Genomic DNA, 115,343 nt, shown 5'->3' with positions numbered 1-115,343 from the left:
ATCTACGAGGTCCATCTGGGGTCCTGGCGCCCTGGGCTGAGCTACCGGCAGCTTGCCGTGGAATTGACGGACTACGTTGTGCAGCAGGGGTTCACCCACGTCGAACTGCTACCGGTCGCCGAGCACCCGTTCGGCGGGTCGTGGGGCTATCAGGTCACCTCGTACTACGCGCCGACCGCTCGCTTCGGCACGCCCGACGATTTCCGTGCGTTGGTCGACGCGCTGCACCGTGCCGGCATCGGAGTGATTGTGGACTGGGTGCCGGCGCACTTCCCGAAAGACGCCTGGGCATTGGGCCGCTTCGACGGCACCCCGCTGTACGAGCACGCTGATCCGCACCGCGGCGAGCAGCTCGACTGGGGCACCTATGTGTTCGACTTCGGCCGGCCTGAAGTGCGCAACTTTTTGGTGGCCAATGCGCTGTACTGGCTCCTCGAGTTCCACATCGACGGGCTGCGGGTGGATGCCGTGGCCTCGATGCTCTACCTGGACTACTCGCGACCCGAGGGCGGCTGGACACCCAACGTCCACGGCGGTCGAGAGAATCTGGAGGCGGTGCAGTTCCTGCAGGAGATGAACGCAACCGCACATAAGTCGGCGCCCGGTATCGTCACCATAGCGGAGGAATCGACCTCGTGGCCCGGCGTTTCCAGGCCGACAAGCCTTGGCGGGCTGGGCTTTTCGATGAAGTGGAACATGGGCTGGATGCACGACACCCTGGCCTATCTCGGTCACGACCCGGTGCACCGCTCCTACCATCACCACGAGATGACCTTCTCGATGCTCTATGCCTACAGCGAGAACTTCGTGCTGCCCATCAGCCATGACGAAGTGGTGCACGGCAAGGGCACGCTATGGAGCCGCATGCCTGGCGACGACCATGCCAAGGCGGCCGGGGTGCGCAGCCTGCTGGCCTACCAGTGGGCGCACCCCGGCAAGCAGCTGCTGTTCATGGGCCAGGAGTTCGGCCAGCGCGCCGAGTGGTCGCAGGAACGGGGGTTGGACTGGTTCCAGCTCGACGCATCCGGTGAACAGGGCGGATTCTCTGCCGGAATCCAGTGCCTGGCACGCGATCTCAATGCCGTGTACCGCAGCCGCCCCGCGCTGTGGAGCCAAGACATCAACCCGGCCGGTTATTCCTGGATCGACGCCAACGACTCCGCCAACAATGTGCTGAGCTTTTTGCGTTACGCGGCGGACGGATCGGTGCTGGCGGCGGTGTTCAACTTCTCCGGTGTGGCGCACACCGACTACCATCTGGGCCTGCCGTTCGCCGGCCGGTGGCGCGAGATACTCAACACCGATGCCGTCGACTACAAGGGCGGCGGCGCCGGCAATCTCGGTGGCGTGGACGCCGTCGACGAGCCTCGTCACGGCCGCCCGGCCTCCGCCGTACTGGTGCTGCCCCCGCTGTCGGCGCTGTGGCTCGAACCTGCCCAGTGATGGCTGCGACGCGGTGTCAGGCGGCGGTCAGCCGAGTCAGCGCCCGCAGCGGAATGGGCAGCCAGGCCGGCCGGTGGCGGGCCTCGTAGCCGGCCTCATAGACCGCCTTGTCCACTTCGTAGGCGGCCAGTAACGCGGCGCTGTCACGCGGGTCGGCGCCAGATTCGGCCCCATAGCCCTCACAGAAGGCGCTGCGGCAGCGGTCCAGCCACTCGCGGGCGCGGGTGGCCAGTTGCCGGTCGTGGCCATCACGCGACACGTCGGCCAGTTTCCCGTACGCGGCGTACTCGTAGGACCGCAGCACCCCCGCGACATCTCGCAGCGGCGAGTCCGGCCTGCGACGCTCCGACAACGGCGCGCCGGGCTCGCCTTCGAAATCGATCAGCAGCCACCCGTTCGGGGTACGCAGCACCTGACCCAGATGCAAGTCGCCGTGGACTCGCTGCACCGTGATCTTCTCGTCGGCCAGTGCCGCGAATCGTTGTTCGATCGCAGCCATGTGGGGGCGCAGCTCGGGCACCGTCTCCGCCGTCGCCGCCAGCCGCGACAGCAGCGTCTGCGCCGGGAAGACCGACTCCGACGTCCCGAGGCTTTCGGCGAGTGTCCGGTGCACCGACGCGACAGCCTCACCGAGCCGGTACGACTCGCCGGCGAAGTCGCCGCCCACTTCATAGGCGTACAGGTCGGCTTCGGCGAACAGATCGCGCACACTCGCGGTCGCCATCGCCCAGCCTTCGGCGGAGTTCATCGCGTATTCGCTGACCATGCCCAATGCGTAGGTCAGCACGCCGGAGTCGCCCGGCAACTCGATCCGGTAGGAGCCCAACAGTCGCGGCACGTGGGGGTTGGCGGCCCGGCCCAGCGCCGCGTTGAGCTCGATGTCCGGGTTGATGCCGTCTCTGGGTCGCCGGAACACCTTGAGGACCACTTTCTCCTCGACGATGACGCTGGTGTTGCTCTGCTCGGCTTCCGATACGCGAGAGTCGGCCCGGACCGGCAGCGCTGCCCCCGGCTCCGGTGCGAACGTGACGTCGCCCCGCTGGGCCGACGAATCGATCAGTGACAACAAGACTCGGGTGGTCGCGGCGTCATACAGCGCGTCATAGGCGGTGTGGCCCGCATGGGTTCCGATCATCGCGATCTGGGCGTATTCCGGCGCCAGGTCCACGTCCCAGGCGACTATCACCTGGTAGCGATCGGCGGTGCCGTCGGTGTAGCCGACATCGATCAGCACCAGCTGCAGCCCGTCACCCAGCTCCTGCACCACAACGGAATCTGCGTTCCTCAGTTGCCGATTCCGTCCCGCGTACCAGCGTCGGGTCGGTAGCCATTCCGCCCACGGCAGGCCCGCTGGTTCGCCGGTGCCACCAGTCATGACATGTCCTCCTTCGACTCGCATGGCTCGCACAGCTGAAACCAGTAGAAGCCGTGCCCGGGCAGCGTGAGCAGGTATGGGAGTTTTCCGATTCGGGGAAATTCCACGGACCCGGTGAGTTCCACCGGCGTATGGCCGTCCCAGTGCTGCAGATTCAATTCGATCGGCTGCGGAAACCGGGACAGGTTGTTGACGCACAAGACGGTGTTCCCCTCGTCGCCCGAGATCTCCCGCACGTAGGCCAGCACTGACGGATTGGACCCGCCCAATTCCCGGAACCCGCCAAGGGCGAAAGCTTCATAACGGCGCCGGATGGCGAGCATGGTTCGGGTCCAGTTGAGCAACGACGTCGAGGTGTCGCGTTGCGATTCGACGTTGACCGACTGATGGCCGTAGACCGCGTCTTGAATGGGCGGCAGATAGAGGCGACCGGGGTTCGCGGTGGAGAAACCGGCATTGCGGTCGGGTGTCCACTGCATCGGGGTGCGCACCGCGTCCCGGTCGCCCAGCCAGATGATGTCCCCCATGCCTATCTCGTCACCGTAGTAGAGGATCGGGGAGCCGGGCAACGACAGCAACAGGGCGGTAAACAGCTCGATCTGGTTGCGGTCTTTGTCCAGCAGTGGAGCCAGCCGGCGCCGGATCCCCACATTCGCCTTCATCCGAGGGTCTTTCGCGTATTCGGCGTACATATAGTCACGCTCGTCGTCGGTGACCATCTCCAAGGTCAACTCGTCATGGTTGCGCAGGAAGATTCCCCACTGCGCCAGATGCGGGATCGGCGGAGTCTGCGCCATGATCTCTGAAATCGGGAAGCGTGACTCGCGGCGCACCGCCATGAAAATGCGTGGCATCAGCGGGAAGTGGAATGCCATGTGGCATTCGTCGCCGCCGGTGTCGGGGTCGCCGAAATATTCGACCACGTCGGTGGGCCATTGATTGGCCTCGGCCAGCAGCACCGCGCCGGGGAACTCGTCGTCGACAACCTTGCGGCAGCGTTTCAGGAAATCATGTGTCTCGGGCAGGTTTTCGCAGTTGGTTCCCTCTCTCTCGAACAGGTATGGCACCGCGTCCAAACGAAAACCGTCGATGCCGAGGTTCAGCCAGAACCGCAGCACGTCGATCATGGCCTCCTGCACCGCCGGGTTGTCGTAGTTCAGGTCGGGCTGGTGGGAGAAGAATCGGTGCCAATAGAACTGGCGGCGAACCGGGTCAAAGGTCCAGTTGGACTCTTCGGTGTCGACGAAGATGATCCGTGCGTCGGCGTACCGCTCGCTGGTGTCGCTCCACACGTAGTAGTCGCCGTGGGGGCCGTCCGGGTCCTGGCGCGACTGTTGAAACCACGGATGACTGTCGGAGGTGTGGTTCATCACCAGGTCGGTGATGACCCGGATGCCCCGTCGGTGCGCAGCGTCGAGCAGTTCGACGAAGTCATCGACGGTGCCGAACTCCGGCAAAACCTTGTAGAAGTCCCGGATGTCGTAGCCGCCGTCGCGCAACGGCGAGTCGTAGAACGGCGGCAGCCACAGGCAGTCGACGCCGAGCCACTGCAGGTAGTCCAGCTGCTCGGTCAGGCCGCGCAGGTCACCGATGCCGTCGCCGTTGGAGTCGTAGAACGCCCGGACCAGCACCTCGTAGAACACCGCACGTTTGAACCAGACGGGGTCCGCAGGCAGTGCCGCGGCATCGCCGAAGTCGTCTGCGCTCGGGTGCTCGACGATGCCGTCCTCGACATGGCTACCCGATGCGGGGTCTGGTGGGTCCTGACCAAATTCGTGGTGAGCGTCGATGGCCATATCTCGACTTGTACCCCATTCCGCACGTGATTACCTGCCGGATGTTTCGTGACCTTCGTCGGGCGAGAACAACGCCGCGATGCGGGCGATCCTCGGGTCGGCTTGCAGCTGCTCAAGAGGTTGGGGCAGCGGCAGCCGCCAGTTCGGGTATTGGTCGACGGTGCCGGGCAGGTTGGGCTGACACGGCTCGGCCAGCACGTCGTAAGGGGAGACCAGCTTCAGCCGGCTCGGGGTGGCCGCCAAGAAGCGGTGCAGGGCGTCGATGATCGTCTGCTCATCCGGCGCCCCGGTGTCCTCGGGCCCCAGCAGCCCTTCGGAACGCAGCAGCGCGAGCCACTCGGCGCGTTCTTTGTCGGCGGCGGCCTGCGCGGCCGCCACGTCGTCGAGCAGCCCCCGGGTGGCGCGTGCCCGCACATGCTCGGCGCGGAAGAACCCGGCCGCGGTGGGCAGGTCGTGGGTGGAAATGCTGGCGGCCACCCGCGACGGCCACTTCGCCGGCGGAAGCAACGGCTGGCCGGGGGCCGACTCATCGCGGGTGAACCAGGAGACCGCGCAGCCCAGCATTCCGTTGTCGGCCAGTGCCCGGGTGACTTCCGGTTCGACGGTTCCCAGGTCCTCGCCGATGACGACCGCGTTGGCGCGATGCGCCTCCAGCGCCAGAACCGCGAGCATGACGTCGGCGTCGTAGTGCACGTAGGTACCGCGATCGGGGCCCTCACCGGGTGGGATCCACCACAGCCGCCACAAGCCGGCGACGTGGTCGATGCGCACACCGTCCGCGTGGGCCAGCACGGCCCGCAGCATGTCGCGCACCGCGGTGTAGCCGGTGGCCGCCAAGCGGTCCGGCCGCCAGGGCGGTAGCCGCCAGTCCTGGCCCCGAGGGCTGAAGGTGTCCGGAGGCGCACCGACACTGGCCTGCACGGCCAGCACGTCGGCCAGGGCCCAGGCATCGGCGCCCTCGCCGTCGACGCCGACTGCCAGGTCATGCAGCACTCCCAGCGCCATGCCGGAGTCTTTGGCGGCGGCCTGGACCGCCAGCAGCTGCTCCGCGCAGCGCTGCTGCACCCAGGCATGGAACGCGACCCGCGGCGCGAGCTCTCGGCGGGCCGCCGCGACCGCTGAGCCGGTTGCGTCGCGCAGCGGCGCCGGCCAACTCGACCACCGCCCGCCATGACGTTCGGCCAGCGCGCAGTAGGTCGCCCAGTCGCGCAATGCCCTGTTCTCCGACGACTCGTCAACGGGGCAGGGGCGACCCTCGGCACGCCAGAGCAACTCCAGGGCCGCGCGTTTGGCCGCCCAGACCAGGTCGTAGTCGATTCGCGCGGTGTCCGCAGCCACCCGTAGCGCGTCGACTTCCGCCCGGGTGTCCGGATCGGCGCGGTGGTAGGCGGCGAGGTCGACGATGCTCAGTGCCAGCGGGTTGGCAAACCGCCGGCTCGACGGCGTATACGGCGACGGCTGCACCGGATGCGTCGGTCCCGGCGCGTGCAGCGGATTGAGCAGGACCGCCCCGGCGCCGTGTTCGGTGGCAGTCCAGGCCACCCAATCCCGCAGGTCTGACAGGTCGCCGATGCCCCAGGAGCGCGCGGACCGCAACGCGTACAACTGCAGCATCCATCCCCACGTGGCCGGCGCCTGCGGCACCCGGGCGGGAGCCGCCACCAGCGTGACTTCCTGGCCATTGCGCAGCTGAAGTCGGTACCAGCCCGCAGCCAGCTCGGCGGGCAGTTCATCGCGCACCACCGTGCGCTCGCCGTCCTCGCTCAGCACCGCGGCGGCCCCCGGGAACGACAGGGGCAGTCCGGTCACCCGGACGGCGGCCGTGGGTGGCGCCGCACCCGCACGCCGGCGTTCGTTCAGCCTGGCCAACTCACGACGACGGTCGGCTTCGTTGCCGGCCTCGACTTCGAGCAGCCGAAGCACCCGGACCACGACGTCGGTGTCGACCTGCACCAACTCGCGCCGTTCGTTGCGGTAGGCGGTCGCCACGCCGTGTGCCGTTGCCAGCCGGCGCAGGTCATCAGCCACCACGACAACGTCTATACCCGCGTTGGGGGCGTTTCAACAACGGCCACCGTAATGTCGTAGGCGGCCATAGTTTGACCGTCCGGCAGGCGGGTAGCCAGCACCGGCAAAGGTGCGTGGAATCGAAAGTCCTGACGAGGTTGGGTGAGTATGAGCGTTACGCACACCGTCTGGCCGGGCAACAGCGCCCCGCTCGGTGCCAGCTACGACGGTGGGGGAACCAACTTCGCCCTCTTCTCGGAGATCGCGGAGAGCGTCGACCTGTGCCTGATCGATGACGACGGCGACCAGACCTGCGTCCCGCTCGACGAGGTGGACGGCTACGTCTGGCACGCCTACCTGCCGACGGTGTCGCCGGGACAGAACTACGGCTTCCGGGTACACGGGCCGTTCGACCCGCCGGCGGGACATCGCTGTGATCCCAGCAAACTGTTGCTGGACCCGTACGGCAGGGCGTTCACCGGCGACTTCGACTCCAATCAGGCGCTGTTCTCCTACGACATGGCAGCCGGTGAGGAACCGCCACGGGCCGACACGCTGCCGAGGGTCGACTCGCTTGGGCACACCATGACCAGCGTGGTGATCAACCCGTACTTCGACTGGGCAACTGATCGGCCGCCCAAGACTCCGTACAACGAGACCATCATCTACGAGACCCACGTCAAGGGCATGACGCAGACTCATCCGGACATCCCCGAGGAACTGCGCGGCACCTATGCCGGTTTGGCCCACCCTGTCGTCATCGACCACCTTGCGGCACTGGGCGTGACAGCTGTCGAGCTGATGCCGGTACACCAGTTCATGCACGACGACCGCCTGCTGGAGATGGGACTGCGGAACTATTGGGGCTACAACACTTTCGGGTTCTTCGCCCCGCACAGTCAGTACGCGGCAAATCGGCAGCCGGGGGCGGCGGTCGCGGAATTCAAGACCATGGTGCGCACCTTCCACGAAGCCGGCATCGAGGTGATCCTCGACGTGGTCTACAACCACACCGCCGAGGGCAACCACCTCGGCCCGACCATCAACTTCCGGGGAATCGACAACGCCGCCTACTACCGGCTCGTCGACGACGACCGAAGCATGTACATGGACTACACCGGCACCGGCAACAGCCTCAACGCGCGCCATCCGCATGCCCTGCAGCTGATCATGGACTCACTGCGGTACTGGGTGACCGAGATGCACGTCGACGGGTTTCGCTTCGACCTGGCCTCGACGTTGGCCCGCGAATTCTATGACGTGGACCGCCTTTCGGCATTTTTCGACCTGATCCAGCAGGACCCGGTGGTCAGTCAGGTCAAGTTGATCGCCGAGCCGTGGGACGTCGGTGAAGGCGGCTATCAGGTCGGCAATTTTCCCGGACTGTGGACCGAATGGAACGGCAAGTACCGGGACACCGTCCGTGATTACTGGCGTGGCGAGCCGGAGACGCTGGGGGAGTTCGCCTCCCGGCTCACCGGTTCGTCAGACCTCTACGAGGCCACCGGGCGTCGGCCCGGCGCCAGCATCAACTTCGTGGTCGCCCACGACGGATTCACGTTGCATGACCTGGTCTCCTACAACGACAAGCACAACGAGGCCAACGGCGACGACAACACCGACGGCGAGAGTCACAACCGGTCGTGGAACTGCGGAGTCGAAGGCCCCACCGATGACCCGGAAGTCCAGAAACTGCGGGCGCGGCAGATGCGCAACATGCTGGCCACCCTGCTGCTGTCCCAAGGCACACCGATGATCGCGCACGGTGACGAACTGGGCCGCACTCAGCAGGGCAACAACAACGCCTACTGTCAGGACTCCGAACTCGCCTGGATGGACTGGTCGCTGGCCGACACAAATGCCGATCTGCTGGCCTTCACCCGCCAAGTGACACAGCTCCGCAAAGAGCATCCGGTGTTTCGCCGACGGCGGTTCTTCGAGGGCCGCCCGGTGCGCCACGACGACGAGATCGGCGACATTGCGTGGTTCACCTCCGCCGGCCAGGAGATGAGCCAAGACGATTGGGACAACGGCTTCGACAAGTGCATCATGGTCTTCCTCAACGGTGAGGCGATCCGCGAGCCTGATATGCGCGGTCAGCGGGTGGTGGATGACTCGTTCCTGCTGTGCTTCAATGCGCATCAGGAGTCGGTCGAGTTTGCCGTCCCCGGAAAAGATTACGCGCAGGAATGGACCGTCGAATTGGACACCGCGGAGCCGGCTTCCAGGGCTGAGCAGGCTGTGCATGCCGGGGGCGAGCTACCCGTTGTCGGACGTTCGCTGCTCGTCCTGCGGAAAGTGCGCTGAGGAATGGCCCTCCCGGTGCTGTCCACATACCGGTTACAGCTGCGGGGCGCGGAAAGCGGCTTCGCGTTCACCTTCGCCGACGCCGAGGAACTGCTCGACTACTTCGACGCACTCGGCGTTTCGCACCTCTATCTCTCACCCGTGCTGACCGCGGTACGCGGGTCGACCCATGGTTACGACGTGGTTGATCCCACCACGGTGTCTGCCGAACTGGGTGGCGCCGAGGGTTTGGCGCGGCTGTCGGCGGCCGCGCGCGCACGCGGAATGGGTCTGGTCATCGACATCGTGCCCAACCATGTTGGGGTGGCCAGACCGGAGCAGAACCCGTGGTGGTGGGATGTGCTCAAGCATGGCCGGGCATCGCGATACTCCGCATACTTCGACATCGATTGGGAACTCGGTGATGGCCGAATCATTCTGCCGGTACTGGGATCTGACCGCGATGTCGCTGACCTGGCGGTCGACGGCGAGACACTGCGGCTGGGTGATCTGGTGTTTCCAATCTCGCCCGGAACCGGCAGCGGCAGCGGCGCCCAAGTCCACGATCGCCAGCACTATCGGTTGGTCGGCTGGCGCAACGGGATCTGCGGCTACCGCCGATTCTTTTCGATCACATCGCTGGCCGGCCTGCGCCAAGAGGATCGGACCGTTTTCGAGGCCTGGCACGCCGAGCCGGCCCGCTGGTTCGACGCCGGCCTGGCCGACGGCGTGCGGGTCGATCACCCGGACGGGCTGTCGGATCCGCAGGGATATCTGGAGCGGCTGCGCGCGCTGATCGGGCCTGACGCCTGGATCGTCGTCGAAAAGATTCTGGCCGTTGACGAGTCGCTCGAACCGAGCCTCCCGGTAGCCGGCTCGACCGGTTACGACGCCCTGCGGGAGATCGGCGGGCTGTTCATCGACCCCACTGGCGAGCCGGCGTTGACCGAGCTGTTCGAAACCACCGGGGTCGACTATCGCGCGATGCCGGTCCTGCTGGCAGAACAGAAGGAGAGCGCGGCTGCCGAGACGTTGGGCAGCGAGCTGGCGCGACTGTGCCGCTGTGTGGTGAGCGCTACCGGCGCCGAACATCCGCTGTTGCCCGATGCCGTCGTGGCTCTGCTCGGTCAGGTCGGTGTCTATCGCAGCGACTATCCCGGCTTGGCCGCGGTACTGCCGGTGGCGCTGGCGCAAACTCACGCCGAGCGGCCGGAACTCGACGAGCCGCTTGAGCTGGTCGCGGCTGCGATCGCCGACGACGGCGAAGCCGCGGTGCGGTTGCAACAGCTGTGCGGGGCGGTGACCGCCAAGGCAACCGAAGACTGCCTGTTCTACCGGGACGCAAGGCTGGTGTCGCTCAACGAGGTCGGCGGCAATCCGCGGTATTTCGGTGTGGGATCGGCGGAGTTTCATCACCGGGCCGCCACCAGGGCACGGCACTGGCCGCACACCATGACCACGCTGTCCACCCACGACACCAAACGCGGCGAAGATGTACGGGCGCGTATCGGCGTGTTGTCGCAGGTGCCGTCGTTGTGGGCGGAGTTCGTCGCCCGTTGGGAATCCAGGGCGCCGTCACCCGACCTGGCTACCGGGCTTTTCCTGTGGCAGAACATTTTCGGTGTCTGGCCACTCGACGGTCGGGTGACCACCGCGCTGCGGGAGCGACTGCACGCCTATGCCGAAAAGGCGGCTCGCGAAGCGGACCGGCGGACATCGTGGCACGACCCCGACACAGAGTTCGAGAGCGCACTGCATCGTTGGCTCGACGACATCCTGGATGGGCCTATCGCGCAAGAACTGACGGAGCTCGTCGCCGAACTCGCACCGCACATCGACAGCGACATCCTGGGTCAGAAACTGGTGGCCCTGACCGTCCCCGGCATCCCGGACGTCTACCAGGGCACTGAACTGTGCGACGACAGCTTGGTCGACCCGGACAACCGGCGGCCTGTCGACTACGGCGCGCGCCGGGAAGCGCTCACCTCTTTGCGCCACCCGAAGATGGCAGTGGTCGCTACCGCGTTGCAGATGCGACGAGCCCGGCCCGCCACCTTCCTGCACGGTGGTTACCGCCCGGTGCTGGCGTCCGGTCCGGCGTCAGAACATGTCGTGGCGTTTCGCCGCGGCGATGACGTCGTGGTGGCGGTCAGCCGGTGGACGGTGCGCCTGCAGGGCACCGGATGGCGCGATACCGCCGTCGCACTGCCGCCGGGCACCTGGTCCGACGCGCTCTCCGGCGTCCGGCACAGTGGACCGGTGCCGGCCGTCGAGTTGTTCGCCGAACTACCGGTTGCGCTGCTGGAGCGTATCGATGACTGACTTCGCCGTCTGGGCACCAACGCCGGCAGTCGTCGCCCTCGACGTCGAGGGGGTGGCGCACCCGATGGCCCGTTCGGGTGGTGGGTGGTGGCGGACAACGCTCGACGTGGCGCCTGATGCCCGCTACGGGTATCTGCTCGACGACGACCCGCAGGTGCTGCCGGATCCGAGGTCGGCCCGCCAGCCCGAGGGCGTGCACGCGCGTTCGGCGGTGTGGGACGAGGGCAGCCCGACTTGGACCGACGACGACTGGGCAGGGCGGCCGGTCGAAGGCGCGGTGATCTATGAACTGCACGTCGGCACATTCACTCCTGCGGGCACCTTCGATTCCGCCATCGAGAAGCTGGATCACCTGGTCGACTTGGGTGTCGATTTTGTGGAGCTGATGCCGGTCAATGCCTTCTCCGGTCCGCACGGCTGGGGGTACGACGGCGTGCTGTGGTACGCGGTGCATGAGCCCTATGGCGGCCCGAATGGGTTGGCGCGCTTTGTCGATGCCTGCCACAACCGCGGCCTGGGGGTGCTGGTCGACGCCGTGTTCAACCACCTCGGCCCGTCCGGGAATTATCTTCCGCGCTTCGGACCGTATCTGTCGGAGGCACGTAACCCGTGGGGCAATGCCGTCAACATCGACGGCGCCGACTCCGACGAAGTGCGCCGCTACATCATCGACTGTGCGCTGCGCTGGATGCGTGTCTTCCATGTCGACGGCCTACGGCTGGATGCCGTGCATGCGCTGGTGGACACCACCGCGATCAATATTCTCGAGGAGCTGGCCGCCGAAACCGATGCACTCGCTGCGCAGTTGGGCCGGCCGCTGTCGCTCATCGCGGAAAGCGACCGCAACGACCCACGGACCATCGCCCGTCGCGAAGACGGTGGCTACGGGATGACCGCGCAATGGGACGACGACATCCACCACGCCATCCACACCGCGGTATCCGGTGAGCGGCAAGGCTATTACGCCGACTTCGGCAGCATGGCCACCTTGGCGACCACGTTGCGTAACGGCTTTTTCCATGCGGCCACCTATTCGTCGTTTCGCCGCCGGCGCCACGGTCGTCCGCTGCCGATCTCGCAGATTCCGGCGACCCGCTTGTTGGCCTACACGTGCACCCACGATCAGGTCGGCAACCGAGCGCTCGGCGACCGACCCTCGCAGAACCTGACCGCCGGACAGCTCGCGATAAAGGCCGCACTGGTACTGCTCTCGCCCTACACCGCAATGCTTTTCATGGGCGAGGAATGGGGCGCACTCACCCCGTTTCAGTTCTTCAGTTCGCACGAGGATCCGCAGGTGGCGCGCGCCACCGCCGAAGGCCGCAAGGCCGAGTTCGCCGAGCACGGCTGGAACGCCGACGAGATCCCGGACCCGCAGGACCCCGAAACCTTCCAGCGGTCCAAGCTGGCCTGGGGCGAGCTCGCGGAGCAACGCCACCGAGAGCTGCTGGGCGTCTACCAGGCGCTGATCGGGCTGCGCGCTGAAATCGGTCCGGCCGGGCCGTGGTTGAGCCAACTCACGATCGACTACGACGAGGACGCGCGCTGGTTCGCCATGCGCCGCGGTCCGCTTCTGCTGGTCTGCAACCTCAGCGAGACCGCGGCGAGCGTGCCGTTCGACGGCGAGCCGGTGCTGGCCTGGGGAACACCACGGGGTGACACCGACACCACACTGTTACCGGGACATTCGTTCGCGGTCCTACGCCAGGCTCAGGAGTCCTTGGCCGGGGAGTGATTCGCGCAACACCGGTCCGCGATTGCAGTCGGCGTCACCCATGGTCAGCAACCCTGCAGGAATATCGCAACCCGTGGTAATGGTCCCGAAATGATCTTGAAACCTGCGCGCGGCAGGGTGACGGCAACGCCCGCAACCGCAGGAGGTGACCTTCCGTGCCCGCGCAAGACGACTCCCAGCGTGCAGAGGCCGTCACCACCCTGTGCGCCTACTGCGGGGTCGGCTGCGGCATGGTGCTGCAGGTCGAGACCGATGCGGCCACCGGACGCCGGCGGGTGGCCAAATCTGCCGGCGACAAGTCCCACCCGACCAACTTCGGCCGGTTGTGCACCAAGGGAGCCACCACCGCGGATCTGCTCGCCGCGCCGGGCCGGATGGAGTCGGCATTCGTGCGGCCCGGACGCGACGAGCCCGCCGAGCCGACCGATGCCGGTGCCGCCATCACGCACTGCGCCGCCCGGCTGCGGGCGATCATCAACGAGCACGGACCCGACGCCGTAGCGCTCTACGTCTCCGGCCAGATGTCGCTGGAGGCCCAGTACCTGGCGAACAAGCTCGCCAAGGGCTTCATCGGCACCAACCAGATCGAGTCCAACTCGCGGCTGTGTATGGCCAGCGCAGGCAGCGGTTACAAGCAGTCACTCGGCGCCGACGGACCGCCCGGCTCCTACCAGGACTTCGATCACGCCGACGTGTTCTTCGTCATCGGCGCCAATATGGCCGACTGCCACCCGATTCTGTTCCTGCGGATGATGGACCGGGTCAAGGCCGGTGCCAAGCTGATCGTCGTCGACCCGCGCCGCAGTGCCACCGCGGAGAAAGCCGACCTGTTCTTACAGATCGCGCCCGGAACCGATCTGGCGCTGCTCAACGGGCTGCTGCATCTGATCGTCGCAAACGGTCACACCGACGACGAGTTCATCGCCGAGTACACCCAGGGCTGGGACGTCATGCCCAGCTTCCTCGAACAATTCACGCCGGAGGCGGTGGCCGAGCTCACCGGAATCCCCGAGGCCGACATCCGCACCGCCGCAGCGTGGATCGGCGAGGCGGGCAACTGGATGAGCTGCTGGACAATGGGGCTCAACCAGAGCACCCACGGAACCTGGAACACCAACGCCATCTGCAACCTGCACCTGGCCACCGGCGCCATCTGCAAGACCGGCAGCGGGCCGTTCTCTCTGACCGGCCAGCCCAATGCGATGGGTGGCCGGGAAATGGGCTACATGGGCCCGGGGCTGCCCGGCCAGCGCAGCGTCGTCTGCGCCGACGACCGTGAATTCGTCGAGGACATCTGGGGTGTTCCGCGCGGCTCGCTGCGCACCGAGGTGGGTGCCGGCACCATCGACATGTTCTCTCGGATGGCCGATGGCCAGATCAAGGCGTGTTGGATCATCTGCACCAACCCGGTTGCGACAGTGGCCAATCGCAAGACTGTGCTGGAAGGGCTGGAACGGGCCGAGTTGGTGATCGCCCAGGATGCGTTCGCCGAGACCGAGACCAACGCCTACGCCGACGTGCTGCTGCCGGCGGCGCTGTGGAGCGAGTGCGACGGGGTGATGGTCAACTCCGAGCGCAATCTCACGCTCTTTCAGCAGGCGGTCGACCCGGTCGGGCAATCGCTGCCGGACTGGCAGATCATCGCCCGCGTCGCAGCGGAGATGGGATACGCCCAGGCGTTCGACTACTCGAGCGCCAAGGAGGTGTTCGAAGAGATCAAGCGGTTCCACAATCCGAAGACCGGCTACGACCTGCGCGGCATCAGCTATGAGCGGTTGCGCCAGAACCCGATCCAGTGGCCGTGCCCGCCGGGGAGCGGCTGCGACCGCCACCCGATCCGTTACCTCAACGACGGGGCCAGTCAGACACAGCTGGTCCGGGAGGACGGCAGTGTGCCGCGATTGGCGTTCGCGACCGAGTCCGGCCGAGCGGTCTTCTTCGCGCGGCCGCATCTACTGCCCGACGAGATGCCCGATGACGATTATCCGTTCCTGCTCAACACCGGACGGCTGCCGCATCAGTGGCACACCATGACCAAGACCGGAAAGGTCGCCAAGCTCAACAAGCTCAACCCGGGCCCGTTCGTGGAGATCCACCCCGACGACGCCGTCCGGCTGGGCGTCGTCGACGACGACCCGGTGGAGATCGCCTCGCGCCGGGGCCGCGCCGTGCTGCCGGCGGTGGTCACCGACCGGGTGCGGCCGGGGAACTGCTTCGCACCGTTCCACTGGAATGACGCGTTCGGTGAGTACCTGTCGATCAACGCCGTCACCAATGACGCCGTCGACCCGACCTCGCAACAGCCGGAGTACAAGGCGTGTGCGGTCACCCTGGTCAAGGTCGCCAAGCAGCCGGCCGACGAGGTCGAAGCGCCACCGGAAGGGGAGGAGAGCTACTTGTCGAAGGTTGACGCCCTGACCGAGCTGTTCGGGATCGCCGCCGATGTCGAAGCACCGCAATTCGACTCGTCGCAGCGGCGCTATCTGGGCGGACTGGTGACGGCGTTGCGCACCGAGGCCGGTCGCAGCGCCGCCGGAGTGCCGACGCTGCCGCTGAGCGCCCCGTTGGATGCCGATGCGCGGATGTGGGTCGACGGCGTGCTGGCCGGATTGTTCTCGCGCAGCACGCAACCGGGCGCCGCCGTGCAACCGGATCCGGCGCTTCCGCAACCGCCGTCGCCGGCGCCGGACGGCGGAGCGAAGGCAACTCCCGTCGTCGTGCTGTGGGCGTCGCAGACCGGCACCGCCGAGGAAGCCGCGGAAATGTGTGCGGCCAGACTGGGCGAGAGGGGCGTGGCGGTCACCCTGTACGGCATGGACGACTTCCCGCCGGCCGAGCTGGCGAGCACGCCGGTGCTGTTGCTGGTCACCAGCACCACCGGCGACGGTGATCCGCCGGACAACGGCTGCGCCCTGTGGGAGGCGCTGAACGGCCCCGGCGCGCCCCGGTTGCCCGACACCCGCTATGCCGTACTGGCGTTGGGCGACTCCAACTACGACGATTTCTGCGGGCATGGGCGCAAACTCGACGGCCGCCTCGCCGAACTCGGCGCGCGCCGCATCGTCGACCGCGTCGACTGCGAGCCCGATTACGGGGCTGCCGCGGCCGGGTGGCTGGAAGCGATCAGCGAGGCCCTGGTCCGTGCGCCGGTGCCCGCAGGTGAGGCCCCACCGGCGCCGGCGGCGCCCGCTGCCCCGCTTACCCCCGAGCCGCAGCCGTACGGCAAGAAGAACCCGCTGATCACCGCTCTGGTAGGCAACACCCGGCTCAGCGGGCCGGGATCGGCGAAAGATGTGCGGCAGTTCACCTTCGCGCTTCCCGAGAACACCCTGCACTACCAGGCCGGCGATGCCCTGGGCGTCTGGCCGCGCCACCACCGCGAGCTGGTCGACGAATGGCTGCGCGTCGCCGGATTGGACGGCGACGACGGTGTGGAAATCGTTGAGGGACAGCTGATGGCGCTGCGTGACGCACTGCGGGAGCGGTTCGCCATCGCCCGGCTGAACCCGGACCTGGTGCGGTTCGTCGCGGAACGCAGCGGGAGTGCGGAGCTGGCCGAACTGGTCAAGCCGGAGAACAGGGCTCGCTTCGCCGAGTGGGCGTGGGGGCGCCACCAGATCGACCTGCTGGCCGAGTTTCCAGTGCGGGTATCCGCCGACGAGTGGCTCGCGGTGCTCAAACCCCTTCAGCCACGGCTATATTCGATATCGTCGAGTCCGAAACAAGATCCTCGCGAAGTGCAGCTGACCGTTTCAACGGTGCGCTACGACTTCCGGGGACGCCCCCGTCGCGGGGTCTGCTCGACCTATCTCGCCGACGCCGCTGCGCAGGACGCGGTGGGGATCTTCGTGCAGAAGGCCAACCACTTCCGGCCGCCGAGCGAGCCGGACATCCCCATGATCATGGTCGGCCCCGGAACCGGGATCGCGCCGTTTCGGGGATTCCTGCATGAGCGGCGCGCGCTCGGCCACACCGGAGGAAACTGGCTGTTCTTCGGGGAACAACATGCCGCCACCGACTTCTACTACCGCGACGAGATCACCGGGATGCACGCCGACGGCTTCCTCACCGAACTCGACTTGGCTTTCTCCCGCGACCAGCCGGAGAAGATCTACGTGCAGGATCGGATGCGCGCGCGGGGCGCCGAGTTGTGGCGGTGGCTGCAGGACGGCGCGCATCTCTACGTCTGCGGCGACGCGCAGCATATGGCGAAGGAAGTCGAGGCCACCGTCGTGCAGATCGCCGAGCAGCACGGTGGCCTGCAGCACGATGCCGCGAAGGCCCATGTGCGGGCGCTGGCTTCGGCGGGACGCTACCAGCGCGACGTGTACTGAGCCGCCTTAGAACACCGTCTGCGCGCAGGTGGACGGCGTGGTCAGGTTGACCCCGCTGTACACCACCTGCACGTGGGTGCAGACGATCACATTGGCGTCGGTCTTGGGGCGGCCGGTGGAGTATTCCAGCACGTCGATGCTGCCGTTGGTCTGGTATTTCTCCGGCGGGCCCTCGCCGTAGTACATCGATTGGATGACCGCGCCGGTGCCGTCCTTGAACACCTTGGTTCCCGGGCCGCCGCGGTCCTTGAACCAGCCTTCACCGCCGTCGGTGTGCACGTCGAGGTAGGCGGTCCGCTTCGACGAGCGGATCTCGGTGCTTTGGCGGGCCCACAGGTCCGGCGGGAAGCCGGCCAGCCCCTCGGGCGTCTGCAGTTGCACCCCGACGGTGAACCGGCACAGTGGCGGCGCGCTGCAGTCGACCCAACTGTGGGTCTGCAGCTGGTCGGCGTCGTTGACCGGCAGCAGTGACGTCTTGGTGTCACTTGCCGCCGAGGAGATCGCCGGGGGGATCAGCGCGGCCAGCAGCGTCAAGGCCGCCGGGATCATCAGCAACCGTCTCATGTCGCACCAACCTAGACCGGGGATCACTCGTCGTAGGTCACTTCCACCGAATCGGTCTCGGGATGGGCTTGGCAGGCCAGGATCAGCCCCTCGGCGAGATCCTGGGGTTCCAGCACATCGTTGATCTCCATGCTGACCTTGCCCTTCTTCAGCTCGCAGGCACACGCGCCGCAGTGGCCCTCCCGGCAGGAGAACGGGGCGTCAAGACCCTTGTCGAGCAGCAGGTCGAGCAGCTTGACGTGCCGTGGCCACACCAGCTCGTGCTTTTCGCCGTCCAGCTCGACGACGACGGTGGCCGGCGCTTCGGCCTGCTCGCCCTCGGGAGCGTCGGTGATCTTGACCGCGGCGAACGGGTCGCTGTCCAGCGACTTGAACACCTCGAGGTGGACCTGCTCGGCCGGGACCTGGCAGGCATCCAGGGCTTCGCGAGCGGCCTGCATGAAGGGGCCCGGGCCGCAGATGAAGACCTGGCGGTCGGTGTAGGGGGCAGCCAGCTGGGCCAACGCCGCGCGGCTGGGCAGGCCCTGGACCGACTCCAGCCAGTGCACGACGGTCAGCCGGTCGGGGTACTTGTCGGCCAGCTCGCGCAGCGCGGCGCCGAAGATCACCGACCGCTCGTCACGGTTGGCGTAGACCAGCACCACCTTGCCGCTGCCCTGCGACAGCGCCGACTTGCAGATCGCCATCATCGGGGTGATCCCGCTGCCGGCGGCCAGCAGCAGAAAGTCGGTGTCCAGTGACTTGGGCACGAAGGTGCCCGAGGGTGCCAGCACATGAATGCGCATGCCGGGGCGGGCGTTGTCGCACAGCCAGTTCGATGCGTAGCCGTCGGCGGTCCGCTTGACGGTGACGGCCAGCGAGTCGTCGGTGAACGGCGAACTGCACAACGAGTAGCAGCGGGCCACCGAGCCGGTCTGGTCGCTGGGGATCCGCAGCGTCAGGAACTGACCCGGCGAGTACTTCAACCGCTGTTCGGGGATCTCCGGGTCGTCCGGCCCGTCCGGCACGCCGAATACCAGCGAGCGCGCATCGTCGGTCTCGGTGACGACTTCCGTGATCTGCAGTTCCAGCACGTGACTGCCGAGTGGTTCGTCCGGAATGGTCTCCGTCACGGGCCGCCCTTCATCTTCGGTCATAACTAGAACAGGTTACAGAAAAGTGGTCCGGTATTGCTACCAGCTGCAGGAACACCCCGCTCGACACAAATCGGAACGTGTTCTAATCTCACTCTAGGCTGGTTGGAAAACGGGCCGGAAGAACCTGTTCACTTCTGGGAGGCAATCTAGTGACGTCCATTCAACAGCGTGACGCGCAGTCGGTGTTGGCCGCCATCGACGACCTTCTGCCGCAGTTGCGTGACCGCGCCCAGGAGACCGAAGACCTCCGCAAGCTGCCCGACGCCAACGTCAAGGCGCTCGAGGACATCGGCTTCTTCCGGCTGCTGCAGCCCGAGCAGTGGGGCGGCATGCAGTGCGACCCCACCCTTTTCTACGAGGCGGTGCGCCGGCTGGCCAGTGCCTGCGGCTCCACCGGTTGGGTCGCCGGGATCATCGGCGTGCACAACTGGCACCTGGCGCTGTTCGACCAGCAGGCCCAGGAAGACGTCTGGGGCGAGGACACCAACGTCCGGATCTCCTCGTCCTACGCGCCGATGGGCGCCGGTGTGGTCACCGAGACCGCCGACGGCTACATCGTCAACGGTTCGTGGAACTGGTCGTCGGGATGTGACCACGCCACCTGGGCGTTCCTGGGTGGCCCGGTGATCAAGGACGGCAAGCCGGTGGACTTCGGCAGCTTCCTGATCCCGATCTCCGACTACCGCATCGACGACGTCTGGCACGTGGTCGGGCTGCGCGGCACCGGCAGCAACACCGTGGTGGTCAAGGACGCGTTCGTGCCGCGGCACCGCTTCCTGTCCTACCGGGCCATGAACGACGGCACCGCCGGCGGCTACCAGACCAACACCGCGCCGGTCTACAAGATGCCGTGGGGCACCATCCACCCCACCACCATCTCGACGCCGATCATGGGTATGGCCTACGGCGCCTACCAGGCGCACGTCGAGCACCAGGGCAAGCGGGTGCGCGCGGCATTCGCCGGCGAGAAGGCCAAGGACGACCCGTTCGCCAAAGTCCGGATCGCCGAGGCCGCCAGTGACATCGACGCCGGCTGGCGTCAGCTGATCGGCAACGTCGGCGACGAGTACGCGCTGCTGGCCGCCGGCCAGGAGATTCCGTTCGAGCTGCGGGCCCGGGCCCGGCGTGACCAGGTGCGTGCCACCGGCCGGGCCATCGCCTCCATCGACCGGCTGTTCGAGGCGGCCGGCGCCACCGCGCTGTCCAACGACGCTCCGGTGCAGCGGTTCTGGCGCGACGCGCATGCGGGTCGGGTGCACGCGGCCAACGACCCGGAGCGCGCCTACCTGATCTTCGGCAATCACGAGTTCGGGTTGCCGCCCGGCGACACCATGGTCTGATCGGAGGCTGGCTGATGAGTATCCGTTCGCTGGGCTACCTGCGGATCCAGGCCACCGACATGGCGGCCTGGCGGGACTTCGGGTTGAAGGTCCTCGGCATGGTGGAGGGCTCCGGAGCTACCGACGGTGCGCTGTACCTGCGGATGGACGAGTTCCCCGCCCGGCTGGTAGTCGTGCCGGGTGACACCGACCGGTTGCTGGTGTCCGGTTGGGAATGCGCCAACGCCGCAGGGCTGGCCGAGATTCGGCAGCGTCTGGACGCCGAGGGCACGCCCTACAAGGAAGCAACCGCGGCCGAGTTGGCCGAGCGCTGCGTCCAGGAGATGATCGCGTTCGACGACCCGTCCGGCAATCACCTGGAGGTCTTCCACGGAGTGGCGCTGCAGCACCGCCGCGTGGTCAGCCCCTACGGGCACCGGTTCGTCACCGAAGAGCAGGGCCTGGGTCACGTGGTGCTGTCGACCAAGGACGACGCCGAGGCGCTGCACTTCTACCGCGATGTGCTCGGCTTCAAACTGCGCGATTCGATGCGGCTGCCCCCGCAGATGGTCGGCCGGCCCGCCGACGGCGACCCGGCCTGGCTGCGGTTCTTCGGCTGCAACCCGCGCCACCACAGCCTGGCCTTCCTGCCCATGCCGACTCCGACCGGAATCGTGCACCTGATGGTCGAAGTGGAGAGCGCCGACGACGTCGGGCTCTGCCTGGACCGCGCCTACCGCCGCAAGGTGCCGATGGCCGCCACCCTGGGCCGGCACGTCAACGATAAGATGCTGTCGTTTTACATGAAGGCGCCCAGCGGTTTTCAGATCGAGTTCGGCTGCGAGGGTCTCGAGGTCGACGACGATGACTGGGTGGCTCGGGAGAGCACCGCGGTCAGCCTGTGGGGGCATGACTTCACCGTGGGTATGCAGTAGCGGTGACCGACGACCTCTCGATCGACCCGCGTGCGTTCCGCAACGTGCTCGGCCAGTTCTGCACCGGTATCACGATCATCACCACCGTGGATGACGATGTGCCGGTCGGGTTCGCCTGCCAGTCGTTCGCCGCGCTGTCGCTGGACCCGCCGCTGGTGCTGTTCTGCCCGACCAAGCAGTCGCGGTCCTGGCAGGCCATCGAGTCCAGCGGAAAGTTCTGCGTCAACATCTTGGCCGAGGAGCAGAAGGATGTCTGCGCTCGCTTCGGCTCCCGCGAGCCGGACAAGTTCGCCGGCGTGGACTGGGAGCCGTCACCGCTGGGGTCGCCGATCCTGGCCCGGTCGCTGGCCCACATCGACTGCACGGTCGCTTCGGTGCACGACGGGGGTGACCACTTCGTGGTATTCGGTGCGGTGCAGTCCCTTTCGGACGTGCCGGAGGTGAAGCCCCGGCCGCTGCTGTTCTACCGCGGCGACTACACCGGCATCGAACCGGACAAGACCACTCCGGCGCACTGGCGCGACGACCTGGAGGCGTTCCTCACCGCCACCACCGACGACACCTGGCTGTAATTTCTGCCGACGAGTGTGAATCCGGCGACGCCGGCGCGGCGTGTCGCGTCGTGAGGTTCACACTCGCGGGGCGGGGCGGGCCGGGCATAATCCCGTTCGAGCTGGCCGGCAACGCCGAACGCGTTCAGGAGATCTTGGCCGCCTGGGGTGCGCAGGGCCGTCGATGGGCGCGCTGGTCACTATGGCTCGACTTCGGTTACATGCTGACCTACGGAACTCTGGCGATGTTGCTCATAGAGTATTTCCGCAGTCGCCGCGGAGATCGGATCGCGCTGCGGCTGTTACCGATCGGCGGTCGCCGGCGATGCCATCGAGGGGGTCGCACTGCTGAAGGTGCTCGACGGCGTCGACGTCGACACCAATGCCCGGCTTGCCCGCGGTGCTGCACTCGGCAAGTTCGCGTTGTTGGCAGTGGCTCACGCCTACCTCGTCAGCGCGGTGGTTCGCCGCCGGCGATCGTGAGCCGTGCCAGCAGCCAGCCGACCTGATCGGCGATGATCTGGGTTGACCGGCTGCTGATGAACGGTTCGAAGTGATCGACGTCGTAGTTCTTCCGGGTCGCCCGTGGCGCCCGCTGGGCGAGGCGATCGATGGCCCGCGCTGACACCGTGATGTCTCTGTCGCCGGCCTGAATCAGCACCGGGCAGGTGAGCTTTGCCGCCTGCGTGACCGGACGCCACAGCGGTAACGGCAGTGCCAGGCCGGCATGCACTTCGTTGCGCCAACCGGGTGTCACCACCGACAGAAATCCCTCCAACTCACCGGGGAAGGTGAGTCCGGCGTGGTCCCCCGGGGCGCCGGCCACCGGTACCAGCGCATCCCGCATCGCCTGGACCATCAGCCACAGTGCATTGCCGGGCTGGTTTCGCAGCCCGTGGACTGTCCGCCATCTGCCGTCGAGGAAGGGGCAGAGCAGGATCGCGCCCGCCACACGCTGATCGGCGACGGCTGCCTCCACCGCGGTGCCACCGCTCAGCGAGTAGCCCCACAGGATGATTTGGTCGGGATCAACGCCGCCGAGCGTTCGTGCGAAGGCAATAGCTGCCAACCGGTCCTCGAGCTGCTCTGAGGTTCGAATACGTTGCCGGGGTTCGCCGTTCGAATCGCCCAGAAAGCGGTGGTCATAGACGAGCACCGCGACGCCGGCTTGCGCCAGCGCCTCGGCGTAGCCGGGCAGTCCATCGTGGCGCGTCAACCCGAAACCGTGAGCCATCACGACGCAGGGGATGTCGCCGGAGGCATCGCTCGGGCGATAGAGCCAGCCCGCGCAAGGCGTTCCAGCGGAGAGGAAGGTGACATCCGCTCGCTTCATGGACCGCAATCTAGCTGACCTCCGGCGCTGACGTCGCCCGAATCGACTGGCGCCCGGGGCTGGCTTACACCCTCAGCGCAGGCGTTCGCCGGCGATCATGAGCCGTGCCAGCATCGCTGGTGCTCGGCGTGGGTGCGCAGATACGCGCCGGGGGAGTAGAACTCGTCGTAGAAGTCGGTGTCCAGGTGCTGGGCCTGCAAGTACATCAGCACGTGCACGGTCGGGACGGTGCCGGGCAGCTTGCCGAAGGTGTCGTAGATGTAGGACGCCTCGCAGGTGACCAGTTCGGCGATGCCATCCGGTGCTAATGCCGTACCGCGCACCGCCGGGCTGTCCGACCACGGACCTGGCGTATCACGGTGGGAGGGCCCACCGGGACCGAACTTCCGGGCGATCAGCTTGCGCACGCCCTCGGCGACGGAGGTGACATGCGGCGGGCTGAGCGTTTCGAAGTGGCCGGGTAACCCGGTGACATTCGGGAACGGCCAGCGCGGGTCGGTGTCGGCGACGAATCCCAGTCCGGGTGCTCGCGGGTCACCGGAGCCGCCCAGCACCGACAGCCGGTCCAGGCCGTCGAAGATCCAGCCGCCCAAGCCCATGGCCTGCAAGCCCAGCGCCCCATTGTGGGCCGCGATGGACAACTCGGCGCTGGCCTCGGTGAGGGTGTACTGCTCCACGAACGACAGCGGTATGGGATCGTCGGCATGCGCCAAACCGGAGAACGCTTGCACTCCGGGGATGTCGCGACCGTTGACGTCATCGCGGACCGGATAGCCGTTGGCGGCGAAGAACCACAGATTCTCCAGCAGGTGCTCGGCCAAGTCGGCCACGTTGAATGCCAGCAGGCTGCCGGGGTGGTTGCCGATCCAGGTGTTGTGACCCTCCATGTAGGGCTCTTCGGCGGGCAGCTCCAGGCGGGTATCCGAAAGTCGCACATAGGAATCGGCGGTGTGGCCGATCCATTCTTCGATGGTGTCGAACGCTCTCGGTTCCTGGTCGCGGGTGGGCAGCAGGTAGCAGCCGGAGTCGTCGGTGAAGAACAGTTGGCTGGTGTGAAAGCCCGCCGCCGACGGCATGGCCCGCCCGGTGGCGCTGCCGGGGTAGTTCGGCAGCGCCGGGGCGTAGCGGGGATGGTGCGCGATGCCGTCGTGCCACCCGGTGACGCCGGCCATCAGCGACAGCAGCAGCGCCCGTTCCACCTCGGACAGCGGCTGCACCGGACGGCAGCTGGTGTAGGCCAGCGCACCGGCCGGAATGGCGCCGCCCACCGGGAAGCGCCGTGACCGGCGTCCGGTGATCGCGGCGAACAGCCCGAAACCGGTCGCCTGCGCCAGCGCGGCCCGTTCGTGGTCACTGATCACCAGGGCCATGGCCCGGACCTACTTGCTGACGGTCTCCAGCAGCGTGGCCAGCTGGGTCGGCGAGACCGCGATCCCGCACTGGCTCTTCAGGTCGGTGAGCGGCTGGGCGATGCCCTGCAGGGTCGACAGCTGGTCGAGGTGGCCGATGAAGTAGCCCTGCACCGAGGACTTGGCCTGCTCCGCGGGCATGGTGGCCGCCGAGGTCAGCACGTCGTTGGCTTCGGGGTGCTCGCTGAGGAATCCACCGGCCTGGCTCAGCACGCCACTGGCAGTGCTGGCGAGCCCGGCGGCCGTGCAGGCGGCGGGTGCGGCGTCGGCCGGCGTGCTGGTCGTCAGCGTCGATGCGGCCACCGCACCAAGGATGCCGACGGCTGCCGCGCCGAGCGCCAGGCGGTTCAGCGAGCCTCGACGGAGGAGAGGCGATGCTGGGACCGCCGCGAGAACAGGGTCAGAAGTCGTGGTAATGCGCATAGCAGTGGTCCCTTCGATCAGGTATTTCCAGCTTGGAAGGTAAACCTACCGGAGCGGCAGCCAACCGCGGAGCCGGCGCAGTGCTTCGTCGATGTCGGCGGTGGGGCCGGCGAACGACAGCCGGACGAAGGTGTTGCCGCGTTCGGTGTCGAAGTCGACGCCCGGCGCCAGCGCCAGACCGGTGTCGGCCAGCAGGCGCGCGCAGAACGCCAGCGAGTCGTCGGTGTGCTCTGCGACGTCGGCGTAGACATAGAACGCCCCGTCGGTGGGCGCCAACTTCTCGATGCCCATGCTCCGCAGCCCGCCCAGCAGCAGCTCGCGGTTGGCGGCGTAATGCCGCAGGTGGCCTTGCGCTTCGGCGATCGCCTCCGGCGTGAACGCGGCGACCGCGGCGTACTGGGCCAGCACCGGAGGACAGATGGTGAAGTTGCCGGTCAGGCAGTCCACCGCCCGGCGCAGTGCCGGCGGCACCAGCAGCCAGCCCAGTCGCCAGCCGGTCATCGCGAAGTACTTGGAGAAGCTGTTGGCCACTACCGCGTTGCGAGAGGTCTCCCACGCGCAGCTGGTCTGCGGGGCGCCATCGTAAACCAGGCCGTGGTAGACCTCATCGCTGATCAGGCGCACCCCGGCGGCGTCGCACCAGGAGGCGATCGCGGCCAGCTCCGCCGGCGCCAGCACCGTGCCGGTCGGGTTGGCCGGGCTGGCGACGATCACCCCGGCCAGGGGCCCTTCGATCTCGGCCAACATCGCCGCGGTGGGCTGGAAGCGGGTCTCGGGGCCGCACGGGATCTCGACCACCTCGCAGCCCAGCGCGGTCAGGATGTTGCGGTAACAGGGATAACCGGGGCTGGCGATCGCCACCCGGTCGCCGGCGTCGAAGCAGGCCAGAAACGCCAGCAGGAAGCCGCCCGACGAGCCGGTGGTGACCACCACGTCGTCGGGGTCGACGGACAGCCCGTAGCGGTCGGCGTACGAGCCGGCGATGGCCGAGCGCAGCTCCGGGATGCCCAGTGCGACGGTGTAGCCCAGTTCGTTGGTCTGTAGTGCCGCCGCGGCGGCGGCACGCACCGGTTCGGGGGCTCCCACACTGGGCTGGCCGGCCGACAGGTTCACCAAATCGCCATGGCTGCGTTGGCGTTCGGCGGCGGCCAGCCACACGTCCATCACATGGAACGGCGGGATGCCGGCGCGCAATGCGACGCGATCGGTCATGGGTTTTCCTCCGTCATGACGCGTTGCAGGAAGCGGGTGGAGTCGGGCATCGAGGCGATCACGGTGCCGGAATGGTCCTGATCGGGGTACAGGTGCAACTCCACGTCCTGATGATTGTCGACGAGCTGCTGGTGCAGGGTCTGGGTGGACAGCGGGGGCACGTCGGTGTCGAGCAGGCCCTGGCCCAGGAAGATGGGCCGATCGTAGCCCTCGACGGGGGTGCCCAGGAAGTTGTCGAGTGCGCTCTGGATGCCCGGCAGCGTGTCGATCCGGGCACTGAACAACTCATTGATACCGGTATCGGCCGCCTGCTGGTCCAGCGCGGGTTTGCACAGCGACTGCGCGAGGTCGGTCAAGGCTCGCCCCCGCGGCGTCAGCACCTGGTCGACGCCCAGGTCGGGACGCGCCTCGCGCAGGGCGGCAAGGATATACGAGGTGTAGCTGATCGCCGCCGGCGGCGTCGGGCGCGACGGCAGATCGGGACCGGCTTGCATGACCACTCGTTCGATGTTGGCCGGAGTCCCGGTGGCCACGACTCCGCGGTAGTCCAGGCCGGTGCCGGCGGTGAGTCTGGTGGCCCACCAGGCACTGTTGATGGCCGCGCCGCCGCCCTGGGATTGGCCGACGATCGCCCATTTGGGGGACAGCGGCAGATCCATCTGGTGGACGGCTCGCACGGAGTCGATCACCGAGTGCGCTTCGGTGGCGCTGTTGAGATAGCTCATCAGCCCCGGCGTGCCGAGCCCGACGTAATCCGTGCCGACCACCACATAGCCCTGGTCGAGCCAGTGCGACAGGTACTCGTTGTCGCGGGTGCTGCGCGGGCGGGCCGACGGGGTGCAGTCGTCGCCGAGACCGACGGTGCCGTGCGCCCAGGCGATCACCGGCCATCCGGTCGCCGGCGGTGCACCACGTGGCACAAAGACCGCGGCGGTGCTGACCGCAGGCCGGCCGTGCTGGTCGGGCGTGGCGTACAGGATCCGGAATGCCTTGGCGGCGCCGGTCACTGACAGCGCCGGGTCGAGCGGGACCGAGGTGATCAGCTCGCCCTCGGCGGGAATGCTGCCGGCGTACGTACGCGCGTCCAGCCCCGACCACCGCGGTCCCGGTTCAGCGGCGGCCGGTGCGGCCAGCGCCAAGACCACCAGCCCGACCGACAGCGAGGTCGTCGCCAGAAGGCGACCGCGGTGAGCCGAACTCACCTGTTCAAGCCGAGGAAGGTGAACGGCTCGGCGACTTCGAAGTCCGCCGACGTCTCACCGGCGAAGATGTTGCTGTCGTCGGAGCCGAGGTCGAGCTTGCGCGCCGCGGCGCCCTCGCTGAAATCGAGCTTCTTCAGGTCCACCCAGAACACGTTGGGCGTCAACGCCGACTCGAAGAAGTACAGCTTGCGGGTGTGGTGGGCGACCGTGCGCCAGCGGGTCGAGGAGATATTCGGCTCGTCCGGTGTGGAGATGCCGAACGGCACCGACACGTTACGCACCACACTGAGCACCGAGGCGAGTGCGATCTTCATGTCCTCGGATTTCGGTACCGCGTTGACGTAGAACGAAGCCCGGGCGAACCGGTCCGCGGCGCGATTGGTGCCTGGCAGCATGACGGTGCCGCCGAGCTGTTCCCAGTAGGAGTTGACCGCGAGTTGTTGGTCGAAAATCGGCGAGTTCGTCATCACCTGGTACTGGCGGCCGTGGTGGATGACCTGTTTGCCGTCAACATATTCCACGATCGCACTGTCACCTTCGGCGTCCGACAGCGACAGGTGCAGGGTGGCCAGGCGGTTCTCGCCGGGCACGCCGTCGGTGACCACCGCGAACGGTTCGGCACTCAGCGCTGCGACGGCTTCGGCCACGGTGGCGAAGTTGTCCAGCACGTATTGCGCCCAGATGGAGATGCACAGGCCCGGCCCGCTGCCGTCGTATTCCGGGTACACGGATTCGGCCAGCCAGAGCAGGTTGGCGGACAAGCCGGCCTCGTTCAAACCGTCGGTGGTGCAGATGTCGTAGCCGGTGGCCACCACGCTGCCGTACTTCGCGGTCCATTCAATGGAGTTCGCCCCGGCCCGGCCGTCGCGCTTCACGCCTCGCGGCAACGACCACAGGTTGGTCGCCAAATCCAGCTTCCAGTCCATGGACCGTCCGGTGATGATGTTGCCGTTCGGGCCGAGGTAAACCAGTCGGGTGCACATGCGGCTACCGTACGGGGCTGCTACAGCACCTCGGCCTGCAACCGGCGAAGATGCTGTGCCGGCGGGCCGAACAGCTGCGAACTGCCGTGCGCGCGTTTGAAGTACAGCTGTATGTCGCTTTCCCAGGTGATCGCGATACCGCCGTGCAGCTGCACGGCTTCGCCGGCCACCTTGGAAAACGCCTCGCTGGCAACCACCCGCGCCAACGCCGCCGAGGTTGCCGAGGGCTCGGCGATCGCGTCCTCGACGACGGCGCGGGCGGCCGACACGGCCACGTACAGGTCGGCCATCCGGTGTTTGAGGGCCTGGAAACTGCCGATGGGCCGGCCGAACTGCACCCGGCTCTTGGTGTACTCCACGGTCAGCTCCAGGCAGCGGGCCGCGGCGCCGATCTGCTCGGCCGCCAACAGGATCGCCGCGTAGTCCGCGATGCCCGGGTCGTCTCCGATCGGTGCGGTCGCGGTGGCGGTGATCCGGCCCAGGCGTCGGGTGGGGTCCATGGTGGCCACCGGCTCGGTGCTGAATTCGCTCCACCGGGTGAGCTGGCTGCCGTCGGTGCCGATAACTACGTCGGCTGCGCCCACCAGATCCCCGTTGGCCGCGTAGTCGTCGTCGAAGACGACAGCTCCGATCACACCGCCCGCTGCGAGCTGTTCCAACGCTTCGGCGTCGGGCTCGGGCGCGGCCAGCAGCGCCAGCTCGGCCAGGATCGTGCCCAGCAGTGGCGTGGGCACCAGTGCCTTGCCCAGTTCCTCGAGAACGACTGCGGCGTCGCCCAGTTCGCCCCCGGCACCGCCGAGCTCCTCGGGCACCACCAGGGCGGCGGCGCCGACCTGCTCGCACAGCAGCTGCCACAGCGACTCGTCGTAGCCGCGCTCGGACTCCATCGCCGCCCGTACCGCTTCGGGTGTGGCGTGCTTGTCGACCAGCGCGGCCACGGTCTGGCGCAGCAGGTCGCGTTCGTCGTTACGGGCCACTTAGATCGCCTCCAACACTCGCCGCCGATGGGCGGTCGGATCACCCCAGGCCGGGCGCAGGGCCTGCACCCGCAGCAGCCACAGCGACAAGTCGCACTCGCTGGTGAAGCCGATGGCGCCGTGGGTCTGCAGCGCCGAATGCGCGGCCAGCAGAGCGGCGTCGGATGCGGCCACCTTGGCGGCGCTGACGTCGCGGGCGGTGTCGGCGGAGTTGTCATCGAGCGACAGGGCCGCCCCGTACACCAGCGGGCGGGCCAGCTCGAGGGCGATGTGCACGTCGGCCAGCTTGTGCTTGATGGCCTGGTAGCCGCCGATCACCCGGCCGAACTGGGTGCGCTGCTTGGCGTAGTCGACGGCGGTGTTCAGCATCGCCTGACCGGCCCCGATCAGCTGCGCGGCGGTGGCCAGGGCGCCCAGCTCGTAGGCGCGGGCGGTGTCGGCGTCCCAGGTCGATCCGGTGGCGGTGACGTCGAAGACACCGCGGCTGGGGTCCACCGAGGCGTGCCGGGTGCCGGCCTGTGCCGTGCCGGCCTGGCCGTTGTCGGCGAGCAGGATCAGGTCGGCGCGGTCGGCGTCGACAGCACGGGGGGTGTGCGGTGGCAGCGCCGCGGTGGCGATCAGCTCACCGGCGGCCAGCCCGGCCAGCTGCGCACCGGCCTCGGGTGAGCCGGCCAGCAGGATCGGCGCCACCGCAATGGATTCCACCACCGGACCGGGCACGCACCAGTGGCCCAGCGCCTCGATGGCCAGCACCACGTCGACGGTGTGCGCACCGATGCCGTCGAACTCCTCCGGCACCGCCAGCGCGGTCACGCCGAGTTCGCTGAGCAGGCTCCACACCCGACGGCCCGGCTCGGAGTCGCCCTGCGACCAGGCTCGCACGGCTCCGGGTACGTCGGCGGCGCCGAGGGCGGCGTCAATGCTGGCCGCGAAGTCGCGCTGCTCTTGGTCCAGATCGAATTTCATTTCTTCTCCCGGGGCAGGCCCAGCAGCCGCTCGGCGATGATATTGCGCTGAATCTCATTGGTGCCGGCGTAGATCGGTCCGCCGAGCGAGAACAGGTAACCGTGGGTCCAGGCGTCGGCGAGTTCCCCGTCGGCGCCGCGGATGTCCAGGCCGGTCTGGTGCAGCGCAACGTCGAGGTCGGACCAGAACACCTTGGTCACCGAGGATTCCGCACCCAGCTCGCCGCCGGCAGCCAGCCGGGTGACGGTGCCGAACGTCTGCAATCGGTAGGCCTGCGCCTTGATCCAGGCGTCGGCGACGCGGTCGGTGAACGCCGGATCGCTACCGTGCTGCTTCCACATGCTCGCCAGTTTCTCGGCACCCACCAGGAACCGGGCCGGGCTACGCAGGCTCATGCCGCGTTCATTGCTCGACGTGCTCATCGCGGCGCGCCAGCCCTCGTTCGGCACGCCGATCACGTCGTTGTCCGGCACGAAGACGTCGTCGAGGAAGATCTCGCCGAAGCCGGTCTCGCCGCCCAGCTGTTCGATGGCGCGCACGGTGATCCCTGGCGCTTTCAGGTCGAACATGAAGTAGGTCAGGCCGTGGTGGCGCTGGGCCTCCGGGTCGGAGCGGAACAGCCCGAAGCCGCGCTCGCCGAACGGGGCACGCGAGCTCCAGATCTTCTGTCCGTTGAGTTTCCAGCCGCCGTCGACTTTGGTGGCCGTCGAGCGCAGCGATGCCAGGTCACTGCCGGACTCCGGCTCCGACCACGCCTGCGCCCAGATCTCCTCGCCGCTGGCCATCTTCGGCAGCACCCGGTCCAGTTGCTCCTGCGTGCCGTGCGCGAACAGCGTCGGCGCCAGCATCGAGGTGCCGTTGGCGCTGGCCCGTCCCGGTGCGCCGGCGCGGAAGTACTCCTCCTCGTACACCACCCACTGCAGCAGGGTGGCGTCGCGCCCGCCGTATTTCTTGGGCCAGGCGATCACCGACAGGCCGGCGTCGAAAAGCACCTTGTCCCAGCGGCGGTGCTGCTCGAAACCCTCGGCGGTGTCGTAGGACTCGGTCGGGAACTTGTCAGAGTTCGCGGCCAGGAAGTCGCGGACCTCGGCCCGAAAGGCCTCGGTCTCGTCATCGAAATTCAAGTCCATCTAGGCTCACTCTCTCAACTCATGCTTGACCACCTTGCCGCCGGGATTGCGCGGTAGGGAGTCGGTGAAGGTCACCGATCTCGGTGCCTTGAAGTTCGCTAAATGTTCACGGGCGTAAGCGATCACCGCAGCTTCGTCCAACTCGAACCCGGGCCGGCGCACGATGAATGCTCGGCCCACTTCGCCGAGCCGCTCATCGGGAACCCCGATCACGGCGACGTCGGCCACCCCGTCGAGGCGGGCCAGTACCTGTTCGATCTCGGCGGGATAGACGTTGAAGCCGCCGCAGATGTACATGTCCTTGAGCCGGTCGGTGATTCGCAGGTTCCCGGCCGCGTCCACGGTGCCGATGTCGCCGGTGTGCAGCCAGCCGTGCTCATCGATCGCCGCGGCGGTGGCCTCCGGGTCGTCGAGGTAGCCGAGCATGATGTTGGCGCTGCGCAGTAGCACTTCGCCGGCTTCGGGATCGGTGGCGCCGACTGATTTTTCCAGCCGCAGCTCGAAGTCGCCGATCGGGCGCCCGCAGGTGGTGGCGACCGTGACGGCGTCGTCGTCGGCGCGGCACATGGTGGCGAACCCGCCGGACTCGGTCAGCCCGTAGGCCGTGAGCACGATGTCGATGTCGAGTTCGTTCTGCATCCGCTCGATGAGCACCACCGGGACGGTGGCCGCCCCGGTGACCGCGAACCGCAGCGAGCTCAGGTCGTGGCGGTCGCGGTCGGGGTGGTCGAGCAGGGTCTGGTAGATGGTGGGCGGCCCGGGCAACACGGTGATCCGGTGGGACTCGATGGCGCGCAGCGCGGCGGCCGGATCGAAGGTGACCTGTGGGATCAACGTGGCGCCGGTCTGCAGGCAAGCCAGGATGCCGGCCTTGTAGCCGAAGTTGTGGAAGAACGGGTTGATGCACAGGTAGCGGTCCTGCGCGGTCATCTGACCGCACGCCGCCCAGGCCGCCGGGCCGGCCAGCGACTGCCGGTGGGCGCAGAGCACGCCCTTGCTGCGGCCGGTGGTCCCGGAGGTGAACAGGATGTCCGAGAGATCGTCGGGCCCGACGGCCGCGGCGCGTGCGTCGATGTCGGCGGCCGGCACGGCGGCACCGGCGGCGATGAACTCGTCCCAGGTTCCGTCGGCGACGTCGATGGGCACCCGGACGACATGCTGCAGGTCGGGTAGCTGGTCCCGGTCCAGTTCGGCCAGCCGGTCGGACTTGAGGAACCGCCCCATGCCGACCAGGACTTTGGCGTTGCTGCGGGACAGGATGTCGGTGGCTTCCGCGGCGGTGTAGCGCGTGTTCAGCGGCACCAGGACACCGCCGGCGTAGTGGGTGCCCAGGCAGGTGATCACCCAGTGCCAGGTGTTCGGCGACCAGAGCGCAACCCGGTCGCCCGGCTGGACGCCAAGGGCGATCAGAGCCGCGGCGGCCCGCCGCACTTCGTCGCGCAGGCTCGCGTAAGTGAAGCGTTTGTCCTCGGTGACCAGGGCGTCATGGTCGGGAAGTGCACGCGCGATGTGGTCCAGGGCCGCAGGTGTGGTCTGCGGTTCTGTACTCATAGGCGCTGCTCCTCCCCGTCGCTGAACACTGCATCGCCGCCAGCGCGGGCTCCCTGGGCTCGACGGCTCGTAGCCGAGCAAGTGCTTGGTAGGTTAGCCTACAGGGGTGCAAGCAGTCGAGGGGTTCCGGGCTGAGGTCCGTGCATGGCTGGCCGACAACCTGGTCGGGGAGTTCGCCGAGCTCAAGGGCCTCGGCGGCCCGGGGCGCGAGCATGAGGCGTTCGAGGAGCGGATGGCATGGAACCGCCATCTGGCCGACGCCGGACTGACCTGCCTGGGCTGGCCGGTGGAACACGGCGGGCGCGGCCTGTCGGTGGCGCACCGGGTGGCGTTCTACGAGGAGTACGCCCGCGCCGATGCGCCCGACAAGGTCAATCACCTGGGTGAGGAGCTGCTGGGGCCGACCCTGATCGCCTTCGGCACACCCGAGCAGCAGCAGCGTTTCCTGCCCGGCATCCGCAACGTCACGGAGCTGTGGTGCCAGGGCTACTCCGAGCCGGGCGCCGGCAGCGACCTGGCCAATGTTTCCACCACCGCCGTGCTCGACGGCGATGCATGGGTGATCAACGGCCAGAAGGTATGGACGTCGCTGGCGCACCTGTCGCAGTGGTGCTTCGTGGTGGCCCGCACCGAGAAGGGGTCCAAGCGGCACAACGGACTGTCTTACCTGTTGGTGCCGCTGGACCAGCCCGGGGTCGAGGTCCGGCCGATCGTGCAGCTGACCGGCACCTCGGAGTTCAACGAGGTGTTCTTCGACAACGCCCGCACCGACGCCGACCTGGTGGTCGGCGAACCCGGCGACGGCTGGAAGGTGGCGATGGGCACGCTCACCTTCGAGCGTGGCGTGTCGACACTGGGCCAGCAGATCCGTTACGCCCGTGAGCTGTCTTCGCTGGCTGAGCTCGCGGCGCGCAACGGTGCCGCCGAGGACCCGTTGATTCGGGAGCGGCTGACCCGCTCCTGGGTGGGCTTGCGGTCGATGCGGTCCTACGCGATGGCCACCATGGACGTCGAGCAGCCGGGTCAAGACAATGTCTCCAAGCTGCTGTGGGCCAACTGGCATCGCGATCTCGGCGAGCTGGCCATGGACGTGATCGGGCGCGACTCGATGGTGTTGCGCGACGGCGAGTTCGACGAGTGGCAGCGGCTGTACCTGTTCACCCGCAGCGACACCATCTACGGCGGGTCGAACGAGATTCAGCGCAACATCATCGCCGAGCGGGTTCTCGGCCTACCCCGGGAGGCAAAGGGATGAGCTCGACGTCGGATCTTTCCAAGGATCTGTCCAAGGCGCCGGAAGAGATTGCCGGGCACGGCCTACTGGCGGGCAAGACCGTCTTGGTGACCGCGGCCGCCGGCACCGGAATCGGCTCCACCACCGCCCGGCGTGCGCTGCTCGAAGGTGCTGACGTGGTGGTCTCCGACTACCACGAACGCCGGCTCGGCGAGACCCGCGACGAACTGGCCGGCCTCGGGCTGGGCCGGGTGGAGGCGGTGGTCTGCGACGTCACCTCCACCGCGGCGGTCGACGCGCTGTTCGACGAGGCCGTGGCGAAGATGGGCCGGCTCGACGTGCTGGTCAACAACGCCGGACTCGGCGGGCAGACCCCGGTCATCGACATGACCGACGACGAGTGGGACCGCGTGCTGAACGTGACGCTCACCTCGGTGATGCGGGCCACCCGGGCGGCCTTGCGTTACTTCCGGGGCGTGGACCACGGTGGGGTGATCGTCAACAACGCCAGCGTCTTGGGTTGGCGCGCACAGCATTCCCAGTCGCATTACGCCGCGGCCAAGGCCGGCGTGATGGCGCTGACCCGGTGCAGTGCGATCGAGGCCGTCGAGTACGGGGTGCGGATCAACGCGGTCTCGCCGTCCATCGCCCGGCACAAGTTCCTGGAGAAGACCAGCTCCGCCGAACTGCTGGACCGGCTGGCCGACGGCGAGGCGTTCGGCCGGGCCGCCGAGCCGTGGGAAATCGCCACCACCATCGCGTTCCTGGCCAGCGACTACTCCAATTACCTGACCGGCGAGGTCATCTCGGTTTCCAGCCAACGGGCCTGATGCCATGACGCGCCGTGACGAACTCCTGAACCTGGCGGCGGCGATGATCGCCGAGCGTGGCCTGCGTGCCACGACGGTGCGCGACATCGCCGACGCCGCCGGGATTCTGTCCGGCAGTCTGTATCACCACTTCTCCTCCAAGGAGGAGATGGTCGACGAGGTGCTGCGCGACTTTCTGGACTGGCTGTTCGCCCGGTATCAGCAGATCGTGGACAGCGAAACCGACCCGATGGAACGGCTCAAGGGGCTGTTCCTGGCCTCGTTCGACGCGATCGAGCATCGACACGCCCAAGTCGTCATCTACCAGGACGAAGCCAAGCGCCTGTCGTCCCACGAGCGGTTCTCCTACGTCGACGAACGCAACCGGCAACAACGTAAAATGTGGCTTGACGTGCTGCAGCAGGGTATTGAAGCGGGATGTTTCCGCCCCGACCTCGACGTCGACCTGGTCTATCGCTTCATCCGCGACACCACCTGGGTATCAGTGCGCTGGTACCAACCGGGTGGCCCATTGACCGCCGAGCAAGTCGGCAGGCAATACCTCGCCATCGTGCTGGGTGGAATCACCAAAGAAGGAAGTTGATATGTCACAAGCCGCTCACGTTTCTCAGGCGTATGTTATCGACGCCGTTCGCACCGCCGTCGGCAAGCGTAACGGGTCGCTGGCCGGAATCCACCCGATCGACTTGGGCGCGTTGGCTTTTCGCGGTCTGCTGGACCGCGTCGGGGTTGACCCGGCCGCCGTCGACGATGTGATCACCGGCTGCGTGGACGCCATCGGCGGCCAGGCCGGCAACATCGGCCGGCTGGCGTGGCTGGCGGCGGGCTACCCCGAAGGGGTGCCGGGAGTCACCGTCGACCGGCAGTGCGGTTCGTCCCAGCAGGCCATCTCGTTCGGCGCGCAGGCGATCATGTCGCGCACCGCGGACCTGATTGTGGCCGGCGGCGTGCAGAACATGAGCTGGATCCCGATCTCGTCGGCGATGATCGTCGGTGAGCAGTTCGGTTTCACCTCGCCGACCAACGAGTCGAAGAAGTGGCTGGAGCGCTACGGGGACGAGGAGGTCTCGCAGTTCCGCGGCGCCGAGATGATCGCCGAGCGCTGGGACATCTCCCGCGAGGACATGGAGCGCTTCGCGCTGCAGAGCCATCAGCGGGCGTTCGCCGCGATCGCTGAGGGGCGCTTCGACAACGAGATCATCGACGTCGATGGTTTCCGGGTCGATGAGTGCCCGCGCGAGTCCACACTGGAGAAGATGGCCGGCCTCAAGACGCTGGTCGAGGGCGGCCGGCTGACGGCGGCGGTCTCCAGCCAGATCTGTGACGGGTCGGCCGCGGTGCTGCTCGCTTCTGAGCAGGCCGTCAAAGACCACGGTCTGGCGCCGCGCGCCCGCATCCACCACATCAGCGCCCGGGGTGACGACCCGGTGATCATGCTGACCGGCCCGATCCCGGCCACCCGCTACGCGCTGGAAAAGACCGGCCTGAGCATCGACGACATCGACGTTGTGGAGATCAACGAGGCGTTCGCTCCGGTGGTGCAGGCCTGGATGAAGGAGTTCCCGATCGACCCGGCCAAGGTCAACCCCAACGGCGGGGCGATCGCGCTGGGCCACCCGCTGGGGGCCACCGGGGCCAAGCTGTTCACCACGATGCTCAACGAGCTGGAGCGCACCGGCGGTCGGTACGGTTTGCAGACGATGTGCGAGGGCGGGGGCACCGCTAACGTCACGATCATTGAGCGCCTTGGCGGCTAAAATCGGACTTTATGGAAACACCGACTCCGACGGCACCGGGGGGGCGCCGGATTCGCGGGCTCGACGCTGACCAGCGCCGCGCTCAGCGGCGTCAGCAACTCCTGACCGCAGCGTTCGAATTGTTTGCCCGAGACGGTTACGCCAACACCTCGATCGAGCAGATCTGCCAAACCGCCTACGTCGGCAACAAGGCGTTCTACGAGCTGTTCGACAGCAAGGAAGACTGTTACCTGGCGCTGATGAACGAGATCGGCGATCGGATCGAGGCAAAGGTCGAGGAGGAGTTGCTCCACGGCGCTCCCGATGAGACCGAAGAGGCGACGGTGCGCCGGGTGCTGACGGTGTTCGCCTATGAGCTGGTCGTCGACCCCCGGGTGGCAGTCGTCGCGTTCCGGGAAAGCACCGGAATCTCGCCGCGGGTCGAGGCGCAACGGCGGGCGAATCGTCGGTGGGCCGCGGACTTCATCGAGTCGTTCTGGCGCAGCAAGGCCCTAGCCGGTGAGGTCGTCGACTACCGGGCGATGGCGGTAGCCACCGTCGGGGGGCTCTTCGAGATCATTGCCGATTTCCTGCACCAGGTCGACCCACCGCGATCGATGGACGACCTCACGCGGGACCTCACCTCATTCGTGATCACGGTGACCAACGGGATCCATCTGCCTGCCCAAGCCAGCTGAACTGGACGTCGGTACCGTCGCGGTTCTGCGGAGCTTCCGAATCCACTTGGCGATTGCGGGTGCGACCGTGACGCCCACCGGGATCCACAGCGGAATCAGGGTCGCAAGGACGAATGCAATGATGGTCGCGTAGGCGCTGATGAGGTTACTCACGGCGTGCTCATTTCCTCCGCAAAGCGGACTGGAGTAGTTGGGTTTTCTTGGCTGTGGCAGGCACGTTAGCCAGCGGGTATCCCGGTTGGCTTTGTCGTCGGCCGCCCAACTAGTGGCAGGGCTTTGTCGTCCGCGCACGAAGGCAGCGGGGTGACGGCTTTAACGCACGCGCCCGGCGATGACGCCGCCGACCGCACGTTGCGTCAGCGCGTCCAGGACAGCGTTGGCGCGCCGGTTCGGTTGCAGCGCAACGGAATCCGCGCCTAGCTGATCACGCGGCGGGTCTGGCTCCGCGCTCGGTGAACCGGTTGCGGTCGCTACGGGGTGTGGCTGCCGTTGGAGCCCGATGAACCGTTGGGGTGCCCGGTACCGCCGCCTCCGCCGGTACCGCCCTTCGCGGTGCCCGGAGCGTTGGTCACGGCGCTGCCGCCATTGCCGCCGTTGCCGGCGCCTTCGTTGGTTCCGTTGCCGCCCTTGCCGCCGTCCCCGCCGGTGGCATTGCCGGTGCCGGCGCTATTCGCCGAACCGCCGGCGCCGCCGTTGCCGCCGAGGTAGCCGGAGGCGCCGGCTCCGCCCTTTCCGGCGGTCGCGTCAGCGTGCGAGGCGCTGTTGTTGATGGTCGCGTTGCCGCCCTTGCCACCGTTGCCGGCCCAGTTGGTGCTGCTGCCGCCGGTGCCGGCTGCCCCGTCGCCGCCGATGGCGTTTCCGGTTCCGTTCGCAGTGATGGTCGCCGAACCGCCGTTGCCGCCGGTGCCGTCGCGGCCGCCATTGACGCCCGTACCGCCGCCGTGGCCGCCGAGGCCGGCGGCACCACCCACGGCGTCGCCAGAGCCGCCGTTGTACGCCTCGCCGCCGCTGCCGCCGAGGCCACCGCTGCCGATGTCGCCGACACCGCTGCCGCCGGCGCCGTTGCCGCCGGTTCCGCCGTGACCGCCGGTGGCAACGGCGTTGCCGCCTTGGACCCAGCCCGTGCCGCCGTCTCCGCCGAAGCCACCGCCCAAGCCGCCGTTGCCGCCGTTACCACCGTTCCCGCCGACCGCGGCGTGCAGGTTGGCGGCGTTGTTAGTGGTCGCGTTGCCGCCGTTGCCTCCGCCGGCGCCGTTGGTGCTGCCGGCACCACCATCGCCGCCGTTGCCGGCGACCACGTTGCCGGTTCCGTAGGTGTAGGCGTTGCCGCCGTTGCCGCCCTGCCCACCGCCGACTCCGGTCGCGCCAACCCCACCGTTGCCGCCGGTGGCGGTGCCGGTCGAGGCGCTGTTGGTGATGGTCGCGTCGCCGCCGCGCCCACCCCACCCGCCGTTGCCGCCGGTGAACGCGACGCCGCCGTTGCCGCCGGTGCCGCCGGTGATGTTCCCGGTTCCCGCTGAGGTCGCGGAGCCGCCGTTGCCGCCGTAGCCGCCGTTGATATGGCCGGCGTTCCCGTTCGCCCCGTTGCCGCCGTTGCCACCGTGGGCCGCGCCGCTGGCAGCGCCGCTGGCAGCGCCGCCCACGGCGCCGCCGCTACCCGCGGTGCCCCCGGTGCCGCCAGTGCCGGCCGCACCGCCAGCGCCGCCGGCGCCGGCGGACCCGCCACTGCCGGCATTGCCGCCGGCACCGCCGGCACCGTCCAAGCCGTTGGAGGCGATCTTGCCCCAGACGCCGTCCGCACCGTTACCGCCGTCGCCGCCGTTTCCGGCGGCACCACCGTTGCCGCCGGTGCCACCGGAACCGTTGATCCCGGCGGTGCCGTGGGCGGCAGTGCCGGCGTTGCCGCCGTTGCCGCCGTTGCCGCCGGCAAAGCCGTTACCACCGGTGCCGCCGTCCTGGCCGTTGCCGCCGTTGACTCCGGCGACACCAGTGTTGCCGGTGCTGCCCGCCGTGCCGGCAGCACCCGTACCGCCGTTGCCGCCGCGCCCGCCGGTGCCACCGTTGCCGGCCTGGGATCCGCCGGCCCCGCCGTCGCCACCCTTGCCGCCGGACCCGCCGACACTGTTAACCCCGGTCGCGCCGTTGCCGCCGACGCCGCCGTTGCCGCCGTTGCCCAGCGCTCCGCCGGCGCCGCCGTTTCCGCCGGTCCCGCCGTTAGCGCCGTCGGCGGTGGGGCTGAACCCGGCTCCACCGGTACCGCCGTTGCCGGCTGCCCCGCTCACCGCGGCGCCGTTGCCGCCGCCGGCACCCGCGTGCCCGCCCGAGCCGGAGCCGGCCGCGCCACCAGCACCGCCCTGGCCCACCGCGCCTGGGTCGCCGCCGTGGCCGCCATTGCCTCCGTTGGGATTAGCCGCGTTGCCGGCGCCGCCGGCCCCGCCGTCACCGGGAGTGCCGGCGTTGCCGCCGGTTCCGCCGGCTCCGCCGCTGCCGCTGCTGCCTGCGGTGCCACCAAGTCCTGCCGCGCCGGCGTTGCCGCCGACACCGCCGTGCCCACCGACACCACCGTTTCCGCCGTTGCCCCCGGCCCCGCCGGTGTTGCCGGCCAATACCGCATCCACACCGTTACCGCCGGCGCCGCCGGTGCCACCCTCACCACCGGCGCCACCAATTCCACCGGAACCGGCGCCGCCGAACAGCAGGCCACCCGCTCCGCCGTTGCCGCCGACGCCGCCGGTGCCGCCAGTTCCGCCGGCGGCACCGTCCTGGCCGGCCAGCGCAGTGCCCGCGTCATACCCAGCACCACCGATCCCGCCGGCGCCACCTGCGCCGCCGCTGCTGAACAGAAGCCCGCCGCTGCCGCCGGTTCCGCCCGCCCCGCCGGTTCCGCCGGCGGTATGGGTCGCGGTACCGGCCCCGCCGGCTCCGCCAGCCCCGCCGTCACCGCCATTGCCCCACAGGACGCCGCCGTTGCCCCCGTTGCCGCCCGCGCCACCGTTGCCGCCGAATTGGCCGGCTCCACCGGTGGTGCCGTTGCCGCCGTTGCCGAACAAGAACCCGGCGTTGCCGCCCTGGCCGGGCGTTCCATTGACTGGGGCCGGGTCCGCGCCACCTGCCAGCGGGAAGACGTTCTCATCGGCGGCGGCACTGCCGGCACTGCCGCCGTCACCGAACAACCAGCCGGCATTGCCGCCCGAGCCGGTCGAGCCGTACCCGTCGCCGCCGTCGCCGAGCAACAGCCCGGCGTTGCCGCCGTCGACATGGTCTGCCGTGCCCGCCGCGCCGTCACCGATCAGATACAGCCCGGACACCTGGTTGATCAAGCCGCTGACCTGCAGGCCTAGCGGGCTGTTGATCCAGTCCTCGATCGCGGTGTGCAACGGGGTGTAGATCAGCTGGTCGAACCAGTCGTCTCCCGGCAAAGCCACCGCCGAGCCGGCGCCAGCCACGTCGAGACCGGCGAGCTGGTGGAAGAAGTCCTCCCACGCCGCCGGGTCAAACACCGTCACCGGGTCGGCCGCCCCGCTGATCACCGCGGAGATCGGGTCGATTGGTGGATCGATGAGCACATCGAGCACATCGGCGTGCGCTGGCGGTGCGGTGGCCAACGGGCTCATCCCGAACCCGGCGAACGCCGCCGCCGCACCGATCACGGCGGCGATCCGCCGCAGCGCCCCGGCCTTGTGTTTTCCGCGAGTGCCCCCCACGACGACGTTTCCAAACACCTGCCGACCTCCTCGAACGAGATGTGCCCCGGGACGCACTAAAGTTCGGTTAGAGGATGCTGAGTTCATCTCAGTCGTCCATAGTCGAAATTAAAGAATAGGTTTTGGCCTCCGGTCAACGTTTTGCTTCGACTACGGCAAAAAATCGGGACCTTGGTCCCTTGAAGTCGCCTGTCCCCTGGTTGCGCTGCGGTTGGGTAGCGGGCTCTCGTCGTGCGCGGACGACGGAGTTGGGCAGCCGACCCAGCGGCTCAACCCACCAACCCGGCGATGATGTCGTCGACCGTTCGTTGCGCCAGTGCATCCAGATCGGAACGCGGGACGCCGCGTAGCGGTCCGCGCAGGGCCAGTTCGGCGAATCCGTGCACGGCCGACCAGCACGGCCACTCCGCGCCGGCGCGCCGACTCGGTTTCAGCACACCGGCGTCCACCATCGCATCGAGTGCATCGACCAGTGCGCGAAACGGCGGCGGGGGCCCGTCGTCGTCCACCGAGGTGACCCCGGAGCCGAAGAAGGCCACGGTGAACCAGCCCGGCTCGTCCAACGCGAATCCGATGTAGCCGAGCCCGACGGACCGGAGCTGATTGCGTGCCCGGTTCGCCGCGGTGCCGCGTCGGCTCGCCGATGGGAGCATGCGTGCGGCCATCCGGTCTCCGATGGCGATCGCGACCGCCCGCAACAGTGCCTCGCGGTCGGCGAAATGACGGTATGCGGCGTTCGGGGACACCCCGACGCGCCGGGTCGCCTCCCGGACCGTCAGCGCCTCCGGACCGCCGAGTCGGGTCAGCTGCAGGCCGGCGTCGATCAGCGCCGCGCCCAGGTCGCCATGGTGATAACCGGTCCTTGTCCCAGCCACCTCTTGACAGCCCCCTCGGGTCCAAGTGTACGGTGTGAACATAGCCAATGTGGACGCCGTACACATGACAATGGGGGTTTTCGTGAAGACGGATTTCAAGGCGCCGCCGGTGGTGGATAACCAGACCTGGCAGCGGGAAATCGACACGTTGCGCGCCCGGGAGAAGGCCGCCACCCGCGAACTCGACGCGATCGCCGCACAGCGCCGCCGCCTGCCGATGGTTGTCATAGACGACTATCTGCTCGAAGGCGAGAGCGGGCCGGTGCGCCTGTCCGAGGTGTTCGAGGGCGCAAGTCAACTGATCGTCTACCACCACATGTGGTCGCCGGGCCAGGAATGGCAGTGCCCAGGGTGTACCGGCTACACCTCGCAGTTCACCCGACTCGACTTTCTTGACGCCTACGACGCACGGTTCGTGATCGTCACGCAGGGCCCCATCGACGAAGCGATCGCGTACAAGCGGCGGGTCGGCAACCAGATGGCCTGGTACAGCACGGCCAACAGCTCGTTCGGAGCCGATGTCGGCGTACCGCCAGGCGGTCAGTTCGCGGTGAATGTCTTTTTGCGCCAGGGTGATGCGGTGTTCCGCACCTGGTACACCAACCACCGCGGGGTCGAACAGCTCAGCCACATATTCCCGTTGCTGGATGTGCTGCCCTATGGGCGCCAGGAAGAGTGGCAAGACTCGCCCGAGGGCTGGCCGCAGAGTCCCACCTACAGCCGCTGGGCGAGCTCGCCGGAGATCGCCCAGCTCTACGGCGTCAATTCGTAGTGTCCCCAACCGTTCCCAACCTAGAAGGAGCATGATGAGCACCGCCAAGACCGGGCTGAAGACGATCAACCTCGTGTGTGTGCCGACCGTTGAACAGGACAAAGCCGTTGCGTTCTACGAGTCGCTGGGCTTCGAGAAACGCACCGACGAAGAGTTCGGTGGCGGCTACCGGTGGATCGAGGTCTATCCGCCCCAGGGGACGACCGGCATCGCGCTGGCTCCGCCGCCGCCGGAGAGCGGTCCGATCGAACCGACCGTCACCGGTATCACGCTGAGCACCGACGACATCGACGCCACGCACGCCGCGATACGCGAACTCGGGGTCGATGTGGACGAGCAGGTGTCCCGGATGGGCGAACCCGTTCCCCCGATGTTCTGGCTTCGTGACCCGACCGGGCACACCCTGATGGTGGTCGAGGCGTAGCCTTCGCCGCCGAGTGTGAATCTCCCGACGCCGCCACGGCGTGTCGCGTCGTGAGATTCACACTCGGTGGGCTGTGGACGGGCGTCCGCACGTTTCGGCCTTTGGTAGCACGCTTCGGCCATGGACGAACTGGACTGGCCGTTCCTGGGGGCCGAGGCGTTAGCCGACAGGGTGATTTCCGAGCGGGCGATGCGCACCCTCTACGCGACGGTCTACCCAGGCGTCTTCGTGCCGTGGGGTATCGAGCTGGATGCGGCGCAGCGGGCACGTGCGGCCTGGCTGTGGTCGCGGCGGCGGGGGATCGTCGCGGGTAATTCGGCCGCAGCGCTGCTGGGGTCGAAGTGGGTGAGCCCTGAACTCGACGCGGAACTGGTGCACGACAATCGCAGGCCGCCGCCCAAGCTGGTCGTGCACACCGACACCCTGAAAGCCAGTGAGATGACGACCGTCGACGGGATTAGGGTCACCGCTCCTGCGCGGACCGCCTTCGACATCGGGCGGCGAACGCCGTCGAGGGTGCTCGCCGTTGCGCGCGTCGACGCACTGGCCAACGCGACCGGTATTGGGATAGCCGACGTCGAGGCCGTCATCACCGCGCATCCGGGAGTGCGGGGCTTGAATCGGCTGCGACGAATCCTGCCGCTGGTCGACGCCAGCGCGGAATCTCACCAGGAGAGTCGTACCCGGGTGGCGCTCATCGACGCGGGCCTGCCGCGCCCGGAGACCCAGATCGTGGTGTACGACGAATACGACGGGTTCGTGGCGCGGGTCGACATGGGATATCGGGAATTGCACGTCGGCGTCGAATACGACGGCCCCCAGCACTGGACCGACCCCAAGCAGCGCCAGCGCGACATCGACCGGCAGGTGGTGCTGGCTGACCTGGGCTGGGTGATCATCCGGGTCAGTGCCGAGCTGCTCCGCTACCGGAAGGCGACGCTGATCGCCCGCGTAGAGGACGCAATGAACGCCGCCGGCTGGCCCGGCTCCGGCGTGAGTGTGGAATACACGACGCTTCCGCGGTGTGTTGCGTCGTGAGATTCACACTCACGGTTAGGGGTTGGGCCGTTAGACGACGAACCGTGACGCGGCCTGCAGGTGCTCGACGGCGTCGTCGACGATCGAGGTGATCAGCTCGGCGCAGGACGGCAGGCTGTCCAGGATGCCCGCCACCTGACCCGAAGCCAGCACGCCGGCCTCGGTATTGCCTTCCACCAGACCGGCTTTGAGCAGCATGGGGGTATTGGCCGCCATCAGCACCTGCGACCAGGTGAGCTCCTTGCCGTGCCGCATCGCGAGTCCGTCGCGGACCATGGTCGGCCAGCTCATCTGCGACATCTTCTTGAACTTCGCCGCATTGCGGATGGCGGCGCTGAAACCGCGCGCCCGCGAGCCGCTTTCGAGCTTCTCCACCAGTTCGGTGCGCAGCACCCGGTGCGGCATGCCGTCAACCCGGGTGGAGACCACGGTGCCGCTCAGGTCGGCGGCCAGGTAGCGCTGCTTGACCGCGTCGGGAACGGTGGAGTCGCTGGTCAGCAGGAAGCGGGTGCCCATCGCGACACCGGTCGCGCCGTAGCACAGCGCGGCGGCCAGGCCGCGGCCGTCGAAGAAGCCGCCGGCGGCGATCACCTGTACCCCGGTGCCGGCGACCGCGTCGAGCACCGACGGCAGCAGCAGTGTGGTGGCGACCGGGCCGGTGTGGCCGCCGCCCTCGCCGCCCTGCACGATCACCGCATCGGCGCCCCAGGACGCCACCTTCTTGGCGTGCTTGGCCGCACCCACCGACGGAATCACCACCGAGCCGGCCTCTTTGAGTCTGGCGATCAGCTCGGCCTTGGGTGCCAGCGCGAACGACGCCACCTTCACGCCCTCACGGATCATCAGGTCCACCCGGTCGCCGGCGTCGGATGCGTCGGCGCGGATGTTGACCCCGAACGGCTTGTCGGTCGCCGACTTCACCTTGGCGATCGCGGTGGCCAGCTCGTCGATCGTCATGGTCGCCGAGGCCAGGATGCCCAGCCCGCCGGCGTTGGCGGTGGCCGACACCAGCCGGGCGCCCGCCACCCAGCCCATCCCGGTCTGCACCACCGGGTGTTCGATGCCGACCAGCTCGGTCAGCGGGGTCTTCAACCGGCTCATGCGCGTACTTCTTTATCCCGCAGCGACTTCGGGTCAATGACCTCGCGGATCAGCCGCAGCTCCTCGACAGTCGGTTCCCGGGTCACCGCGGCGTCGGCCAGGCCGTGCACCTCGAACGAGGTGTTCTCGGCGACCTCGTCGGCGGTGACGCCCGGGTGCAGTGAGACCGCGCGCATCTGGTGGTCCGGGCCGCCGAAGTCGAACACCCCGAGGTTGGTCACCACCCCGCCCAGGTTGAAGAACCGGAATGCCGGGTTGGCCGGGTCCACCTTGTCGTAGCCGATGCCGGACACGATGTCGACGGCCTCGCAGAACACCCGCGACGAGTGCGCACCCACCCAGTAGCTGGTGGTGTGGTTGATGGTGTTGCCCGGCGCCCCGCGGACCCCGAACATCTGCCGAGTCGGGTGCTGCAGCGGGCCGAACGCCGACAGGTTCTGGTTGCCGTAGCGGTCGATCTGGTTGGCGCCCATGATCACATGGCGCCGGCCCCAGGACAGGGTCTCGAAGACCCGGTTGAACGGCATCCACCCTTCCAGCGGCCCGACCTTGCCGATCGCCGGTGTGTCGGCCAGGATGCGGGCTTCCCCGTCGGTGAGCACCAGGTCGGGGGAGAAGGTGAGGCGGGCCAGCCGGGCGCCGACCGAGGGCACCGTGGCCATGGGTGAGGCCATGATCTCGCCGGCGTCGCGGAACAGCTCGGCGCAGGCGACCGCGCAGATCTCGGCGCGAGTGGGTGAGTCGGTCATGTGAGTGCCTCCGCTCCGAATGCCTTAACCGCCGCCTGGTAGTCGTCCTCGCTGCCGGACAGGTAGGTGGCCTTGAACTCCGCCCAGGTCTCGTCGGACTTGGCGGCCTCGGCGTAGTGCCGCTGGAACTTCTCGTCGCGGCCGTAATCGGCTGCGCCGATGGTGAAGTGGGCGCCGTTCGGGGCTTCCACGACCTTGTCCACCATCATCCGGTTGATCACCTGGGTCTGCGGCGACGTGCTGGCGATCAGCTCCTCGGTGGGCACGATCTTCTCCACCGACAGGAAGCGGCGCTGCGCCGACATCAGGAACAGGTCGTCGAAGTACGGGTCGATCCCGGTGTAGGCGGCGTTGCCCCGCTCGTCACCGAGGTTCATGTGCACGAACGCGGCGTCCAGGTTCAGCGCCGGCATCGCGACCAGCGTCTCGTGTCCGCCCTCAACCGGGTACGGCGACACCACGGTCTTGAGCTCACCCTCCCAGAAGTCGATCACCGAGCTGCCCAGGCCGGCGCGGATCGGCAGGAACGGCAGCCGCTGGGCGGCGGCCTGCAGCCCGCAGCGCAGCATGCCCTCGTCCATCTCACGGGCCTCGATGGCACCGGTGGTGCGGGCCTTCGAGAACCACGGGTCGTAGAACGGCGGGGAGTCCAGGGAGACGAAGCCGTAGTAGGCCCGGCGCACCTTGCCCGCCGAACACAGCAGGCCTAGATCCGGTCCGCCGTAGGTCACCACGGTCAGATCTTTGACGTCGGTGCGCAGGATGGCCCGGACGAACGCCATCGGCTTGCGCCGGGAGCCCCAGCCGCCGATCCCGATCGTCATGCCGTCACGCAGCTCAGCGACGGCGTCGTCGAGGGTGGTCCGCTTGCTCATTTCTTGGCGCCCTTCTCGGTCCCGGCGAACTCGTCGCGGTGCTCGTCGGCCACACCGGAGAGGTTGAGCTCAAAGGTGAAGCCCTGCTCCATCCGGTAGCTGGAGTTGACTTTCTGCACGTCGATGAGGTTCAGGGCTTCCTTGGCCGCCCGGATCACCCGAGTGTCCTTCGACGCGATGTCGCGGGCCACCCGCAGCGCGGCCTCGTCGAGCTCGGCGCGCGGCACCACCTCGTGCACGGAGCCGTACTGGTGCAGGGTGGCGGCGTTGACGGTGGCCGCGGTGTAGAACAGCCGCCGCATCATGTGCTGCGGCACCAGCCGGGACAGGTGGGTGGCCGCGCCCAGCGCGCCGCGTTCCACCTCGGGCAGGCCGAACTTGGCGTCGTCGGAGGCCACGATCACGTCGGCGTTGCCGACCAGGCCGATCCCGCCGCCGACGCAGAAGCCGTTGACCGCGGCGATCATCGGCACCGCGCACTCGTAGACGGCCTTGAACGCGGCGAAGCAGCCGCGGTTGGCGTCGATCAGGGCGGTGAAGCCCTCGGTGTTCTGCATCTCCTTGATGTCGACGCCGGCGTTGAAGCCGCGGCCCTCGGCCCGCAGGATCACCACGTGGGTGGACATGTCGTTGCCAGCGGCGGTGATGACCTCGCCCAGCTCGAACCAGGCCCGTGACGGTAGGGCGTTGACCGGCGGGTAGTCGACGGTGACCGCGACGATCCCCGGTTCGACGGTTTTGGATGTGATCGGCATGGGCGGACTTCCCTGTCGTATTGGGGTCTTGGATACCTAAGCAAGCACTTGCTTGGTACGCTAGCACAGTGTCTGACTCTGCGGCTGCCGCTATCAACCTCGGATTGACCGGCAAGGTGGTGCTGGTGACCGGTGGGGTGCGCGGTGTCGGTGCGGGCATCAGCGCCGTCTTCGCCGATCAGGGCGCGACGGTGGTGACCTGCGCCCGACGCCCGGTGGACACCTCGCCGTATGAGTTCCATTCCTGCGACGTCCGCGACGACGACGCGGTCCGGGGCCTGATCGAGGCGATCGTGGCCCGGCACGGCCGGATCGACACCGTGGTCAACAACGCCGGCGGATCCCCGTTCGCGCTGGCCGCCGACGCGTCGGCCAACTTCAGCCGCAAGATCATCGAGCTGAACCTGCTGAGCGCCCTGCTGGTGTCCACGCACGCCAACGCGGTCATGCAGACCCAGGACGGCGGCGGTTCGATCGTCAATATCACCAGCGTGAGCGGGCGCCGGCCGTCACCGGGCACCGCCGCCTACGGCGCGGCCAAGGCCGGGGTGGACAGTCTGACCACCTCGTTGGCCGTCGAATGGGCGCCGAAGGTGCGGGTGAACTCGATCGTGGTCGGCATGGTCGAGACCGAGCAGTCCGAACTGTTCTACGGCGACGCCGAGTCGGTGGCGGCCGTCGGCGCCACCGTGCCACTGGGACGGCTGGCCAAGCCAGCCGAAATCGGTTGGACAGCAGCATTTTTGAGTTCCGACCTGGCGTCCTATGTCAGCGGCGCCAGCCTGACCGTGCACGGCGGTGGCGAAAACCCCGCCTACCTCGACGCATCCAGCGCTAACAAATAAGGAGAAAGCACTCATGGGACTTCTTGACGGCCGCGTGGTCATCGTCACCGGAGCGGGCGGCGGAATCGGGCGGGCGCACGCGCTGGCCTTTGCCGCCGAGGGCGCCCGGGTCGTGGTCAACGACATCGGCGTGGGCCTGGACGGCTCGCCGGCCGGTGGGGGCAGTGCTGCCCAGGGCGTGGTCGACGAGATCGTCGCAGCCGGCGGAGAGGCCGTCGCCAACGGCTCCAACGTCGCCGACTGGGACCAGGCCGCGGCGCTGATCCAGACCGCGGTCGACCACTTCGGCGGTCTCGATGTGCTGGTCAACAACGCCGGTATCGTGCGCGACCGGATGTTCGCCAACACCAGCGAAGAGGAGTTCGACGCCGTCGTCGCCGTACACCTCAAGGGGCACTTCGCCACCATGCGGCACGCCGCCGCCTACTGGCGGGCACAGTCCAAAGCCGGCGAAACGGTGGATGCCCGGATCATCAACACCAGCTCCGGCGCCGGCCTGCAGGGCAGCGTCGGGCAGGCGAACTACTCGGCCGCCAAGGCCGGTATCGCCGCGCTCACGCTGGTCGCCTCGGCCGAGATGGGCCGCTACGGGGTCACGGTCAACGCGATCGCCCCGTCGGCACGGACCCGGATGACCGAGACCGTGTTCGCCGACATGATGAACACCCAGGACCAGGCCTTCGACGCCATGGCCCCGGAGAACGTGAGTCCGCTGGTGGTCTGGCTGGGCAGCGTCGAGTCGCGTGACGTGACCGGCAAGGTCTTCGAGGTCGAGGGCGGCAAGATCCGGGTCGCCGAGGGTTGGGCGCATGGCCCGCAGGCCGACAAGGGTGCCCGCTGGGATCCTGCTGAGCTCGGGCCGGTCGTCACCGACCTGCTGGCCCAGGCGCGGCCACCGGTGCCGGTGTACGGGGCCTGAGTCCCGGGAGACTGTTGCGGGGGACTAAAGTCCCTATGCGCGGACCTGCGACGTTATACGCGAGCGTCAATATTGTGATACTTACTTAGCCGTACGAGTAAGCGTTGCGGCCCGTCCCTCATCGGGAAGCGACGTAATCTTTCACCTGCTCTTAGGTGACGCGCTCGTGTTTTCGCCCAGCTGCTGGAGGTCTCGTGTCGGTGCTCGAGGTGGAAGACCACCGACCCGCGGCAGTCCGGCGACGGCCGCACCCGCACCCCGGCGAAGGCGTACCGACTTTCTCGTGGCCCACCTTCGGGCTCGGGGTGGGCGGCATCACCGTATTCGTGCTGGTGGCCATCGGCGCGGCCCGCGGATCCCTTCCGGCCTGGATCGTCATACCGCTGAGCACCCTGGTGACGTATGTGCTGTTCTCGGTGGCGCACGAGGCCCTGCACCGCTCGTTCTGCTCGGTGCGCTGGGTCAACGCGGTGGTCGGCCGGGTGGCCTGGCTGTTGGTGGTGCTGCCGTTCTCGTTACCGGCTTTCGGCTACGTCCACGGCGAGCATCACCGCCACACCAATGACCCTGAACGCGATCCAGACATGTTCGCCACCCATGCGCCCACCTGGCAGCTGCCGTTCCGCTGGGCGCTGATGGACCTGTTCAACGCGACCTGGTATGTCCGCAAGCTGTGGCCGCGGATACGCCATTCGTGGCGGCGTCCGATTGCCGAGCTCGCCGAAACGTCCGTGCTGTTCTCGTTGACGATCGCCATGACCGTCGCGGCGATCCTCACCGACCACTTCTGGCTGCTTGCGGAGGTCGTCTTGATCCCGCAGCGCCTCGGTCTTTTCATCATCGGATGGGCGTTCGACTGGTTACCGCATCACGGGATCGACGTCACGCAGCGTGAGGACCGGTATCGCGCCAGTCGTCTTCGGGTCGGGATGGAATGGCTGCTCGCACCGCTCATGCTGTCCCAGAACTACCACTTGATCCACCATCTGCATCCCTGGCTGCCGTTCTACCGCTACCTGCCGGCGTGGCGCCGTAACGAGGAGCTCTATTTAGAGCACGACGCCGCCGTCACCACCGTGCTCGGCCGGGAACTGAACGCCGAGGAATACCGGAACTGGAAAAGGTGGGCGCAGGTCGAGCCCACCCCCCGGATCGCCTGACACGTCGCGGGGCAACGCCGCGGCGTCAGGCGTGTTGCGCTGCCACTTGGGCGAGTTGCAGGCGCGACGAGATATTGAGCTTGGTGTAGATCCGGTTCAGGTGCGAATGCACGGTCCGAGGCGAGACGCTCAGTTGTGCGGCGATGTCTTTGTCGCGGAGGCCGGCGCTGATGAGGCGGACGACATTGCGTTCAGCCGGCGTCAGCGAAGCCCAACCGCTGGAGGGACGTTTGGATTCAGCCCGGCCCTTTCCGTCGCCTTGGCACGCGTACGCGATGGCCTCCGCCGTCGACGATGCAGCTCCTTGGGCCCAACTTCGCTCAAAGTCGTTCTCCTGCATCGCTTCTCGAGCAACGCTGACAGTGGCCGCGTAGTTGGCGTCGTAGACTTTGGCACGGACTGCGCCGGTGCGACTGCGGGCACCGGCCGCGGAACCGAACAGCCGTGCTGCGTAGTGGTGTCGCCCGGTGGCGGTGGCCACTGCCGCCAGCAACTCCAGCAGATCCGGAACGGCCAGATATGCCTCGGCGTCCGCGGCTATCGCCAGCGCCTCACACGCGTCTCGTTCGGCCTGTTCCACTTGGCCTTCGGCCATCGCTACCCGGCCACGTATCTCCAGCAGCAGTATCCGGTGGATGCCCGAGCCCACGGACAGTGCCTCGCCAGCCCAACGGCGCGCCGCGGCCAAGTCTCCGGATTCCAGCGCCACCCGGGCGACCGGATTGCCGTTGATGGCCAGCAATTGGGGCAGCGCGCACGCTTCGCACGCCGCATCGGCAGCCCTGAGTGCGCCGGAAATATCACCGGCGGCCAGTAATGCGTCCGCTACAGCGCCGAAGCCGATCGCGCGGTGAAAGTCGATGAGTTCGGCGGCGGCCTCGACGCACGCTTCCGCCGCGGCGTGCGCCCCGCGGGTATCGCCCTGGCACGCAAGGGCTTCGGCCAGGATCGTCAAACTCTGGGTACTGAACAGCGGGTCGTATGCTGCCTCGGCCTCCATCGCTACCTGCCTGGCCTGCTCGACGGCCATCGTGAGCTCTGCGCGATGAAGATGCGCCAATCCCAGGCAAAGACGGCATAGTCGCGAAACCGACCAGTCGCCGACTGCGTCGGCCAGGACCGCTCCCTTTTCCGCGGCCAGCCGCATCGTGTCGAGGTCGCCGGCCACGAACGCCGAATACGCCTGCACGCCGTATATCTGGCTCAACCGCCAGTCATCGTTCAACGCGGGGGACAGCGCGATGGCCTGCTCGAAGTAGGGTAGGGCCAGTTCGGGACCGTAGCTACAGGTGAAGCCGCAGGCAGCCAACGCCCAGGCAAGCAGGCCCGGCTCGTCGAGATGGCGTGCGATCGAGACTGCTTCCTCTGCTTGCTCGACCCGTCCGTAGTTTCCGGTCAGCGCGTCGAAGATCGTCTTGTCCGCGAGCGCGCGGGCACGCGCGGCGGGCGCCATCGTCGCGCCGTCGGTGAGCACGGCATTGAACCACGCCAACCCCTCCAAAGTTCGGCTGTGGATCCACAGCGGGAGCAACGACGAGGCCAGGCGTGCGGCAAGCTCGATATCGCCATGCTCACGACTCCACATGAAAGCGGCTCTGAGATTGTCGATCTCGAGTTCCGCCTGCTCGATGTGCCAGCCGTATCCGGCGGTAATCCCGGCGTCGAACATCGCTGTGTAGTGATCGCGGTGGCGTGCCTGTATGGCCTCTGATTCGCCGGACTGCTCAAGCTTTTCCAGGGCGTACTGCTGAACAGTCTGCAACAACCGGAAGCGTGTCGACTCCCCAGTGCTGTCGGCTACCACCAGCGATTTGCCCACCAGCTGGGTGAGTTTGTCCACGATCTGCGTGCGTGACAGGTCGGTGCCGCCGGCGACCGCGTGGGCGGCATCGAGGTCGAATCCGCCCGGAAATGGTGCCAATCGGCGAAACACCACGCGCTCGGGTTCGCTCAACAGGTCGTGTGACCAGTCTTCCGATGCTCGCAGCGTCTGTTGGCGTGGCACCGCCGTACGCGCACCACCGGTCAGCAGCTGGAAGCGCTCGCCCAATCCGTCCGCGATCTCGGTCAGCGACAACGCCCGAACTCGTGTCGCGGCAAGCTCGATAGCCAGGGGAACCCCGTCCAGGCGGCGACAGATCTCGGCTACCAAGTCGGCATCACCATCGGTGTCGGTGAAACCCGGCCGGACCAGCCGAGCGCGTTGCCGGAACAACTCGACGGCCTCGTCGACGAGCGAGAGTGAGGGGGTCTTCCAGGTCACTTCGCCCGCGACCCCGATGGGCTCGCGACTCGTCGCCACGATGGTCAGCTCTGCACTGGCGGCCAACAGCGTGGCGGCCAGCTGCGCGCACGCGTCGAGCAGATGCTCACAATTGTCGAGCACCAGCAGCAATTGCCGATCTGCGATGAAGCGCACCAGGGTGTCGAGCGGGTAGTAGCGGTCCGGTCGATCAGGTAGGCCCAACACGTGCGTCACTCGCTCCAGAAGGAGATCCGGGTCCGTGATCGGTGCCAGGTCCACGCACCATGCCCCATCGCGGAACCGGTCGACGAACTCATCGGCCAATTGCAGCGCGAGTCGCGTCTTGCCGACTCCGCCGGAGCCGGTCAGCGTCACAAGACGGTTGCCGTCAATCAGCCGACGCAGCTCGGTCAGCTCCGCATCGCGTCCGACGAAGCTCGTCAGCGGTGTTGGAAAGTACGGCTCGTGCAACGCATTTCCGGTCCGGAGCGGCGGGAAGTCGGTGGCAAGGTCGCGATGGCAGAGCTGAGCCACCCGCTCCGGATACGGTATGCCGCGCAGCCGAAAGGCTCCCAGATCGACCAGCCAGGCGTCCGGCGGCAGTCGATCAGCCAGCAATCGCTGGGCCGTCTCCGACAGCAACGTCTGACCGCCATGGCCCAGATCGCACAACCGCGCCGCACGGTTCGCCAGGGTTCGCGGGTGCGCGTACGGCTGGACTAACGGCAGCTTGTCGGCGTGCATGGCGATTCGCGGCCGAATCGGCGCCGCGGGAGCGCGCTGCAAGGCGATGGCGCAGGCCACCGCGTCACCGGCGTCCGCGAACGTGGCCGCGAACTTGCATTCGTGGTCCTGCTCCACCAGCCGCGCACCGCGGTGGGCGGCAACCACGTCGGTGAGCGTGCTTTCCAGCCACGAGAGCCCGGTCGTCAATGACTCCGTCGGGGGCTGCCATTGCGGCCGAGAGTCTCCGGGGCACACCACGACGACCGTCCGCGGTGGGGAATGCGGCGAAAGCGCCGCGCTCGCGTTCGACATCATCTACCGTCCTCAGAGGCCAGGATGCTCGCGCAAGCGGGCAGACCCTCCATTCCCCCCGGATGGATTAGCTGTGCATCCGTGTAGTCGTAAGCCTTGCTTCACCGTCATCTACGCATTTTTACTGCCAAGTCTCGGCGTCACGATACCAGCGTGATTTCGGCATTTTTGCCGATGTTCTCCAGGAGTGTGCCGTTGCACAGTGACAGTGGCACAACTGCGCCTGCCTCGCCCGCCACCTCACGGCGGACTTGTTTCGTCGATCACCAACTGATCGCGATCTGCTGATCGAGGGCAGCGGCGGCAAGGGCGTCCAGGATGCGCTCCGCAGCGGTCACGGCGTGTCGTCGGGATCCGCATTCGGCGTCCGGTTGCTGTCGAATTTGTCATGCCAGCAAACTGCAATTGAATATCTGATCCGTTTCATGCATAGGCCTGCTGGGCTGCGCATGAAACGTGTGCACTTGCTGCTGAATTCTTTGAAGTAAATCCCTGTTTCTTGCCAATGGTTCACGTTTTTCCACTGTGACCAACATCACACTAATCAGCGTCAACCGGCATCGATCCCTGTTGACCTGCGCGTATGACGCCGCCGGCGGCGTCACAATCGCCGCACGAGTGTGGTTTCAGCCACATGAGGAGTGCCTGAGTTGGCGATAAGTGAACAGACGACCATAATTTGAACCTGCGTTAATGCTTAGCGGAAATTATGAGAGGGTCGTCATGAGCAGTCGGATGTCTAGCAAATTTGTTCGTTCGTCTGCTCGGGGTGCGTCCGGTCGGCGTGTGGTGGGTGCGTCGAGTGTTGTGGCGGCGTTTTTGGGGTTTGGGGTGGGGTCGGTGCCGGTGGCGTCGGCGGATGGTTTTGATTTGTTGGATCCGGTGTTTTGGTCGGAGTTGTCGGATCCGGGTTCGGCGTTGTGGGTGGGGTGGGCGGAGCCGGGTGCGGCTGATGGTGGGTTCATTGTTGATGCGTTTGAGCAGTTCGATGTGGCGGTGGCGTCGTTCTATCACGAGGATCTGTATCTGCCGCTGTATGACCTGACGCAGGATTTTATTGCTGGTAATCAGCAGTTTTTGGACTTGATCAACCAGCCGTTTGTGGACTTGTTCGGTCGGGAGTTGATCGGTAACGGTGTTGATGGGTTCACCGGGTCCAATGACTCGTTGTTCGGGTCGTTGGGGTGGTTCGGCAATCTGGGTGATGGCGGGTTTTTGTTTGGTGATGGTGGTGTCGGTGCTGCGGGGGTGGCCGGGATCGCTGGTGGTGCCGGTGGTGTGGGTGGCGCTGCGGGCATGTTCGGCAATGGCGGCGCCGGTGGTGTGGGTGTTGAGGGTGGTGATGGTGGCGCTGGTGGTGTGGGTGGTTGGTTGTTCGGTGATGGTGGCGCCGGTGGTGCGGGTGGGGCCTCGGTTGATGCGTTGCTGGTCGGCGGTAATGGTGGTGCCGGTGGTGATGTGGTCAGCCTGTTGGGGTTCGGTGGTGCGGGGGGTGCTGGGGGTGCGGGCGCGGTCGGTGCGGCGGGTGTAGCGGGTGTTGATGGGGTGGTGGGGGCGCTCAATGGCACCGCTGGTGGTGATGGGCTGGTCGGTGGCTTGGGTGGCAATGGTGGTGCTGGTGGCGCGGCCGGGTGGGTGCTGGGTATCGGTGGTGTGGGCGGTGCTGGTGGTGTGGGTGGCACCGGTGGCGCCGGTGGTGGCGGTGGCGCGGGTGGGGTGAGTCTGGATGATCTGGGCGGCAATGGTGGTGCCGGTGGGGTGGGTGGCGATGGTGGTGCGGGTGGTCGTGGTGGTGTCGGGGGTGTGGGTGGGCATTTCGGTGCTGCCGGTGATGGTGGTGTGGGGGGTAATGCGGGCCTGGCTGGTGATGGTGGCGCTGGGGGTCTGGGTGGTGATGGCCTCCTGGGTGGTGGTGATGGTGGTGATGGCGGCGCGGGCGGGCAGATCGGCACTGTTGTCGGTCTCGGTGGTGCTGCGGGTGAGAAGTTCATGTCGTGGTTGTGGGGCAATGCGGGGCGCCCGGGTGCTGATGGGCAGGTCCCGTCGGGGATCAGTGGCAATGGTGGGGTCGGGGGTGCTGGTGGTAACGGCACCGGCGTGTTGGCTAATGGTGATGGCGCTTCTGGTGGTGCGGGTGGTGTCGGGGGTGATGGTGGTGCGCACGGCAACGGCGCCAATGGTGGTCTCGGCGGTAATGGTTTCGCCGGCCTGACCGGCGCGGATGCCACCACCGTGGGGGGTTCCGGGGTTTCGGGCGGCAACGGTGGGGCCGGCGGTGCCGGTGGTGCGGGTGGCTCCGGTGGTGCGGTGGCCGGTAACGCTGGCTCCGGTGGTGCTGGTGGCAAGGGCGCCGCGGGTGGTGCCGGCGGTGCGGGTGCTGAGGGCGCGGCGGGCTCGTTCGCTGATGGTGGTGATGGCAACGGTGGGGCCGGTGGGGACGCCGGCAATGGTGGCGCCGGGGGTGCCGGTGGTGCCGGCGGTGCGGCCGGTAGCGCCAGCAATGGCGCGGCCGGTGCTGCCGGTGGTGGTGGTGCGGCCGGGGATGGTGGTAATGCCGGTGCTGCGGGTGCTGGTGGTGCGGGTGCCGCGGGTACGGCGGAGCATCCGGATGCCGGTGCTGGTGGTGTTGGTGGCAAGGGTGGGGACTTCGGTGCCGGCGGTGCTGGCGGCGCTAATGGTGATGGCAGCACCACGGTCGCTGATGGCCTGGACGGGTCGGGCAGCGCCGGGGGTAATGGTGGTGTTGGTGGGGATGGGTTCTTGGGCACCAATGGTGTCGCGGGCAGTGTTAATGGCACCGGTGGTGGCCAGGGCGGGGCTGGTGGTGATGGTGGCGCCGGTGGTTTGCAGGCTGATGGTTCGTCCGCCGCGCAGGGTGTTGGTGGTGCTGGTGGTGATGGTGGCGCCGGCGGTAACGGCTTCAACGGGTTCAACGGGGCGGTGCCGGGTGGGGATGGCACCAACGCCGGTGATGGTGGTGCTGGTGGTCACGGCGGTGTGGGTGGGCACGGTTCGGTTGACGGCGCCCACGGCATCGGTGGTTTGGGCGGTAACGGCGGCAATGGTGGTAACGGCGCTGATGGGGGTGACGGCGCGAACGGCGATGGCCAGCATGCGGGCGGGTATGCCGGCCAGGACGGCGGCCATGGGGGCAATGCGGGTAAGGGGGGTGCCGGCGGTGACAGTGGTGGCGGCACCACCTCGGCCAGCGGTAGCGATGGTGTGGCCGGGGTCGGCGGTAACGGTGGCCGCGGCGGCACCGGATTGGATGGGGTCAACGGCACCGCGCAGAATCCTGATGGCACCGCCGGTGCCGCTGGTGGGGCCGGGGGTAACGGCGGCCAGGGTGGTCTGGAGGCCGACGGCACCACGGCGGCCACGACCGGCAATGGTGGTGCCGGTGGCTTGGGTGGCCGTGGTGGTAACGGCCTTAACGGTGCTAATGGGGATGAGCCGGGCTCGGCGGGCACCCGCGGTGGCAATGGTGGCGCCGGCGGCGCCGGCGGTGTCGGGGGGACCGGCACGGTCGAGGGTGCGCACGGTGCCGGTGGGGTCGGTGGTAACGCCGGCAATGGTGGCAACGGTGCCGCCGGTGCTAATGGCGCCGACGGCACTGCCCAGCACACCGCCGGTTATGCCGGTCAAGACGGCGGCGCCGGCGGTAACGCCGGTGTCGGGGGTGCTGGTGGGGACAGTGGTGGCGGTGCCACCGCCGCGGACGGTAGTGACGGGATCGCCGGGAAGGGCGGTGCCGGTGGCCTGGGTGGTACCGGTCTGGATGGGGTCAACGGTGACGCGCAGAACCCGGATGGGACTGCCGGTGGGGCGGGTGGCGCCGGGGGTAACGGTGGCGCTGGTGGCCTGGAGGCCGATGGCAGCACGCAGGCCACGGACGGTGCTGGTGGTGCTGGTGGTGCGGGTGGCCGTGGGGGTAGTGGCTTCAACGGTGCTAATGGGGCGACCCCGGGGGCTGATGGCACCCGGGGGGGCAATGGTGGCGCCGGGGGCGCCGGTGGGGTTGGGGGCACCGGTAGCTCTACTGGTGCGCATGGGACTGGGGGTGTGGGGGGTAACGCCGGCAATGGTGGTGCCGGCGCTGATGGCGCGGACGGCGCGAACGGCACGGCCCAGCACACCGGCGGGTATGCCGGCCAGGACGGCGGCAAGGGCGGCAACGCCGGCATCGGGGGTGCTGGGGGTGACAGTGGTGGCGGCACCACCGCCGCGAACGGTAGTGACGGCACCGCCGGCAAGGGCGGTAACGGTGGTGTGGGTGGCACCGGCCTGGACGGCGCCAACGGCACCCTCCAGAATCCCGACGGCACCGCCGGCGGTGCCGGTGGTGTCGGCGGTAATGGTGGCGCTGGGGGTGTGAACACCGACGGCTCGCACGCCACCACCGGCAATGGTGGTGCCGGTGGCCAGGGCGGCCGCGGTGGTAACGGCATCAACGGCAGCAATGGTGATGCGCCCGGCGCCGACGGCACCCGTGGTGGCAATGGTGGCACTGGTGGGGCCGGCGGGGTCGGGGGTAGCGGCACCCAGGCCGGTGCGCACGGCGCCGGGGGGGTCGGGGGTAACGCCGGCAACGGTGGTGCCGGCGCGGACGGCGCCAACGGCGCCAACGGTGATGCGACCCACCAGGCCGGTTACGCCGGTCAAGACGGTGGTGCTGGGGGCAACGCCGGTAAGGGCGGCGCCGGGGGTGACAGTGGGGGCGGCACCACCGCCGCCGGCGGCACCTCCGGCATCGCCGGACAAGGCGGCAACGGTGGTATCGGTGGCACCGGCCTCGACGGCACCAACGGCACCGCCGCCAGCATCAACGGCACCGCAGGCGCAGCCGGCGGCGCCGGCGGCAACGGCGGCAAAGGCGGCGTGCAGGCTGACGGCACCTCCCAGGCGACCGACGGCAATGGTGGCGCCGGTGGTGCTGGTGGCCGTGGTGGTAGCGGCTTCAACGGCACCAACGGCACCAACCCGGGCGGTGACGGTACGTCCGGCGGTACCGGCGGTGACGGCGGCGCCGGTGGCGTCGGCGGCACGGGTGCGGCCACCGGTGGTCACGGCGTCGGCGGCGCCGGCGGCAATGGTGGTAACGGCGGTAACGGTGCCGACGGCTACAACGGCGCCAACGGGGACGCCCAGCACGTGGGCGGCTACGACGGTGGCGCCGGTGGTAACGGCGGCAACGCCGGGGCCGGCGGCAAGGGCGGCGACTCGGGTGGCGGTCAGCAGGGCGTCAGCGGCGGCAATGGTGCTGCCGGCACCGGCGGTAACGGTGGCGCGGGTGGCGCCGGCATGGACGGCGCCAACGGCGACCGGGACAACGTCGACGGCACCGCCGGTGGTAACGGCGGTAACGGTGGCGCGGGTGGCGCCGGCGGCCAAGAGGTTGGCGGCGGCCACGCGACCGACGGCAAGGGCGGCGTCGGCGGTAACGGCGGTGTGGGTGGTGCCGGTTTCGATGGCAACAATGGTGACGCCGGGCACGCTGACGGCTTCGCGGGCGGCAATGGCGGCGGCGGCGGCACCGGTGGTAATGGTGGTGCCGGTGGTGGCACCACCGGGGCCGGCGGCAACGCCGGTAACGGTGGCAACGGCGGGGCTCCCGGCGACGGTGGCGACGGTATCGACGGCACGGCGGCTCACCCCGACGGTGGTGCGGGCGGCCACGGCGGCAACGTCGGTGTCGGCGGCGGCGGTGGAACCGGTGGGTCCGGTGCGACCGCAGGCAACAACGGATCGGCCGGTAGCACCCCCGGCAGCGGTGGCAACGGCGGTAACGGCGGGGCCGGCTATGACGCCGCGTCCGACCCGACCGCCGCGCCGGGAACGAACGGCGGTAATGGCGGTGCCGGTGGTGCCGCCGGTGACCACGGCAATGGCGGTAACGGCGGCAACGCCGGTAACGGCGCGGCCGGTGGTGCCGGTGGTAACGGCGAAAACCCGGGCGACGCCGGTCAGGCCGGCGGATCGGGCGGTAAGGGCGGCACCGGTGGTGCCGGTGGTGCCGGCGGATCGATCGCCGGTGATGGCGGCAACGGTGGTGCCGGTGGTGCCGGCGCCGACGGCGGCGTCGGTGGCAATGGCGCCAACGGTTCGGACGGGACGTTCGACAACGGCGGTGACGGCAACGGCGGTGCGGGCGGTAGCGCCGGCGCCGGTGGTGCCGGTGGCGACGGTGGTGCCGGTGGTGCCGCCGGTAGCTCGGCCCACGGCAAGGCAGGCACTGAGGGCGCCGGCGGCAACGCGGGCGATGGTGCAGACTCCGGCAAGGCCGGCGACGGTGGTGCCGGTGCGCACGGCACCGCGGAGAACCCTGACGGTGGCAACGGTGGCCAGGGCGGCAACTCCGCCGCCGGAGGCAGCGGCGGCACTGGCGGCAGCGGCCTGACCGACGGGACGGACGGCCAGGACGGGGGGATCCCGTCGGGCGCCCAGGGCAACGGTGGCGCCGGCGGCGACGGCTACGACGCCTCTACCGACCCGAACGCGGCACCGGGCACCTCCGGTGGCAATGGTGGTGCCGGCGGTGACGCCGGTGACCGCGGCAACGGTGGCCTGGGTGGTAATGGCGGCAGCGGCACCGACGGCAGCACCGGTGCGAACGGCAGCGGTACCGACGGCGACGGCAATGGCAACGCCGGTGGTTCCGGAACTGCCGGTGGCTCCGGTGGTAACGGCGGTGCCGGCGGTAAGGGTGGATCCGTCGAAGGTGACGGCGGCGCCGGCGGCTTGGCCGGCAACGGCGGCAACGGTGGCTCCGGTGGGACTGGCGCTAACGGTGCCGACGCCACCCAGCCTGGCCAGGACGGTGGTAACGGCGGCGTCGGTGGTAACGCCGGTGACGGTGGCAAGGCGGGTACCGGCGGTAACGGTGGTTCGGCGACCAATGGTTCGGCGGGCGCCAACGGTGACGGCGGTAACGGCGGCAACGGCGGCAATGCCGGTGTCGGCGGTAACGGTGGCAAGGGTGCAGACGGTGATGCCACTAACCCCGACGGTGGCAAGGGTGGTGACGGCGGTAACGACGGCGCTATCGGCCAGGGTGCAACCGGTGGTTCGGCGGGCAGCGGCGGTGCCGGCGGTACCGGCACGGCCGGCAATGGCGGTACGGACGGCACGGCGGGCATCGGCGGTGACGGTGGTGCCGGTGGTGACGGCTATGACGCTTCCAAGGACCCGGGTGCTGCGCCTGGTACGGCCGGTGGCAATGGTGGTGCCGGTGGTAATGCCGGTGACCACGGCAATGGTGGCCAGGGCGGCAACGGCGGTAGCGGTACCAATGGCAGCACCGGTGCGGATGGCAGTGGCACCGATGGTGATGGCAACGGCAATGCCGGTGGTGATGGCACCAACGGTGGCGCCGGCGGTAACGGTGGTGCGGGCGGTTCCGGTGGTTCGGTCGTCGGTAACGGTGGTGCCGGTGGTAATGCCGGCAACTCCGGTAACGGTGGCTCCGGTGGGACTGGCGCTAACGGTGCCGACGCCACCCAGCCTGGCCAGGACGGTGGTAACGGCGGCGTCGGTGGTAACGCCGGTGACGGTGGCAAGGCGGGTACCGGCGGTAACGGTGGTTCGGCGACCAATGGTTCGGCGGGCGCCAACGGTGACGGCGGTAACGGCGGCAACGGCGGCAATGCCGGTGTCGGCGGTAACGGTGGCAAGGGTGCAGACGGTGATGCCACTAACCCCGACGGTGGCAAGGGTGGTGACGGCGGTAACGACGGCGCTATCGGCCAGGGTGCGACCGGTGGTTCGGCGGGCAGCGGCGGTGCCGGCGGTACCGGCACGGCCGGCAATGGCGGTACGGACGGCACGGCGGGCATCGGCGGTGACGGTGGTGCCGGTGGTGACGGCTATGACGCTTCCAAGGACCCGGGTGCTGCGCCTGGTACGGCCGGTGGCAATGGTGGTGCCGGTGGTAATGCCGGTGACCACGGCAATGGTGGCCAGGGCGGTAACGGCGGTTCGGGTTCCAACGGCACCGACGGCAGCGACAGCACTGACCCGTCGCAGGCCGGTGGCGACGGCACCAACGGTGGCGCCGGCGGCAACGGTGGTTCTGGTGGGGCCGGCGGTTCGGTCGTGGGCAACGGTGGTGCCGGTGGTAATGCCGGCACCGGTGGTGACGCCGGCAACGGTGGTGGCGGAGCGGACGGCGACGACGCCACCACTCCCGGCGCCGACGGCGGTACCGGCAGCAACGGCGGCTCGGGTGGTACCGGTGGCGCCGGTGGTACCGGCGGCAGCGGCGGCGGTGCCAGCAACGGCAACGCCGGAAACAACGGCAATGGCGGCGACGGCGGCGCCGGCGGCAACGCCGGCTCAGCCGGCAACGGCGGCAAGGGTGCTGACGGCGACGCCTCGAACCCCAACGGCGGCAACGGCGGTAAGGGTGGCGACACCGGCAACGCCGGGTCCGGTGGTTCCGGCGGCGGTGCCGGAACCGGTGGCGCTGGCGGCACCGGTAATGCCGGTGGCGACGGTGGCGACGGTGCCGAAGGCACGCCGTCGGGAGATGGCGGCGACGGCGGTAACGGCTACACGAACCCCAACGGCGACGGCGGCAACGGTGGTAACGGTGGTGATGCCGGCAGCCACGGCAACGGCGGCAATGCCGGTAACGGTGGCGATGGCCACGGTGACAACTCCAACGGCGGCTCCGGTGGTACCGGTGGTGCCGGTGGCACCGACATGGGCAACGGCGGCAACGGCGGCAACGGCGGCAACGGCGACCACGACGGCGGTGCCGGCGGTGATGGTGGCGACGCCGGCTCCAACGGCAATGGCGGCAACGCCGGTAACGGCGGCACGGGCCAGACCGGTGCCGGTGGCGACGGTGGCGACGGCGGTGCCGGCGGCACCGAGACCGGTAACGGTGGCAACGCCGGTGACGGCGGTGACGGCGGGCAGCACGGCGGTGACGGCGGTACCGGTGGCAGTGCCACGGGTGAGGGCAATGGCGGTAACGGTGGTTACGGCGGCGATGGCCTGCCCGGACCGAACGGCCCCAACGGCGCCAACGGTGGCAGCGGAACTCAGCCGGGTGAGTCCGGCGGCGACGGTGAGGCCGGTGGCGCAGGCGGTAAGGGCGGTGACGGTGGTGCCGGTAGCGGTGTCGGTTACCACGCCGGTAGCGGCGGCCTAGGCGGTAACGGCGGTAACGGCGGTAACGGCGGTAACGGCGCCAAGGGCGCCACCGGAACCTTCGCCGGTGGTGACAACGGTGACGGTGGCCAAGGTGGCAACGCCGGTAACGGCGGCGCGGGTGGCGCAGGTGCGGCCGGTGGTAACGCCGGTGTCGGCCTGAACGGTGCCACTGACGGTGTCCACGGCGCCGGCGGTACCGGCGGCAACGGCGGCAACGCCGGTAACGCCGGTAACGGAGGCAAGGGCGCTAACGGCACCGCGAGCCACCTTGATGGTGGTAACGGTGGCGCCGGTGGTGCCGGTGGCAGCGCAGGCGCGGCGGGTGCCGGCGGCGACAACGGCGACGGCACGACCGGCGCCAACGGGCAGGCCGGTAACGGCACGGTCGGTGGAGATGGCGCCAACGGTGGCCGCGGCTACATCGGTAGCAACGGCACGGCCGGAAGCATCGACGGAACGGCCGGCGGTAACGGTGGTGCCGGTGGTAACGGCGGTGCCGGTGGCTTCGCCGGCGACGGTACGCAGCTCAACCAGGGCGACGGTGGCACCGGTGGCGACGGCGGTGCCGGCGGTAACGGCTTCAACGGCCTCAACGGTCAGACCCCGGGCGCTGACGGCGGCAATGGCGGAAACGGTGGTGCCGGTGGTAACGGCGGGGCCGCAGGTACCGGCCACGTCGACGGTGACCACGGAGTCGGCGGGCTCGGCGGCAACGGTGGCAACGGTGGCAACGGTGCCAACGGTGCCAACGGGTCCACGGGTGGCGGTGACGGCCAGAACGGCGGCGCCGGTGGCAACGCCGGTGTCGGTGGAGCCGGCGGTGACAGCGGCGGTGGTGACCATGCCGCCGACGGCACCGACGGCGCGGCCGGTGTCGGCGGCAACGGTGGCAACGGCGCCAGGGGCACCGACGGTGCCGATGGCACGGCCGCTGACGTCAATGGTGTCGCCGGTGGTAACGGCGGCAAGGGCGGCAACGGTGGCCTAGGCGGCCTGGAGGTCAACGGCGTTGACCGGGCTGCAACCGGTTCCGGTGGCGACGGTGGTGCTGGTGGTCAGGGCGGCAACGGTATTGATGGTGCGGCCGGCTCGTTTGTGACCGGTGATGGCAATGGTGGCGCCGGTGGCAATGGTGGCTCCGGTGGTAATGGTGGCGCTGCCGGTACGGGGTCGACCACGGGTGCTACCGGTGCTGCGGGTTCGGGTGGCAATGCCGGTAACGGTGGTGTTGGTGCTGCCGGTGATGCGGGTACGACTGGTGTCGCGGGTGTGAACAACGGTGCTGGTGGCGCGGGGCATGACGGTGGTAACGGCGGTAACGCCGGTATCGGCGGTAAGGCCGGCACCGGTACCGGGGCAGCCACCGACGGCACCAACGGTTCGGCGGGTGTCGGTGGTGCCGGCGGTAAGGGCGGTGACGGTGCCGCGGGTGTCAACGGTGTCAACGCCGGTGACAGTGGTACCTCCGGGGGTAACGGCGGCCAGGGCGGCAATGGTGGCCAGGGTGGTCTGCAGGCCGACGGTTCCACGCATGCTGCCTCGGGTGCGGGTGCTGATGGTGGTGCTGGTGGTAAGGGCGGCAACGGTGTTGATGGTGCGGCCGGCTCGTTTGTGACCGGTGATGGCAATGGTGGCGCCGGTGGTAGCGGTGGCTCCGGTGGTAACGGTGGCGCTGCCGGTACGGGGTCGACCAATGGCGTTGTGGGTGCTGCGGGCTCGGGTGGCAATGCCGGTAACGGTGGTGTTGGTGCTGCCGGTGATGCGGGTACGACCGGTGTCGCGGGTGTGAACAACGGTGCCGGTGGCGCCGGGCATGACGGTGGTAACGGCGGTAACGCCGGTATCGGCGGTAAGGCCGGCACCGGTACCGGGGCAGCCACCGACGGCACCAACGGTTCGGCGGGTGTCGGTGGTGCCGGCGGTAAGGGCGGTGACGGTGCCGCGGGTGTCAACGGTGTCAACGCCGGTGACAGTGGTACCTCCGGTGGTAACGGTGGCCAGGGCGGCAATGGTGGCCTGGGTGGTCTGCAGGCCGACGGTTCCACGCATGCTGCCTCGGGTGCGGGTGCTGATGGTGGTGCCGGTGGTAAGGGCGGCAACGGTGTTGATGGTGCGGCCGGCTCGTTTGTGACCGGTGACGGCAACGGCGGCGCCGGTGGTAGCGGTGGCTCCGGTGGTAATGGTGGCGCTGCCGGTACGGGGTCGACCACGGGTGCTACCGGTGCTGCGGGTTCGGGTGGCAATGCCGGTAACGGTGGTGTTGGTGCTGCCGGTGATGCGGGCAGTGCTGGTGTCGCGGGTGTGAACAACGGTGCCGGTGGCGCCGGGCATGACGGTGGTAACGGCGGTAACGCCGGTATCGGCGGTAAGGCCGGCACCGGTACCGGGGCGGCCAGCGACGGCACGAATGGCACCGCGGGTGTCGGTGGTGCCGGCGGTAAGGGCGGCCAGGGCGCCGCGGGCACCGATGCCACCACTTCGGGCAGCCCCAACGGTGGCACCGGTGGCAATGGTGGCAAGGGCGGCAGCGGCGGTATCGGTGGTCTGCAGGCCGACGGTGCTACCCGAGCAGCTGATGGCCAGGGTGCTGATGGTGGCGCCGGTGGCCGGGGTGGCAATGGCTTCACCCAGGCGGCGGGCAGCTCGGCCACTGGTGGCAACGGTGGCCAGGGTGGTGTCGGTGGTGCCGGTGGTGACCGGGGCGCGGTGGCGGCCAGTGGTGGCGCCGGCGGCCAGGGCGGCAACGCCGGCAACGGTGGTTCCGGCGCGGACGGCAAGGCCGGCACGGACGCCACCGTGGCGGGTGGCGCCGGCGGTACCGGTGGTGACGCCGCGAGCGGCGGCAAGGGCGGCAACGGTGGCGCTGGTGGCGCCGGCGGTGCGAGCGGTACCGCCAGCAATGGCACCGCCAACCACCACGGTGTTGGTGGGGTCGGCGGGAACGCCGGCAGCGGCGGCAACGCCGGTAACGGTGGCGCCGGCGGTAAGGGCCTTGGTGGCGGCACCGGGGCGACGGCGGGCGTCGGTGGTGCCGGCGGCACCGGTGGTAACCGGGGCGCTGCGGGCACCGCCGGTGCCGGTGGCGACAGTGGCGGTGGCCAGTCGGCCGCCAACGGTGCGGCCGGTTCGGCCGGTACCGCGGGCGGTAACGGTGGTAAGGGCGGCGACGGCGGCTCCGGCACCACACTGGCCAGCGGCGTCGGCCAAAACGGTGGTGCCGGCGGTAAGGGCGGTGCAGCCGGGGCGCTCGGCAACGGCGGTGCCGGTGGTAGCGGCGGCAATGGTGGCACCGGCGCCAACGCGACCACGGCCGGCTCCAACGGCTCCGCCGGCGGCAACGGCGGCAACGCCGGCGACGGCGGTAAGGCCGGTGCGGGCGTCACCGACACCGGTGGCAATGCCGGTAAGGCCGGCAGCGGCGGCAACGGCGGTACCGGAGCCAACGCCACGGCGGCCGGCGGTAAGGGCGGCAACGGCGGGACCGGCGGCAATGCCGGCAACGGCGCGGCCGGCGGTAGCGCGGCCAACGGAACGGCGGGTGCCGACAGCAACGGCGGTGTGGCCGGCAACGGCGGCGACGCCGGCAACGGCGCTCGCGGCACCGACGGGGTGGCGTCCCCGGAGTTCAACGAGTCCGCCAGCAACGGAACCGTGGGTGGCGCCGGCGGCACCGGAGGTAACGGTGGCGCCGGTGGGGCCGGCGGTGGCACCACCGGCGTGGGCTCCAACGGAGGCAACGGCGGCAAGGGTGGCGCCGGCAACGATGGCGGCAACGGCGGCTACACCACCCACGGCGACGATGGCTACCCGCTCCAAGGTCACAACATCGGCACCGGTGCCAACGGTGGCGCCGGCGGCGTCGGCGGTAACGGCGGCACGGCCGGTGCCGGCACGGCCCTGGGCGCGGCCGGCAACGCCGGAAACGGCGGCGACGGCGGTGCCGGCGGCAAGGGCGGCAGCAGTGGAAACATCCAGCCGCTCGCCTACGTCGACACCGCCGGAAACGCCTCTAAGGCAGGTACCCCGATCACCGTCACCGGTACCGGTGGTGCCGGTGGCAACGGTGGTACCGGATTCGTCGGCGGCAAGGGCGGTGCCGGCGGTATGGGCGGCAGCGATCAGTACGCGGCCGGCTCCAACGGCGGTGCGGGCGGTAAGGGCGGCAACGGCGGCGCTGGCGTCGGGACCGGCAGCACCGGCGGTGACGGCGGCGCCGGCGGCAAGGGCGGCGACGGCAGCAACATCCGCTGGGGCTGGACCGGCAAGGGGACTCCCCCGAGCTCGATCAGCAACGGAACCACCAGCTCCTCCGGTGCAGTCAACAACGTGTCGGGCGGTAAGGGCGGCGCCGGCGGCACCGGTGGCAACGGCACCACCGTCGGTGTCGGCGGCAGCGGCGGGACTGGCGGCACCGTCGTCACCCCGGCCCTGCCGACCGGTCCGGGATCCATCGGCACCAACGCCGGTCAGATCAACGGCGGTGCCGGCGCCACGGGTGGCACCGGTGCCACCAACGGCGCGACCGGCGCGAACGGCGCGAACGGCAGCAAGACGCCCTAAGCGTCTCGACGCGACCAAGCCCCGCACACCTGGGTGTGTGCGGGGCTTGCTCGTGGGCTGGCCTGATCAGAACGCGCTGAGCACGTCGTGCAGCACTTCGACCGGGAACTGCAGAGCCGCCGTGCCGACGTCGTCAGCGCCGGCCTGGATCACGTCCAGAAAAACCGCCGGGTCGCCGCTGAGCAGCGCTTCCCAGATGTGGAAGAGCGCCATCTGCGGCGCGGTGATCACGTCGCGCACATCGACGAAGAGTTCGGTGAGCAGTCCCGGATCTTCGGCCACCGGCTGCCCGTCCCAGCTGACCAGTGTCCAGCCGTCCTCCGGGTTGCCCCGGACTTCGATGACACCGGTGAAGGGCAGCAGCTCACCCGTGGTCAGCGCTTCGTTGAGGATGATGCCGAAATCGGGGTTGTCGACGTTCATCAACGTCCAGAACACGATCGACCCCTCGTGGGCGAACACCGCATCGGTATCGCCGCCTTCGCTGCCGGCATAGATTGCGGCCACCGCGTCGGAGAAACGATCCTGGAACACCATCCCGTTGAAATCCGAGGAACCCAGCTGCGGAACGAAATACAGACCGAACGCCCACAGCATCGGTGCCGCGGCGTACAGCACCGCCCCCAACGGCAGGCCGCCGACGTTCACCGGCAGATCCGCGAGTAAACCGGCGTCGATCTCGTTGAGTCCAGCCAGCTCATGCACGGGCAGGCCCAGTAGCTCCGCCAAGGGATCCGCCGTCTCGTGCGCGCGGGTCATGATCGAGGAGTAGATGCCAGTGATGCCGTCATCGGCCAGAAGATCGGCGACGGTCTGCGCCTGCTGTTGACCGAGTTCGGTGAGCGGGGGACCGGGCACCTCGTTGTTGATCACCAGGTTGTCGCCGGCTTGTCCGTGCCGCACGAACTCCAGCGTGATCGATTCGGCAGCCCACGCCGCCGGCGCTGCGAAGAACACGACGACCGCAGGAAGAGCCACTGCCCCGTAGCGCAGGCGCCGCGAATCGCGGGTCATCGGGTGGGCCCTAGGGCTCGCAGATGACGATCGGGATCTCCCGATCGGTCCAAGCTCGGTAATTGGCGAAGTCGGGGTACATCGCGTCGAGCTTGGGCCAGTAGGCGGCCCGCTCCGCCTCACTGGCGTCCCGGGCACGCAGCGTCAGCACCTCGCTGCGGATCCGGAATGACACCTGCGGGTTGGCTTTCAAGTTCAGATACCACATCGGGTTGGTGGCGCGCCCGCCCTGGGAAGCCACCAGGATCACCCGGTCACCTTCGCGCAGGAACAACAGCGGGGACTCACGCGGCTGCCCGGTCTTGCGGCCGGTGGTGGTGAGGATGCCGACCGCCGGGACGTCCCCGAAACGCTTGGTGCCCAGCCGCCACTTGCTGCCGATGCGGCCGCCGGTCGCCTTGTACACCGCTGTGTTGGCCCGCGACATCCACTTGATCACCGTGCCGGTGGCCGGTGAGTCCAGTGCCTTCGGCTTTTCTGGTGTGTCTGGGTTGCTCACGGGCTCACTCTAACGGTGGATGAACGGACGAATCCCCGCGCGGATGTGGTGGATCACCGCACTACCGTCCGGGCTGTCAGCGGGGATCCGGAAGACCTCGTCGACATGCGAGCAGACCCGGATGCCGAACAGGGACGGCTTGGTGATGATGTCGTAGACCGCCCGCACGTCGTCGCCGTCGATGCTGTATTTCGGCAGCGTGGCCGCCGAGATCAACCGGAACTGCGGCCCGCGGTTGAGGCTGCGGCGCAGATGATTTCCCGAGAAACCGGTCTTGAGCCCGACCTCGATGCGGACGCAGCCGGGTGCGAACCGGACCGCCGAGGCGTCATGACTGACCAGCGCGTCGATGTAGGCCTGCGCCGCCGCGATGCGGTCGGTCTCCGGAACTGGAGTCATTTGCGGGCCACTAGATGCGCTCGATGATGGTGCCGGTGGACAGCGCCCCGCCGGCACACATGGTGATCAGTGCGGTCGACTTGTCGGTGCGCTCCAGCTCGTGCAGTGCGGTCGTGATCAGCCGGCTGCCGGTGGACCCCACCGGGTGCCCCAGCGCGATCGCCCCGCCGTTGACGTTGACTCGGTCCATGTCCGGCTTGTGCACCGCGGCCCACGACAGCACCACCGAGGCGAACGCCTCGTTGATCTCGACCAGGTCGATGTCACCGATCTTCATCCCGGCCTTCTCCAGCACCCGGGCGGTGGACTGCACCGGGCCGTCCAGGTGGTAGTAGGTCTCGGCGCCGACGTTGGCCTGGCTGATGATCCGTGCCCGCGGCCGCAGACCCAGGGCCCTGGCCTTGTCTTCGTCCATCCACAGCACCGCGGCCGCACCGTCGGAGATCTGTGACGAGGTGCCGGCGGTGTGGATGCCGCCCTCCATCACCGGGTTCAGCGCCGCAAGGCCCTCGGCCGTGGTGTCACGAAGGCCCTGGTCGCGGCTGACGATGTTCAGCTCAGCGGTGGGCTGCTTGTTCTCGTCGATCACCGGGGCCTCGATCGGGGAGATCTCCCGGTCGAACCGGCCCTGCGCCCAGGCCTGCTTGGCCAGCTGCTGGGACCGCAGCCCGAGCGCGTCGACGTCGGCGCGGGTGATACCCCGGCGCTTGGCGATCCGCTCGGCCGCCTCGAACTGGTTGGGCAGGTCGATGTCCCAGGATGCCGCGCGAGCACCGCCGCCGTTCGCGCCGAGGGGAACGCGGCTCATCGCCTCGATGCCGCAGGCGATGCCGACGTCGATGGCACCGACCGAGATGAGGCCGGCGATCAGGTGGTTGGCCTGCTGCGCACTGCCGCACTGGCAGTCGACGCTGGTGGCGCCGACGTGCTCGGGTAGCCCGGCCACCAGCCAGGACTGCCGGGTGACGTTGTTGCCCTGCTCGCCGAACTGGGTGACGCAGCCGCCGATGACCTGCTCGACGTCGCCCGCGTCGATGCCGGCCTTGGTGATCAGTGCCTTCTGCACCGCCCCGAGCAGTTCGGTGGCGTGCAGGCCGGACAACCAGCCGTTACGTTTACCAATGGGGCTGCGTGTGGCCTCGACGATGACAGGATTACCCATGCGGCCAGGCTAGAACACGTTTCATTAGTCTGACAAGCGACGATGCGGCACTGCCTTTGATCTGCGGTCGGGCCGTGTTTCAATGGTGGCAATCCGGCACTAGACGGCGTTGTTCAGGCTCTGTCGTTCAAACGTCGTCGAACCCACTAACAGACACCCTAGGAGTAGACACATGGGCTGCCCCGTCCCCAACGACTTAGACCTCCTCGACTCCGAGCTGAACCTTCGAGGCCTACCGGTCAAGGAGCTCGCCGAGCTGCGCAAGGCGGAGCCGGTGCACTGGGTCGACGTTCCCGGCGGTACCGGAGGCTTCGGCGACAAGGGCTACTGGCTGGTGACCAAGCACAAAGACGTCAAGGACGTCTCGCTGCGCAGCGAGGTCTTCTCCAGTGCGATGAACGGCGCGATCCCGGTCTGGCCGCAGTCCATGACCCGCGAGCAAGTCGACCTGCAGCGCGCCGTCCTGCTCAACATGGATGCGCCGCACCACACCCGGCTGCGCAAGATCATCTCCCGCGGCTTCACCCCGCGCGCCCTCTCACGGCTCGAGGACGAACTGAGGGCGCGGGCGCAGAACATTGCCGAGACCGCTGCGGCGGCCAACACCGGCGACTTCGTCGAGCAGGTGTCCTGTGAGCTGCCCCTGCAGGCCATCGCCGAACTGCTCGGTGTGCCCCAGGACGATCGGGGCAAGTTGTTTCGCTGGTCCAACGAGATGACCGCCGGTGAAGACCCCGAGTACGCCGACGTCGACCCGGCGATGTCGTCGTTCGAGGTCATCAGCTACGCCATGAAGATGGCCGAGGAGCGGGGCGTGAACCCCACCGACGACATCGTCACCAAGCTGATTCAGGCCGACGTCGACGGTGAGAAGCTCAGCGACGACGAGTTCGGTTTCTTCGTGGTCATGCTGGCTGTGGCCGGCAATGAGACCAGCCGCAACTCGATCACGCACGGCATGGTCGCGTTCTCGCAGAACCCCGACCAGTGGGAGCTGTTCAAGCGGGAGCGTCCTCAGACCGCCGTGGACGAGATCATCCGTTGGGCCACACCCGTTTCGGCATTCCAGCGGACCGCCAACCAAGACACCGAGATCTCCGGCGTCAAGATCAAGGCCGGCGACCGGGTGGTGATGTCCTACCGTTCGGCCAACTTCGACGAGGAGGTGTTCGATGACCCGTTCACCTTCAACATCCTTCGTGACCCGAACCCGCACGTCGGCTTCGGCGGCACCGGGGCGCACTACTGCATCGGCGCCAACCTGGCCCGCCTGACCATCAACCTGATCTTCAACGCGGTTGCCGACCACATGCCCGACCTGAAGCCGATGGGCGAGCCGGAGCGGCTGAAGTCCGGCTGGCTCAACGGTATCAAGCACTGGCCGGTCGATTACTCGGGCGCGTGCCCGGTCGCGCACTGAGCTCACTGACGGCGTAGACGAATCAAGGAGGATTCGGGTGGATTTCACACCGAACCCGGAGCAACAGGCTGTCGCTGATGTGGTGACTTCTGTCCTGGACCGCGAAAACAGTTGGGATGCACTCGTTTCCGGTGGTGTCGCGGCGTTGGGGGTGCCTGAGCGGCTCGGTGGTGACGGCCTGGGTCTGAGCGAGCTGGCGACCGCACTCACCGAGATCGGGCGTCACGGCGCTGTCGGGCCGGCGCTGGCCACCTTGGGTCTTGGTCTGATACCGCTGCTGGAGCTGGCGTCGGATGCTCAGCAGGACCGGTACCTGTCGGGTGTGCCCGCCGGTGCGCTGCTGTCGGCTGCACTCAACGAGCCGGGGCGCCAGCTGCCCGAACACCCCAACACCACGTACGCGGACGGAAAGCTCAACGGCACCAAGACCGGTGTGCCTTACGCCGAGACGGCGGCCTGGTTGATCGTCACCGCCGACCAGGCCGTGGTGGTCGTTTCTCCCACCGCCGACGGCGTGACGGTCACCAAGACCCCCACCTCGAATGGGTCCGACGAGTATGTGGTGACGTTCGCCGACGTCGCGATCGAGGCCGCCGATGTGCTCGACGGGGCCACCGCGCGGCGAGTCAACCAGTTGGCGCTGGCGGCCACCGGGGCCTTCGCGGCCGGGCTGGTGGCCGGCGCGCTGCGTCTGACGGCGGACTACGTGGCGGCCCGTGAACAATTCGGCCGCCCGCTGTCGACATTCCAGACCGTGGCCGCACAGCTTTCCGAGGTCTACATCGCCTCGCGGACAATCTCTTTGCTGTCGACCTCGGCACTGTGGCGGCTGGCGCAAGGGCTTGACGCCGACGAGGATCTGAACATCCTGGGATATTGGCTCACCGCGCAGGCCGCGCCGGCCATGCGGCTCTGCCATCACCTGCACGGCGGCATGGGTATGGACATCACCTATCCGATGGACCGCTACTACTCCTCGATCAAGGATCTGACTCGGCTGTTGGGCGGTCCGTCGCATCGCCTCGATTTGGTGGGAGCGTAATGTTCATCGACCTGACGCCCGAGCAGCGCGCGCTACAAGCCGAACTGCGGGAGTACTTCTCGACCCTCATCACGCCCGAAGAGGCCGCGGCGATGGAGTCCGATCGGCACAATGAGGCGTACCGTGCGGTGATCAAGCGGATGGGCAGCGACGGCAAGCTCGGTGTCGGTTGGCCTAAGGAGTACGGCGGCCTGGGATTCGGCCCGGTCGAACAGCAGATCTTCATCAACGAGGCCAATCGGGCGGACATCCCGTTGCCGATGGTCACGTTGCAGACCGTTGGCCCGACGCTGCAGGCGCTGGGCACCGAGGAACAGAAAAAGAAGTTCCTTCCCGGAATTCTTTCCGGCGACGTGCATTTCGCAATCGGCTACTCGGAGCCCGACGCCGGCACCGACCTCGCCTCGCTGCGCACCACGGCGGTCAGGCACGGTGACGAATACATCGTCAACGGCCAGAAGATGTGGACCACCGGCGCACATGACGCCGACTACATCTGGCTGGCCTGCCGGACCGACCCGACCGCTGCCAAGCACAAGGGCATCTCGATCCTGATCGTCGACACCAAAGATCCCGGCTACTCCTGGACTCCGATCATCTTGTCCGACGGGGCGCATCACACGAACGCGACGTACTACAACGACGTGCACGTGCCCGCGGACATGCTGGTGGGTGAGGAGAATGGCGGCTGGAAGCTGATCACCACCCAGCTCAACCACGAACGGGTCGGCTTGGGCCCGGCGGGGCGTGTCGCCGGCATCTATGACCAGGTGCGCACCTGGGCTTCGAAGCCCGGTTCGGACGGCGTCACGCCGATCGAGCACCAGGACGTCCAACGGCTGTTGGGACAGATCAAGTCGATCTGGCGGATCAACGAGTTGCTGAACTGGCAGGTGGCTTCCTCTGGCGAGACCATCGCCGTCGCCGATGCTGCGGCCACCAAGGTGTTCTCCACCGAGCGCATCCAGGAAGTCAGCCGCCTCGCAGAGGAGATCGTCGGCAAGTACGGCAACCCGGCCGATCCGGAGACCGCAGAACTTCTGATCTGGCTGGACAAGATGGCCAAGCGCAACCTGGTCATCACATTCGGCGGGGGAGTCAACGAGGTGATGCGCGAGATGATCGCCGCCTCCGGCCTCAAGGTTCCGCGGGTGCCACGATGAGTCGAGGAGACAGATGAGCGACCTTTCCCCCGGGATCGAGCAGATACTGGCGTCCGGCCGCAGCAAGCCGCGGACCGGTCGGGATCCGGTGAACCAGCCGATGATTCGGCACTGGGTCGATGCGATCGGCGACGCCAACCCGATCTACACCGACGAGGCGGCGGCGCGGGCGGCCGGGCACCCCGGAATTGTCGCTCCGCCGGCCATGATCCAGGTGTGGACGATGATGGGCCTGGGTGGGGAGCGCCCCGCCGACGACCCGCTCGGCAAGGTCATGGAACTGTTCGACGGCGCAGGCTACGTCGGAGTGGTGGCCACCAACTGTGAGCAGACCTACCACCGCTACCTGCGCCTCGGCGAAGAGGTCAGTGTCACCGCCGAGGTGACCGACATCGTGGGTCCCAAGCAGACCGGCTTGGGTGAGGGGTACTTCGTCACCCAGAAGATCCGCTGGTGGGTCGGTGAAGAAAACGTCGCCGACATGGTCTGGCGCATCCTGAAGTTCCTGCCCAAGGACAAGGCTGACGCGACTCCGGCTGCGGCTGTGCCCGAGGATCTCGACCCCGACAAGATGATGCGCCCGTCATGGTCGAGGGACTCCAAGTACTTCTGGGACGGGGTGGCCGCACACGAGCTGCGCATCCAGCTCCGCCCGGACGGCAGTCTGCAGCATCCGCCGGTGCCGGCGGTCTGGAAGGACAAGACCGAGACCACCGACTATGTCGTTTCCAGCGGCAAGGGAACGGTGTTCAGCTACGTGGTGCACCACGCGCCCAAGGTCCCCGGCCGCAGCCTGCCATTCGTGATCGCGCTGGTCGAGCTCGAAGAGGGCGTGCGGATGCTCGGTGAACTCCGCGGCGCCGACGCGGCCGCGGTAAAGATCGGAATGCCGGTTCGCGCAACCTACCTCGATTTTCCGGCCAGCGATGCCGGTCCGGCCTGGACCTTGTACGCCTGGGAGCCTGTGGAAGGAGACGGGGCATGAGCGCTCCGACTGTCGACGTGGGCACCAAGCTGCCCGAGCTGAAGATCTACGGTGACCCGACGTTCGTCGTCTCCACGGCGATCGCCACCCGCGACTACCAGGACGTGCACCACGACCGGGACAAGGCGCAGGCCAAGGGCTCCAAGGACATCTTCGTCAACATCCTCACCGACACCGGCCTGGTGCAGCGCTACCTCACCGACTGGGCCGGGTCCAACGCGGTGATCCGCTCGATCGCGCTGCGGCTGGGCGTGCCGTGGTACGCCTACGACACCGTCACCTTCTCCGGTGAAGTGACCGCGGTCGAAGAAGGCCTGGTCACGGTGAAAGTTGTGGGCAACAACAGCCTCGGCGACCATGTCATCGCCACGGCAACCTTGACGATCGGAGCGGCGTGATGCTGTCGGGTAAGGCTGCGATCGCCGGAATCGGTGCGACCGACTTCTCCAAGGAATCCGGGCGCAGCGAACTGCGTCTGGCCGCCGAGGCGGTGCTCGATGCCCTCGACGATGCGGGTCTGAAGCCCGCCGACGTCGACGGCCTGGTCACCTTCACCATGGACTCCAACCTGGAGACCGCCGTCGCGCGCGCCACCGGGATCGGCGACCTGACGTTCTTCTCCCAGATCGGTTACGGCGGCGGTGCGGCCGCGGCGACAGTGCAGCAGGCCGCCTTGGCGGTTGCGACCGGAGTCGCTGAAGTCGTTGTGGCGTACCGGGCTTTTAATGAGCGCTCGGAGTTCCGGTTCGGCCAGGTGATGACCGGCTTGACGATCAACGCCGACTCCCGCGGTGTGGAGTACAGCTGGTCCTATCCGCACGGTTTGAGCACTCCGGCGGCATCGGTGGCGATGATCGCCCAGCGTTACATGCACGAATACGGCGCCACCAGTGCGGATTTCGGTGTGGTGTCGGTGGCCGACCGCAAGCACGCGGCGACCAACCCCAAGGCGCACTTCTACGGCAAGCCGATCACCATTGAGGATCACCAGAATTCGCGGTGGATCGCCGAGCCGTTGCGGTTGCTGGACTGCTGCCAGGAGACCGACGGCGGGGTGGCGATCGTTGTCACCACACCGGAGCGGGCCCGCGACCTCAAGCATCGCCCCGCGATCATCGAGGCGGCAGCGCAGGGCGCCGGGGCCGACCAGTTCACCATGTACTCCTACTACCGCGAGGAGCTCGGGCTGCCCGAGATGGGCCTGGTGGGCAAGCAGCTGTGGGCGCAGTCGGGCCTGACACCTGCCGACATCCAGACCGCGGTGCTCTACGACCACTTCACCCCCTACACGCTGATCCAGTTGGAGGAGTTGGGATTCTGCGGCAAGGGGGAGGCCAAGGACTTCATCGCCGGCGGCGCCATCGAGCTGGGCGGCCGGCTGCCGATCAACACCCACGGCGGCCAGCTCGGCGAGGCGTATGTGCACGGCATGAACGGCATCGCCGAGGGCGTTCGCCAGCTGCGCGGCACCTCGGTCAACCAGGTCGATGGCGTCGAGCACGTGCTGGTGACCGCCGGCACCGGGGTGCCTACGTCGGGTCTGATCCTGGGTTAGCCGGTCCCGTATCGTCGGCCACCATCGACAGCATGGCGGTGACGAAGCCTTCGAGGCGCTCGCGCGGGTAGGTCTGCGGGTCGCGTGCGGCGAGCCGCCCCAGCATCTCGGCGAAGGACAGCATGGTGTGGCCCAGCAGGACCGGATCCAGGCGGGCCAACTGCGGCATGAAGGCGGCCCCGGCGCGGGCGAGTTCCTCGGACTGGCCCAGGACCGCAGACCGGGCGCTGCGCAGTGAGTCGCGGTAGTCGCGGGGCGCGCTGTCCGGAATGGTGAGGATCAGCCGCCACCCGGTCGGGTTGTTCAGCACGGCCTGCAGGAACGCCCCGATGGTCGCGGTGTAGGCGCCGGTCGGCCCCAGCGTGCTGAGGTCATCGGGCATGGCCGCACGAACCTCGGCAATGCCGCGATCGCGTTCTCGTTCCAACAACGCGTCGACCAGCTCTGCTCGGGTACTAAATGCCGTGTACAGCACCGGCTTTGCGACACCGGCGGCGGCCGCGACCGCCGCCATGCTCAACTCGTGCAAGTCGCACCCGCCGAGGACCTCTAATGCCGCGTCCAACGCCTGCGCACGGCGCTCGTCCCGTGTCAGGCGTGGCGAGTACTTGCGCCGCGGCCGAGTCGAGTCCATAACGATCCAAAGTTTACGCCACCGTTGCATTCGCCTCGTCAGCAATGCTACGGTGCCGTTCTATTCGTCGGTGAACGGTAGGCGAAGTGCTCCGGCAAGGAGGTCGCGATGATCCGGTCGTTGGGCAGCTGCCTCGCCACCGGCGTGGTGATCGTGGGCGGCGGCCTGATCGGGGCTCCGCCGGCGGGTTCGTCGGCACCCGACCTGCAGGCGCGTGCGGTCCGGCTGGCCAGCGGTAATACCGCGGACTCTCCGCTCGGCAACGGCACCGCGCTGATCGTGGGCGCCAGCGGCCTGCCCATTCCCCCCGCCGGCTACGTGGACGCCGCCGAAACGTACTACCTGGCACCGCGCGGTTTCGGCGGCACGACCCAAGCTGTCGTCACCCCCGAGTCGTTGTGGCCGCTGACCGGCGTGAAGAACCTGACCACCGACGAGTCATTCGCCCAGGGCGGGCAAGTCCTGGCTACCGCGATCGCGCAGCAGATCGCCGGCGGCCACGTCGACGCCGCAAACCCCGTCGTGGTGTTCGGCTACTCCCAGGGCGCTGTCGTCGAGACAGAAGCGATGAAACTGCTTGCCGCGCAAGGCGTGCCCAGTGACTACGTGCACTTCGTCATGCTGGGTAACCCTGCCAATCCAGACGGGGGCATCCTGGAGCGCTTCAACGTCCCGATCGACGGCGCCAGCCCCACCATCCCCAGCTTCGGCCTGACGTTCAGCGGCGCGACACCGGCCGACCTCTACCCGACGAACATCTACACGATCGAATACGACGGCTTCGCCGACTTTCCGCGCTACCCGATCAACTTCCTCGCCGACCTCAACGCCTTTCTCGGCATGGGCTTCTCGCACGGCGCATATCTGGGCCTGGAGGCCGAGCAGATCCAGGATGCGATCCAACTGCCCACGGCGGCCGACAGCTTGACCAACTACTACATGATTCCCGCCGAGACCCTACCGCTACTGGCCCCGCTGCAGTTTCTGCCGGTCCTGGGAAAGCCCCTCTACGACCTCCTGGAACCCGCCACCTCGATACTGGTGAACCTGGGCTACGGCTGCATCACCGAAGCCTGGTGCGAGGTCACCGATGCCAGTGCGCCAACCACTTTCGGCCTGTTCCCGACCAGTCTCGACTGGGCCGAGGTCGCCACCGCGCTGGGCAACGGGGTGCAACAGGGAATCAACGATGCCATCCGGGATCTGCAAGACCCGGCGACCTACCAGCCCACGTCGGTCCTCGACACGCCGGCGCTGCAGGGGCTGCTGGAGACGGCGTACCGGGTGGTCGGCGGCACCGTCGGCAACCCGACCCCGACGTGGGGTGAGATGGTGCAGGTGGGTCTGAACCTGCTCAACAACGCTGTCCCGGGCTCGATTTCGGGCGTGACGATTGACTCGCCGCCCATGGAGATCTTCAACGCCCTCATCGCCAACGTGTCGAACGACTACGCGGCCCTGCTCCCGATCGCCGACACGTTCAACGCGCTGCTCACCACCTTGCCGTCGGTCGCCATCAGCTACCTCGCGCAAGAGGCCGCGGACGGCAATCTCCTGGGCGGAATCGGGGAGGCGCTGGCGGCTGCCACCGCACTGCTTCCGCTCGGAATCGGCTTCGGCATCGTCGCGCCCGTCGTGGAGGCGGTCGGGCTCAACCTGATCAATCTGGTGAACCTGTTCCCGGGCGCGCTGGAAGACCTGGCCAACCTGCTGCCCGATATCCCCTGACCGGCTTCGTTCAGCCGTCGGTGTGCTCGCTCCAGCTCTCGGGCAACAGCGGAAGGGTTGGTCCATCGCTCAAACCGTTGCCGGCCAACGTGGCCAAACCCGCCGCGGGCCGACCCGGCTGGGCTTGCGCCCCGGCGAAACCCAGAGCGCCGGCGCTCCTGTCGGAAGCCCGGGTCGAGGGTCCCGGGTGCGGGTCGTCGTCGGCGTACACATAGATGAACTCGTCCGCGTGCCCGCGCGCAGCTCGGCGTCGGCGAGCGCGAGACCGATCCCGTGCGGCCGCAGCCGCAGCCTCGGATTCGGCGGCCACATCCGGGGCCGCCGCCTTCTTCACGGCGTAGCGGCGGGCCACCGCGCTGATCTGGCCGGTGGCGCCGGGAGGCCCGATCACGTACGGGGGGAAGAACGCTGGGCTGCCGCTGGCTGGGGGAGCCGCAGGCGGCGCGGAGGCCGGTGCCGCGCTGGTCGCCGGCGCCGATACCGAGCCCGCGGTCGCCGGTGCCGCAGCCGTATTGGCCACGGTGGTGGACGTGTTCGCTGACCCCACCGAGGGCATGGGCCCTTCGGCGGGCGGGGCCTCGGCGGCCAGAACAGATGGGGCAGGCTGAATTCCGGCCAGGCCGGCCAGGCCGGCTGCCCACCCCAGGTTGCCGATCGCCAGGGCCAGTGCGGGCTGGAGCAGAGCGGGCGCGAATTGGCTCAGCGTGGCGGCAAGCTGGCTGGCGTGGAAGGTCAGATCGGCCATGATGACTGGCAGATCGGTCAGGAGCGCGGCCGGATTGGTCAGCAAGTCGTTGATGATGAGCTCGGTCCACTCGCCCATTTCGCCGAAGACGTCCTTCCACCACTCCGGGTCGGTCGGGTCCAGGTCGCCGTCGTGGATGCCGTCGTCGTGGTCGTGGTCGTGGTCGTGGTCGTGGTCGTCATCGTCGTGGTCATGATCATGGCCGGCCTCGTCATGGTTGACGATCGGCGGTGCCGCGGCGAGCTGCGGGGCCGACGCCACCGCTGCGCCGGAGACGGCTTCGTAGGTCGCCATCGTGGTGGCGGCCTGGATCCACATCCGGACATAGTCGGCTTCGTTGAGCGCGATCGGGATGGTGTTGACGCCAAAGAAGTTGGTAGCGACCAAGACTCCGTGGATGGCGTGGTTGGCTGCCAGCTCGGGCATGGTCGGCATGGCTGCCAACGCACTGACGTAGGCGGCGGCCGCCGTTTCGTGCCGGGATGCCCGCGCGGCGCTGTCGGCGCTGGCCGTCGCCAACCAGGCCAGGTACGGCAGATGTGCGGCGAGATAACGCTCGGCGCTGGGCCCCTGCCACGACGCTGCCTGGGTGGCTCCCAGTACGTCCCGCAGGGCCTCTGCGATCGCGGTGTATTCAAGGCTCAGTGATGACCACGCGCCGGCGGCAGACAACAGTGGACCCGGTCCCGGGCCGCTGCTCAGCGCCGCCGAATGCACCTCTGGGGGAGAGGCCATCCATACCGGCGCTGTCATGGCGCCCACCATATCGAAGATGAAAGTCATTTTCAATTAGGTGCCACACGCGGGTGGCCGGCTGGGGAGCCGGGGGTCTAACTAGGCCGAAACAAGCTCCACATCGTTGAGGATGGCGGCGTCCTCACGCGAGGGTGCCACCACATTGCCCACCAGTCGGTCGCCGTCTTTCCACAGCCGGGCCCGCAGGGTCTCGCCCGGGAAGACCACGCCGGCGAACCGGGCGCCGAAGGAACGGACCGCGCCGGCGTCACCGTCCAGCGCGGTGTCCACCGCTGCCTTGCAGGTCATGCCGTAGGTGCACAGCCCGTGCAGGATCGGCCGGTCGAAGCCCGCCGCCGCCGCAAAGGCCGGGTCCGAATGCAACGGGTTGCGGTCGCCGCAGAGCCGGTACAGCAGTGCCTGCTGCGGGGACACCGGGATGTCGATCTCGAAATCCGGTGCCCGGTCCGGCAGTTCGCTCGAGGTGGACGGACCGCGCTCGCCGCCGAAGCCACCCTCGCCGCGGGCGAAGATGGACCGGTGCTGCGTCCACAGCGGCGTGCCGTCGGTGCTGGTCACCGAGGTCTCCAGCACCACCACCGCGGCTTTGCCCTTGTCCCACACCTCAACGATGCGGCTGATCGCGCGGGCGCTGCCGGACGGCGGCAGCGGCGCGGGCACGGTCACCTTCTCCGAGGCGTGCAGGATCTTGGCCAGGTCGATCTCGACACCGGGCCAGCTCACCTTCGGCGGGTCCACCTCGTTGAACGACGCTGCGACGCAGCCGAAGGTCGGCAGCACCTGCGGCTTGCCGTCCACCACATAGCTCAGCTCACGCGGGTCCATCGGGTCCGACCCGGCGCCCAGCGCCAGGTTATAGAGCTGCACATTTGTTGCGGTCCAGGAGAATTCAGTAGCGCCGAACTCGGCGCCGAGTGCCGCTTTCAGATCGATCGGCATGTCTTAGGCCCTCCCGGACTGTGAGCCGGCGATGTCGAGGGCGGCCAGGTAGCCGAACGTCATGGCGGGTCCGATGGTGCCGCCCGGTCCCGGATAGGTGTGGCCCATCACGGGGGCACTCACGTTTCCTGCCGCGTACAGCCCCGCGATCACGCTGCCGTCGTCACGCAGCGCCCGGCCGTTCACGTCGGTGCGGATGCCGCCCTTGGTGCCCAGGTCGCCCGGCACCATCTTGGCCGCGTAGAACGGGCCCTGTGCGATCTGGCCCAGGTTGGGGTTCGGCTTGTTGGTCGGGTCGCCGTAGTAGCGGTCGTAGGCGCTCTCGCCGCGGTGGAAGTCCTCGTCCACGCCGGTGCGGGCGAACTCGTTGAACCGCTCGACGGTGGCGGCCAGTGCGGCGGCCGGCACGCCGGTCTTGGTCGCCAGCTCGTCCAGGGTGTCGGCGGACACGATCACCCCGGACTCCAGCCACTTCTTCGGGATCTTTTGGCCCGGCTGCAATCCCGCGAAGATGTAGTTGTTGCGGTAGCGCTGGTCGAAGATCAGCCAGGCCGGGATGTTCTCACCGGGGCCGGGGCCCTGGCCGTATTGGCCGCCATACATGTGATGGCAGGCCTCGACGTAGGGCATCGACTCGTTCATGAACCGCTTGCCGGCCATGTTCACGATGATCGACCCGGGCGAGTTGCGCTCCGAGAGCGCGAACCACGGCGATCCCGGCAGCGGCACCGTCGGGCCCCACCAGGAGTCCTCCATGATGTCGAGTGCGGCACCGAGCTTCTCGCCGGCCAGGATGCCCTCACCGGTGTTGGCCTTCGCGCCCACCGTCCACTCGGTGGTGATCGGGGCGCGCTGGTACTTCACCCGCATCTGCTCGTTGTGCTCGAATCCGCCGCTGGCCAGGATGACCCCGCGCCGCGCGCGGATCAGCCGCGGCTCACTCGATTCGGACTCGCCCGCTTCACGGACGTAGACACCGCGGACCACGCCGTCTTCCACATAGAGGTCGGTCAACGCGGTGTTGAGCTGCACCGGAACCCCGGCCCTTTGCAGGCCGATGCGCAGCGGCGCGATCAGTGCGCGGCCCATGCCGACCAAGTTCTTGCCGGTGGCCTGGGCCCACATGGTGCGGGCGCCCACCTTCAGGCTGCGCAGCACGCCGCGCGGGTGGCGCTTGAGCTGGTTGAGCCGGACGTAGTCCTGCTGCATGACAACGACGTTCAGCGGCACCTTGCCGTAGGCCGGCTCCAGGCCGTTGATGTCGGCGCCCAGCTTCTTGGCGTTGAACGGTTTGGGCTCGATCGAGCGGCCGGTGGGCTTGCCGCCCGGCTGCTCGGGGTAGTAGTCGGCGTAACCGGGAACCCAGCACATCTTCAGCGGCGAGTTCTTCAGCACGAACGACAACATCTCCGGCCCGCGCTGCAGGTAGGTGTCGATCTTCTCGGCCGGAACCACGTCCCCGATAATGGTGTGCAGATAGGTGCGAGCGGCTTGGGCGTCATCCTTGACGCCCGCGCGCCGCAGCACCTCGTTGTTGGGGATCCACACGCCGCCACCGGAGCGAGCGGTCGAGCCGCCGTAGTGGGCGGCTTTCTCGATGACGATGGTGGACAGTCCCTGGTGGGCGGCAGTGAGGGCGGCGACCATCCCGGCGCCGCCGCTTCCGACCACGACGACGTCGTACTCCTGTTCGGCCATGTAGAACACGTTATAGAATTGCCCCGCCCGGGCGCCAGTTGGCCGGGTGTTTTGCTCGGGCGCGTCCCGGATAACCGTTCTCTACCCTGCTGATAACCGATCGGTTCCGGCCAGGTCAGACCGGCATCATGACACGGTAGAACGTGTTTCAGTTTTGCCTTCGACGGAGGGCCTTTCTGCCCTTTCGTCTCAGGTGAGGGCATGCTTTACTGACACGAGAACGTATCGTGTTTGCCAGCGGTTCAGTAGTGAGGAGTCCTCATCGTGGCCAGCCCTACTCTCTCGTCAACCACTAGCCTTCCGGCCGGTTTCGACCTCACCGACCCGGATATCTATGCCGAGCGACTGCCCGACGCGGAATTCGCCGAACTGCGGCGCAGCGAGCCGATCAAGTGGATCGAGCAACCCGACGACAAGAGCGGCGGATTCAAGGACGGCGGCTACTGGGCGATCACCCGGCATGAGGACGTCAAAGAGATCTCGCGCCTCGACGACGTGTTCTCCAGCGAGATGAACGGTGCCATCCCCAGGTTCCACGACGAAACAACCCGTGAACAGCTCGACGCGCAGCGGATCCTGATGCTGAATCAGGACGCCCCGAAGCACACCCGGCAGCGCCGGATCATTTCGCGGGGCTTCACCCCGCGGCACATCCTGCCGCTGCACGATGACTTGCAGGCCAGGGCGCAGGCGATCACCAAGGAGGCACTGGCTCGGGGTACCGGGGACTTCGTGGTGGAGGTGGCCGCCGAGCTGCCGCTGCAGGCGATCGCGGGGCTGATGGGAGTGCCGCAGGAGGATCGCGGCAAGCTGTTCGACTGGACCAACCAGATGACCTCGTATGACGACCCCGAGTTCGCGCACTACGACCCCGCCAATTCCGCGATCGAGATCATCACCTACGGGCTCAAGCTGGCCGAGATGAAGCGGCAGAACCCCGGCCACGACATCGTGACGACGCTGGTCGAGGCGGATCTCGACGGCGAGAAGCTCAACGACGACGAGTTGGGCTACTTCATCATCCTGCTGGCGGTGGCCGGCAGTGAGACCACCCGCAACTCGATCACCCAGGGAATGATGGCGTTCACCGAACATCCCGACCAATGGGAGCTGTTCAAGAAGGAGCGCCCGGAGACCACCGCTGACGAGGTGGTGCGCTGGGCCACTCCGGTGACGTCGTTCCAGCGCACCGCGACCCGCGATCACAACCTGAACGGCACGTTGATCAAGAAAGGTCAGCGGGTGGTGATGTTCTACCGGGCGGCCAACTTCGACGAGGCGGTGTTCGACAAGCCGCAGGAGTTCAACATCCTGCGTGACCCCAACCCGCATGTCGGATTCGGCGGCACCGGTGCGCACTACTGCATCGGCACACATCTGGCGCGGATGACCATCGGTTGCATCTTCAACGCGATCGCCGACAACATCCCCGACCTCAAGCCCCTGGACCGCCCGCAGCGACTGCGCTCGGGCTGGCTCAACGCCGTCAAGCACTGGAACGTCGACTACACCGGCGGTCGGTGATCAGAAGCCGCCGGTGTTGCAGCGGGCGAAGTAGGGCAGGTCTGTGAGCGGCGCTGCCACGGTGGCCTCGGAGGGGCCGGTGTAGCTTCCATCGCTGTCTTTCCGTGTCCAGCAACCGGGCGGGAAATAGACCTTCCGCGAGGTGGCGCCCTGGGTGACGACCGGGGCGACCAGGACGTCGGACCCGATCATCCATTCCTGGTCGGCCGCCCATGCCCGGGGGTCGTCGGGTGCGGCCAGCCATACCGGCCGGGACAGCGGCACGCCCGTGCTGGCCGCGGTGGCCCAGGTGGCGGAGATCAACGGGATGGCCCGCTGGCGCAGCTCGGCGAGCTGCCGGAAGGTGTCCAACGTCTCCTGGTCGTAGTCCCACGGCATGTGGGTGCCCGAGTGCGCCCCGTGTACCCGCATGATCGGTGACAGGGCAGCCATCTGAGACCACCGCACGAACAGCTCCTTGGGAGTGGGGCCGGCCAGCAGGTCCTGGTAACCGCCGATGTCGGTGCCATAGCCATAGGCGCCGGCCAGGCCCCGGTTGAGCATGTCCGGGATGAGTGCGGCCAGGCCAGAGGCCACCGAGAAGTCGGTGCTCTCGTCGCCCGGGAAGTTGCCACCTTCGAAGCCGGTCGACCCGGTATAGCCCGCGCGGTTGTAGAACCAGATGTGGCGGCCCGGATGTGATTGTTCGAAGGACTCCACCGCTTCGCGGACGGCCTGCTGGTACAGCGCGGGGTAGGCGTTGTGCATGGTGGCCCCGGTCTGCCCGTTGGCGAAATGCATGTCGGGCAGGGTCTGTTCGCCGAAATCGCTCATGAAACCGTCCGCCCCGGTCTCCAACTCCTCGATCACGGTGCGTTGAAACCAGGCTTTGGCGGCCGGGTTGGTGAAGTCGATGACGGCGGCCTGTCCGCCGAGCGCTTGGTTGGGGGAGCCGACGATGTAGGGCTTGCCATTGGCGTGGGTCGCCACGTAGTTGTTGGCCACCGCGTACCGGTAGTCCGCCGGGGAGGTGTTGCGCAGCGGATCCATGCTGACGAAGCTGCGGGTGTAGAGCAGCACGTGAATACCGTGCGAACCGAATTCGCTGATCAGTTGGCGTAGGACCGCCGGGTCCAGGGTCATCCAGGCCTCGGGGCGGTAGGCGGTGATCGGCAGGTTGTAGGCGACGATGTTGGCCAGGTCGCTGCGGACGACCGCCGCGTAGTCGTCCCCGGTCTGCCCGGTCACGATGCGGCGGTCCAACTGGGTGCCCAGCGCCCATGCCGGCGGGACGCGATGGCGGCCGTTGGCCGCGCTGAGTGCACTGATCACCTGTCCCGGGTCGCCGACGGCGACCTCATAGTCCAGGTGCGCGGCGGCGACGTTGACGTGCCAGGCGTCGGGGCGATCGGAGTCCAAATGCCAGTCGGCCAGCTCGGTCTGGGCCAGTAGGAAGCCGTAGCCCGCGGTGGAGGTGAACTGTGGTTGCACGTAGTAGGCGGCCCTCGGACCGCCGGGGAACAGATAGTGCGGGCCGCCGGAGCTGGCCATCAGGACATTGAACACCGGTGCCAATGGCCCGGCGCCGACGTTGGCCTCCTGCACCCAGTTGGTGAATCGGCCCCCATGCTGATCCAGTCCGTTGTGCAGGCCGCCGAAGCCGGCGAACCGCTCACCGGTCGGCGACGCGAAACTGTCTCCCATCGCGACGATGCCCTGGGTGCTGCTGGGGATGACCGACACCCGCAGCCGGCCGGAGTCCTCGCTGAGCGTCACCCCCAGGGTCCGACCCGACGGGTCGTCGGTACTGAGCGTCAGCTCCAGGCCCTGCGGCAAGGGGCGAGTGGAAAGCACTCCGGTGGCCGCGTACTGCATCCCGCAGCTGGAGGCCTCCCATAGGTCACCCACCCACAACGGGCTGATGAGAAACGGGGTCGCCGAGGACGTACCCACGGTGAAGGTGAATGGCGTGTACCGGGTGGGAAACAGCCACTCGGAAGGGGTCACACCCAGCGGCTTCTGGGCTTCGTTCTTGACCAGTCGCGGCCCACCGTTGCTGGGCACCTGCGTCAACACCGGTTGGCCAGAGGAGTTGAGCACCTGCATGGCAAATGGTGCCTGATTGACGCGCACGGTGAATCCGGGACCGGCAAAGCTCAGCTCGCCGGCGTCCGGCAGCGCTGCCGGGGGTGGGACGGTCGCGATCGCTACGGCGGCCAGGGCGATACTGGTCATGATGGCCATCGACCGCACGCCGCCTCCGAGGGTTTCACAAAGTGGACTGTTGTCCTGACAGTTGTTCCATCGGCAGATCCTGACGGGTGCAGATCACGTCCGGGCCGCTACGGGGCTACGGCCTCGTCTCGGTTTGCGGTTTTAGAACACGTTATAGAATTGCCGCTGAACGGCTCGTTTCATCCGCTCAACACCACCCGAGGGGACCATCGAAGATGCTCAGCGCCCAGATCCGTGAGGAACTCGCTGCCGAGTTGGCGCAAGCGGAGCGGAGTCGGGTTCCGATCTCTCCGTTGACGGCGGCTCAGCCCGGCATCGACGTCGTCGACGCCTATGAGATCCAGCTGATCAACATTCGCCAGCGGATCGCCGAGGGAGCCCGCGTCGTCGGACACAAGGTCGGCCTGTCCAGCGAGGCGATGCAGCAGATGATGGGCGTCGACGAACCGGACTACGGCCACCTGCTCAACGAGATGCAGGTGTTCGAGGACAAGCCGGTCAAGGCGTCGAACTACCTCTACCCGCGGGTCGAGGTGGAAGTGGCGTTCATTCTGGCCGAGGATCTGCCGGGCGCGGACTGCACCGAGGAGCACGTGCTGGCCGCCACCGAGGCATTCGCCCCGGCGATCGAATTGATCGACAGCCGGATCAGCGACTGGAAGATCAAACTCTGCGACACCATCGCCGACAACGCCTCGTCGGCGGGATTCGTGCTGGGCAAGCAGCGGGTCAAGCCGGGTGACATCGATATCAAGAACATCGATGCGGCGCTGACCAAGAACGGCGAGGTGGTCGCCCAAGGCCGCAGTGACGCGGTGCTGGGCAACCCGGTCACCGCGGTGGCCTGGCTGGCTCGCAAGGTGGAAAGCTTTGGGGTGCGGTTGAAGGCAGGCGACATTGTCTTGCCGGGCACCGCGACCCGGGCCATCGACGTACACGCCGGGGACGACTGTGTCGCCGAGTTTTCCGGGCTGGGTTCAGTCCGGCTGGTTTTCGAATAGATTCGAATAGAGGAGCGTTCATGGCTGCCAAAGCCTCAGTCGCGATCGTCGGGTCGGGCAACATCAGCACCGACCTGCTGTACAAACTGCTGCGTTCGGAGTGGCTGGAGCCGCGCTGGATGATCGGCATCGACCCAGACAGCGAGGGTCTGGCCCGAGCCCGCAAGCTGGGCCTGGAGACCTCCGCCGAGGGGGCGGACTGGCTGCTCGCCCTGGATGAGAAGCCGGACTTCGTCTTCGAGGCCACCAGCGCCTACGTGCACAAGGCGTACGCGCCCAAGTACGAGGCCGCCGGTATCCGGGCCATCGACCTGACCCCGGCCGCGGTGGGCCCGGCGGTGATCCCGCCGGCAAACCTGCACGAACACGTCGACGCGCCGAACGTCAACATGATCACCTGCGGTGGCCAGGCCACCATCCCGATCGTGTACGCGGTCACCCGCGCGGTCAAAGAGCAGGGCGGCACCGTGCCGTATGCGGAGATCGTGGCCAGCGTCGCCAGCGTCTCGGCCGGACCGGGCACCCGGGCCAACATCGACGAGTTCACCAAGACCACCTCTCGTGGGGTGGAGACTATCGGCGGCGCGCAAAAGGGCAAGGCGATCATCATCCTGAACCCGGCCGACCCGCCGATGATCATGCGCGACACCATCTTCTGCCAGATCCCCGAGGACGTTGACCGCGACGCGATCACCAAGTCGATCCTGTCCGTGGTGGAACAGGTGCAGACCTACGTGCCGGGCTACCGGCTGCTCAACGAGCCGCAGTTCGACGAGCCGTCGCTGAACTCCGGTGGGCGCGCCGTGGTCACCACGTTCGTCGAAGTCGAGGGCGCCGGCGATTACCTGCCGCCCTATGCGGGCAACCTGGACATCATGACCGCCGCGGCCACCAAGGTCGGCGAGGAGATCGCCCGCGAGATGGCGGCAGCAAAGGCTGGAGGAGCGAAATGAGCGACCACATCTTCGATGTGCGGATCACCGACACCTCGCTGCGGGACGGTTCGCACCACAAGCGCCACCAGTTCACCCCCGAGGAGGTTTCGGCGATCGTCGCCGCGATCGACGCCGCCGGCGTGCCGGTGATCGAGGTGACCCACGGCGACGGGCTGGGCGGGTCGAGCTTCAACTACGGGTTCTCCAAGACACCCGACCAGGAGCTGATCAAGCTCGCGGCGCAGACCGCCAAGGACGCCAAGATCGCCTTCCTGATGTTGCCCGGCGTGGCCACCAAGGAAGATATGAAGGAGGCGCAGGGCAACGGCGGCGAGATCTGCCGGATCGCCACCCACTGCACCGAGGCCGACGTCTCCATCCAGCACTTCGGCTTGGCCCGGGAGCTGGGCCTGGAGACCGTCGGGTTCTTGATGATGGCCCACACCGTCTCCCCGGAGAAGCTGGCCGGCCAGGCCCGCATCATGGCTGACGCCGGCTGCCAGTGCGTGTACGTGGTGGACTCCGCCGGCGCGCTGGTGCTCGAAGGCGTCCGGGATCGGGTGGCCGCGCTGGTCGCCGAGCTCGGTGACGATGCCCAGGTGGGCTTCCACGGCCACGAGAATCTCGGGCTCGGCGTCGCCAACTCCCTGGAGGCGGTGCGGGCCGGGGCCAAGCAGATCGACGGCTCGGTGCGCCGGTTCGGCGCGGGCGCCGGCAACGCCCCGGTCGAGGCGCTGATCGGGGTGTTCGACAAGGTCGGGATCAAGACCGGCATCGACTTCTTCGACATCGCCGACGCCGCCGAGGAGGTGGTGCGCCCGGCCATGCCGGCCGAGTGCGTGCTGGACCGCAACGCGCTGATCATGGGCTACTCCGGGGTGTACTCCAGCTTCCTCAAGCACGCGGTGCGCCAGGGCGAGCGCTACGGCGTGCCCGCCCACGAGCTGCTGCACCGGGCCGGGCAGCGCAAGCTGATCGGCGGCCAGGAGGACCAGCTCATCGACATCGCGCTGGAGATCCAGCGGGAGCGGGCTGCGAAGTAACCGGTTGTCGGGGCGGTCCGGCACGATGGGGCTGTGAGCTCGACGCGCGCCGACGCCCAGGCGATTCTGGAACAGCTGGCCGGACCGCAGGCGCTGCTGCGCGACGACCAGTGGACCGCGATCGAGGCGCTGGTTGTTGGGCGCCGCCGCGCACTGGTGGTGCAGCGCACCGGCTGGGGCAAGTCTGCGGTGTACTTCATCGCGGCGAAGCTGCTGCGTGCGGGCGGGCACGGTCCGACGGTGATCGTCTCGCCGCTGCTGGCGTTGATGCGCAACCAGGTCGCGGCCGCGGAGCGGGCCGGCGTGCACGCGGCCACCATCAACTCGTCCAACGTGACCGAGTGGGTCGACGTGCAACGCCGGGTGACCGCGGGCGAGCTGGACGTGCTGCTGGTCAGCCCGGAGCGGCTCAATAACCCCGACTTCCGCGATGAGGTGCTGCCGGCGCTGGCGGCCCGGGCCGGGCTGGTCGTGGTCGACGAGGCGCACTGCGTGTCGGACTGGGGGCATGATTTCCGGCCGGACTACCGGCGTATCCGCACCCTGATCGCCGAGCTCGGCGCCGACATCCCGGTCCTGGCGACCACGGCGACCGCCAATGACCGGGTGGTCGCCGATGTCGCCGGCCAGCTCGGGGTCGGCGGTGGCGACACCCTGGTGCTGCGCGGTGGCCTGGACCGCGAGTCGTTGCGGATGTCGGTGGTGGCCGCCGGCGGTCCGGCGCAGCGGGCCGCCTGGATCGGCGCGCACCTTCAGCAGCTGCCCGGCTCCGGCATCGTCTACACGCTCACCGTGGCCCAAGCCCACGATGTGGCCGCCGACCTGCGTGCTCAGGGGTTCGCGGTGGCCGCCTACACCGGTTCGACCGACGCGGCCGATCGCGAGCAACTCGAGGCCGATCTGCTGGCCAATCGGGTCAAAGCGCTGATCGCCACGTCGGCGCTGGGCATGGGATTCGACAAGCCAGACCTGGGATTCGTCGTGCACCTGGGTGCGCCGTCCTCCCCGATCGCCTACTACCAGCAGGTCGGTCGGGCCGGGCGCGCCACCGCCAGCGCCGAGGTGATCCTGCTGCCCGGCACCGAGGACCAAGACATCTGGCGCTACTTCGCATCACTGGCCTTCCCCGCGGAGTCCTTGGTGCGCAAGGTGATCGGCGAACTGTCGCCCGATCAGCCGCTGTCGACACCGGCGCTGGAAGCCCGGGTCGACCTGAACCGGTCGCGGTTGGAGATGGTGCTCAAGGTCCTCGACGTCGACGGCGCGGTGCGCCGAGTCAAGGGCGGATGGCTGGGCACCGGAGCCCAGTGGAGCTACGACGAGCAGCGTTACCGCAAACTCGATGAGCTGCGCCGGGCCGAGCAGCAGGCGATGCTGGACTACCAGGCCACGGACGGCTGCCGGATGAGTTTCCTGCGTGCCCAGCTCAATGACCCCGAGCTGCAGGCGGGGGAGCGTTGCGGGCGGTGCGACAACTGCGCCGGGGCGCGGTTTGACGCCGCGGTGGATCCCGCCGCTGCCGCGGCCACCCGGGAGCGGCTGATGCGTCCCGGCGTGGAGATCACGCCGCGGCGGCAGTGGCCGTCGGGCCTGGCGCAGCTCGGCGTCGAACTGTCCGGCCGGATCACCGACGGGCCGGAGCCGGGCCGGGTCATCGGCCGGCTCACCGATCTGGGCTGGGGCGGGCGGCTGCGGCGGCTGCTCGACGAGCCGGACGGCGAGGTGCCCGAGGAGGTGGTGCGCGCGGCCGTGAGTGTGCTGGCCGGCTGGGAGTGGCGGCAGCGGCCGACCGCGGTGCTGGGCCTGGATTCGGCGACGCACCCGGTGTTGATCGGTTCGCTGACCGACCGGCTGGCCGAGCTGGGCCGTCTGACCCGCTTGGACACCTTGCGGTACGCGCCTGGGCGGAGGGCGGCGACCGCCGCGAACTCCGCCTACCGGGTCGCCGCCCTGCAGGGTTGCTGGCTGCCGCCGGCGGAACTACCGGCGGATATCGGCCCGGTGCTGTTGGTCGACGACGTGACCGACACCGGGTGGACGCTGACGATGGCGGCCCGGGTGTTGCGTGCTGCCGGTGCGCCGCAGGTCCTGCCGTTCGCCCTGGCCAGCACGAACTGAAACGCGGGTACCGTCGAGTGATGAGCGGTATTACTCGAGCGATCGCGGTCGGCTTGCTGAGCGTGGCCGGGGTACTGACACCGGTGGCCAACGCCGCGCCGCAGCAGTGCGACCAGACCGTCGGAAACTCCGTCGACTCGTACTTGAAGCGGCATCCCGACGTCAAGAACAACCTGTCGCATCGGGGGAAGCAGGAAGACCCGGGAGCGCCGGATCCGGTGCTGTCCTACCTGCAACGGCACCCCGACGTGCGGCAGGCCCTGATCACGCTGTCCCAGCAGTGTGTGTGAGGAACGGCGACCGGAACACATAGCGGCTGGTGGGCACCGTGTCGATGTCCAGGTGCGCGCCGAACGCGCTGACGCTGGCGATCATCCGGCTCACCCGGTCGGTGAGGTCGGCCTGGTCGGCCGCGCCGTAGAACGCGTACGGGTCTGACACCGCCTCGTCGGGGAAGTTCTCCTCGACGATCGCGTCGATGCGGGGTGCGTCCGCGGTGAGCGGGCGGATCACCACATTCTGGGTGTAGCCGAAGGTCGCCTGGGTGTCGATGGCGACCTGGGTGTGGTCGATGTGCCAGCGGTGCAGCCAGGTCGCCTCGTCCAAATCGGCCGGCCGGCGCAGTAACGCCACATTGGCCAGACCCCGGGTGCGGCGGCCCTCGCCGAGATCCGGCGGTGGCATGGGCATCGATTCGGTCACCAGATACGCTGCCGCCGAATCAGATTCGGCTTCGATCAGTGCGATGGCGGCGCGGGTCGCTTCACCGTAGTACTGCTGGGTCCACAGGCTGATGACGGCCGCTGCCGGCGGATCCAGCGTCGTCAGGGTCATCATGGAATCGCGCACCGGCTCGTCGCGTACGTTGACCACGACGCCCGGCAGCCCCAGATCCAGCAGCTTCGCCGCGATCGGACCGCGCAGTTTCTGGCACCATTGGTCGCTGAAATCGGCTGTCCGCGCGACGATCATGACCTTTTCCATCGATGTCTCCTTAACCGGTTGCGGCGCGGAACGCCTCGACGAGTTCGCGAAGCAGATCAGTGGCCCGGCCGATGTCCTTCGGCAGCGAGCAGGTGACCCGCACATCGGTGACCCCGGCGGCTACCAGTGCCGGTGCCGAGGCCGCGGTGGCGTCGGTGTCCAGTGAGCCGTCCGGCTTCTTGGCGGTGGTGGCGTGGCCCAGCACCTGCAGGCCGGTCGGATCGCCGCCGAGTGCGGCGACGCGGTCCTTCATGGCCGCGATGGCGCCGGCCGGGTCGCGCATGGCAGGGCCCCACGGGATCCAGCCGGAGCCGAACCGGGCCAGCCGGCGCGCCACCGCGTCGTTGACGGTGCCACTCACCCAGATCGGAACCCCGCCGGGCGTAACGGGTTTGGGCATCTGGTGAATGTTCTCGAAAGACAACTCCGGGGCCGCGTAGCTACTGCGCTGCCGAGTCCACAGGGTCTGGCACACCTCCAGGGTGTGGTCCAGGAGTCGCCCGCGGCGCTCGAACGGCAGTCCGGCAGCCTCGTACTCCTCGCGCTGCCAGCCGACGCCCACGCCGAGATCCAGCCGTCCTCCCGACAGCACGTCCAGGGTGGCCAGCTCCTTGGCCAGTACCGCCGGTCGGCGCAGTGCCGCCAGCAACACCGCAGTGCCCAAGCGGATGCGGGTGGTGGTTGCGGCCAGCGCGGTCAGCACGATCACCGGGTCCAGCCACTGACCGTCGGGACCGGTCGGCTGGCGGCCGCCGGCGATGCCACCGAGCCGGGGGTCGGCGTAGGCGTCGGGGTTCTCGCCGAACACCACGTGATCGGAGACCACGACACGATCCACGCCCGCGGCGTCCATCGCAGCGCCCAGCGCCAGGGTGGTGCCCCAGTCGTGGCCGGGGTCGTCGGTGAAAGTCTTCAGCTGAAAAGAGATCTGAGGCTTCTGGGTTGACGTCATGAGCGCACCTGGCGCGCCGATCGGGACTCGATCGCGTCGATGGTCAGCGCACGCTGCGCGATCCGCCAGCCCTGCCCGACGCGGTGATAGGCATCGCGGTAGCGCAGGTACCAGACGTGGTCGGTCAGCTTGCCGCCGTGCTCGATCCAATGATGTGCGACCCCGGTGATCTCTCCGGTCGCCACGTCAGCCGTCGCGGCGGTGTAGACCTCGCCGACGATGCCGTGGTGGGTGCGGGTCACCGCGCCCAGGGCCGACATCGCTTCTCGCACGCCGGCGTGGCCGCGGTGGCGCACGCACGGCTCCAGGTGATGCGGCGGATCCGGCAGCACCAGTTCGGCGTCGGCGGTGAACAATTCGGCCACCTCATCGAATCGTCGCGCGTCGACGTAGCCGGCGTAGCGGTGCACGAGCTCGGACAGCTCTAGTCTCTCGGCGACCGACAGTGTCATGGCGCCGAACCTAACAGCGGTGCGGGCTTGCTTCCGCCGAGTTGCGCGGTGAGCGCTTCGGCGGTCCGCAGCAGCCCGCGCGCCCACTTGGTGATCTCGGCGTCGGTCAGTGCTCGCTGGGCGTGCAGCGACACCACCATCGCTTGGCGTTGGTGGTGGTCGTAGACCGGTGCGGAGATCACGCTGATGTCGTGGCGCCTCCGCCCGCCGGCTTCGCCACGCAGATACACCCGCTCGCCGATATCGGAGACCAGCTCGCCCAGCAGGGCCCGCAGCTCGTCGGGCAGATCGCTGGACAGGCCCGCCATCAACCCGTAGAGCCGTTGGCCGCCCGGTGTCAGTCGCTCGACCAGGTAGCCGTCGGCGCGACATTCGTCGATGACGCGCTGCAGTCGCTCGCTCTCCGACCGCAGCGGGATGGTGGGCTGACGGGCCAGCCAGTCCGCCAAGGCATGGTCGTCCCAGAGCACGAACATCAACCCGACCGGCGGAGCGAACGGATAACTCTGGCCGGCCTGAACGCCCAGATGCGCGTTGGGTGCCGCGACCAGCTCCAGCACCGTGATCCGGTCGTCGACCACCGCGCTCAGCGCAACGGAGGTGGCGAAATCCGCGGAAAGCCGTCGCAGTTGCTCGCGTGCCTCGGGGCCGACCCGCAGCGCCTGCTGAGCGGCGCGGCCGAGCGAGATCAGGCCCGGCCCGAGCCGGTAGGTCTTGTCGGGATCGTCCCGGGTCAGGTAGCCGGCGTCGGCCAGGGCGTTGGCGATGCCCAGGCAGGTGGGCTTGGCCAGCCCGGTGCGGCGGGCCAGTTCGGAGAGGCCGAAGCCTTGGTCGGGGTGGCGGGCCAGAAAGTCCAGGATCATCACCACCCGCTCAGTCGGCGGGGACGTCCGCGCGACTTGTTGGTCTGGCGTTTGTTCGGACGCCGCTGCTCCAGGCACAGCCATTGCAGCATGCTACCGCGACCGTCTAAAGTCGGTTCGAGATATCTACCATCTCGATCCAATATTGGACCGGTAAATGATCTGAGAGGTGCTGCAGCTATGTACTCCGAACCCCTTTCGGCCGCGATCGCCGAGGCGGAGAAGCTGGTTGCCGCGGCCCCGCACATCGAGACCGAGGCTGACCTGCTCGAGGGCCTGCAATACCTGGCAGGCGGTGTCGAGGCGTGTGTGCACGCCGCCTTCAACAGCGAACGCGACCACCCGTTCCTGCTGTCGGGCACCGGGCCGTTCACCAAGATGGGGTTGGACAACCCCGACACGCTGTACTTCGGCACCGTGGTGCGCCCCGGCAACGACTACGTGGTGCGTGGCACCCGGGGAACCACGACCGACCTGAGTTTCCAACTGCTCGGCGGTGAATACACCGATGACAACGTCCCGGCCAGTGAGGCGGCCTTCGACGACCGCGAACTCGATGTGGCCGGCGACGGCACCTTCACCTGGCGCTTCCAGCCGAAGACGCCGGCGCAACTGGTGATCCGCGAGGTCTACAACGACTGGGCCGCCCGTCGTGGCACGCTCTCGATCGCCCGGACCGACACCGAAGGCACCGCGCCGCCGCCGCTGACCCGTCAGCTGATCGAGAAGCGTTACGCGGCAGCGGGAAAGCAGCTGATCAACCGGGTCAAGACCTGGCTGGCGTTCCCGCAGTGGTTCTATCTCAATCTGCCGGTCAACACCATGGTGGCGCCGCGGCTCACGCCGGGCGGTCTGGCGACCCAATACTCGTCGGCCGGGCACTACGAGCTTGAGCCCGGCCAGGCGCTGGTCATCACCCTGCCGGTGACGGATGCGCCGTATCTGGGTTTCCAGTTGGGCAGCCTGTGGTACATCTCGCTGGACTACATCAACCACCAGACCTCGCTGAACGGCACTCAGGCGCAAGCCGATCCGGACGGCAAGATCCGGATCGTGGTCTCCGACACCGACCCCGGGGTGACCAACTGGGTCGAGACCCTGGGACATCGGCGCGGCTTCCTGCAGTTCCGCTGGCAGCGGGTGTCGCGGCAGCTGACCGAGGCGGACGGCCCCACCGTCGAGCTCATCGACGTCGACGCGGTGCAGGCCGCACTGCCGTTCTACGACCACAACAAGATTTCCCAAGAAGACTGGCGCGCGCGTATCGCGCTGCGGCAGCAGCAAATCGCTAACAGAATGCTGGGGTGAAGATGACCGGAATGCTGGACGGCAAAGTCGTGGTGATCAGCGGGGTCGGGCCTGGCCTCGGCAGCACGATGGCCAATCGGTTCGCCGCCGAGGGCGCCGACCTGGTGCTGGTCGCGCGCAGCGCTGATCGCCTTGAGGAGGTGGCCAAGCAGGTCAGGGCCGCCGGACGTCGCGCCCTGGTGGTCCCGGCCGACATCACCGATGACGACCAGGTCGCGCACCTGGTTGAGGCGGCCTCAGCGGAGTTCGACCACATCGACGTGTTGATCAACAACGCCTTCCGGGTGCCGTCGATGAAGCCGTTGGCGCAGACCACATTTCAGCACATTCGCGACGCCATCGAGCTCAGCGGGCTCGGCGCGCTGCGCCTGACCCAGGGCTTCACGCCGGCTTTGGCCGCGGCCAACGGCTCGATCGTCAACTTGAACTCGATGGTGATCCGGCACTCGCAGCCCAAGTACGGCGCCTACAAGATGGCCAAAGCCGCGCTGCTGGCGATGTCGCAGTCGTTGGCGTCCGAACTGGGTGAGCAGGGTATCCGAGTCAACTCCGTTGCGCCCGGCTACATCTGGGGTGACACCTTGCAGAGCTACTTCACCCACCAGGCCGGAAAGTACGGCACCACCGTCGAGCAGATCTACGCCGCTACCGCCGCGAACTCCGACCTGAAGCGGCTGCCCACCGAGGACGAGGTGGCATCGGCGGTGCTGTTCCTGGCCAGTGATCTGGCCAGCGGCATCAGCGGCCAGGTTCTCGACGTCAACTGCGGGGAGTACCACAACTGATGACCGCCCGTACTGACGTTGGCACCGTTGAGGATCTGCACGCCTCGGCCACCAAGATGGTGGGTCTGGACGACTTCGGCCCCGACGACGACAACTACCGCGAAGCGCTCGGCGTGCTGCTGGACTCCTACCGCACCGAGGCCGACCTCACTGAGCTGGGCAGCAAGGTGAACCGGTTCTTCCTGCGCGGTGCGCTGGTGGCCCGGCTGTTGTCGCAGGCCGGCTGGAACGCGCACCCCGAGTACACCGAGATCGCCGTCGAGCGGCCGGTCTTCGTCACCGGGCTGCCCCGCACGGGAACAACGGCGCTGCACCGGCTGCTAGGTGCCGACCCGGCGCACCAGGGGTTGGAGATGTGGCTGGCGGAGTTCCCGCAGCCTCGGCCGCCACGCGAAACCTGGGACAGTAACCCGGTTTTCCAGCAGATGCAGGCGCAGTTCGCCCGGCACCACGATGAGAACCCGGACTACACCGGGCTGCACTTCATGACCGCTGATGGTTTGGAGGAGTGCTGGCAGCTGCTGCGCCAGTCGCTGCACTCGGTGTCCTACGAGACGCTGGCGCACCTGCCGACCTATTCGCGCTGGCTCTCCGAGCAGGACTGGACCCCGGCGTACCGGCGGCACCGCCGCAATCTGCAACTGATCGGGCTCAACGACCCGGGCAAGCGGTGGGTGCTCAAGAACCCCAGTCACCTGTTCGCGCTGGACGCGATCATGGCCGTCTATCCCGACGCGCTCATCGTGCAGTGCCACCGGCCGGTGGAGACCATCCTGGCGTCGATGTGCTCACTGGCCCAGCACACCACCGAAGGACAGTCGAACACCTTCGTCGGCGCGCAGATCGGTGCCGACGAGATGGAGACCTGGGCCCGCGGCTTGGAGCTGTTCAACACCCAACGCGCCCAATATGACCAGGCGCAGTTCTGCGACATCGATTATCAGGAGTTCGTCGCCGACCCGCTGGCCACCGCGGCCGGCATCTACGAACGCTTCGGCCTGCCGCTCTCCGACGAGGCACGCCAGGCCATGGCCGACGACTACGCCGCCAGCAAGACCGGCCCGCGCGCGCCCAAGCACGAGTACTCGCTGGCCGATTACGGGTTGACCGCCGAGCAGGTCCGGGAGCGCTTCGCCGGCCTGTGACCGGCTGTCTTTCCCCGCGAGCGTGCGTGTCCCCGGTCAACACGCCGAGCGTGCGGCCGGGGACACGCACGCTCGCGTAGGTGGGGCTCAGTCGATGCCGTCGCCGGGTGGGGGAGCGCTGGATCGCTCCTCCAGGTGGCCCTCGGCGACCGCGTGCGAAATGCTCTTCGCCAGCTTCGGGCAGCCGCGGCTACGGCTGCTGGTGTGACCGGCCTCGCGTTCGGCGGCGAAGTACGCGCACTGCTTGACCGCTGCCGAATTCCATTGCACCGAGGTGTATCCGGGGCCCAGCTTCTTCACCTCGACGGTGGCGGTGCAGTGCCGACACTCCACCGGCATCAGGCCCGAATGCAGATAGCGGTCGGTATCCCGTTCGGTCGCAGCACGAATCGCCTCGTAGCGTTCCGGGTCGACCGGAAACAGCGGTTGCCGCGAGTAGCGGGTGTCGGGCCCGTCGTCGGGGGAGTCGCCGTGCTCGCCGTGGTCGTCGTGCGGGCCGTAGAACATCAGCATGGACCGGGCCAGCTCGCCGGCGTCGGGAACCTCGCGGGCCATGATGCCAGACCTACTCTGCGTTAACGGTTTCGGCGGCTTTCGCTGCCTGCTTTTCCTCGGCCTGTACCCGCAGGTTCTCGGCGACTTCGGCGTTCCACTTCTCGTTGGCCACCGTCGCGTCGATCTCGATCTCAAAGCGATCGGTCATCTCCGGGGTGACGTCGGCGGCGTCGACGTAGAACTGCGAGTACCAGCGGCGCAGCTGGTAGACCGCCCCGTCTTCCTCGACCAGCAGCGGGTTCTCGATGCGGCTCTTGTGCGTCCAGATCTCGACGTCCTGCAGGAAGCCCTTGCTGACGCCGTCGGTCATGGCGTCGGCGATCTTCTCGGTCGTCGCGTCGTCGAGGCCCTTGGGCTTCTGCACGATCACGCCCCACATCAGCCGGAACTGGTCCTGGCTGATCGGGTAGTGGCAGTTGATCAGGATGGACTCGGCCTTGAAACCGTTGTAGCTGTTGTGCAGCCAGTTGATCATGAACGACGGACCGAAGTAGGAAGCCTCGGAGTCCAATTCCGAACCGCCGTAGCTGGTGCCCAGCCCGGGAACGTCGGAACGCCCGACATTGTGCAGGTACTGCGAGGCGATATGGCCCTCGAAGACGTTCTTGAACGAGGTGGGCAGGCCGTAGTGGATGTAGAAGAAGTGCGCGAAGTCGGTGACGTTGTCGATGATGTCGCGGCAGTTGGAGTCGATCACCATGGAGTTCCAGCGCCAGTCGGTCCACTCGCCGCTGGACCACTCCGGGATCTCCGGGATCCGCACCTCGTCCGGCGGCGGGTTGCCCTCCGGGTCGTTGTAGATGAACAGCAGCCCGCCGCGCACGTCGGTCGGGAAGGACTGGGTGCGGGCAACCCGCGGAGTCCGCTTGGAGTAGGGCACCAGCTTGCAGCGGCCGTCGCCGCCCCAACGCCAGTCGTGGAACGGGCAGGCGACCTCGTCGCCCTTGATCTCGCCGCGGCTCAGGTCGCCGCCCATGTGGCGGCAGTAGGCGTCGAGCACGTGCAGGTCACCGCGCGAGTCGGCGAACACCACCAGTTTGGCGCCGAACGCGTGGATGGAGTGCGGCTTGCCGTCCCGGAAGTCCTTCACCGGGCCCAGGCAGTGCCAGCCCCGGGCGTAGCGATCCGGCAGCGTGCCGGTATCGATGTGGCGGACGCCGACCTCGGCGTTGTCAGTGCTCACCTGTTGCCTCCAACCCTCTGCTTCTAACTAGAACACGTTACAGTTTTGACACCTGTTTGCGCAATAAACCCTGCTGGTTCGGGGTCTTTGGTCCCTGGTATATGTGGACGATGCAGCTGTTCTCCTTCAATGGTCGCTCGCCCCGGATCGACCCCACCGCCTTCGTCGCTCCCACCGCCACGCTGATCGGTGACGTCACCATCGAAGCCGGGGCCTCCGTGTGGTTCGGCGCCATCTTGCGTGCCGACGACGCCCCCATCGTGGTGCGCGAGGGTGCCAACGTGCAGGACGGCTCGGTGCTGCACGTGCCGCCGGGGGTGCCGGTGGACATCGGCCCGGGGGCGACGATCGCCCACATGTGTCTGATTCACGGGGCCAACATCGGTGCAGAGGCGCTGATCGGCAACCACGCCACCGTGCTCGACGGCGCGGTGATCGGCAGCCGCACCCTGGTCGCGGCCGGCGCGATGGTGCTCGCCGGGACCAAGATCCCCGACGGAGTACTGGTGACCGGCTCACCCGCCGTGGTCAAGGGCCCGATTGCGGGAACCGGCGCCGAGGTGTGGATTAACGCCAATCCGCCGTACTACCGGGATCTCGCGCAGCGTTACCGCGAAGGCATGGAGCCGGTTACGCCGGAGTGAGCTGCATGGGCGGCCGAGCGGTCAGGCTTGTGACCGCATCGCCTGGGGCAGTGGGGATTTCCCGCTAGCTTTCAGTCTGGCGGTGTTCTGCGCTTGACCGGAATACCGTGTTGATCAACGCAGGCACCGTGGTGCCGAGGACTTCGCTGAGCGCGACCAGTGTCGACAGGCGTGGGTTCGCGGGCTTTCGCCCGTCGCGTTTGCCTAGTCCGTATTCCAACAGTTGGTAGTGGTTGCGGCTGATCCCCGCGGCCTCGGCGACAGTCTCCTGTGTCAAGCCTCGCTCTTGGCGCAATTCCGCCAATGTCCGACCCAGAGCCTCGGCCAGCTCGCGTTCAATGGCGGACTCTGGCACCCCCGAAACATGCCGAGGCCAATCCGCCAGGTCGACCATCTATAGATGGCGGTTCGTGTTAGCCTCAGGACCGCAGTGCACTTTTCGGCATCTCTAGACGACTGTTGACTACCTGAAGAGGAGAAATCAAGCCATGGGCTTACTGGACCCGCAGTTTTCACGGAAAGACAAGACGCGGGCGCAGGCCGCCCTACTGATCCCGGGGAGTCTCTTTCTCTTCCTAATCGGTATGGGCACCGGCTCGGCCATCTTCTATGTGCTCGCCGTTCTCGGGCTGTTTGCAAGCGGGGCCTTCATCTACCAAGACGTCAAGAAGCGTGCGGAGAAGAAGCGCGTTGCGGCCGAAGAGGCCGAGATTCGCGCACATCAGCTGCGCCAGGCGCGGGGCCAGCAGTAGGGAACCGCGTGACGCGGCTCGTCTGTCTCGCATGCCGGGCGAGGGGGTGGCGTGTTTCCGTGGCTTGATATTCGCGACTTCGGGCTGAGGCTGTACATGCATGTGCTGAGGGGGGTGGCGCTACTCAGTGATGGCATCGCGGGAATTGTTGCAGCGGAAGACAATTCGCCGCCACTCCGGCGTGATGACCCAGAGATCGAATGATCGTGCGGGACAAATGAGGAGTTCATAGCAACATGCGCACTCCCAAGAACGTGCCGCGTTGGCGGCCTGTTTGGAGTCCAAGGGCGGGTCTTGGTAGGACCGCGTGACTACGGGCAGATGGTTCCCCGACGGGTATTCGGGCAACTTGATGATCCGATAACCACGACGACCAATTCACACCCCGGTGCCGTTCACGATGCCTACGAGGGCAGTTGTCGATTCGCCGAGGCGGCGTTCCGGGCGTATACGGCGCCGGTCGAGGATGTCCCGGGTGGCCCGATCGACAGCGTCTTTGCGGTTTCGCTGAGGTCCGACGGAAAAAGCGAGGAAATCGGAACGGAAGTCGACGCCTTCGTACCAATTGCTCCACGCAAAATTCCTAGCTGCCGGAAACGAGCTTGGTAAAAAGCATGCCGCGATGCTATCCGCGACTGTCATCACGGCTGCGATAACTCATGTAATAAAGGAGCGTATATGACAAGTCAGAGCTTGCAACTCGATCGACATCTTCAGTCTCTGGGCGGTCCTTGGACGGGAGTGCCCGACTTCTGCGAGTTTTCGGAGAAGGCTTCCCATTTTCGCATGGTTCAATTGCGAGATGCGATTTTGGCCGAGACAGACGCTGATCCTGTCTTCGTTCACCGCGCATATGAAACGGGTGCGGCTCTTATTGACGATATCTATAGGAACTTTAATGGTACATCTGGCATCGAAAGTGTCGAGCGTGTATTTATGGTCACAAGGCGTGCGCACAAAGCAGATAACGATGAATATGAAAGCGAATCCCGTTATCATTTTCCGCTCGCGACAAGTAATTTCTACGTCTCGCCGGAGATGCGTATGCGTAGTCAATTTGGATTGCCCCCGTTCATCTCTGATACATACACGAGAAGCGATAAGGCTGCAGAGCGGGGAGCGCTCGTCATAGCTCCGTTGTATCAAGACATGAATGTCGACATCGTGAACGAGGCCGACCGTTTGGCGGTCGGGTATAAAGCGCTCGAAGCGTCTGTAAGGTTTTCACACCATGGACTGGGTGCATCAGTCATAGGGCTCGGAGCGCTGTTGCCGCAGATTACAAAATTCGGAAGCCTTCTGACTGGAATAGAAGGTGCTGACCAGCGGACCACAACTACAGGCCATGGTGGTACGGTGCATTTAATTGCGGAGACCGTACGGAAAGTTCTCGAAGTTCCTTCGATCGGTGCAAAATTCGACGGTGTGATAGGCGTAATTGGTGGAGCCGGATCTATCGGCTGGTCAACCATATCAACAATACGGCATGTACTTCCCGATGTGAGGATCCATACTTTTGATACGCGGGTTAGTAGATTACGCGATATTTTGGACGATGAATCGACCCTAAATGTCCAGATCCACGACGGCGTGATCGATGTGCTTGAGGCTTCAAATATTATTGTCTCGGCGATCACATCTGTAATTGATCTTTGCGCAGAAGAGCAACGCCTCGGGCGGCCAATTGACTTGAGCGGGAAGGTTATCATCGATGATAGTCAGCCGGGTTCTTTTCATCGTCCACAGGTTGAGGAGCGAGGCGGGAAAGTTGTCTGGGTCGTCGGAAAAGATGTATCGCCGAGTAGCTTTATGACCAGAGATGGCCTCTACACTGCAGGTGTCCCGTATAACTATGGAGATAAATCCGGATTATATGGCGCAGAATCGGAATTCGGCTGCGGCATTGAAGCGGCTGTGATTGCCCAATCTTGCGCGTATGAGAAGGCAATTAAGGCACCGGTTACGCCCGATGATGTCAAAAAAATTGGCGAGCTTTTCGAGTCGGCCGGCGCGACGGTGGCTGAATTTCAATCATTCGGCCAGCCTGTGGGGCTTGTCTAACCCATCCGTGCGTGGTGACCTGTATCGCCTGGAGGCGCCCAAGAACGTCCATGGTCATGAGCGGTCTGGTCCCCGCTACGCGGTCGTCGTACAGTCCGACGATCTGCCGCTGTCCACGTGGGTTGTCGCGCCGACGTCGACGGGCCGGCGTGCGGCATCGTTTCGGCCGGAGATCGAGATCGACGGCACCAGAACGCGTGTGACGGTCGAGCAGCTCACCGTGATCGATCCGCAGCAGTGTCACGGAGAGTTCGTTGGACGGCTCGCTACAGGGGAGATGCAGGCCGTCGATGAGGCGCTGCGGGACGTGCTGGCGCTGGACTGATCAAACCGGCTTCGCCGTCGCCGCAGCCCGGTCCAGTTCCCAGTAGGCCCGCAGCGCGACCAGTTCACCCTTTTCGTTGGCCCGGTAGGTGAACACACCCTCGGTGACGATCTGGTGGCCGCCCATGGTGATGGTGATGTTGCCGGTGTTGGCCTCTTCATCGCCGCACTGGAAGGTGTCGGAGAAGTTGAATTCGATCTTGTCGGTCGGGGCGATCGCCTTGTCCCAGAACGCCGAGATCTCGTCACGGCCGCGGTGACCCTTGCCTTCCGGGTCGAAGTGCGACGGCCCGATCGGGTCTTGCACGATCGCGTCGTCGGCGAAGTTGGCCAGCCAGGCTTCCTTGTCGCGGGCTGCCACCGCGTCACGGGAGCGCTTACCGGCGACGTGGGCGGGGTGATCTGCGTTCATGCGGGTCGTCCTCTCAGTTGGCGGGCTTGTCGGCTGGCTTGTCAGCGGAGACCACCCACATCGAGTAGTACTGCGAGCCGCCGCCGTAAGCGTGGCCCAGCGCTTTACGGGCGTTCGGCACCTGGTGGTCGCCGGCCTTGCCCATCACCTGGATCGCCGACTCGGCGAACCGGATCATGCCGGATGCACCGATCGGGTTGGACGACAGCACCCCGCCCGAGGCGTTCACCGGCAGCTTCCCGCCGATCGCGGTCTCGCCGGCCTGGGTGAGCTTCCAACCCTCACCGGGCGCCGCGAAGCCCAGGTTCTCCAGCCACATCGGCTCGAACCAGGAGAACGGCACGTAGATCTCCGCGGCGTCGATCTCGTCGATCGGGCTGGTGATCCCGGCTTCCTTCCACAGCGCGGCAGCGGCGTCCCGGCCGGCCTGCGGATTGACCTGGTCGCGCCCGGAGTACGCCAACGGCTCGGTGCGCAGCGCTGTGGCGTGGATCCAGGCCACCGGCTCGCCCGCGTCGATCCGGGCCTGTGCGGCGGCCTCGTCTCCGATCACGATCGCGCAGGCACCGTCCGAGGACGGGCAGGTCTCGTCGAAACGGATGGGGTCCCACAGCATCTGGGACGCCATCACCTTCTCCACGGTGATGTCGGGCTGGTGTAGGTGCGCCAGCGGGTTGCGGGCGCCGTTGAGCCGGTCCTTGACCGCGACCATCGCGCCGATGTCGTTCGGCGCTCCGGAACGGCGGATGTAGGCACGCACGTGCGGGGCGAAATAGCCGCCGGCGCCGGCCCCGACCGGCTTGGTGAACGGCACCGGGATGCTCAGCGCCCACATAGCGTTGGACTCCGACTGCTTCTCCCAGGCCATCGCCAGCACTCGCCGGTACTTGCCGGACTTCACCAGGCTGGCCGCCACGACCGCGGTCGACCCACCCACCGAACCGGCGGTGTGCACCCGGATCAGCGGCTTGCCGGTGGCGCCCACGGCATCGGCCATGAACAACTCGGGCATCATCACGCCCTCGAAGAAGTCCGGTGCCTTACCGACCACCACCGCGTCGATGTCGTCGAACGTGGAGCCCGAATCGGCCAGCGCGCGGTCGATGGCCTCACGCACCAGGCCGTTCATCGAGACGTCCTGGCGCTTGGCGACGTACTTGGTCTGCCCGGTGCCCAGCACCGCAGCGAGTTGGCCCATCAGTTGCGTCCTTCCATCACCGCGACCAGGTTCTGTTGCAGCGCTGGGCCGCTGGTGGCATGCGCCAGCACCCGACCCGCCGAACCATTGAAGATGTGTTGGGCCGCAAAGCCGATGCGCTCCAGGCCCGCGACGAACATCGGATTGGCCGCCAGGGCACCACCGGACGGGTTCACCTTCGTCTTCGACGGCAACCGCATCGCCTCGGTCAGGATCAGATGCTGATGGGTGAACGGCGCGTGGATCTCGGCGACGTCCACCGCGGGCATGTCATCACCGGTGGCGGCGCGCGTCGAGACGGTGGTCGACGGGGAGCGGGTCAGATCCCGGCTGCCCAGCACCGGCGACTCAATACGGTGCTCGAAACCGGTGATCCAGGCGGGGTTTTCGCACAGTTCGCGGGCCTTGTCGCCGGCGGCCAGGACGATCGCGGCGGCGCCGTCGGTGATCGGCGCGATGTCGTGCCGGCGCAGCGGGTCGGCGAAGAACGGCCGCTCCAGCAGTTCGTCGAGGTTGGCGGATGACTCCACCGAATCCACCCGGTCGGTGACCGCGAACGAGTCCAGCGCCACCCGGGCCATCTGCTCGGGCGTCCACTGGCCGCCGTCCAAGCCGAGCCGGGCCTGCAGTGCTGCGATCGAGACCGAGTCCGGCCACAGCGGCGCGACGGTATAGGGGTCGGTCTGCAGGGCCAGGATCCGGCGCAGCTGGCCGGCCGAGGACTTGCCGAAGCCGTAGGCCAGCGCGGTGTCGACTTCGCCGGTCAACACCTTGATGTAGGCCTCATACAGCGCCCACGCACCGTCCATCTCCACATGCGACTCGTTGATCGGCGGAACCGCGCCGATCGAGTCGATCGCCGAGATGAACGAGAAGGCCCGTCCGGCAAGGTAGTCCGAGGAACCGGAGCACCAGAAGCCGATGTCGGTCTGGGCAATTCCCAGCTCGGAGTACAACTGAGCGAAACACGGCATCAACATCTCGACGCCGTTGGTGGTGCCGTCGGTGCGGCGAACGTGCGGGGCGTGGGCGAAGCCCACCACCGCGACATCGCGTTGCGTCATGCTGCCCCTCACAGGTGGTGTTTGTAGGTGTCGTAGTCGGCGTCCGGTTCGCCGGTGGGCCGGAAGTATTCGATGTTGTCGATGCCCAGACCCCACTCCTCGCGGGGCTTCCACACCGCCTCGACGCGCATACCCATCCGCACCTCGTGTGCGTCGATGTCAGACACCAAGTGCAGGAAGGGGATGTCGGCGCCGTCGAGCAGCACATAGGCGGCCACGTACGGCGGCTTGATGCGCTGCCCGGCGAACGGGATGTTGATGATGGCGAACGTGGTCACCGTGCCCTTGTCGGGCAGCTCGACGAAGTTGTCCAATTGCAAGCCGGTGGCTGGGTCGGCTTCGCGCGCAGGGAAATACACCTTGCCGGTTTCGCCGGTACGGGCGCCGAGCAGCTTGCCTTCCTGCAGTGCCAGCAGGTAAGCGCTCTCCGGGCGCGAGGCACTGTGCTGGATCTCGATGCTGGTCGGAACCACCACCATGGTGACCGGGTCCCGCTCGTCGGTGGTGTCGGCTACCGGCTCGGCCTCCTCGCCGATCGCGAAGTAGGCGATATCGGTGATGGCGCCGACGGTTTCGTCGGCCCAGTGCGCGTGCACCCGTGTGCCGGTGCTGATGGCGTCGGGGCTTTCGGCCGCCACCGCGTGTAGCAACGGCACGTCGGCACCGTCAAGTTTGATCAGCGCCCAGGCGAATGGGGTGTCCAGCGGTTGGCCCTCCAGCGGGGCCGGCTGCCAAGACCACGACACCACGGTCCCGACACTGGCCACCGGTACGATCTCGGTGAGCGGTGCGTAGCTGACCGGGTCATACTCGGCCGGCGGCACGTACACCCGACCGTCGGAACCACGTACGCCGACGATGCGGCGCTCACGCAGCGCGGTGAAGAACGCGCCGAGAACGGGGCCGACTGAACGTGTGTAGTCGAAGGACAACTTCAGCGGCGCAGAGAGGGGTGGCTCATGCTCATCGATCTGCGCGCGGTTGCTTTGGCTGGCAGTCACGGCATCGAGTAGAACAGGTTCTAACAATGGTGGCAAGCAGGCAAGCGAGGAGCCAAGGATGAAGCTGGGACTGCAACTCGGATATTGGGGCGCGCAGCCGCCGACCAACCACGCTGAACTGGTCGCCGCGGCCGAGGGCTCAGGCTTCGACTCGGTTTTCACCGCCGAGGCATGGGGTTCGGACGCCTACACACCGCTGGCCTGGTGGGGCTCGTCGACGTCACGGGTTCGGCTGGGCACCTCGGTGGTGCAGCTGTCGGCACGCACCCCCACGGCCTGCGCGATGGCCGCCTTGACGTTGGACCACCTCTCCGGTGGCCGCCACATCCTGGGCCTGGGTGTCTCCGGGCCGCAGGTGGTGGAGGGCTGGTACGGCCAGCGCTTCGGCAAACCACTGGCCCGCACCCGCGAGTACATCGACATCCTGCGTCAGGTGTGGGCCCGCGACGCCCCGGTGACCAGCGCCGGCCCGCACTACCCGCTGCCGATCAGCGGTGAGGGCAGCACCGGGCTCGGTAAGGCGCTCAAGCCGATCACCCACCCGCGTCGGGCCGACATCCCGGTGATGCTCGGCGCCGAAGGCCCGAAGAACATCGCGCTGGCCGCCGAGATCGCCGACGGCTGGCTGCCGATCTTCTACGCCCCGCGGCTGGCCGACATGTACAACGAATGGCTCGACGAGGGCTTCGCGCGGCCCGGAGCGCGGCGCACCCGCGAAGACTTCGAGATCTGCGCGACGGCCAATATCGTCATCACCTCCGACCGTGCCGCGGCGTTCGCGGCGATGAAGCCCTACCTGGCGCTCTACATGGGCGGCATGGGTTCCGAGGACACCAACTTCCACGCCGAGGTCTACCGCCGGATGGGCTACGGCGAGGTTGTCGACGACGTGACCAAGTTGTTCCGCAGCGGACAAAAGGACAAAGCCGGCGAGATCATCCCCGACGAGCTGGTGGACGACGCCGCGATCGTGGGCGACGTCGACTACGTCCGTAAGCAGATCAAGGTGTGGGAGGCCGCCGGCGTCACCACGATGGTGGTCACCGGACGCAGCGCCGAGCAGATTCAGCAGCTGGCCTCGCTGGTTTAGTTCGGTTCGGCGCGCGGCGCTGGTCCCACCTTGCGGGCAGACTAGAACGCGTTCTAGATTGGCCGAATGAGTGAAGCCGGCCTGTGGAACATTGCCCGTGACACCCCCGACGCCGTCGCCGTGGTCGACGTCCACGGTGGTCAGCTGACCTACGGGGAACTGGCTGCTCGCGCCGACCGCTACGGCCGCGGCCTGCAGGCGATGGGTCTGGAGCCCGGCGACGTGCTGGTGATGGTGCTGCCGAACATCGTCGACACGCTCGCGGTGTACTTCGCCGCCATGCAGACCGGGCTCTACATCGTGGCCATCAACTGGCACCTGACCGGTCCGGAGATCGGCTACATCCTTTCCGACAGTGGCGCGAAAGTTGTTGTCGCTCATGAGCGTTTCGCTGAGGCGTCCAAGATCGCCGCGGACGAGTCCGGCCTGCCCGCGCAGGGGCGGTTCGCCGTCGGAGACATCGAGGGGTTCACCCCGCTGTCCGCTTTGGGCGCCGACGAGCCAGCGACCCGGCCCGACGTGCGCACCATGGGCGCCGCGATGCTCTACACCTCCGGTACCACCGGTAAGCCCAAGGGCGTCAAGCGCCCGCTGACCGGCGCAGACCCCGACGCGGTTCCGGTCGCCTCGGCCGGGTTCTTCGCGCTCTATGACCTGTTGCCGTTCGACAACCACGTACACATCTGTGGTTCGCCGCTGTATCACACTGCGGTGCTGAACTTCTCATCGATCTCCATCCAGCTGGGCCACAAGGTGGTGCTGATGGACAAGTGGGACCCTGAAGAGATGCTGGCGCTGATCGCCGAGCATAAGGTCACCCACAGTCACATGGTGCCGACCCAATTCCGTCGGCTTTTGGCGCTGCCCGCCGAGGTGCGCGAGCGCTACGACGTGTCCTCGTTGCGCAACATCATCCACGGCGCTGCGCCGTGTCCGCCCGAGGTCAAGCGTCAGATGTTGGACTGGTGGGGTCCGGTGATCACCGAGTACTACGCCGCCACCGAGGGCGGCGGCACCAAGATCAGCGGCGCCGAGTGGCTGACCCACCCCGGTTCGGTGGGCAAGGCCTGGCCGTATTCGGTGGTCAAGGTGCTCGACGACGACGGCAACGAGCTGCCGGCCGGTGAGGTCGGCACCGTCTACATGCAGATGGGCGGCTCCACCTTCGCCTACCACAATGACGAAAAGAAGACCGCCGAAAACCGCGCCGGTGACCTGTTCACCGTCGGCGACGTCGGCTATCTCGACGAGGACGGCTACCTGTACCTGCAGGACCGCAAGACCAACATGATCATCTCCGGCGGGGTCAACGTCTACCCGGCCGAAATCGAGAACGAGCTGATCATTCACCCGAAGGTGCTCGACGTCGCGGTGTTCGGGGTGCCCGACGAGGACTGGGGCGAGGCGATCAAGGCCGTCGTGCAGCCGGCCGACGGCGTGGTGGGCGATGACGCGCTGACCGCCGAGCTGATGGAGTACGCGGCGGCGCGGCTGGCGAAGTTCAAGCTGCCCAAGTCGATCGACTACATCGCCGAGATGCCCCGCGACCCCAACGGCAAGCTGTACAAGCGCAAGCTGCGCGACCCGTACTGGGAGGGGCGGGACGCCAAGATCTAGGGGGCAGCTAGGGATTATTGATCCGGCCGGGGAACTACCTCGGTGGGCCCCAATACTTCAACGCGTTTGCTTCCTCCAGCGCGGAAAGCGCCTTGCATGACTGGCCTACCAATGGCTCTGCGAACGGATCCTCAATGCGCCTCACAACGTCGCGGGCCCACGATGCCGTCCCTGCTGGCGATACCACGCTAGTCTCATCGAAGCCATCCAGATGCTCCCGGACGATAGGGACTCGGAAACAGTTGCCGATAATCGGGATTCAGAGGGCACCGAAGATGGAACTCCAACAGGGTCCTCATTAGGGAATTAACTGAGCCCCTGCTGCTGACGCCAGCGTGACCAATACTGGTCTGAGTTGGATGGCCGTAATGCTCGCAATTCTTTGCATGTCTCATCGAGTGTCGACGTGTTAGAAAAAATTTCCTCGACCCCATCCATATTTTCGCGCACCCAAGCGATCTCTTCCGCCGCTGACTGGTAGTGAATGTCCGGTTCGTTGTCGACATACTGCTTGAGTAAGGAGACCCAAAAACAGTTCTCGGGCGTAGCTAGCTGCGTAGGCGCTACCGTAAGCGCCATCTGCCCTCGGTTATTGGCAAAATTCCAACTTAGGGTCGGTCCCGTCAGCTCAGGGAGGCATCGATCGTGGGAAGGCCGCGACTGCTGGAATTGGCAATGTGGTATTGAGGGTCGAGATACAACGCCTCAGAATGTTTCAGGAAATATTCCAAAAGGGTCTTCATTCCAATGACCTCCACTTGACGGAATCCATTTGATTCGGGAGAACTCCGTTGTAAGTCTCAACCTTTAGGGTGGTCCAAATAGTTCAGTGGCCTTCAATTCTTCCAGGGCGATCAGGGCTTTGCAGGAAGCTTCTACAATCGAATCATCGAACAGTGCTTCCACTCGGCTGATATTGTCGCTCAGCCAAGCCGCAAGCTCGTCGGTGAGCACCGTGGTATGTTCTTCCACTCCGTCAAGATATTGTTGGATGATTGTGAGTCTGAACCAATTCTCGACAGTATCCAGCCGGGTTGGGGCGACCGCTACGTAAATCTGTCCTCTGTCATTTATTAGCTGCCAGCTGGTGGTGTCGCCGGTCATTCGCAGCGACGCATTCTCTGTGCGCGAGCCGGTGGTTGTGGAGTTGGTGATCCGATATTTTGGGTCCAAATACAACACTTGGAGATACTTCAGGAATAATTCGAGTAATCGCGTCATCTTACCCACTCCCTAGGACTGGCGGAACCAAGGTATTGCCGCTGCGGACGTATCCGTGGGATTCGAGATACCTGATCTCGGCCCCAGTGTAACTGTCTTGCCGGATCATGCGAAATGGTACTGATAGCGTAATTCGATCGCGATTGGTGATTGCGATATCAAGCACATGTTGGTTTGCGGCGAGCCGTTCGGTCTCGGGGGCTGCATTCCATGCTTGTTGCCCGATGTCAAAGTAGCTGGCGCCGCGTTCCTGTGCGACCTCGATGTAGGACGGTCCCACAGTTGGCTGAAACGGTCCGAGCACAGTTTCGCCGCTGCCAGTGAGGTGCTGCTCGGACAAGATTCGCAGCTGCGGACTCATGTGATCGAGGGGGTTCTCCAGCGTGAATGCGGGCCACGACGACATCGGTTCGGACGGCAGTGGATGAGGAAGGTGTGGACCGGTGTCCGGCAGCGGGTGCTCGTGAGTGACGGCCGGCGGGCCGTGTTCGGCTGTCGTGAGGGGTGGGATGTGGTCGCCGCCGGCGGTAACCGTGGTGGGGGGGGTGGCGGATGGCGAGGTCATCCGCGGCGGCTTGGGCGCGGATTTCTGCTTGGGCGATCGCCCGCGGGAGCACGTTGTCAGCGGTCAGGCCAGTGGCTGCACCGCCGCCGGCTTCAAGGGCTTCGCGGGCAAACAATGACCGCATGCCCTGCCACCCGGCTTCGACACCGGCCTTGCCTGCGCTCATCGCGGGTCCGGCGCCGACCGCGGTGAAGATGACGTTCTGCAGCAGTGCGTCATCGGGGGTGACACGGCCGGGATCGAGGAGTCGGGAGGCGGCCAATTTCCCGTCGTGGTAGGTGAAGTAGGCGCCGCTGCCGTTGCTGGCGCCCTGGTCGTAGATTTCGCCGGTGCCGTTCTCGAGCGCCCCGGTCACCACCATCTTCTGGCCCGCAAGGGTATAGGTGAACGACAAGGCTCCGTCCGGGCCGAGGTGCACCGAGGCGGGGTCGATGGTGGAGTAGTCGGGGATTTTGCCCAACTCATCAAGGGCGTCGGCGAGGTTCTTCTTCAATGCCGGCAGTCGGGTCATCGCCTGTTGGGCCTCATCGCTGCCGGCGCCGTGGGCATAGGCCTCGCCGGCAGCGTCGTCGAGCGCCTTTCGGGCGGCTCGCACGCGTGCCATCGCGTCGAGCACCGCCTGGTCGTTGGCCCGCAGCAGATCGTCGAACGCGCTCGGATTCGCTGGGCCTTTGGGCGGCGGACTCAAGGGCCGACCCCAGCCGGCCAAGTGCACCGTGGGGTCCGAGCCGTCGGTCGGCGCCCGGCGCAACCCGCCCTCGACCGTGTAGCGCCCACCGAGCGCCTGCACCGCCTGGGACCTGGCTCGACTGTCGGCAAGGCCGTCGGCAACGATCTTGTAGATCTCGCGGGCTTTGCCGGTCAAGAACTGCTGGAACTGGTGAGCACCCGCGGGAGTGTCCAGGCCCCGCCAGGTGGCGGCGGCCTGCCTGACCTCTGCTTCGATGGCATCAAGACGCTGCCGGTACTCGCGGTTGTGCTGCACGGCGCCGCGCAGCAGCGCCTCGAACTCCTGATCTGCTGCCACGGATGACGCCAGCCGTTGCGCCAGTTGCGTTTCGCGCTTCCGCGCAGCATCGGCGAACGCACCGCGTTCTTCGGGCACGCCGAGAACGGTAACCCCGTGCTTGCGTCGCCGACAATTCAGTCAGAACCTCAACCCCGGGCGATGGTCAGCCCCCGTGGACGCCCACCCGGACCCTGACGGCAGCACCCGGTGGCATCGCGGCACCGCCTGTATGCAGATGGGTGGCTCCATCGCTGAGACCCCCAGCGACCCCAACGGCAAGCTGTACAAGCGGAACTGCGCGACCCGTAATGGGAGAGGCGGGCCGCCAAGATCTAACCCCCCACCACCTGCGCGTCGCCGAAGGTCATCTCGACGCGGCCCACGGTCGACGACATCATCGGCCGCTTGGGCAGGCCCAGCGCGGCCAGCTCACGCGCGTACGGGTGGGTGCCCAGCCGCAACGTGGTACCACCGAGCGACCCGCGCACCTTCGAAATCCGCATCTCCCAAGGCACTTGGCGGGTAACGCCGTCGAGGTGGCTGAACGCTTGGAGCACCCGGGGCCGCGACGTGAGCGGCCCCGGAACCGGTAGCCCGCGACCGAATTCCATGGTGGCGATGTGCTGGCCGTCCGCGGCGACGTCGAAACCCAACTGCCGGCCGTCGCGAACGGTGAAGTCCGCCATGATCTTCGGGAATCCCCAGATGGTGCGTCCGGCCTCGAGGGTGAACTCCTGGTCGACCGGTAGGTGGTGGATGAACGCGCCCGCGGCGCCCAGTGCTCGCCAGCCGCGCGCCTCGGTGCCCGGCGGGTTGACCATCACCGCGGTGCCGAACTCCAGGTAGCGGCCCAGGTCGCCGTCGATGTAGCGGGCCAGCATCAGGTTGACCACGGCGCGTCCCGGCTGCTGCTGGAAGACCTGCAGGCCGCTGTAGTCGATCATCGCCTGTGCGGCGTCCGCGGGCACCGAAAACATCGCGGAATGTACATCCGCGTGACGGATGCGGACGGGCATGGTAAGCACAGTGCCAGCGATGGTGTGCTGTGAAAGAGCCATGGCTCCCACTGTAATCCGGAGGACGCCAATGACCGAGGTAATGGCCGAAGCGAAGCCGACCACCAAGCCGGACATCGATCTGACCGACGGCACGTTCTACGCCGACGGCGGTGCTGCGCGCGCCGCCTACCGGTGGATGCGCACATACGAGCCGGTGTTCCGGGACCGCAATGGGCTGGCCGCGGCGTCGACCTACCAGGCGGTGATCGACGCTGAACGCACACCCGAGGTGTTCTCCAACGCCGGCGGCATCCGTCCCGACCAGCCGGGCTTCCCGTACATGATCGACATGGACGACCCCGCGCACCTGTTGCGCCGCAAGCTGGTCAACGCCGGATTCACCCGCAAACGCGTGCATGCCCAGCTGCCCTCCATCGAAACGCTGTGCGACACCCTGATCGACGCGGTGTGCGAGCGCGGCGAATGCGACTTCGTGCGCGACATCGCCGCGCCGCTTCCGATGGCGGTGATCGGTGACATGCTCGGGGTGCTGCCCGAAGAACGATCGATGCTGCTGCGGTGGTCAGACGACCTGGTGGCTGGGCTGAGCTCACACCTCGATCCGGAATCGGCGACGGCTCAGGCGGTCATGGCGGCGTTCGCCGGCTGGACCGAATTCACCAGGAACACCATCACGAAACGTCGGGCCGAGCCCACCGACGACCTGTTCTCCGTGCTGGTCAACGCCGAGGTGGACGGCGCACAGATGACCGACGACGAGATCATCTTCGAGACGCTGTTGATCCTGATCGGCGGTGACGAGACCACCCGGCACACCCTGTCCGGCGGCACGGCGCAGCTGCTGCGCCACCGCGACCAGTGG

General features: G+C 67.5%; 88 protein-coding genes (2 of these 88 only partly in view). 43 read left to right on the top strand and 45 right to left on the bottom strand.

Annotated features, from left to right (window positions below):
• Positions 1–1,443, top strand: the 3' portion of a protein-coding gene (glgB, locus tag K3U94_RS21080; RefSeq protein ID WP_220694910.1) for a 1,4-alpha-glucan branching protein GlgB. The gene continues 768 nt to the left of window position 1, outside the view; 1,443 of the gene's 2,211 nt are visible here — the last part of the coding sequence; its start codon lies off the left edge, out of view; its stop codon occupies positions 1,441–1,443.
• Between the two features lie 16 nt (positions 1,444–1,459).
• Here glgB and K3U94_RS21075 read toward each other — a convergent pair whose 3' ends face one another.
• From K3U94_RS21075 to malQ, 3 genes are read right to left on the bottom strand one after another with little or no spacing between them, the layout of a single operon-like run.
• Entirely contained in the window at positions 1,460–2,818 is a 1,359-nt protein-coding gene (locus tag K3U94_RS21075; RefSeq protein ID WP_220694909.1) for a maltokinase N-terminal cap-like domain-containing protein, read from the bottom strand.
• On the bottom strand, positions 2,815–4,614 hold the full coding sequence (treS, locus tag K3U94_RS21070) for a maltose alpha-D-glucosyltransferase (RefSeq protein WP_047320688.1): 1,800 nt from the start codon (positions 4,612–4,614) through the stop codon (positions 2,815–2,817). The genes K3U94_RS21075 and treS overlap by 4 nt, the downstream gene beginning before the upstream one ends.
• A 30-nt stretch (positions 4,615–4,644) precedes the next feature.
• On the bottom strand, positions 4,645–6,645 hold the full coding sequence (gene malQ / locus K3U94_RS21065; RefSeq protein WP_220694908.1) for a 4-alpha-glucanotransferase: 2,001 nt from the start codon (positions 6,643–6,645) through the stop codon (positions 4,645–4,647).
• A 144-nt stretch (positions 6,646–6,789) separates the two neighbouring features.
• Here malQ and glgX point away from each other — a divergent pair, with 144 nt between their 5' ends.
• From glgX to K3U94_RS21045, 4 genes are all read left to right on the top strand, one after another.
• Positions 6,790–8,928 (top strand): glycogen debranching protein GlgX, encoded by a 2,139-nt coding sequence (gene glgX / locus K3U94_RS21060; protein ID WP_220694907.1) that lies wholly within the window; start codon positions 6,790–6,792, stop codon positions 8,926–8,928.
• Between the two features lie 3 nt (positions 8,929–8,931).
• Positions 8,932–11,229, top strand: coding sequence for a malto-oligosyltrehalose synthase (gene treY / locus K3U94_RS21055; protein ID WP_220694906.1), 2,298 nt, complete (start codon positions 8,932–8,934; stop codon positions 11,227–11,229).
• Entirely contained in the window at positions 11,222–12,964 is a 1,743-nt protein-coding gene (treZ, locus tag K3U94_RS21050) for a malto-oligosyltrehalose trehalohydrolase (RefSeq protein WP_220694905.1), read from the top strand. The genes treY and treZ overlap by 8 nt, the downstream gene beginning before the upstream one ends.
• Before the next feature lie 155 nt (positions 12,965–13,119).
• Positions 13,120–17,298 (top strand): bifunctional nitrate reductase/sulfite reductase flavoprotein subunit alpha, encoded by a 4,179-nt coding sequence (locus tag K3U94_RS21045; protein WP_267878329.1) that lies wholly within the window; start codon positions 13,120–13,122, stop codon positions 17,296–17,298.
• Positions 17,299–17,304: 6 nt separating this feature from the next.
• On the opposite strand, the gene K3U94_RS21040 is transcribed toward K3U94_RS21045, so the two are convergent.
• Complete coding sequence (locus tag K3U94_RS21040; protein WP_220694904.1) at positions 17,305–17,862, bottom strand: hypothetical protein; 558 nt, start codon at positions 17,860–17,862, stop codon at positions 17,305–17,307.
• A 23-nt stretch (positions 17,863–17,885) separates the two neighbouring features.
• Positions 17,886–18,974: a ferredoxin--NADP reductase gene (locus tag K3U94_RS21035; protein WP_109519672.1), complete on the bottom strand. Its 1,089-nt coding sequence runs from the start codon at positions 18,972–18,974 to the stop codon at positions 17,886–17,888.
• A gap of 173 nt (positions 18,975–19,147) precedes the next feature.
• Here K3U94_RS21035 and hsaA point away from each other — a divergent pair, with 173 nt between their 5' ends.
• From hsaA to hsaB, 3 genes are read left to right on the top strand one after another with little or no spacing between them, the layout of a single operon-like run.
• The gene (gene hsaA / locus K3U94_RS21030; RefSeq protein WP_047320695.1) at positions 19,148–20,338 is read left to right on the top strand and encodes a 3-hydroxy-9,10-secoandrosta-1,3,5(10)-triene-9,17-dione monooxygenase oxygenase subunit; all 1,191 of its coding nucleotides are present in this window, start codon (positions 19,148–19,150) and stop codon (positions 20,336–20,338) included.
• Positions 20,339–20,352: 14 nt separating this feature from the next.
• Positions 20,353–21,252 (top strand): iron-dependent extradiol dioxygenase HsaC, encoded by a 900-nt coding sequence (gene hsaC, locus K3U94_RS21025; RefSeq protein WP_220694903.1) that lies wholly within the window; start codon positions 20,353–20,355, stop codon positions 21,250–21,252.
• A gap of 20 nt (positions 21,253–21,272) precedes the next feature.
• The gene (hsaB, locus tag K3U94_RS21020; protein WP_200900690.1) at positions 21,273–21,824 is read left to right on the top strand and encodes a 3-hydroxy-9,10-secoandrosta-1,3,5(10)-triene-9,17-dione monooxygenase reductase subunit; all 552 of its coding nucleotides are present in this window, start codon (positions 21,273–21,275) and stop codon (positions 21,822–21,824) included.
• Positions 21,825–22,254: 430 nt separating this feature from the next.
• On the opposite strand, the gene K3U94_RS21015 is transcribed toward hsaB, so the two are convergent.
• From K3U94_RS21015 to fadD3, 10 genes are all read right to left on the bottom strand, one after another.
• On the bottom strand, positions 22,255–23,136 hold the full coding sequence (locus K3U94_RS21015; RefSeq protein ID WP_220694902.1) for an alpha/beta hydrolase: 882 nt from the start codon (positions 23,134–23,136) through the stop codon (positions 22,255–22,257).
• 95 nt (positions 23,137–23,231) lie between these two features.
• Entirely contained in the window at positions 23,232–24,506 is a 1,275-nt protein-coding gene (locus tag K3U94_RS21010) for a hypothetical protein (RefSeq protein ID WP_220694901.1), read from the bottom strand.
• Between the two features lie 9 nt (positions 24,507–24,515).
• The gene (locus K3U94_RS21005) at positions 24,516–24,848 is read right to left on the bottom strand and encodes a heme-binding protein (protein WP_230987263.1); all 333 of its coding nucleotides are present in this window, start codon (positions 24,846–24,848) and stop codon (positions 24,516–24,518) included.
• Positions 24,849–25,013: 165 nt separating this feature from the next.
• Complete coding sequence (locus K3U94_RS21000) at positions 25,014–26,180, bottom strand: pyridoxal phosphate-dependent aminotransferase (protein WP_220694900.1); 1,167 nt, start codon at positions 26,178–26,180, stop codon at positions 25,014–25,016.
• Positions 26,177–27,355 (bottom strand): alpha/beta hydrolase family protein, encoded by a 1,179-nt coding sequence (locus K3U94_RS20995; protein ID WP_220696891.1) that lies wholly within the window; start codon positions 27,353–27,355, stop codon positions 26,177–26,179. The genes K3U94_RS21000 and K3U94_RS20995 overlap by 4 nt, the downstream gene beginning before the upstream one ends.
• 23 nt (positions 27,356–27,378) lie before the next feature.
• Positions 27,379–28,365 (bottom strand): bile salt hydrolase, encoded by a 987-nt coding sequence (bsh, locus tag K3U94_RS20990; RefSeq protein ID WP_047320701.1) that lies wholly within the window; start codon positions 28,363–28,365, stop codon positions 27,379–27,381.
• A 20-nt stretch (positions 28,366–28,385) separates the two neighbouring features.
• Positions 28,386–29,342: an acyl-CoA dehydrogenase IpdE2 gene (gene ipdE2, locus K3U94_RS20985; RefSeq protein WP_220694899.1), complete on the bottom strand. Its 957-nt coding sequence runs from the start codon at positions 29,340–29,342 to the stop codon at positions 28,386–28,388.
• The gene (locus K3U94_RS20980; protein WP_220694898.1) at positions 29,343–30,308 is read right to left on the bottom strand and encodes an acyl-CoA dehydrogenase family protein; all 966 of its coding nucleotides are present in this window, start codon (positions 30,306–30,308) and stop codon (positions 29,343–29,345) included. It abuts the gene before it with no gap.
• Entirely contained in the window at positions 30,305–31,438 is a 1,134-nt protein-coding gene (locus tag K3U94_RS20975) for an acyl-CoA dehydrogenase family protein (protein WP_220694897.1), read from the bottom strand. The genes K3U94_RS20980 and K3U94_RS20975 overlap by 4 nt, the downstream gene beginning before the upstream one ends.
• A 6-nt stretch (positions 31,439–31,444) precedes the next feature.
• Positions 31,445–32,989, bottom strand: coding sequence for a 3-((3aS,4S,7aS)-7a-methyl-1,5-dioxo-octahydro-1H-inden-4-yl)propanoate--CoA ligase FadD3 (gene fadD3 / locus K3U94_RS20970; RefSeq protein WP_220694896.1), 1,545 nt, complete (start codon positions 32,987–32,989; stop codon positions 31,445–31,447).
• A gap of 106 nt (positions 32,990–33,095) precedes the next feature.
• On the opposite strand from fadD3, the gene ipdE1 reads away from it, so the two are divergent.
• From ipdE1 to K3U94_RS20945, 5 genes are read left to right on the top strand one after another with little or no spacing between them, the layout of a single operon-like run.
• Entirely contained in the window at positions 33,096–34,244 is a 1,149-nt protein-coding gene (ipdE1, locus tag K3U94_RS20965; RefSeq protein WP_220694895.1) for an acyl-CoA dehydrogenase IpdE1, read from the top strand.
• The gene (ipdF, locus tag K3U94_RS20960) at positions 34,241–35,053 is read left to right on the top strand and encodes a (5R,7aS)-5-hydroxy-7a-methyl-1-oxo-2,3,5,6,7,7a-hexahydro-1H-indene-carboxyl-CoA reductase (RefSeq protein ID WP_220694894.1); all 813 of its coding nucleotides are present in this window, start codon (positions 34,241–34,243) and stop codon (positions 35,051–35,053) included. Before ipdE1 ends, ipdF begins: the two co-directional genes overlap by 4 nt.
• A 4-nt stretch (positions 35,054–35,057) precedes the next feature.
• A complete protein-coding gene (kstR2, locus tag K3U94_RS20955) occupies positions 35,058–35,636 on the top strand; it encodes a TetR family transcriptional regulator KstR2 (protein WP_047320708.1) in 579 nt (192 codons plus the stop codon).
• 1 nt (position 35,637) lies between these two features.
• Positions 35,638–36,810 (top strand): steroid 3-ketoacyl-CoA thiolase FadA6, encoded by a 1,173-nt coding sequence (gene fadA6, locus K3U94_RS20950; RefSeq protein ID WP_047320709.1) that lies wholly within the window; start codon positions 35,638–35,640, stop codon positions 36,808–36,810.
• Between the two features lie 11 nt (positions 36,811–36,821).
• A complete protein-coding gene (locus tag K3U94_RS20945) occupies positions 36,822–37,487 on the top strand; it encodes a TetR/AcrR family transcriptional regulator (RefSeq protein ID WP_220694893.1) in 666 nt (221 codons plus the stop codon).
• 470 nt (positions 37,488–37,957) lie between these two features.
• Here K3U94_RS20945 and K3U94_RS20940 read toward each other — a convergent pair whose 3' ends face one another.
• Positions 37,958–41,209: a PE family protein gene (locus K3U94_RS20940; RefSeq protein WP_220694892.1), complete on the bottom strand. Its 3,252-nt coding sequence runs from the start codon at positions 41,207–41,209 to the stop codon at positions 37,958–37,960.
• Between the two features lie 251 nt (positions 41,210–41,460).
• A complete protein-coding gene (locus K3U94_RS20935) occupies positions 41,461–42,066 on the bottom strand; it encodes a TetR/AcrR family transcriptional regulator (RefSeq protein WP_230987261.1) in 606 nt (201 codons plus the stop codon).
• An 82-nt stretch (positions 42,067–42,148) separates the two neighbouring features.
• On the opposite strand from K3U94_RS20935, the gene K3U94_RS20930 reads away from it, so the two are divergent.
• From K3U94_RS20930 to K3U94_RS20920, 3 genes are all read left to right on the top strand, one after another.
• Entirely contained in the window at positions 42,149–42,838 is a 690-nt protein-coding gene (locus tag K3U94_RS20930; protein ID WP_230987260.1) for a DUF899 domain-containing protein, read from the top strand.
• A gap of 34 nt (positions 42,839–42,872) precedes the next feature.
• On the top strand, positions 42,873–43,262 hold the full coding sequence (locus K3U94_RS20925) for a VOC family protein (protein ID WP_052957000.1): 390 nt from the start codon (positions 42,873–42,875) through the stop codon (positions 43,260–43,262).
• 120 nt (positions 43,263–43,382) lie between these two features.
• Complete coding sequence (locus K3U94_RS20920; protein ID WP_220694890.1) at positions 43,383–44,300, top strand: endonuclease domain-containing protein; 918 nt, start codon at positions 43,383–43,385, stop codon at positions 44,298–44,300.
• A 30-nt stretch (positions 44,301–44,330) separates the two neighbouring features.
• Here K3U94_RS20920 and ipdC read toward each other — a convergent pair whose 3' ends face one another.
• From ipdC to echA20, 4 genes are read right to left on the bottom strand one after another with little or no spacing between them, the layout of a single operon-like run.
• Positions 44,331–45,401 (bottom strand): (3aS,4S,5R,7aS)-5-hydroxy-7a-methyl-1-oxo-octahydro-1H-indene-4-carboxyl-CoA dehydrogenase, encoded by a 1,071-nt coding sequence (gene ipdC / locus K3U94_RS20915; RefSeq protein WP_220694889.1) that lies wholly within the window; start codon positions 45,399–45,401, stop codon positions 44,331–44,333.
• Complete coding sequence (ipdB, locus tag K3U94_RS20910; protein WP_220694888.1) at positions 45,398–46,150, bottom strand: cholesterol ring-cleaving hydrolase subunit IpdB; 753 nt, start codon at positions 46,148–46,150, stop codon at positions 45,398–45,400. Before ipdB ends, ipdC begins: the two co-directional genes overlap by 4 nt.
• The gene (gene ipdA / locus K3U94_RS20905) at positions 46,147–47,025 is read right to left on the bottom strand and encodes a cholesterol ring-cleaving hydrolase subunit IpdA (RefSeq protein WP_220694887.1); all 879 of its coding nucleotides are present in this window, start codon (positions 47,023–47,025) and stop codon (positions 46,147–46,149) included. The genes ipdB and ipdA overlap by 4 nt, the downstream gene beginning before the upstream one ends.
• Positions 47,022–47,780, bottom strand: coding sequence for a (7aS)-7a-methyl-1,5-dioxo-2,3,5,6,7,7a-hexahydro-1H-indene-carboxyl-CoA hydrolase (gene echA20, locus K3U94_RS20900; RefSeq protein WP_220694886.1), 759 nt, complete (start codon positions 47,778–47,780; stop codon positions 47,022–47,024). Before echA20 ends, ipdA begins: the two co-directional genes overlap by 4 nt.
• Before the next feature lie 68 nt (positions 47,781–47,848).
• On the opposite strand from echA20, the gene K3U94_RS20895 reads away from it, so the two are divergent.
• The 3 genes from K3U94_RS20895 to K3U94_RS20885 all read left to right on the top strand — a co-directional run bounded on the left by K3U94_RS20895 (position 47,849) and on the right by K3U94_RS20885 (position 50,704).
• Positions 47,849–48,625 carry an SDR family oxidoreductase gene (locus K3U94_RS20895; RefSeq protein ID WP_220694885.1) on the top strand — a complete coding sequence of 259 codons (777 nt, stop codon included), beginning with the start codon at positions 47,849–47,851 and terminating at the stop codon, positions 48,623–48,625.
• Positions 48,626–48,638: 13 nt separating this feature from the next.
• Complete coding sequence (locus K3U94_RS20890; protein ID WP_220694884.1) at positions 48,639–49,544, top strand: SDR family oxidoreductase; 906 nt, start codon at positions 48,639–48,641, stop codon at positions 49,542–49,544.
• 194 nt (positions 49,545–49,738) lie between these two features.
• Complete coding sequence (locus tag K3U94_RS20885; protein ID WP_220694883.1) at positions 49,739–50,704, top strand: fatty acid desaturase; 966 nt, start codon at positions 49,739–49,741, stop codon at positions 50,702–50,704.
• A gap of 25 nt (positions 50,705–50,729) precedes the next feature.
• On the opposite strand, the gene K3U94_RS20880 is transcribed toward K3U94_RS20885, so the two are convergent.
• Positions 50,730–53,990 carry a helix-turn-helix transcriptional regulator gene (locus K3U94_RS20880; protein WP_220694882.1) on the bottom strand — a complete coding sequence of 1,087 codons (3,261 nt, stop codon included), beginning with the start codon at positions 53,988–53,990 and terminating at the stop codon, positions 50,730–50,732.
• Positions 53,991–55,070: 1,080 nt separating this feature from the next.
• Between K3U94_RS20880 and K3U94_RS20875 the strand changes: the two genes are divergently transcribed.
• Positions 55,071–67,703, top strand: coding sequence for a hypothetical protein (locus K3U94_RS20875; protein ID WP_220694881.1), 12,633 nt, complete (start codon positions 55,071–55,073; stop codon positions 67,701–67,703).
• A 66-nt stretch (positions 67,704–67,769) separates the two neighbouring features.
• Here the strand turns inward: K3U94_RS20875 and K3U94_RS20870 are convergent, their stop codons facing one another.
• The 4 genes from K3U94_RS20870 to K3U94_RS20855 are packed head-to-tail and all read right to left on the bottom strand — an operon-like array spanning position 67,770 to position 70,777.
• The gene (locus tag K3U94_RS20870; protein WP_220694880.1) at positions 67,770–68,717 is read right to left on the bottom strand and encodes a histidine phosphatase family protein; all 948 of its coding nucleotides are present in this window, start codon (positions 68,715–68,717) and stop codon (positions 67,770–67,772) included.
• A gap of 10 nt (positions 68,718–68,727) precedes the next feature.
• Positions 68,728–69,216: a nitroreductase family deazaflavin-dependent oxidoreductase gene (locus K3U94_RS20865; protein ID WP_220694879.1), complete on the bottom strand. Its 489-nt coding sequence runs from the start codon at positions 69,214–69,216 to the stop codon at positions 68,728–68,730.
• 9 nt (positions 69,217–69,225) lie between these two features.
• Positions 69,226–69,615 (bottom strand): DUF8021 domain-containing protein, encoded by a 390-nt coding sequence (locus K3U94_RS20860; RefSeq protein WP_047320603.1) that lies wholly within the window; start codon positions 69,613–69,615, stop codon positions 69,226–69,228.
• Positions 69,616–69,625: 10 nt separating this feature from the next.
• The gene (locus tag K3U94_RS20855) at positions 69,626–70,777 is read right to left on the bottom strand and encodes a steroid 3-ketoacyl-CoA thiolase (protein WP_220694878.1); all 1,152 of its coding nucleotides are present in this window, start codon (positions 70,775–70,777) and stop codon (positions 69,626–69,628) included.
• Between the two features lie 172 nt (positions 70,778–70,949).
• Here K3U94_RS20855 and K3U94_RS20850 point away from each other — a divergent pair, with 172 nt between their 5' ends.
• Genes K3U94_RS20850 through ltp2 form a run of 6 tightly spaced genes read left to right on the top strand, consistent with a single transcriptional unit; the run spans position 70,950 to position 76,942 of the window.
• On the top strand, positions 70,950–72,197 hold the full coding sequence (locus K3U94_RS20850; protein ID WP_047320601.1) for a cytochrome P450: 1,248 nt from the start codon (positions 70,950–70,952) through the stop codon (positions 72,195–72,197).
• 37 nt (positions 72,198–72,234) lie between these two features.
• Complete coding sequence (locus K3U94_RS20845) at positions 72,235–73,239, top strand: acyl-CoA dehydrogenase family protein (RefSeq protein ID WP_047320600.1); 1,005 nt, start codon at positions 72,235–72,237, stop codon at positions 73,237–73,239.
• Entirely contained in the window at positions 73,239–74,402 is a 1,164-nt protein-coding gene (gene fadE29 / locus K3U94_RS20840; RefSeq protein ID WP_220694877.1) for an acyl-CoA dehydrogenase FadE29, read from the top strand. The genes K3U94_RS20845 and fadE29 overlap by 1 nt, the downstream gene beginning before the upstream one ends.
• A gap of 13 nt (positions 74,403–74,415) precedes the next feature.
• The gene (locus K3U94_RS20835; protein ID WP_220694876.1) at positions 74,416–75,387 is read left to right on the top strand and encodes a bifunctional MaoC family dehydratase N-terminal/OB-fold nucleic acid binding domain-containing protein; all 972 of its coding nucleotides are present in this window, start codon (positions 74,416–74,418) and stop codon (positions 75,385–75,387) included.
• Positions 75,384–75,785: a MaoC family dehydratase gene (locus K3U94_RS20830; protein ID WP_220694875.1), complete on the top strand. Its 402-nt coding sequence runs from the start codon at positions 75,384–75,386 to the stop codon at positions 75,783–75,785. The genes K3U94_RS20835 and K3U94_RS20830 overlap by 4 nt, the downstream gene beginning before the upstream one ends.
• Positions 75,785–76,942, top strand: coding sequence for a 17-hydroxy-3-oxo-4-pregnene-20-carboxyl-CoA lyase (gene ltp2, locus K3U94_RS20825; RefSeq protein ID WP_220694874.1), 1,158 nt, complete (start codon positions 75,785–75,787; stop codon positions 76,940–76,942). The genes K3U94_RS20830 and ltp2 overlap by 1 nt, the downstream gene beginning before the upstream one ends.
• Here ltp2 and K3U94_RS20820 read toward each other — a convergent pair.
• Complete coding sequence (locus K3U94_RS20820; protein ID WP_047320596.1) at positions 76,917–77,576, bottom strand: TetR/AcrR family transcriptional regulator; 660 nt, start codon at positions 77,574–77,576, stop codon at positions 76,917–76,919. The two genes, ltp2 and K3U94_RS20820, sit on opposite strands and share 26 nt — an antisense overlap.
• A gap of 108 nt (positions 77,577–77,684) precedes the next feature.
• Here K3U94_RS20820 and K3U94_RS20815 point away from each other — a divergent pair, with 108 nt between their 5' ends.
• Positions 77,685–79,304 carry a PE-PPE domain-containing protein gene (locus tag K3U94_RS20815; protein WP_220694873.1) on the top strand — a complete coding sequence of 540 codons (1,620 nt, stop codon included), beginning with the start codon at positions 77,685–77,687 and terminating at the stop codon, positions 79,302–79,304.
• A gap of 10 nt (positions 79,305–79,314) precedes the next feature.
• Here K3U94_RS20815 and K3U94_RS20810 read toward each other — a convergent pair whose 3' ends face one another.
• From K3U94_RS20810 to kstD, 3 genes are all read right to left on the bottom strand, one after another.
• Entirely contained in the window at positions 79,315–80,802 is a 1,488-nt protein-coding gene (locus K3U94_RS20810) for a PPE family protein (protein ID WP_220694872.1), read from the bottom strand.
• A gap of 81 nt (positions 80,803–80,883) precedes the next feature.
• A complete protein-coding gene (gene chsH3, locus K3U94_RS20805) occupies positions 80,884–81,744 on the bottom strand; it encodes an enoyl-CoA hydratase ChsH3 (protein ID WP_047320594.1) in 861 nt (286 codons plus the stop codon).
• 3 nt (positions 81,745–81,747) lie between these two features.
• The gene (gene kstD / locus K3U94_RS20800; protein WP_220694871.1) at positions 81,748–83,451 is read right to left on the bottom strand and encodes a 3-oxosteroid 1-dehydrogenase; all 1,704 of its coding nucleotides are present in this window, start codon (positions 83,449–83,451) and stop codon (positions 81,748–81,750) included.
• A 255-nt stretch (positions 83,452–83,706) separates the two neighbouring features.
• On the opposite strand from kstD, the gene K3U94_RS20795 reads away from it, so the two are divergent.
• Positions 83,707–84,966 (top strand): cytochrome P450, encoded by a 1,260-nt coding sequence (locus K3U94_RS20795; protein WP_047320593.1) that lies wholly within the window; start codon positions 83,707–83,709, stop codon positions 84,964–84,966.
• Here the strand turns inward: K3U94_RS20795 and K3U94_RS20790 are convergent, their stop codons facing one another.
• On the bottom strand, positions 84,967–87,180 hold the full coding sequence (locus K3U94_RS20790; protein WP_220694870.1) for a TIM-barrel domain-containing protein: 2,214 nt from the start codon (positions 87,178–87,180) through the stop codon (positions 84,967–84,969).
• A gap of 215 nt (positions 87,181–87,395) precedes the next feature.
• Between K3U94_RS20790 and K3U94_RS20785 the strand changes: the two genes are divergently transcribed.
• From K3U94_RS20785 to K3U94_RS20765, 5 genes are read left to right on the top strand one after another with little or no spacing between them, the layout of a single operon-like run.
• A complete protein-coding gene (locus K3U94_RS20785) occupies positions 87,396–88,181 on the top strand; it encodes a 2-keto-4-pentenoate hydratase (protein WP_220694869.1) in 786 nt (261 codons plus the stop codon).
• A gap of 20 nt (positions 88,182–88,201) precedes the next feature.
• Entirely contained in the window at positions 88,202–89,134 is a 933-nt protein-coding gene (locus K3U94_RS20780; RefSeq protein ID WP_047320590.1) for an acetaldehyde dehydrogenase (acetylating), read from the top strand.
• Positions 89,131–90,159 carry a 4-hydroxy-2-oxovalerate aldolase gene (dmpG, locus tag K3U94_RS20775; RefSeq protein WP_047320589.1) on the top strand — a complete coding sequence of 343 codons (1,029 nt, stop codon included), beginning with the start codon at positions 89,131–89,133 and terminating at the stop codon, positions 90,157–90,159. Before K3U94_RS20780 ends, dmpG begins: the two co-directional genes overlap by 4 nt.
• A 33-nt stretch (positions 90,160–90,192) precedes the next feature.
• Entirely contained in the window at positions 90,193–92,277 is a 2,085-nt protein-coding gene (locus K3U94_RS20770) for a RecQ family ATP-dependent DNA helicase (protein ID WP_220694868.1), read from the top strand.
• A gap of 20 nt (positions 92,278–92,297) precedes the next feature.
• On the top strand, positions 92,298–92,567 hold the full coding sequence (locus tag K3U94_RS20765) for a heme-binding protein (protein ID WP_047320587.1): 270 nt from the start codon (positions 92,298–92,300) through the stop codon (positions 92,565–92,567).
• On the opposite strand, the gene K3U94_RS20760 is transcribed toward K3U94_RS20765, so the two are convergent.
• Genes K3U94_RS20760 through K3U94_RS20745 form a run of 4 tightly spaced genes read right to left on the bottom strand, consistent with a single transcriptional unit; the run spans position 92,542 to position 95,612 of the window.
• Positions 92,542–93,261: an EthD domain-containing protein gene (locus tag K3U94_RS20760; RefSeq protein WP_220694867.1), complete on the bottom strand. Its 720-nt coding sequence runs from the start codon at positions 93,259–93,261 to the stop codon at positions 92,542–92,544. The genes K3U94_RS20765 and K3U94_RS20760 overlap by 26 nt on opposite strands.
• Before the next feature lie 10 nt (positions 93,262–93,271).
• Positions 93,272–94,213 carry a TIGR03619 family F420-dependent LLM class oxidoreductase gene (locus K3U94_RS20755; protein WP_220694866.1) on the bottom strand — a complete coding sequence of 314 codons (942 nt, stop codon included), beginning with the start codon at positions 94,211–94,213 and terminating at the stop codon, positions 93,272–93,274.
• Positions 94,210–94,665, bottom strand: coding sequence for a nuclear transport factor 2 family protein (locus tag K3U94_RS20750; protein ID WP_047320584.1), 456 nt, complete (start codon positions 94,663–94,665; stop codon positions 94,210–94,212). The genes K3U94_RS20755 and K3U94_RS20750 overlap by 4 nt, the downstream gene beginning before the upstream one ends.
• Positions 94,662–95,612 (bottom strand): IclR family transcriptional regulator, encoded by a 951-nt coding sequence (locus K3U94_RS20745; protein ID WP_220694865.1) that lies wholly within the window; start codon positions 95,610–95,612, stop codon positions 94,662–94,664. Before K3U94_RS20745 ends, K3U94_RS20750 begins: the two co-directional genes overlap by 4 nt.
• A gap of 96 nt (positions 95,613–95,708) precedes the next feature.
• Between K3U94_RS20745 and K3U94_RS20740 the strand changes: the two genes are divergently transcribed.
• From K3U94_RS20740 to K3U94_RS20730, 3 genes are read left to right on the top strand one after another with little or no spacing between them, the layout of a single operon-like run.
• On the top strand, positions 95,709–96,836 hold the full coding sequence (locus tag K3U94_RS20740; RefSeq protein WP_220694864.1) for a hypothetical protein: 1,128 nt from the start codon (positions 95,709–95,711) through the stop codon (positions 96,834–96,836).
• 2 nt (positions 96,837–96,838) lie between these two features.
• Complete coding sequence (locus tag K3U94_RS20735; protein ID WP_220696889.1) at positions 96,839–97,621, top strand: SDR family oxidoreductase; 783 nt, start codon at positions 96,839–96,841, stop codon at positions 97,619–97,621.
• Positions 97,621–98,766 carry a sulfotransferase family protein gene (locus K3U94_RS20730; RefSeq protein WP_220694863.1) on the top strand — a complete coding sequence of 382 codons (1,146 nt, stop codon included), beginning with the start codon at positions 97,621–97,623 and terminating at the stop codon, positions 98,764–98,766. The genes K3U94_RS20735 and K3U94_RS20730 overlap by 1 nt, the downstream gene beginning before the upstream one ends.
• An 87-nt stretch (positions 98,767–98,853) precedes the next feature.
• Here K3U94_RS20730 and K3U94_RS20725 read toward each other — a convergent pair whose 3' ends face one another.
• Positions 98,854–99,321: a hypothetical protein gene (locus tag K3U94_RS20725; protein ID WP_047320579.1), complete on the bottom strand. Its 468-nt coding sequence runs from the start codon at positions 99,319–99,321 to the stop codon at positions 98,854–98,856.
• Positions 99,322–99,331: 10 nt separating this feature from the next.
• The gene (locus tag K3U94_RS20720) at positions 99,332–100,504 is read right to left on the bottom strand and encodes a 3-ketosteroid-9-alpha-monooxygenase, oxygenase component (protein WP_220694862.1); all 1,173 of its coding nucleotides are present in this window, start codon (positions 100,502–100,504) and stop codon (positions 99,332–99,334) included.
• 110 nt (positions 100,505–100,614) lie between these two features.
• On the opposite strand from K3U94_RS20720, the gene K3U94_RS20715 reads away from it, so the two are divergent.
• Positions 100,615–101,148, top strand: a complete 534-nt coding sequence (locus K3U94_RS20715; protein WP_047320577.1) for a gamma carbonic anhydrase family protein — start codon at positions 100,615–100,617, stop codon at positions 101,146–101,148.
• Between the two features lie 64 nt (positions 101,149–101,212).
• Here K3U94_RS20715 and K3U94_RS20710 read toward each other — a convergent pair whose 3' ends face one another.
• Complete coding sequence (locus K3U94_RS20710) at positions 101,213–101,542, bottom strand: helix-turn-helix domain-containing protein (RefSeq protein ID WP_082134185.1); 330 nt, start codon at positions 101,540–101,542, stop codon at positions 101,213–101,215.
• A 94-nt stretch (positions 101,543–101,636) separates the two neighbouring features.
• Here K3U94_RS20710 and K3U94_RS20705 point away from each other — a divergent pair, with 94 nt between their 5' ends.
• From K3U94_RS20705 to K3U94_RS20695, 3 genes are all read left to right on the top strand, one after another.
• Positions 101,637–101,900 (top strand): hypothetical protein, encoded by a 264-nt coding sequence (locus K3U94_RS20705; RefSeq protein WP_047320575.1) that lies wholly within the window; start codon positions 101,637–101,639, stop codon positions 101,898–101,900.
• 678 nt (positions 101,901–102,578) lie between these two features.
• Positions 102,579–103,961 (top strand): hypothetical protein, encoded by a 1,383-nt coding sequence (locus K3U94_RS20700; protein ID WP_220694861.1) that lies wholly within the window; start codon positions 102,579–102,581, stop codon positions 103,959–103,961.
• Entirely contained in the window at positions 103,954–104,286 is a 333-nt protein-coding gene (locus K3U94_RS20695; RefSeq protein ID WP_230987254.1) for a type II toxin-antitoxin system PemK/MazF family toxin, read from the top strand. Before K3U94_RS20700 ends, K3U94_RS20695 begins: the two co-directional genes overlap by 8 nt.
• Here K3U94_RS20695 and K3U94_RS20690 read toward each other — a convergent pair whose 3' ends face one another.
• Genes K3U94_RS20690 through K3U94_RS20675 form a run of 4 tightly spaced genes read right to left on the bottom strand, consistent with a single transcriptional unit; the run spans position 104,287 to position 107,960 of the window.
• Positions 104,287–104,697: a nuclear transport factor 2 family protein gene (locus tag K3U94_RS20690; protein ID WP_220694860.1), complete on the bottom strand. Its 411-nt coding sequence runs from the start codon at positions 104,695–104,697 to the stop codon at positions 104,287–104,289.
• Positions 104,698–104,710: 13 nt separating this feature from the next.
• A complete protein-coding gene (locus tag K3U94_RS20685; protein ID WP_220694859.1) occupies positions 104,711–105,895 on the bottom strand; it encodes a thiolase family protein in 1,185 nt (394 codons plus the stop codon).
• The gene (locus K3U94_RS20680) at positions 105,895–106,959 is read right to left on the bottom strand and encodes a thiolase family protein (protein WP_220694858.1); all 1,065 of its coding nucleotides are present in this window, start codon (positions 106,957–106,959) and stop codon (positions 105,895–105,897) included. Before K3U94_RS20680 ends, K3U94_RS20685 begins: the two co-directional genes overlap by 1 nt.
• An 8-nt stretch (positions 106,960–106,967) precedes the next feature.
• Positions 106,968–107,960, bottom strand: a complete 993-nt coding sequence (locus K3U94_RS20675; protein ID WP_047320571.1) for a Zn-ribbon domain-containing OB-fold protein — start codon at positions 107,958–107,960, stop codon at positions 106,968–106,970.
• Positions 107,961–108,018: 58 nt separating this feature from the next.
• Between K3U94_RS20675 and K3U94_RS20670 the strand changes: the two genes are divergently transcribed.
• Complete coding sequence (locus K3U94_RS20670; RefSeq protein ID WP_220694857.1) at positions 108,019–109,050, top strand: LLM class F420-dependent oxidoreductase; 1,032 nt, start codon at positions 108,019–108,021, stop codon at positions 109,048–109,050.
• A 66-nt stretch (positions 109,051–109,116) separates the two neighbouring features.
• Positions 109,117–110,667 carry an acyl-CoA synthetase gene (locus K3U94_RS20665; protein ID WP_220694856.1) on the top strand — a complete coding sequence of 517 codons (1,551 nt, stop codon included), beginning with the start codon at positions 109,117–109,119 and terminating at the stop codon, positions 110,665–110,667.
• An 807-nt stretch (positions 110,668–111,474) separates the two neighbouring features.
• On the opposite strand, the gene K3U94_RS20660 is transcribed toward K3U94_RS20665, so the two are convergent.
• The 3 genes from K3U94_RS20660 to K3U94_RS20650 form a co-directional block, all read right to left on the bottom strand.
• Complete coding sequence (locus tag K3U94_RS20660) at positions 111,475–111,888, bottom strand: hypothetical protein (RefSeq protein ID WP_047320568.1); 414 nt, start codon at positions 111,886–111,888, stop codon at positions 111,475–111,477.
• A gap of 227 nt (positions 111,889–112,115) precedes the next feature.
• A complete protein-coding gene (locus K3U94_RS20655; protein WP_220694855.1) occupies positions 112,116–113,558 on the bottom strand; it encodes a DUF4226 domain-containing protein in 1,443 nt (480 codons plus the stop codon).
• A gap of 236 nt (positions 113,559–113,794) precedes the next feature.
• Positions 113,795–114,520 carry an acetoacetate decarboxylase family protein gene (locus K3U94_RS20650; protein WP_109519656.1) on the bottom strand — a complete coding sequence of 242 codons (726 nt, stop codon included), beginning with the start codon at positions 114,518–114,520 and terminating at the stop codon, positions 113,795–113,797.
• A gap of 28 nt (positions 114,521–114,548) precedes the next feature.
• Between K3U94_RS20650 and K3U94_RS20645 the strand changes: the two genes are divergently transcribed.
• Positions 114,549–115,343, top strand: partial view of a cytochrome P450 gene (locus K3U94_RS20645; RefSeq protein ID WP_109519655.1) — the 5' portion only. It continues 438 nt past the right edge of the window; only the first 795 of its 1,233 coding nucleotides appear in the window; the start codon lies at positions 114,549–114,551; the stop codon falls past the right edge of the window.

The organism is Mycolicibacter heraklionensis (assembly GCF_019645815.1).
Lineage (GTDB): Bacteria > Actinomycetota > Actinomycetes > Mycobacteriales > Mycobacteriaceae > Mycobacterium > Mycobacterium heraklionense.
Note: the sequence above shows the minus strand (reverse complement) of the source record. Positions and strands in the feature narration are given on the sequence as shown.

Coding starts and splice junctions, on each gene's coding strand:
- treS (WP_047320688.1), bottom strand. CDS start 4,614: ATGGCCATCGACGCTCACCACGAATTTGGTCAGGACCCACCAGACCCC.
- K3U94_RS20890 (WP_220694884.1), top strand. CDS start 48,639: ATGGGACTTCTTGACGGCCGCGTGGTCATCGTCACCGGAGCGGGCGGC.
- K3U94_RS20785 (WP_220694869.1), top strand. CDS start 87,396: ATGCTCAGCGCCCAGATCCGTGAGGAACTCGCTGCCGAGTTGGCGCAA.
- K3U94_RS20835 (WP_220694876.1), top strand. CDS start 74,416: ATGAGCGACCTTTCCCCCGGGATCGAGCAGATACTGGCGTCCGGCCGC.
- K3U94_RS20980 (WP_220694898.1), bottom strand. CDS start 30,308: ATGAAATTCGATCTGGACCAAGAGCAGCGCGACTTCGCGGCCAGCATT.
- ipdF (WP_220694894.1), top strand. CDS start 34,241: ATGAGCTCGACGTCGGATCTTTCCAAGGATCTGTCCAAGGCGCCGGAA.
- hsaC (WP_220694903.1), top strand. CDS start 20,353: ATGAGTATCCGTTCGCTGGGCTACCTGCGGATCCAGGCCACCGACATG.
- dmpG (WP_047320589.1), top strand. CDS start 89,131: ATGAGCGACCACATCTTCGATGTGCGGATCACCGACACCTCGCTGCGG.
- K3U94_RS20670 (WP_220694857.1), top strand. CDS start 108,019: ATGAAGCTGGGACTGCAACTCGGATATTGGGGCGCGCAGCCGCCGACC.
- K3U94_RS20855 (WP_220694878.1), bottom strand. CDS start 70,777: ATGGGTAATCCTGTCATCGTCGAGGCCACACGCAGCCCCATTGGTAAA.
- K3U94_RS20725 (WP_047320579.1), bottom strand. CDS start 99,321: ATGGCCCGCGAGGTTCCCGACGCCGGCGAGCTGGCCCGGTCCATGCTG.
- fadE29 (WP_220694877.1), top strand. CDS start 73,239: ATGTTCATCGACCTGACGCCCGAGCAGCGCGCGCTACAAGCCGAACTG.
- K3U94_RS20790 (WP_220694870.1), bottom strand. CDS start 87,180: ATGACCAGTATCGCCCTGGCCGCCGTAGCGATCGCGACCGTCCCACCC.
- K3U94_RS20860 (WP_047320603.1), bottom strand. CDS start 69,615: ATGACTCCAGTTCCGGAGACCGACCGCATCGCGGCGGCGCAGGCCTAC.
- kstR2 (WP_047320708.1), top strand. CDS start 35,058: ATGACGCGCCGTGACGAACTCCTGAACCTGGCGGCGGCGATGATCGCC.
- K3U94_RS20685 (WP_220694859.1), bottom strand. CDS start 105,895: ATGGGCCAACTCGCTGCGGTGCTGGGCACCGGGCAGACCAAGTACGTC.
- K3U94_RS20850 (WP_047320601.1), top strand. CDS start 70,950: ATGGGCTGCCCCGTCCCCAACGACTTAGACCTCCTCGACTCCGAGCTG.
- K3U94_RS21010 (WP_220694901.1), bottom strand. CDS start 24,506: ATGGCCCTGGTGATCAGTGACCACGAACGGGCCGCGCTGGCGCAGGCG.
- K3U94_RS20780 (WP_047320590.1), top strand. CDS start 88,202: ATGGCTGCCAAAGCCTCAGTCGCGATCGTCGGGTCGGGCAACATCAGC.
- K3U94_RS20665 (WP_220694856.1), top strand. CDS start 109,117: ATGAGTGAAGCCGGCCTGTGGAACATTGCCCGTGACACCCCCGACGCC.
- K3U94_RS20660 (WP_047320568.1), bottom strand. CDS start 111,888: ATGACGCGATTACTCGAATTATTCCTGAAGTATCTCCAAGTGTTGTAT.
- ipdB (WP_220694888.1), bottom strand. CDS start 46,150: ATGACCGACTCACCCACTCGCGCCGAGATCTGCGCGGTCGCCTGCGCC.
- K3U94_RS20880 (WP_220694882.1), bottom strand. CDS start 53,990: ATGATGTCGAACGCGAGCGCGGCGCTTTCGCCGCATTCCCCACCGCGG.
- K3U94_RS20700 (WP_220694861.1), top strand. CDS start 102,579: ATGACAAGTCAGAGCTTGCAACTCGATCGACATCTTCAGTCTCTGGGC.
- K3U94_RS20755 (WP_220694866.1), bottom strand. CDS start 94,213: ATGACGTCAACCCAGAAGCCTCAGATCTCTTTTCAGCTGAAGACTTTC.
- ipdA (WP_220694887.1), bottom strand. CDS start 47,025: ATGAGCAAGCGGACCACCCTCGACGACGCCGTCGCTGAGCTGCGTGAC.
- K3U94_RS20735 (WP_220696889.1), top strand. CDS start 96,839: ATGACCGGAATGCTGGACGGCAAAGTCGTGGTGATCAGCGGGGTCGGG.
- K3U94_RS20680 (WP_220694858.1), bottom strand. CDS start 106,959: ATGACGCAACGCGATGTCGCGGTGGTGGGCTTCGCCCACGCCCCGCAC.
- K3U94_RS21040 (WP_220694904.1), bottom strand. CDS start 17,862: ATGAGACGGTTGCTGATGATCCCGGCGGCCTTGACGCTGCTGGCCGCG.
- K3U94_RS20820 (WP_047320596.1), bottom strand. CDS start 77,576: ATGGACTCGACTCGGCCGCGGCGCAAGTACTCGCCACGCCTGACACGG.
- K3U94_RS21075 (WP_220694909.1), bottom strand. CDS start 2,818: ATGACTGGTGGCACCGGCGAACCAGCGGGCCTGCCGTGGGCGGAATGG.
- K3U94_RS20715 (WP_047320577.1), top strand. CDS start 100,615: ATGCAGCTGTTCTCCTTCAATGGTCGCTCGCCCCGGATCGACCCCACC.
- glgX (WP_220694907.1), top strand. CDS start 6,790: ATGAGCGTTACGCACACCGTCTGGCCGGGCAACAGCGCCCCGCTCGGT.
- K3U94_RS20870 (WP_220694880.1), bottom strand. CDS start 68,717: ATGACCCGCGATTCGCGGCGCCTGCGCTACGGGGCAGTGGCTCTTCCT.
- K3U94_RS20945 (WP_220694893.1), top strand. CDS start 36,822: ATGGAAACACCGACTCCGACGGCACCGGGGGGGCGCCGGATTCGCGGG.
- K3U94_RS20705 (WP_047320575.1), top strand. CDS start 101,637: ATGGGCTTACTGGACCCGCAGTTTTCACGGAAAGACAAGACGCGGGCG.
- K3U94_RS21000 (WP_220694900.1), bottom strand. CDS start 26,180: ATGACCGATCGCGTCGCATTGCGCGCCGGCATCCCGCCGTTCCATGTG.
- K3U94_RS20815 (WP_220694873.1), top strand. CDS start 77,685: ATGATCCGGTCGTTGGGCAGCTGCCTCGCCACCGGCGTGGTGATCGTG.
- K3U94_RS20765 (WP_047320587.1), top strand. CDS start 92,298: ATGAGCGGTATTACTCGAGCGATCGCGGTCGGCTTGCTGAGCGTGGCC.
- fadA6 (WP_047320709.1), top strand. CDS start 35,638: ATGTCACAAGCCGCTCACGTTTCTCAGGCGTATGTTATCGACGCCGTT.
- K3U94_RS20925 (WP_052957000.1), top strand. CDS start 42,873: ATGAGCACCGCCAAGACCGGGCTGAAGACGATCAACCTCGTGTGTGTG.
- K3U94_RS20730 (WP_220694863.1), top strand. CDS start 97,621: ATGACCGCCCGTACTGACGTTGGCACCGTTGAGGATCTGCACGCCTCG.
- K3U94_RS20810 (WP_220694872.1), bottom strand. CDS start 80,802: ATGACAGCGCCGGTATGGATGGCCTCTCCCCCAGAGGTGCATTCGGCG.
- K3U94_RS20650 (WP_109519656.1), bottom strand. CDS start 114,520: ATGGCTCTTTCACAGCACACCATCGCTGGCACTGTGCTTACCATGCCC.
- K3U94_RS20745 (WP_220694865.1), bottom strand. CDS start 95,612: ATGGCTGTGCCTGGAGCAGCGGCGTCCGAACAAACGCCAGACCAACAA.
- K3U94_RS20920 (WP_220694890.1), top strand. CDS start 43,383: ATGGACGAACTGGACTGGCCGTTCCTGGGGGCCGAGGCGTTAGCCGAC.
- echA20 (WP_220694886.1), bottom strand. CDS start 47,780: ATGCCGATCACATCCAAAACCGTCGAACCGGGGATCGTCGCGGTCACC.
- bsh (WP_047320701.1), bottom strand. CDS start 28,365: ATGTGCACCCGACTGGTTTACCTCGGCCCGAACGGCAACATCATCACC.
- ltp2 (WP_220694874.1), top strand. CDS start 75,785: ATGCTGTCGGGTAAGGCTGCGATCGCCGGAATCGGTGCGACCGACTTC.
- K3U94_RS20740 (WP_220694864.1), top strand. CDS start 95,709: ATGTACTCCGAACCCCTTTCGGCCGCGATCGCCGAGGCGGAGAAGCTG.
- K3U94_RS21015 (WP_220694902.1), bottom strand. CDS start 23,136: ATGAAGCGAGCGGATGTCACCTTCCTCTCCGCTGGAACGCCTTGCGCG.
- chsH3 (WP_047320594.1), bottom strand. CDS start 81,744: ATGCCGATCGATCTGAAAGCGGCACTCGGCGCCGAGTTCGGCGCTACT.
- K3U94_RS20975 (WP_220694897.1), bottom strand. CDS start 31,438: ATGGACTTGAATTTCGATGACGAGACCGAGGCCTTTCGGGCCGAGGTC.
- fadD3 (WP_220694896.1), bottom strand. CDS start 32,989: ATGAGTACAGAACCGCAGACCACACCTGCGGCCCTGGACCACATCGCG.
- K3U94_RS20690 (WP_220694860.1), bottom strand. CDS start 104,697: ATGAACGCAGATCACCCCGCCCACGTCGCCGGTAAGCGCTCCCGTGAC.
- K3U94_RS20710 (WP_082134185.1), bottom strand. CDS start 101,542: ATGGTCGACCTGGCGGATTGGCCTCGGCATGTTTCGGGGGTGCCAGAG.
- treZ (WP_220694905.1), top strand. CDS start 11,222: ATGACTGACTTCGCCGTCTGGGCACCAACGCCGGCAGTCGTCGCCCTC.
- K3U94_RS20760 (WP_220694867.1), bottom strand. CDS start 93,261: ATGGAAAAGGTCATGATCGTCGCGCGGACAGCCGATTTCAGCGACCAA.
- treY (WP_220694906.1), top strand. CDS start 8,932: ATGGCCCTCCCGGTGCTGTCCACATACCGGTTACAGCTGCGGGGCGCG.
- K3U94_RS20830 (WP_220694875.1), top strand. CDS start 75,384: ATGAGCGCTCCGACTGTCGACGTGGGCACCAAGCTGCCCGAGCTGAAG.
- ipdC (WP_220694889.1), bottom strand. CDS start 45,401: ATGAGCCGGTTGAAGACCCCGCTGACCGAGCTGGTCGGCATCGAACAC.
- K3U94_RS20750 (WP_047320584.1), bottom strand. CDS start 94,665: ATGACACTGTCGGTCGCCGAGAGACTAGAGCTGTCCGAGCTCGTGCAC.